Source organism: Caldimonas caldifontis (genome assembly GCF_002930615.1).
Lineage (GTDB): Bacteria > Pseudomonadota > Gammaproteobacteria > Burkholderiales > Burkholderiaceae_C > Caldimonas > Caldimonas caldifontis.
In genome coordinates this window covers 56,321-168,616 of sequence record NZ_PSNX01000004.1, presented here as the reverse complement: position 1 = coordinate 168,616, position 112,296 = coordinate 56,321, and the positions used below count along the sequence as shown (strand labels likewise).

The 112,296-nt window shown below is 67.9% G+C and carries 107 protein-coding genes, 1 tRNA gene and 1 riboswitch (1 of these 109 running past the window's edge); of the genes, 62 read left to right on the top strand and 46 right to left on the bottom strand.

Annotation, left to right across the window (positions count from 1 at the left end):
- Positions 1-14 precede the first annotated feature (14 nt).
- Genes nirB through cobA form a run of 5 tightly spaced genes read left to right on the top strand, consistent with a single transcriptional unit; the run spans position 15 to position 7,411 of the window.
- Positions 15-2,462, top strand: a complete 2,448-nt coding sequence (nirB, locus tag C1704_RS06050) for a nitrite reductase large subunit NirB (protein ID WP_104301841.1) — start codon at positions 15-17, stop codon at positions 2,460-2,462.
- A 16-nt stretch (positions 2,463-2,478) separates the two neighbouring features.
- Positions 2,479-2,835, top strand: a complete 357-nt coding sequence (gene nirD / locus C1704_RS06045) for a nitrite reductase small subunit NirD (RefSeq protein WP_104301840.1) — start codon at positions 2,479-2,481, stop codon at positions 2,833-2,835.
- On the top strand, positions 2,832-5,639 hold the full coding sequence (locus C1704_RS06040) for a nitrate reductase (RefSeq protein WP_104301839.1): 2,808 nt from the start codon (positions 2,832-2,834) through the stop codon (positions 5,637-5,639). The genes nirD and C1704_RS06040 overlap by 4 nt, the downstream gene beginning before the upstream one ends.
- Positions 5,640-5,682: 43 nt before the next feature.
- On the top strand, positions 5,683-6,633 hold the full coding sequence (gene ybiB, locus C1704_RS06035) for a DNA-binding protein YbiB (protein ID WP_104301838.1): 951 nt from the start codon (positions 5,683-5,685) through the stop codon (positions 6,631-6,633).
- Entirely contained in the window at positions 6,617-7,411 is a 795-nt protein-coding gene (gene cobA, locus C1704_RS06030) for a uroporphyrinogen-III C-methyltransferase (RefSeq protein ID WP_104301837.1), read from the top strand. Before ybiB ends, cobA begins: the two co-directional genes overlap by 17 nt.
- Here the strand turns inward: cobA and rhtB are convergent.
- Positions 7,392-8,021, bottom strand: coding sequence for a homoserine/homoserine lactone efflux protein (rhtB, locus tag C1704_RS06025; RefSeq protein ID WP_104301836.1), 630 nt, complete (start codon positions 8,019-8,021; stop codon positions 7,392-7,394). The two genes, cobA and rhtB, sit on opposite strands and share 20 nt — an antisense overlap.
- Positions 8,022-8,090: 69 nt before the next feature.
- Between rhtB and C1704_RS06020 the strand changes: the two genes are divergently transcribed.
- The 6 genes from C1704_RS06020 (at position 8,091) to C1704_RS05995 (ending at position 13,340) form a co-directional block, all read left to right on the top strand.
- Positions 8,091-9,299: a BaiN/RdsA family NAD(P)/FAD-dependent oxidoreductase gene (locus tag C1704_RS06020; RefSeq protein ID WP_104301835.1), complete on the top strand. Its 1,209-nt coding sequence runs from the start codon at positions 8,091-8,093 to the stop codon at positions 9,297-9,299.
- 174 nt (positions 9,300-9,473) lie between these two features.
- Positions 9,474-9,686, top strand: a complete 213-nt coding sequence (gene rpsU / locus C1704_RS06015; RefSeq protein ID WP_104301834.1) for a 30S ribosomal protein S21 — start codon at positions 9,474-9,476, stop codon at positions 9,684-9,686.
- A 134-nt stretch (positions 9,687-9,820) separates the two neighbouring features.
- Entirely contained in the window at positions 9,821-10,267 is a 447-nt protein-coding gene (locus C1704_RS06010; protein WP_104301833.1) for a GatB/YqeY domain-containing protein, read from the top strand.
- A 20-nt stretch (positions 10,268-10,287) separates the two neighbouring features.
- Positions 10,288-10,632: a protein tyrosine phosphatase family protein gene (locus tag C1704_RS06005; protein ID WP_104301832.1), complete on the top strand. Its 345-nt coding sequence runs from the start codon at positions 10,288-10,290 to the stop codon at positions 10,630-10,632.
- Positions 10,633-10,941: 309 nt separating this feature from the next.
- Complete coding sequence (locus C1704_RS06000) at positions 10,942-11,556, top strand: TRAP transporter small permease subunit (protein WP_104301831.1); 615 nt, start codon at positions 10,942-10,944, stop codon at positions 11,554-11,556.
- The gene (locus tag C1704_RS05995; protein WP_104301830.1) at positions 11,553-13,340 is read left to right on the top strand and encodes a TRAP transporter large permease; all 1,788 of its coding nucleotides are present in this window, start codon (positions 11,553-11,555) and stop codon (positions 13,338-13,340) included. Before C1704_RS06000 ends, C1704_RS05995 begins: the two co-directional genes overlap by 4 nt.
- 86 nt (positions 13,341-13,426) lie before the next feature.
- Here the strand turns inward: C1704_RS05995 and C1704_RS05990 are convergent, their stop codons facing one another.
- The 3 genes from C1704_RS05990 to pmbA form a co-directional block, all read right to left on the bottom strand.
- Positions 13,427-14,509 carry a TRAP transporter substrate-binding protein gene (locus C1704_RS05990; RefSeq protein ID WP_104301829.1) on the bottom strand — a complete coding sequence of 361 codons (1,083 nt, stop codon included), beginning with the start codon at positions 14,507-14,509 and terminating at the stop codon, positions 13,427-13,429.
- A 258-nt stretch (positions 14,510-14,767) separates the two neighbouring features.
- Positions 14,768-15,847, bottom strand: a complete 1,080-nt coding sequence (locus tag C1704_RS05985; RefSeq protein ID WP_104301828.1) for a TRAP transporter substrate-binding protein — start codon at positions 15,845-15,847, stop codon at positions 14,768-14,770.
- Between the two features lie 182 nt (positions 15,848-16,029).
- Positions 16,030-17,415: a metalloprotease PmbA gene (gene pmbA, locus C1704_RS05980; RefSeq protein WP_104301827.1), complete on the bottom strand. Its 1,386-nt coding sequence runs from the start codon at positions 17,413-17,415 to the stop codon at positions 16,030-16,032.
- A 101-nt stretch (positions 17,416-17,516) separates the two neighbouring features.
- On the opposite strand from pmbA, the gene yjgA reads away from it, so the two are divergent.
- Complete coding sequence (gene yjgA, locus C1704_RS05975; protein ID WP_104301826.1) at positions 17,517-18,077, top strand: ribosome biogenesis factor YjgA; 561 nt, start codon at positions 17,517-17,519, stop codon at positions 18,075-18,077.
- A gap of 3 nt (positions 18,078-18,080) precedes the next feature.
- The gene (mog, locus tag C1704_RS05970; RefSeq protein ID WP_104301825.1) at positions 18,081-18,686 is read left to right on the top strand and encodes a molybdopterin adenylyltransferase; all 606 of its coding nucleotides are present in this window, start codon (positions 18,081-18,083) and stop codon (positions 18,684-18,686) included.
- On the opposite strand, the gene cysE is transcribed toward mog, so the two are convergent.
- Complete coding sequence (cysE, locus tag C1704_RS05965) at positions 18,679-19,437, bottom strand: serine O-acetyltransferase (protein WP_104301824.1); 759 nt, start codon at positions 19,435-19,437, stop codon at positions 18,679-18,681. The genes mog and cysE overlap by 8 nt on opposite strands.
- Before the next feature lie 92 nt (positions 19,438-19,529).
- Positions 19,530-20,258 (bottom strand): RNA methyltransferase, encoded by a 729-nt coding sequence (locus C1704_RS05960; RefSeq protein WP_104301823.1) that lies wholly within the window; start codon positions 20,256-20,258, stop codon positions 19,530-19,532.
- Positions 20,259-20,394: 136 nt separating this feature from the next.
- Here C1704_RS05960 and C1704_RS05955 point away from each other — a divergent pair, with 136 nt between their 5' ends.
- The 10 genes from C1704_RS05955 (at position 20,395) to C1704_RS05910 (ending at position 30,577) form a co-directional block, all read left to right on the top strand.
- Positions 20,395-21,369: an inositol monophosphatase family protein gene (locus C1704_RS05955; protein ID WP_104301822.1), complete on the top strand. Its 975-nt coding sequence runs from the start codon at positions 20,395-20,397 to the stop codon at positions 21,367-21,369.
- Positions 21,370-21,389: 20 nt separating this feature from the next.
- Positions 21,390-23,972 (top strand): DNA mismatch repair protein MutS, encoded by a 2,583-nt coding sequence (gene mutS, locus C1704_RS05950; protein WP_104302003.1) that lies wholly within the window; start codon positions 21,390-21,392, stop codon positions 23,970-23,972.
- Complete coding sequence (locus tag C1704_RS05945) at positions 23,969-24,799, top strand: proteasome-type protease (RefSeq protein ID WP_104301821.1); 831 nt, start codon at positions 23,969-23,971, stop codon at positions 24,797-24,799. Before mutS ends, C1704_RS05945 begins: the two co-directional genes overlap by 4 nt.
- Entirely contained in the window at positions 24,796-25,638 is an 843-nt protein-coding gene (locus C1704_RS05940; RefSeq protein WP_245876394.1) for an alpha/beta fold hydrolase, read from the top strand. The genes C1704_RS05945 and C1704_RS05940 overlap by 4 nt, the downstream gene beginning before the upstream one ends.
- A 69-nt stretch (positions 25,639-25,707) precedes the next feature.
- Complete coding sequence (locus tag C1704_RS05935) at positions 25,708-27,363, top strand: CTP synthase (protein WP_104301820.1); 1,656 nt, start codon at positions 25,708-25,710, stop codon at positions 27,361-27,363.
- Positions 27,364-27,390: 27 nt separating this feature from the next.
- Complete coding sequence (locus tag C1704_RS05930) at positions 27,391-27,696, top strand: DUF1330 domain-containing protein (protein ID WP_104301819.1); 306 nt, start codon at positions 27,391-27,393, stop codon at positions 27,694-27,696.
- A gap of 30 nt (positions 27,697-27,726) precedes the next feature.
- Entirely contained in the window at positions 27,727-29,010 is a 1,284-nt protein-coding gene (eno, locus tag C1704_RS05925) for a phosphopyruvate hydratase (protein ID WP_104301818.1), read from the top strand.
- Between the two features lie 6 nt (positions 29,011-29,016).
- Positions 29,017-29,295, top strand: coding sequence for a cell division protein FtsB (gene ftsB, locus C1704_RS05920; protein WP_104301817.1), 279 nt, complete (start codon positions 29,017-29,019; stop codon positions 29,293-29,295).
- Positions 29,295-29,927 (top strand): nicotinamide riboside transporter PnuC, encoded by a 633-nt coding sequence (gene pnuC, locus C1704_RS05915; RefSeq protein WP_104301816.1) that lies wholly within the window; start codon positions 29,295-29,297, stop codon positions 29,925-29,927. The genes ftsB and pnuC overlap by 1 nt, the downstream gene beginning before the upstream one ends.
- Before the next feature lie 8 nt (positions 29,928-29,935).
- A complete protein-coding gene (locus C1704_RS05910; protein ID WP_104301815.1) occupies positions 29,936-30,577 on the top strand; it encodes an AAA family ATPase in 642 nt (213 codons plus the stop codon).
- Position 30,578: 1 nt separating this feature from the next.
- On the opposite strand, the gene hslO is transcribed toward C1704_RS05910, so the two are convergent.
- Together hslO and C1704_RS05900 are read right to left on the bottom strand one after the other, a co-directional pair.
- Entirely contained in the window at positions 30,579-31,550 is a 972-nt protein-coding gene (gene hslO / locus C1704_RS05905) for an Hsp33 family molecular chaperone HslO (RefSeq protein WP_104301814.1), read from the bottom strand.
- Positions 31,550-32,074, bottom strand: a complete 525-nt coding sequence (locus C1704_RS05900) for a gamma carbonic anhydrase family protein (RefSeq protein ID WP_104301813.1) — start codon at positions 32,072-32,074, stop codon at positions 31,550-31,552. Before C1704_RS05900 ends, hslO begins: the two co-directional genes overlap by 1 nt.
- A gap of 35 nt (positions 32,075-32,109) precedes the next feature.
- On the opposite strand from C1704_RS05900, the gene C1704_RS05895 reads away from it, so the two are divergent.
- The 3 genes from C1704_RS05895 to C1704_RS05885 all read left to right on the top strand — a co-directional run bounded on the left by C1704_RS05895 (position 32,110) and on the right by C1704_RS05885 (position 34,634).
- On the top strand, positions 32,110-32,925 hold the full coding sequence (locus tag C1704_RS05895) for a ferritin-like domain-containing protein (protein ID WP_104301812.1): 816 nt from the start codon (positions 32,110-32,112) through the stop codon (positions 32,923-32,925).
- 115 nt (positions 32,926-33,040) lie between these two features.
- Positions 33,041-33,868, top strand: coding sequence for a basic amino acid ABC transporter substrate-binding protein (locus C1704_RS05890; RefSeq protein ID WP_104301811.1), 828 nt, complete (start codon positions 33,041-33,043; stop codon positions 33,866-33,868).
- Between the two features lie 13 nt (positions 33,869-33,881).
- Positions 33,882-34,634 carry an amino acid ABC transporter permease gene (locus tag C1704_RS05885; RefSeq protein WP_104301810.1) on the top strand — a complete coding sequence of 251 codons (753 nt, stop codon included), beginning with the start codon at positions 33,882-33,884 and terminating at the stop codon, positions 34,632-34,634.
- Between the two features lies 1 nt (position 34,635).
- On the opposite strand, the gene C1704_RS05880 is transcribed toward C1704_RS05885, so the two are convergent.
- A complete protein-coding gene (locus tag C1704_RS05880; RefSeq protein ID WP_104301809.1) occupies positions 34,636-35,232 on the bottom strand; it encodes a MarC family protein in 597 nt (198 codons plus the stop codon).
- Between the two features lie 161 nt (positions 35,233-35,393).
- Between C1704_RS05880 and C1704_RS05875 the strand changes: the two genes are divergently transcribed.
- Positions 35,394-36,323 carry a porin gene (locus tag C1704_RS05875; protein ID WP_104301808.1) on the top strand — a complete coding sequence of 310 codons (930 nt, stop codon included), beginning with the start codon at positions 35,394-35,396 and terminating at the stop codon, positions 36,321-36,323.
- A gap of 48 nt (positions 36,324-36,371) precedes the next feature.
- Here the strand turns inward: C1704_RS05875 and xerD are convergent, their stop codons facing one another.
- Entirely contained in the window at positions 36,372-37,271 is a 900-nt protein-coding gene (gene xerD / locus C1704_RS05870) for a site-specific tyrosine recombinase XerD (RefSeq protein WP_104301807.1), read from the bottom strand.
- A gap of 62 nt (positions 37,272-37,333) precedes the next feature.
- The gene (locus C1704_RS05865; RefSeq protein ID WP_104301806.1) at positions 37,334-38,308 is read right to left on the bottom strand and encodes a tripartite tricarboxylate transporter substrate binding protein BugE; all 975 of its coding nucleotides are present in this window, start codon (positions 38,306-38,308) and stop codon (positions 37,334-37,336) included.
- A 204-nt stretch (positions 38,309-38,512) separates the two neighbouring features.
- Between C1704_RS05865 and C1704_RS05860 the strand changes: the two genes are divergently transcribed.
- The gene (locus C1704_RS05860) at positions 38,513-39,418 is read left to right on the top strand and encodes an AEC family transporter (protein ID WP_104301805.1); all 906 of its coding nucleotides are present in this window, start codon (positions 38,513-38,515) and stop codon (positions 39,416-39,418) included.
- Here the strand turns inward: C1704_RS05860 and queG are convergent, their stop codons facing one another.
- Positions 39,419-40,510 carry a tRNA epoxyqueuosine(34) reductase QueG gene (gene queG / locus C1704_RS05855; RefSeq protein WP_104301804.1) on the bottom strand — a complete coding sequence of 364 codons (1,092 nt, stop codon included), beginning with the start codon at positions 40,508-40,510 and terminating at the stop codon, positions 39,419-39,421. It lies immediately after the preceding gene.
- Here queG and tsaE point away from each other — a divergent pair.
- Together tsaE and C1704_RS05845 are read left to right on the top strand one after the other, a co-directional pair.
- On the top strand, positions 40,505-40,975 hold the full coding sequence (gene tsaE, locus C1704_RS05850; protein WP_104301803.1) for a tRNA (adenosine(37)-N6)-threonylcarbamoyltransferase complex ATPase subunit type 1 TsaE: 471 nt from the start codon (positions 40,505-40,507) through the stop codon (positions 40,973-40,975). The genes queG and tsaE overlap by 6 nt on opposite strands.
- Complete coding sequence (locus C1704_RS05845; RefSeq protein WP_104301802.1) at positions 40,972-42,318, top strand: N-acetylmuramoyl-L-alanine amidase; 1,347 nt, start codon at positions 40,972-40,974, stop codon at positions 42,316-42,318. Before tsaE ends, C1704_RS05845 begins: the two co-directional genes overlap by 4 nt.
- Here C1704_RS05845 and C1704_RS05840 read toward each other — a convergent pair.
- Together C1704_RS05840 and C1704_RS05835 are read right to left on the bottom strand one after the other, a co-directional pair.
- The gene (locus tag C1704_RS05840) at positions 42,309-44,129 is read right to left on the bottom strand and encodes a S8 family serine peptidase (RefSeq protein WP_170064637.1); all 1,821 of its coding nucleotides are present in this window, start codon (positions 44,127-44,129) and stop codon (positions 42,309-42,311) included. The two genes, C1704_RS05845 and C1704_RS05840, sit on opposite strands and share 10 nt — an antisense overlap.
- Positions 44,130-44,482: 353 nt before the next feature.
- Entirely contained in the window at positions 44,483-45,124 is a 642-nt protein-coding gene (locus C1704_RS05835; protein WP_104301800.1) for a DedA family protein, read from the bottom strand.
- Between the two features lie 61 nt (positions 45,125-45,185).
- Here C1704_RS05835 and mutL point away from each other — a divergent pair, with 61 nt between their 5' ends.
- From mutL to C1704_RS05820, 3 genes are read left to right on the top strand one after another with little or no spacing between them, the layout of a single operon-like run.
- Complete coding sequence (gene mutL, locus C1704_RS05830) at positions 45,186-46,988, top strand: DNA mismatch repair endonuclease MutL (RefSeq protein ID WP_104301799.1); 1,803 nt, start codon at positions 45,186-45,188, stop codon at positions 46,986-46,988.
- 33 nt (positions 46,989-47,021) lie between these two features.
- The gene (locus C1704_RS05825) at positions 47,022-47,969 is read left to right on the top strand and encodes an alpha/beta hydrolase (protein WP_104301798.1); all 948 of its coding nucleotides are present in this window, start codon (positions 47,022-47,024) and stop codon (positions 47,967-47,969) included.
- Complete coding sequence (locus tag C1704_RS05820) at positions 47,914-48,909, top strand: pseudouridine synthase (protein WP_104301797.1); 996 nt, start codon at positions 47,914-47,916, stop codon at positions 48,907-48,909. Before C1704_RS05825 ends, C1704_RS05820 begins: the two co-directional genes overlap by 56 nt.
- 12 nt (positions 48,910-48,921) lie before the next feature.
- On the opposite strand, the gene C1704_RS05815 is transcribed toward C1704_RS05820, so the two are convergent.
- From C1704_RS05815 to C1704_RS05805, 3 genes are read right to left on the bottom strand one after another with little or no spacing between them, the layout of a single operon-like run.
- A complete protein-coding gene (locus tag C1704_RS05815) occupies positions 48,922-49,134 on the bottom strand; it encodes a hypothetical protein (protein WP_104301796.1) in 213 nt (70 codons plus the stop codon).
- A 36-nt stretch (positions 49,135-49,170) separates the two neighbouring features.
- On the bottom strand, positions 49,171-50,121 hold the full coding sequence (locus tag C1704_RS05810; protein WP_104301795.1) for a PA2778 family cysteine peptidase: 951 nt from the start codon (positions 50,119-50,121) through the stop codon (positions 49,171-49,173).
- Positions 50,118-50,528, bottom strand: a complete 411-nt coding sequence (locus tag C1704_RS05805) for a PA2779 family protein (protein ID WP_104301794.1) — start codon at positions 50,526-50,528, stop codon at positions 50,118-50,120. Before C1704_RS05805 ends, C1704_RS05810 begins: the two co-directional genes overlap by 4 nt.
- Positions 50,529-50,721: 193 nt before the next feature.
- Here C1704_RS05805 and C1704_RS05800 point away from each other — a divergent pair, with 193 nt between their 5' ends.
- From C1704_RS05800 to C1704_RS05785, 4 genes are all read left to right on the top strand, one after another.
- Positions 50,722-51,984 carry a multidrug effflux MFS transporter gene (locus tag C1704_RS05800; RefSeq protein WP_146076036.1) on the top strand — a complete coding sequence of 421 codons (1,263 nt, stop codon included), beginning with the start codon at positions 50,722-50,724 and terminating at the stop codon, positions 51,982-51,984.
- On the top strand, positions 51,981-52,919 hold the full coding sequence (gene miaA / locus C1704_RS05795) for a tRNA (adenosine(37)-N6)-dimethylallyltransferase MiaA (RefSeq protein WP_104301792.1): 939 nt from the start codon (positions 51,981-51,983) through the stop codon (positions 52,917-52,919). Before C1704_RS05800 ends, miaA begins: the two co-directional genes overlap by 4 nt.
- The gene (locus C1704_RS05790) at positions 52,916-53,578 is read left to right on the top strand and encodes an ABC transporter ATP-binding protein (RefSeq protein ID WP_211286865.1); all 663 of its coding nucleotides are present in this window, start codon (positions 52,916-52,918) and stop codon (positions 53,576-53,578) included. Before miaA ends, C1704_RS05790 begins: the two co-directional genes overlap by 4 nt.
- Positions 53,579-53,696: 118 nt before the next feature.
- Positions 53,697-54,473 (top strand): oxygen-binding di-iron domain-containing protein, encoded by a 777-nt coding sequence (locus C1704_RS05785; RefSeq protein ID WP_104301791.1) that lies wholly within the window; start codon positions 53,697-53,699, stop codon positions 54,471-54,473.
- Here the strand turns inward: C1704_RS05785 and C1704_RS05780 are convergent.
- Entirely contained in the window at positions 54,464-55,192 is a 729-nt protein-coding gene (locus C1704_RS05780) for a GGDEF domain-containing protein (protein ID WP_170064636.1), read from the bottom strand. The two genes, C1704_RS05785 and C1704_RS05780, sit on opposite strands and share 10 nt — an antisense overlap.
- Before the next feature lie 272 nt (positions 55,193-55,464).
- On the opposite strand from C1704_RS05780, the gene C1704_RS05775 reads away from it, so the two are divergent.
- Genes C1704_RS05775 through C1704_RS05740 form a run of 8 tightly spaced genes read left to right on the top strand, consistent with a single transcriptional unit; the run spans position 55,465 to position 63,830 of the window.
- Positions 55,465-58,038 (top strand): FtsX-like permease family protein, encoded by a 2,574-nt coding sequence (locus tag C1704_RS05775; protein WP_419186782.1) that lies wholly within the window; start codon positions 55,465-55,467, stop codon positions 58,036-58,038.
- Complete coding sequence (locus C1704_RS05770; RefSeq protein ID WP_104301788.1) at positions 58,038-59,120, top strand: lipocalin-like domain-containing protein; 1,083 nt, start codon at positions 58,038-58,040, stop codon at positions 59,118-59,120. The genes C1704_RS05775 and C1704_RS05770 overlap by 1 nt, the downstream gene beginning before the upstream one ends.
- Positions 59,121-59,143: 23 nt before the next feature.
- Positions 59,144-60,961, top strand: a complete 1,818-nt coding sequence (locus tag C1704_RS05765; RefSeq protein ID WP_104301787.1) for an ABC transporter transmembrane domain-containing protein — start codon at positions 59,144-59,146, stop codon at positions 60,959-60,961.
- A 22-nt stretch (positions 60,962-60,983) separates the two neighbouring features.
- A complete protein-coding gene (locus C1704_RS05760; protein ID WP_245876393.1) occupies positions 60,984-61,241 on the top strand; it encodes a type II toxin-antitoxin system CcdA family antitoxin in 258 nt (85 codons plus the stop codon).
- Between the two features lie 3 nt (positions 61,242-61,244).
- Positions 61,245-61,559, top strand: coding sequence for a CcdB family protein (locus tag C1704_RS05755; protein ID WP_104301786.1), 315 nt, complete (start codon positions 61,245-61,247; stop codon positions 61,557-61,559).
- Between the two features lies 1 nt (position 61,560).
- Positions 61,561-62,376, top strand: coding sequence for a thymidylate synthase (locus tag C1704_RS05750; protein ID WP_419186781.1), 816 nt, complete (start codon positions 61,561-61,563; stop codon positions 62,374-62,376).
- Positions 62,377-62,386: 10 nt separating this feature from the next.
- Positions 62,387-63,268: a DMT family transporter gene (locus C1704_RS05745; protein WP_104301784.1), complete on the top strand. Its 882-nt coding sequence runs from the start codon at positions 62,387-62,389 to the stop codon at positions 63,266-63,268.
- A gap of 31 nt (positions 63,269-63,299) precedes the next feature.
- Complete coding sequence (locus tag C1704_RS05740) at positions 63,300-63,830, top strand: dihydrofolate reductase (RefSeq protein WP_104301783.1); 531 nt, start codon at positions 63,300-63,302, stop codon at positions 63,828-63,830.
- Here C1704_RS05740 and cobN read toward each other — a convergent pair whose 3' ends face one another.
- The 6 genes from cobN to C1704_RS05710 all read right to left on the bottom strand — a co-directional run bounded on the left by cobN (position 63,831) and on the right by C1704_RS05710 (position 70,885).
- Entirely contained in the window at positions 63,831-67,865 is a 4,035-nt protein-coding gene (cobN, locus tag C1704_RS05735; RefSeq protein ID WP_245876392.1) for a cobaltochelatase subunit CobN, read from the bottom strand.
- On the bottom strand, positions 67,862-68,188 hold the full coding sequence (locus C1704_RS05730) for a DUF2149 domain-containing protein (protein ID WP_104301782.1): 327 nt from the start codon (positions 68,186-68,188) through the stop codon (positions 67,862-67,864). Before C1704_RS05730 ends, cobN begins: the two co-directional genes overlap by 4 nt.
- Positions 68,185-68,649, bottom strand: coding sequence for a hypothetical protein (locus tag C1704_RS05725; RefSeq protein ID WP_104301781.1), 465 nt, complete (start codon positions 68,647-68,649; stop codon positions 68,185-68,187). Before C1704_RS05725 ends, C1704_RS05730 begins: the two co-directional genes overlap by 4 nt.
- 11 nt (positions 68,650-68,660) lie before the next feature.
- Entirely contained in the window at positions 68,661-69,203 is a 543-nt protein-coding gene (locus C1704_RS05720) for a ZrgA family zinc uptake protein (RefSeq protein WP_104301780.1), read from the bottom strand.
- Positions 69,204-69,273: 70 nt separating this feature from the next.
- A riboswitch (cobalamin riboswitch) is annotated at positions 69,274-69,528 on the bottom strand.
- A complete protein-coding gene (locus C1704_RS05715) occupies positions 69,523-69,864 on the bottom strand; it encodes a hypothetical protein (RefSeq protein ID WP_104301779.1) in 342 nt (113 codons plus the stop codon). (Overlaps the previous riboswitch by 6 nt.)
- A 292-nt stretch (positions 69,865-70,156) precedes the next feature.
- Entirely contained in the window at positions 70,157-70,885 is a 729-nt protein-coding gene (locus C1704_RS05710; protein ID WP_104301778.1) for a Crp/Fnr family transcriptional regulator, read from the bottom strand.
- Between the two features lie 125 nt (positions 70,886-71,010).
- Here C1704_RS05710 and C1704_RS05705 point away from each other — a divergent pair, with 125 nt between their 5' ends.
- A complete protein-coding gene (locus C1704_RS05705; RefSeq protein ID WP_104301777.1) occupies positions 71,011-71,517 on the top strand; it encodes an Mpo1 family 2-hydroxy fatty acid dioxygenase in 507 nt (168 codons plus the stop codon).
- 32 nt (positions 71,518-71,549) lie between these two features.
- Positions 71,550-72,314, top strand: coding sequence for an exodeoxyribonuclease III (locus C1704_RS05700; protein WP_104301776.1), 765 nt, complete (start codon positions 71,550-71,552; stop codon positions 72,312-72,314).
- 21 nt (positions 72,315-72,335) lie between these two features.
- On the opposite strand, the gene ntrC is transcribed toward C1704_RS05700, so the two are convergent.
- From ntrC to C1704_RS05660, 8 genes are all read right to left on the bottom strand, one after another.
- On the bottom strand, positions 72,336-73,844 hold the full coding sequence (gene ntrC, locus C1704_RS05695; RefSeq protein ID WP_104301775.1) for a nitrogen regulation protein NR(I): 1,509 nt from the start codon (positions 73,842-73,844) through the stop codon (positions 72,336-72,338).
- 61 nt (positions 73,845-73,905) lie between these two features.
- Positions 73,906-74,931, bottom strand: coding sequence for a nitrogen regulation protein NR(II) (gene glnL, locus C1704_RS05690; protein ID WP_104301998.1), 1,026 nt, complete (start codon positions 74,929-74,931; stop codon positions 73,906-73,908).
- 113 nt (positions 74,932-75,044) lie between these two features.
- A complete protein-coding gene (locus C1704_RS05685) occupies positions 75,045-75,560 on the bottom strand; it encodes a hypothetical protein (protein WP_419186780.1) in 516 nt (171 codons plus the stop codon).
- Between the two features lie 198 nt (positions 75,561-75,758).
- Complete coding sequence (gene glnA, locus C1704_RS05680) at positions 75,759-77,177, bottom strand: type I glutamate--ammonia ligase (RefSeq protein WP_104301773.1); 1,419 nt, start codon at positions 77,175-77,177, stop codon at positions 75,759-75,761.
- Positions 77,178-77,403: 226 nt separating this feature from the next.
- Positions 77,404-78,219, bottom strand: a complete 816-nt coding sequence (locus C1704_RS05675; RefSeq protein ID WP_104301772.1) for a competence/damage-inducible protein A — start codon at positions 78,217-78,219, stop codon at positions 77,404-77,406.
- Positions 78,220-78,245: 26 nt separating this feature from the next.
- Positions 78,246-79,145: an EI24 domain-containing protein gene (locus tag C1704_RS05670; protein WP_245876391.1), complete on the bottom strand. Its 900-nt coding sequence runs from the start codon at positions 79,143-79,145 to the stop codon at positions 78,246-78,248.
- Positions 79,142-79,711 carry a DUF1415 domain-containing protein gene (locus C1704_RS05665; protein ID WP_104301771.1) on the bottom strand — a complete coding sequence of 190 codons (570 nt, stop codon included), beginning with the start codon at positions 79,709-79,711 and terminating at the stop codon, positions 79,142-79,144. The genes C1704_RS05670 and C1704_RS05665 overlap by 4 nt, the downstream gene beginning before the upstream one ends.
- The gene (locus C1704_RS05660) at positions 79,711-82,104 is read right to left on the bottom strand and encodes a hybrid sensor histidine kinase/response regulator (protein ID WP_170064635.1); all 2,394 of its coding nucleotides are present in this window, start codon (positions 82,102-82,104) and stop codon (positions 79,711-79,713) included. The genes C1704_RS05665 and C1704_RS05660 overlap by 1 nt, the downstream gene beginning before the upstream one ends.
- A 266-nt stretch (positions 82,105-82,370) precedes the next feature.
- Here C1704_RS05660 and C1704_RS05655 point away from each other — a divergent pair, with 266 nt between their 5' ends.
- Positions 82,371-83,741 (top strand): NAD(P)/FAD-dependent oxidoreductase, encoded by a 1,371-nt coding sequence (locus C1704_RS05655; RefSeq protein ID WP_104301769.1) that lies wholly within the window; start codon positions 82,371-82,373, stop codon positions 83,739-83,741.
- Positions 83,738-84,010 (top strand): hypothetical protein, encoded by a 273-nt coding sequence (locus C1704_RS05650; protein ID WP_104301768.1) that lies wholly within the window; start codon positions 83,738-83,740, stop codon positions 84,008-84,010. Before C1704_RS05655 ends, C1704_RS05650 begins: the two co-directional genes overlap by 4 nt.
- Before the next feature lie 21 nt (positions 84,011-84,031).
- Here C1704_RS05650 and ettA read toward each other — a convergent pair whose 3' ends face one another.
- Positions 84,032-85,699 carry an energy-dependent translational throttle protein EttA gene (ettA, locus tag C1704_RS05645; protein ID WP_104301767.1) on the bottom strand — a complete coding sequence of 556 codons (1,668 nt, stop codon included), beginning with the start codon at positions 85,697-85,699 and terminating at the stop codon, positions 84,032-84,034.
- A 173-nt stretch (positions 85,700-85,872) separates the two neighbouring features.
- Here ettA and C1704_RS05640 point away from each other — a divergent pair, with 173 nt between their 5' ends.
- The 4 genes from C1704_RS05640 (at position 85,873) to C1704_RS05625 (ending at position 91,336) form a co-directional block, all read left to right on the top strand.
- Positions 85,873-87,033, top strand: coding sequence for an MFS transporter (locus C1704_RS05640; protein ID WP_104301997.1), 1,161 nt, complete (start codon positions 85,873-85,875; stop codon positions 87,031-87,033).
- A 155-nt stretch (positions 87,034-87,188) separates the two neighbouring features.
- Entirely contained in the window at positions 87,189-88,619 is a 1,431-nt protein-coding gene (locus C1704_RS05635) for a DEAD/DEAH box helicase (RefSeq protein WP_104301766.1), read from the top strand.
- Positions 88,620-88,701: 82 nt separating this feature from the next.
- Complete coding sequence (locus C1704_RS05630; protein ID WP_104301765.1) at positions 88,702-90,063, top strand: MBL fold metallo-hydrolase RNA specificity domain-containing protein; 1,362 nt, start codon at positions 88,702-88,704, stop codon at positions 90,061-90,063.
- 1 nt (position 90,064) lies between these two features.
- Positions 90,065-91,336 carry an MgtC/SapB family protein gene (locus tag C1704_RS05625; protein WP_245876390.1) on the top strand — a complete coding sequence of 424 codons (1,272 nt, stop codon included), beginning with the start codon at positions 90,065-90,067 and terminating at the stop codon, positions 91,334-91,336.
- Between the two features lie 6 nt (positions 91,337-91,342).
- Here C1704_RS05625 and C1704_RS05620 read toward each other — a convergent pair whose 3' ends face one another.
- The 3 genes from C1704_RS05620 to C1704_RS05610 are packed head-to-tail and all read right to left on the bottom strand — an operon-like array spanning position 91,343 to position 92,503.
- A complete protein-coding gene (locus tag C1704_RS05620) occupies positions 91,343-92,032 on the bottom strand; it encodes an SDR family NAD(P)-dependent oxidoreductase (protein WP_104301764.1) in 690 nt (229 codons plus the stop codon).
- A gap of 8 nt (positions 92,033-92,040) precedes the next feature.
- Positions 92,041-92,238 carry a hypothetical protein gene (locus C1704_RS05615; protein ID WP_104301763.1) on the bottom strand — a complete coding sequence of 66 codons (198 nt, stop codon included), beginning with the start codon at positions 92,236-92,238 and terminating at the stop codon, positions 92,041-92,043.
- A 16-nt stretch (positions 92,239-92,254) separates the two neighbouring features.
- Positions 92,255-92,503 (bottom strand): hypothetical protein, encoded by a 249-nt coding sequence (locus tag C1704_RS05610; protein ID WP_104301762.1) that lies wholly within the window; start codon positions 92,501-92,503, stop codon positions 92,255-92,257.
- A gap of 518 nt (positions 92,504-93,021) precedes the next feature.
- Between C1704_RS05610 and C1704_RS05600 the strand changes: the two genes are divergently transcribed.
- A complete protein-coding gene (locus tag C1704_RS05600; protein WP_104301760.1) occupies positions 93,022-94,593 on the top strand; it encodes a DEAD/DEAH box helicase in 1,572 nt (523 codons plus the stop codon).
- On the opposite strand, the gene C1704_RS05595 is transcribed toward C1704_RS05600, so the two are convergent.
- The 3 genes from C1704_RS05595 to yaaA are packed head-to-tail and all read right to left on the bottom strand — an operon-like array spanning position 94,587 to position 97,295.
- Positions 94,587-95,615 (bottom strand): CaiB/BaiF CoA transferase family protein, encoded by a 1,029-nt coding sequence (locus C1704_RS05595; protein ID WP_245876389.1) that lies wholly within the window; start codon positions 95,613-95,615, stop codon positions 94,587-94,589. The genes C1704_RS05600 and C1704_RS05595 overlap by 7 nt on opposite strands.
- Positions 95,612-96,484, bottom strand: coding sequence for a 2OG-Fe(II) oxygenase (locus C1704_RS05590; RefSeq protein ID WP_104301995.1), 873 nt, complete (start codon positions 96,482-96,484; stop codon positions 95,612-95,614). The genes C1704_RS05595 and C1704_RS05590 overlap by 4 nt, the downstream gene beginning before the upstream one ends.
- Positions 96,485-96,518: 34 nt before the next feature.
- Positions 96,519-97,295 carry a peroxide stress protein YaaA gene (yaaA, locus tag C1704_RS05585; RefSeq protein ID WP_104301758.1) on the bottom strand — a complete coding sequence of 259 codons (777 nt, stop codon included), beginning with the start codon at positions 97,293-97,295 and terminating at the stop codon, positions 96,519-96,521.
- 56 nt (positions 97,296-97,351) lie between these two features.
- Here yaaA and C1704_RS05580 point away from each other — a divergent pair, with 56 nt between their 5' ends.
- Positions 97,352-97,741 (top strand): YchJ family protein, encoded by a 390-nt coding sequence (locus C1704_RS05580; RefSeq protein WP_104301994.1) that lies wholly within the window; start codon positions 97,352-97,354, stop codon positions 97,739-97,741.
- Here the strand turns inward: C1704_RS05580 and C1704_RS05575 are convergent.
- Positions 97,717-100,278 carry a transporter substrate-binding domain-containing protein gene (locus tag C1704_RS05575; protein WP_170064634.1) on the bottom strand — a complete coding sequence of 854 codons (2,562 nt, stop codon included), beginning with the start codon at positions 100,276-100,278 and terminating at the stop codon, positions 97,717-97,719. The two genes, C1704_RS05580 and C1704_RS05575, sit on opposite strands and share 25 nt — an antisense overlap.
- A gap of 171 nt (positions 100,279-100,449) precedes the next feature.
- Here C1704_RS05575 and C1704_RS05570 point away from each other — a divergent pair, with 171 nt between their 5' ends.
- Positions 100,450-101,220, top strand: a complete 771-nt coding sequence (locus tag C1704_RS05570) for a pseudouridine synthase (protein WP_104301756.1) — start codon at positions 100,450-100,452, stop codon at positions 101,218-101,220.
- Positions 101,221-101,227: 7 nt separating this feature from the next.
- On the opposite strand, the gene C1704_RS05565 is transcribed toward C1704_RS05570, so the two are convergent.
- Positions 101,228-102,082: an alpha/beta hydrolase gene (locus C1704_RS05565; protein ID WP_104301755.1), complete on the bottom strand. Its 855-nt coding sequence runs from the start codon at positions 102,080-102,082 to the stop codon at positions 101,228-101,230.
- Between the two features lie 84 nt (positions 102,083-102,166).
- On the opposite strand from C1704_RS05565, the gene C1704_RS05560 reads away from it, so the two are divergent.
- From C1704_RS05560 to C1704_RS05550, 3 genes are all read left to right on the top strand, one after another.
- Positions 102,167-103,036 carry an NAD(P)-dependent oxidoreductase gene (locus tag C1704_RS05560; protein ID WP_104301754.1) on the top strand — a complete coding sequence of 290 codons (870 nt, stop codon included), beginning with the start codon at positions 102,167-102,169 and terminating at the stop codon, positions 103,034-103,036.
- Positions 103,037-103,060: 24 nt separating this feature from the next.
- Positions 103,061-103,136, top strand: a tRNA-Ala gene (locus C1704_RS05555).
- A gap of 156 nt (positions 103,137-103,292) precedes the next feature.
- Entirely contained in the window at positions 103,293-103,979 is a 687-nt protein-coding gene (locus tag C1704_RS05550) for a hypothetical protein (protein ID WP_104301753.1), read from the top strand.
- A 23-nt stretch (positions 103,980-104,002) separates the two neighbouring features.
- On the opposite strand, the gene ahpF is transcribed toward C1704_RS05550, so the two are convergent.
- The 3 genes from ahpF to C1704_RS05535 form a co-directional block, all read right to left on the bottom strand.
- Positions 104,003-105,577 (bottom strand): alkyl hydroperoxide reductase subunit F, encoded by a 1,575-nt coding sequence (ahpF, locus tag C1704_RS05545; RefSeq protein WP_104301993.1) that lies wholly within the window; start codon positions 105,575-105,577, stop codon positions 104,003-104,005.
- A gap of 208 nt (positions 105,578-105,785) precedes the next feature.
- Positions 105,786-106,349, bottom strand: coding sequence for an alkyl hydroperoxide reductase subunit C (gene ahpC, locus C1704_RS05540; RefSeq protein ID WP_104301752.1), 564 nt, complete (start codon positions 106,347-106,349; stop codon positions 105,786-105,788).
- Between the two features lie 170 nt (positions 106,350-106,519).
- On the bottom strand, positions 106,520-107,482 hold the full coding sequence (locus C1704_RS05535) for a LysR family transcriptional regulator (RefSeq protein ID WP_104301751.1): 963 nt from the start codon (positions 107,480-107,482) through the stop codon (positions 106,520-106,522).
- 111 nt (positions 107,483-107,593) lie between these two features.
- Between C1704_RS05535 and C1704_RS05530 the strand changes: the two genes are divergently transcribed.
- Entirely contained in the window at positions 107,594-108,193 is a 600-nt protein-coding gene (locus C1704_RS05530; protein WP_104301750.1) for an FMN-dependent NADH-azoreductase, read from the top strand.
- Positions 108,194-108,227: 34 nt separating this feature from the next.
- Complete coding sequence (locus tag C1704_RS05525) at positions 108,228-109,100, top strand: pirin family protein (protein WP_104301749.1); 873 nt, start codon at positions 108,228-108,230, stop codon at positions 109,098-109,100.
- A gap of 11 nt (positions 109,101-109,111) precedes the next feature.
- On the opposite strand, the gene hpaR is transcribed toward C1704_RS05525, so the two are convergent.
- Positions 109,112-109,603 carry a homoprotocatechuate degradation operon regulator HpaR gene (gene hpaR, locus C1704_RS05520; RefSeq protein ID WP_104301748.1) on the bottom strand — a complete coding sequence of 164 codons (492 nt, stop codon included), beginning with the start codon at positions 109,601-109,603 and terminating at the stop codon, positions 109,112-109,114.
- Positions 109,604-109,871: 268 nt separating this feature from the next.
- Here hpaR and C1704_RS05515 point away from each other — a divergent pair, with 268 nt between their 5' ends.
- Positions 109,872-111,293 carry an APC family permease gene (locus tag C1704_RS05515; RefSeq protein WP_104301747.1) on the top strand — a complete coding sequence of 474 codons (1,422 nt, stop codon included), beginning with the start codon at positions 109,872-109,874 and terminating at the stop codon, positions 111,291-111,293.
- A gap of 124 nt (positions 111,294-111,417) precedes the next feature.
- On the opposite strand, the gene C1704_RS05510 is transcribed toward C1704_RS05515, so the two are convergent.
- On the bottom strand, positions 111,418-112,296 hold the 3' portion of the coding sequence (locus tag C1704_RS05510; protein WP_104301746.1) for an NADPH-dependent 2,4-dienoyl-CoA reductase. 1,167 nt of this gene lie beyond the right edge of the window; only the last 879 of its 2,046 coding nucleotides appear in the window; the start codon falls outside the window, past its right edge; its stop codon occupies positions 111,418-111,420.

The window sequence follows — 112,296 nt, the reverse complement described above, 5'->3', positions numbered from 1 at the left end:
ACGGAGCTCGGCACATGAAGAAGATGAAACTGGTGATGGTGGGCAACGGCATGGCCGGCGTGCGCACCCTGGAGGAACTGCTGAAGATTGCGCCCGATCTCTACGAGATCACGGTCTTCGGTGCCGAGCCCCATCCCAACTACAACCGCATCGCGCTGTCGCCGGTGCTGGCCGGCGAGCAGACGCTGGAGGAGATCATCCTCAATCCGGAGTCGTGGTACGAGGAAAACGGCATCACCCTGCACCTGGGCAGGAAGGTGGTGGACATCGACCGCAGCCGCCGCATCGTGCGCGCCGAGGATGGCACCGAGGCCGCCTACGACCGCCTGCTGCTGGCCACCGGCTCCAACCCCTTCATCCTGCCGGTGCCCGGCAAGGAGCTTGACGGCGTGATCGCCTACCGCGACATCTCCGACACCAACGCCATGATCGAGGCCGCCGCCAGGTACAAGCACGCAGTCGTGATCGGCGGTGGCCTGCTGGGTCTGGAGGCCGCCAACGGCCTGATGCTGCGCGGCATGCAGGTGAGCGTGGTGCACATCGCCCCCTGGCTGATGGAGCGCCAGCTCGATGAGGTAGCCGGCAAGCTGCTGCAGAAGTCACTGGAAGAACGCGGGCTCAAGTTCCTGATCGGGGCCCAGACGCAGGCGCTGATCGGCGGCAAGGACGGCCGGGTGATGGCGGTGCAGTTCAAGGATGGCACCGAAGTGCCCGCCGATCTGGTGGTGATGGCCGCGGGCATCCGGCCCAACACCGAGCTGGCCGAGAAGATCGGCATCCACTGCCACCGCGGCATCGTCGTCACCGACACGATGCAGACGGTCACCGACCCGCGCATCTACGCCGTGGGCGAGTGCGCGGCCCACCGTGGCATCGCCTACGGCCTGGTGGCCCCGCTTTTCGAGCAGGGCAAGGTCTGCGCCACGCACCTGGCGCAGTTCGGCATCGGCCGCTACCTGGGCTCGCAGGTGTCCACCAAGCTCAAGGTCACCGGCATCGACCTCTTCTCGGCCGGCGACTTCATGGGAGGCGAAGGCACCGAGGAGATCGTGATGAGCGACCCCTACGGCGGGGTGTACAAGAAGCTCGTCATCAAGGACGACAAGCTGGTGGGCGCCTGCCTGTACGGCGACACCGTCGATGGTTCGTGGTACTTCAAGCTGCTGCGGGAGGGTCGCACCATCCACGACATCCGCGACCGGTTGATGTTCGGCGAATCCAACATCGGCGACACCGGGCACGAAGGCCACAACAAGGCCGCGGCCATGGCCGACGGCGACGAAGTCTGCGGCTGCAACGGCGTGACCAAGGGCGCCATCTGCAAGGCCATCAAGGACAAGGGCCTGTTCACGCTGGAGGAGGTGCGCAAGCACACCAAGGCGAGTGCCTCCTGCGGTTCCTGCACCGGCCTGGTCGAGCAGCTGCTGATGTTCACCGCCGGCGGCGACTACTCGGCCACACCGAAGAAGAAGGCGATGTGCGGCTGCACCGACCACAGCCACGAGGAAGTGCGCCAGGCCATCCGCACGCCGCTGGCCGACGGGAGCAAGCTGCTCACCATCGACGGCGTGATGCGCCACCTGAACTGGCGTACACCCAACGGCTGCTCGACCTGCCGTCCGGCGCTGAACTACTACCTGATCTCCACCTGGCCCAAGGAGGCGCAGGACGATCCTCAGTCACGCTTCATCAACGAACGCAGCCACGCCAACATCCAGAAGGACGGCACCTACTCCGTGGTCCCGCGCATGTGGGGTGGCGAAACCACGGCCGACGAACTGCGCCGTATCGCCGACGTGGTGGACAAGTACAAGATCCCCACCGTCAAGATCACCGGCGGCCAGCGCATCGATCTGCTGGGCGTGAAGAAGGAAGACCTTGTCAACGTGTGGAAGGACATCGGCATGCCCTCGGGCCATGCCTATGCCAAGGCCCTGCGCACCGTGAAGACCTGCGTGGGCAGCGAGTGGTGCCGCTTCGGCACCCAGGACAGCACGCAGATGGGCAAGGACCTGGAGCGGGCGCTGTGGCGCATGTATGCGCCGCACAAGGTCAAGCTGGCAGTGAGCGGTTGCCCCCGCAACTGTGCCGAGTCCGGCATCAAGGACGTCGGCGTGATCGGCGTCGATTCCGGCTGGGAAATCTACGTCGCCGGCAACGGCGGCATCAAGACCGAGGTGGCGCACTTCTTCACCAAGGTGAAGACCGCCGAGGAGGTGCTGGAGGTCAGCGGTGCCTTCCTGCAGCTCTACCGCGAAGAAGGCTGGTACCTGGAACGCACCTGCCACTACGTGGGCCGCGTCGGGCTGGACTACGTCAAGAAGAAGGTGCTCGACGACGCCGAGGGCCGCAAGGCCCTGTGGGCGCGGCTGCAGTTCTCTCTGGACGGCGAACCCGATCCCTGGTTCGAGTTCGACAAGGCCAAGGTCGATACCCGGCAATTCGATGCGCTGAGTGCCTGAGCAAACGGAGTCCCACATGAGTCAATGGAAACCCATCTGCCGCGTCGACGACATCCCCGTGCTGGGGTCGCGCCGCGTGCAACGCCCCACCGGATGCGCGGTGGCCGTCTTCCGCAATGCCGAGGACCAGGTCTTCGCGCTGCTGGACCGCTGCCCGCACAAAGGCGGCCCCCTGAGCCAGGGCATCGTCTTCGGCACCAGTGTGGCCTGCCCGTTGCACAACTGGACCATCGGCCTGGACGACGGCTGTGCCAGGGAGCCCGATCAGGGTTGCACGCAGGCCTTCACGGTCAAGGTCGAGGCCGGCCAGGTCTATCTGGACGTGGACGAACTGAACTCCCTGGCCCTCGACGAGGTGAAGGCGGCGGCATGACACAGGCGGCGGTCCGGGAGATGCGCTCCACCTGCCCCTACTGCGGGGTGGGCTGCGGCGTGATCATCGAGTCTCAGGGGGAGCAGATCACCGGCGTGCGAGGCGACCCGGATCACCCGGCCAACTTCGGCCGCCTGTGCACCAAGGGCAGCACCCTGCACCTGACTGCCAGCACGCCCGTGGCGCTGCAGACCCGGCTGCTGCAACCCCAGCGACGCACGCAGCGCGGCGAGGTGCCGCATGCGGTGAGCTGGGACACCGCCCTGACAGACGCCGCCGACCGCTTCGCCGACATCATCGACCGCCACGGCCCCGATGCCGTGGGCTTCTACATCTCGGGCCAGCTGCTGACCGAGGACTACTACGTCTTCAACAAGCTCGCCAAGGGCCTGATCGGCACCAACAACGTCGACACCAACTCGCGCCTGTGCATGAGCAGCGCCGTCGCAGGCTACAAGCTCACGCTGGGGGCCGATGCCCCACCCTGCAACTACGAGGACATCGACCACGCCGAGGTGATCTTCATCGCGGGCTCCAACACAGCCTACGCTCACCCCATCCTTTTTCGGCGCATCGAGGATGCCAAACGCGTCAACCCGCGGCTCAGGATCATCGTGGCGGACCCACGCCGCACCGAAACGGCCGAGTTCGCCGATCTCTACCTGCCCATCCAGCCCGGCACCGATGTGGCCCTGTTCCACGGCATGCTGCACGTGCTGCTGTGGGACCACCTGATCGACCCGGCCTACATCGCGGCCCACACCACGGGCTTCGACGCTCTCAAGCGCCGCGTGATGGACTTCCACCCGAAGGAGGTCGCCCGGCTGTGTGGCATCGAAACCGCCGCACTGATGGAAGCGGCCCACTGGTTCGGCCAGTCGAAGGCCACACTGTCGCTGTACTGCCAGGGGCTGAACCAGAGCAGCAGCGGCACGGCCAAGAACGCGGCCCTCATCAATCTGCACCTGGCCACCGGGCAGATCGGCAGGCCGGGGGCCGGCCCCTTCTCGCTCACCGGCCAGCCCAATGCCATGGGCGGGCGCGAAGTGGGGGGGCTGGCCAACCTGCTGTCGGCCCACCGTGACCTCGCCAACCCCGAACACCGCGCGGAAGTGGCGCGTCTGTGGGGTGTGACGGACGTCCCGGCCACACCGGGCAAGACGGCGGTCGAGATGTTCGAAGCGGCCGCGCGCGGCGAGATCAAGGCCCTGTGGATCGCCTGCACCAACCCGGCCCAGTCCATGCCCGACCAGGCCACCGTGCGCCGGGCGCTGCAGCGCTGCGAGTTTGTCGTGGTGCAGGAAGCCTTTGCCACCACCGCCACCTGCGCTTACGCCGACCTGCTGCTGCCGGCCACCACCTGGGGCGAAAAGGACGGCACCGTCACCAACAGCGAACGTCGCATCAGCCGCGTGCGCCCCGCCGTGGCCGCCCCCGGCGAGGCCCGGCACGACTGGTGCGCGGTGGTCGATTTCGCCCGCCGCCTGGAGGCCCGTCTGCCCGAGCGTCTGAACGGCCGGCCCACCCTCTTCCCCTACGACACGCCCGAAGCCATCTGGAACGAACACCGGGAAAGCACGCGCGGCCGCGACCTGGACATCACCGGCCTGAGCTACGCCGAACTCGAGCGCGCGCCGCAGCATTGGCCCTGTCCCGAGGGTCAGGCCCCGCGCGCCCGTCTCTACGAAGACGGCCGTTTCCCCACACCGGATGGGCGCGCGCGCTTCGCCGACGTGGCCTATGCACCGCTGGCCGAACCGCGTGATGCCCGCTACCCCTTCAGCCTCACCACCGGACGGCTGCGCGACCACTGGCACGGCATGAGCCGCACCGGTCTGCTGGGGCGCCTGTTCGGCCACGTGAGCGAACCGGCCGTGCAATTGCACCCGCAGGACATGGAACGCCGCGGGTTGAAGGACGGCGACCTGGTGCACCTGACCTCGCGGCGCGGCTCCATCGTGCTGCCGGCCCAGGGCAGCGCGCAGGTGGGTCTGGCGCAAGCCTTCGTGGCCATGCACTGGGGCGAAGAGTTCGTCTCGGGCTGCGGCAGCACCGGCGAACGCCTGACCGGTGTCAATGCCTTGACCACGCCCGCCTTCTGCCCCAGCTCCAAGCAGCCGGAGCTCAAGCACACCGCCGTGAAGGTGCTCAAGGCGGAATTGCCCTGGACGCTGCTGGGCGCCGCCTGGCTCCCGTCCAGCCAGGCCCATCGGGCGCTCGCGGCCCTGCGGGCGCTGATGCCGGTCTTTGCCTATGCCACCTGTCTGCCCTTCGGCCGGGAGCCCAACGACCGTGGCGTGCTGGGGGTGCTCTTTCGCGCCGCAGCCTACGAGGCCCCCGGTGAGGCCGTCCTGGCGCAGATCGAGGGCCTCCTGGGCCTGAGCGGCGCCGAAGTGCTGCGCTACGCCGACCGGCGCAAGGGCCAGCGCCGCGCGATGCGTCTGGCCCCGCGGGGCAACGGCAGCCCGGAGGCCCGGCTGGACGCCTTCGTGCTGGCCGGCGACACCCGTGCCGAGGGCTGGATCAAGGCCCTGCTGCAGGACGAATTGCCCGCCCAGGCCTATGGCCGTGCGCTGCTGGCGCCGGGCGCCCAGCCCCCTGCGGCTGTCGCAGCCCGCAGCCGCCAGGTCTGCACCTGCCTGAACGTGACGGAATCCGAGATCCTGGCCACGCTCTCGCAATGCCGCGGCAGCGCCGAGGAGCGCCTGGCCCGCTTGCAGGCCGAACGACGCTGCGGCACCCAATGCGGCTCCTGCGTGCCCGAACTGCGCCGCCTGGTGCGCACCGGCCTGCAGGCGGCGTGACAATGACGACCCGCCCCGCACGGACCGCCCGACGGACAAGCTCATGAGCATCGCCCCCTACATCAAGGACATCGGCCGCGGCAAGGAAGGTGCGCGCTCTCTCACCCGCGAGCAGGCCCACGACCTCCTGTGTCAGGTGCTCGATGGCCGCGTCAGCGACCTGGAGCTGGGGGCCTTCGCCATTGCCATGCGCATCAAGGGGGAGTCGGTCGACGAACTGGCCGGCTTCCTGCAGGCCGCACGCGAGCGTTGCATCCCACTGCCGAGCGGGCGGCCCCTGGTGCTGCTGCCGTCCTACAACGGCGCCCGCAAGCTGCCCAATCTCACGCCGCTGCTGGCGCAGATGCTGGCCCAGGAGGGGGTCGCCGTGCTCGTCCATGGGATGCCCGAGGACCCGACCCGGGTGACCACCGCCCAGGTCTTCCAGGATCTGGGCCTGCCCCTGGCCACCGGCGTCCAGGACATCGAACGCGCCTGGGACCGACAGGAGCCGGCCTACATCCGCACCGAGCACCTGTGCCCGCCCCTGGCCCGTCTGCTCGACGTGCGCTGGGTCATCGGCCTGCGCAACCCCGGCCACACGGTGGCCAAGCTGCTCGACGCCGGCGATGGCCTGCGCGTGGTGAACTACACCCACCCCGAGTACGGCAGCATGCTGACCGACTTCCTGCAGGCCACGGCGGCCAACGCGCTGCTGATGCGTGGCACCGAGGGAGAGCCCTTTGCCGACCCGCGCCGCACCCCGCGCATGGACGTGTTCCTGGCCGGCCAGCCGCGACCGGACCTGAGCGTGCCGGCACGCGAGGGTGTGCTCACGCAGCTCCCGCTGCTGCCGGCCACTTGTGATGCGGCGACCACGGCGCACTACATCCAGGCCGTGGTGAGCGGCGAGAAGCCGGCGCCGGCGCCCTTGCAGCAGCAGGTGGAATGCCTCTTGCAGGCCCTGGCCCAACAGCACCATTCGGACGTCCCACCCCATGCACGCTCAGCCTGACACACCGACACCGCCCACCGTCACCCTGGTCGGCGCCGGCCCTGGTGACCCCGACCTGCTGACCCTCAAGGCCCTGCGGGCGATCCGCCGCGCCACCGTCGTGCTGGTGGACGACCTGGTGGGTGAAGGCGTCTTGCGCCATGTCCGTCGCTCGGCACGCGTGGTCCCCGTCGGCAAGCGCGGCGGCTGCCGCTCCACGCCCCAGGACTTCATCGAACGGCTCATGATCACCGAGGCGCGGCGCGGGGAGCGGGTCGTGCGCTTGAAGGGTGGCGATCCCTTCGTCTTCGGGCGGGGGGGCGAAGAGGCCGAGCACCTCCGTGCGGCCGGCCTGCGGGTGGAGGTGGTGAACGGCATCACCGCCGGGCTGGCCGCCTGCACGGCCCTGGGTGCCCCCCTCACCCACCGCGAGCATGCCCACGGTGTCATCTTCGTCACCGGCCACGCCAGGGACGGGCAGTCCGAACTCGACTGGGTGCAGCTGTCGGCCACCGCCGCCCAGGGCTTCACGCTGGTGATCTACATGGGCGTGGCCCGTCACGCGCACATTGCCGAGGGGCTGCGCACCCACCTGGGCGGCGCCATGCCGGTGGCCGTGGTGCAGCACGCCAGCCTGCCCCACCAGCGCCACGCCGTCACCACGCTGGACGCCCTGGCCGATACCGTACGACGCGAGGACCTGGGCAGCCCGGCGGTCATCATCGTCGGCAACGTGCTGCAGGGCCTGGCGGCCCTGCCTCGGCCCGCAGCTGAAGGCCTTACAGCGGTTGCCGCTTGAACACCGCCAGTGCCGCCCCCATCGCCATCAGCACGCCACCAAAGACCCGGTTGAGCCAGCGCATCGCCCGTGGCGTGCGCAGCACCCCTTGCAGACGCGCCGCCAGCGCGGCATAGCCGTGCATCACGATGATGTCGACCGCACACATCGTGGCCGCCAGGATGAGCAACTGCAGCAGCAGCGGCCGCCCCGGATCGATGAACTGGGGCAGCACCGCCACCATGAAGACGATCCCCTTGGGATTGGTGGCGTTGGTGAAGAGCCCGATGAAGAAGCGCTTGCGCGCCGGCAGCGGCGGCAGCCGCACGGCCCCGGGCGCCACCGCCCCGCTGGCACGCCACTGCTGGAAACCCAGCCACACCAGGTAGGCGGCGCCGGCCCACTTCACCACGGTGAAGGCCGTTTCGGACGCCACCAGCAAGGCCCCGAGACCGGCGCCGGCGATCAACAGCACGATCGTCAACCCGGTCTGCAGCCCGGCAATCGTCACCGAGGTGGCGCGCACGCCGTACGACAGGCCGTGACTCATCGACAGCACCGCACCCGATCCGGGCGACAGGGCGATCGCCCAGCAGGCGAAGAAATAGGCCCACCACACATCCAACTGCATGTTCGACTCCCGGCCCCACGGCGGTGCGGGGCCTGCCCCGATGGTAGCGTGGGCCCTACACTGCGCCCCGTGCATTCCTTTGACGTGATCGTGATCGGTGCCGGCGCGGCCGGTCTGTTCTGTGCCGGCATCGCAGGGCAGTCAGGCCTGCGCGTGCTCGTGATCGACCATGCCGACAAGGTGGCCGAGAAGATCCGCATCTCCGGCGGGGGGCGCTGCAACTTCACCAACCGCGACGCCGGACCGGCGAACTTCCTGTCCGAGAACCCGCACTTCTGCCGTTCGGCCCTGGCGCGCTACACGCCCCAGGACTTCATCGCCCTGGTGCAGCGTCACCGCATCGCCTGGCACGAGAAGCACAAGGGCCAGCTCTTCTGCGACGAGTCGTCGGAGGACATCATCGGCCTGCTGCTGCGCGAGTGCGATGCCGGCGGCGTCACCCGCTGGCAGCCCTGCCGCGTGGCCGAGGTGCGTCATGGCGCTGCCGGTTTCGAATGCGACACCGACCGCGGCACCGCGCGCAGTGCCCGCCTGGTCGTGGCCACCGGAGGCCTGTCGATCCCCAAGATCGGCGCGACCGACTTCGGCTACCGGCTGGCGCGACAGTTCGGGCACCGCATCGTCGAGACCCGTCCGGCCCTGGTGCCGCTCACCTTCGACGGCGCCGTGTGGGCGCCCTTCGCCGCGTTGGCCGGCGTGGCCTTGCCCGTGCGCATCGCCACAGGGCCAGGCAAGGCGCAAGGCCGGTTCGACGAGGACCTGCTGTTCACCCATCGCGGCCTGAGCGGCCCGGCCGTGCTGCAGATTTCCAGCTACTGGCGGCCTGGCGAGCCCCTCACCATCGACCTCCATCCCCACGGCGACCTGGCCACCTCCCTGCGCCAGGCCAAGGCCGGTTCGCGCCGGCAGCTGGGGACGGTCCTGGCCGAGCACTTGCCGCAGCGCCTGGCCGACGCCTGGCTGCAGGGGGTGGGCCAGGATGGGCACCGCCCACTGGCCGAGACCCGTGACCGCGACCTGCAGACCCTGGCCCAGCGCTTGCACGCCTGGGAACTGCGGCCCAGCGGCACCGAGGGCTATCGCAAGGCCGAGGTCACGGCCGGTGGGGTGGACACCCGCGAACTCAGCTCACAAAGCCTGGAAAGCCAGCGCCTGCCTGGGCTGCACTTCATCGGCGAGGTGGTCGATGTGACCGGTTGGCTGGGCGGCTACAACTTCCAGTGGGCCTGGGCCAGCGCTGCGGCCTGCGCACGCGCCATGTCAGCCTCCCGGCCTTGAGAGCGTCCACTCACCTGCATCTTTGCAAACCGGCCAGTGGCTGGCTATAATCGCGGTCTTTGCTGGCAAACCTGCGCAATCCGTCTGCTTTCGCGGCCTTGGCCGTACACCAAGGCGTTGGCGCTTCGCAAGAAGCCTGACACGGAGCGCCAAGATCTAGGATCCGAATTCTCGATGACTACCATTCGCGTCAAAGAAAACGAGCCGTTCGACGTGGCCCTGCGCCGCTTCAAGCGCACCATTGAAAAGCTGGGCCTGCTGACCGAGCTGCGCGCCCGCGAGTTCTACGAAAAGCCCACCGCCGAGCGCAAGCGCAAGAAGGCCGCCGCCGTGAAGCGCCACTTCAAGCGCGTGCGCAGCATGCAGCTGCCCAAGAAGCTGTACTGAGGCCCAGCCGACCCAGCGCCGCGGCTGCCCTGGGCAGCCCGTCCTGACACAAGCCCGCTTGGGGACGCCCGGCGGGCTTTGTGCTTTCCGGGCCGTCCCGCGGCATACTTTCCACCTTCTCCACCGAGATCATCATGAGCCTGAAGGACCGCATCTCCGACGACATGAAGGCCGCCATGCGCGCCAAGGACAGCGAGCGCCTGTCCACCATCCGCATGCTGCTGGCCGCGATGAAGCAAAAGGAGGTCGACGAGCGGATCACTCTGGATGACACCATCGTGGTCGGCATCGTCGACAAGCTCATCAAGCAGCGCAAGGACGCCGCCAGCCAGTATGCCCAGGCAGGCCGTGCCGATCTGGCCGACAAGGAGAATGCCGAGATCGCCGTGCTGGAGGCCTACCTGCCTCAACGGCTGAGCGGCGAGGAGATCGCTGCAGAGATCAGGCGCATCGTGGCCGAAGTGGGAGCCACCGGCCCTGCCGACATGGGCAAGGTCATGGCAGCCGCCAAGGCCGCCCTGGCCGGCCGCGCCGACATGGCCCTGGTGTCAGCCGCCGTCAAGCAAGCCCTCAGCCGTTGAACTGCCGTCAAGGAGCCCCCATGTCCCTGCCCATCCAAGCCATCGCCGCCGACGTCTGCGTGGCCCCCCAGCTCGAGCCCTCGGCCATGGCCGAAGCCGCCGCCGCGGGCTTCAAGAGCGTGATCAACAACCGCCCCGACTTCGAAGGGGGCCCCGACCAGCCCACCAGTGCCCAGATCGAGGCCGCCGCCCAGGCCGCCGGGTTGCAGTACGTCTACCTGCCGGTGGCCTCGACGGGTCAGACCCCCGAGCAGATCGAACAGGCCGCGCAGGTGCTGGCCAGACTGCCGCGCCCGGTGCTGCTGTTCTGCCGCTCCGGGGCACGCAGCGCCCGCCTCTACCAGGCCGCCACGCAAACCTCCTGAGCCCCCCGGTCTGGGGAGGCACTCCCCATGGTGGTGCGCCACGGCGCCAGAAGCGGCCAGCCCTGCTGGGCCGTTGCTAGGGGTCTTCCCTAGATTCATCGCAAACACGCTGGGTGTTCAGGCGATATTCAGTTCATGCTCCTTACAGTGCGCGGCGGCACCTCTGACCCGGGCCGCCCGGCATGCCCGCCGGACCCGTCCGCCGTCCCGCCCGTGCCGCTCAACGCATGCCACCTCACCCGGCCGCCCGTGTCGCAGGCGGACGGCCGGTGAGGCGGGCCTGTCCAGCCCCAAGTCCATGGAGTCCGTGTGAACATCCTGCTCAGCTTGTCTCGAGCGATCGACTGGATCAATGAACAGATCGGTCGCCTCATCATGTGGTTCGTCTTGGCTGCCGTGCTCATCAGTGCCGGCAATGCCGTGATCCGCAAGACCCTGAACACCAGTTCCAATGCGTGGCTCGAGATCCAGTGGTATCTCTTCGCCGTCGTGTTCATGATGGGCGTCGGCTACGTGCTGCTGCACAACGCGCACGTGCGCATCGACTTCATTGCCTCGAAGTTCTCCAAGCGCACCAACGCCGTCATCGACATCTTTGCGATGGTGGTCTTCATCATTCCGCTCAGCGTCATCCTCATCAACCTGTCCTGGCCCCTGTTCATCAACGCCTGGCACAGCGGTGAGATGTCCCAGAACGCCGGCGGACTGATCCGCTGGCCGGTGTACTTCCTGATCCCGGCCGGCTTCGCCGTCTTGCTGGCCCAGGCCGTGTCCGAGCTGATCAAGCGCGTGGCCTTCCTCACCGGGCACCGCAGCGAACCGTTCTCTCACGCCGACCACAAGTCCGAAGCACAGCGCCTGGCCGAAGAACTCGCCCGGGAAGCCCAGGCCCACGAACAAGTCCCCGCCAAAGCCCAGTCATGAGCGAATTCCTCATCAACAACTTTGTCCCCATCCTTTTTGCGGGACTGCTGGTGTTCCTGCTGTGCGGGATCCCCGTGGCCTTCGGTCTGGCGGCCACCGGTCTGCTGTTCGGCTTCATCGGCATGGAACTCGGCCTGTTCGGGGCCAACCTTTTCCAGGCCCTGCCCCTGCGCGTCATGGGGATCATGCAGAACGAAACCCTGCTGGCCATCCCCTTCTTCACCCTGATGGGGATCATCCTGGAACGATCCGGCATGGCCGAAGACCTGCTGGAAACCGTCGGCCAGGTGTTCGGGCCGGTGCGTGGCGGCCTGGCCATCGCGGTGATCCTCGTGGGGGCTCTGCTGGCCGCCACCACGGGCGTGGTGGCCGCCGCAGTGATCTCGATGGGTCTCATTTCGCTGCCCATCATGCTGCGCTACGGATACAACCGGACCATCGCCACCGGGGCCATCACCGCGTCGGGCACACTGGCGCAGGCCGTGCCACCGTCGCTGGTGCTCATCGTCATGGCCGACCAGCTGGGCCGGTCTGTGGGAGACATGTACGCCGGGGCACTGCGTCCGGCCATGATGCTGATCGGCCTGTACATCCTCTTTGTCATTCTGGTGGCGATCTTCCGGCCGAAATGGGTGCCTGCCCTGCCAGCCGAGGCACGGATCTACCGTGAGGACACCGGGCGCAGCGGCCATTTGTCGCTGATCGTGCTGCTGCTGGTGTGCTCCGTGGCCGCTGTGGCCTGGGCCCAGGTCCACGCCTCCATCATCAACCCGCTCGTGGGACGCCCCTTCGAGGGCGCCCCGAAAGATGAGGTGGTCATCCTGTCGATGACCATCGCCTCGCTGCTGGCCTTCACCCTTGCCCTGCTCAACAAGCTGTTCGGCCTGCATCTGTTGTCCAAGCTGGCGCAGCAGGTCACCTTCGTGCTCATCCCACCGCTGGTGCTCATCTTCCTGGTGCTGGGCACCATCTTCCTGGGCGTGGCCACCCCCACGGAGGGAGGAGCGATGGGTGCGGTAGGGGCGCTGATCATGGCCGTTGCGCGCCGCCGCCTGTCCTTCCCGGTGCTCAAGCAGGCGCTGGATGCCACGGCGCGACTCTCGGTGTTCGTGCTGTTCATCCTGATCGGCTCCACGGTCTTCAGCTTCACCTTCAACGCCGCAGATGGCCACATCTGGGTGGAGCATCTGTTCGACAAGCTCCCTGGCGGCCAGCTGGGCTTCCTGATCTTCGTGAACGTCCTGGTGTTCATCCTGGGCATGTTCATCGACTTCTTCGAGATCGCCTTCATCGTGATCCCGATCCTGGCGCCTGTGGCCGACAAGATGGGGATTGATCTGATCTGGTTCGGCGTGATCATCGCGATGAACCTGCAGACCTCCTTCCTGACCCCTCCTTTCGGCTTTGCGCTGTTCTACCTGCGCAGCGTGGCTCCCAAGGCCGACTATCTCGACCGGATCACCAACAAGCTGATCCCCGCGGTACGCACGCCGCAGATCTACAAGGGCTCGATCGCCTTCATCATCATCCAGCTGATCATGGTGGCAATCATCATCGCCTTCCCGCAGTTGGTGACCGGTGGCATCACCCAGCAGGAGAAACTCAGTGCCGACGAGGTGATGCAGCGGCTGCAAATGCCGATGGATCCTGATTTCGGCGCCGACACGGAAGAAGAGGAACAAGAGGCACCCGAAGGGGCTGAACCCTCGGCAGAGCCTGCCTCCGTGGGCGAAGAAGAAGATCCGGCCAAGGCCCTGGAAAGGGCTCTCCAACCCGGGCGCTAGCCGCCGGGCAGGCATGAAAAAACCGCCGGGGCTCCCGGCGGTTTTTCTTTTGGTGCAGGCGCCTCAGGCGCCCACCGCTCCAGGCCTTACAGCTTGGCGCTTTGCATGTAGCGGTCGAACTGGGCTTCCGTGAAACGGAACCACAGGTTCTGGTCGCGGCGGAAGTTCGCGTAGTCGCTGTACACCTTCTTCCAGTTCGGGTTCTTGGCCGACAGATCGGCGTAGAGCCCCATGGCCTCCTTGAAGGCTGCATCGAGCACCGCCTTGTTGAAGGCCACCACCTTGGTGCCGGCCGCCACGAGCTGCTTCAGCGCTTCCGGGTTGCGGGCGTCATACTTGGCCTGCATGTCGGTGTGCGCGTAGGCAGCGGCCGCCTCGATGATGGCCTTGTACTCGGACGACAGCCCTTCATAGGCCTTGGTGTTGACGTACAGGTCGAGCTGCGGGCCACCTTCCCACCAGCCGGGGTAGTGATAGAACGGCGCCACCTTGTTGAAGCCCAGCTTCTGGTCGTCGTAGGGGCCCACCCACTCGGCCGCATCGATCGTGCCCTTTTCCAGCGCCTGGTAGATCTCGCCACCGGGGATGTTCTGCGGCACGCCGCCCAGGCGCTCGATCACCTTGCCCGCAAAACCGCCCACGCGGAACTTCAGGCCTTTGTAGTCGGCCACGGTCTTGATTTCCTTGCGGAACCAGCCGCCCATCTGGGCCCCGGTGTTGCCCATGGGGAAGCTGATGATGTTGTATTGGGCATAGAACTCGCGCATCAGCTTCAGACCATTGCCCTCGTACATCCAGGCCGTCATCTGGCGAGAGTTCAGACCGAAGGGGATGGCGCAGGCCAAGGCGAAGGTCTCGTCCTTGCCGAAAAAGTAGTACGGGGCGGTGTGGGCCATCTCGACCGTGCCGTTCTGGATCCCATCGACCACACCGAAGGCGGGCATCAGCTCGCCGCCGGCATGGACCGAGATCGTGAACTTGCCGCCCGACATTTCGCTGACCTTCTTCGAGAAGGTTTCAGCCGCCCCATAGATGGTGTCCAGGGCCTTGGGGAAGCTGGAGGCCAGGCGCCAGCGGATGTTGGCCTGGGCCTGCACGATGGCCGGGGCAGCGCCCGCGGCCAGCACCCCCGCCAGACCGGTGTTGCGAATGAAGGAACGACGCTCCATGTATGACTCCTGTAGGTCAAGATGACGACGAGAAAAAGCCGCGCACAAGGCGACAAGCGTGCGCGAATTCTAGGAGTCGGTATTCAGCTTCCTGACAGGGTTTATCCCGTGCGCAACATCACGTACGGGCAAGCCCTTGTTCGATTGTCAGATTTCTTTCAGTTTCAATGCCGATCGTGTGATGTCCGAGGCCGAAAAAAAAGAGGCCTCGCCAGGCGAGGCCTCCGGGAGACCGTGGCGCCGCGTGGGCGCCACCGCTCACAGCTTGGCGGATTGCATGTAGCGGTCGAACTGGGCTTCCGTGAAGCGGAACCACAGATTCTGGTCGCGACGGAAGTTCGCGTAGTCGCTGTACACCTTCTTCCAGGTGGGGTTCGAAGCGGACAGCTCGGAGTACAGCGCCATCGACTCCTTGAAGGCTGCATCGATCACCGCCTTGGGGAAGGCCTTGAGCTGGACCTTCTGCGCCACGAGCTGCTTCAGCGCCACCGGGTTGCGGGCGTCGTACTTGGCTTGCATGTCCACATGCGCATACGTGGCTGCAGCCTCCACGATCGCCTTGTACTCGGCGGACAGAGACTCGTAGGCCTTGGTGTTCAGGAAGAAGTCGATCTGCGGGCCACCTTCCCACCAGCCGGGGTAGTAGTAGAAGGGCGCGACCTTGTTGAAGCCCAGCTTCTGGTCGTCGTAGGGGCCCACCCACTCGGCCGCGTCGATCGTTCCCTTTTCCAGCGCCTGGTAGATCTCGCCACCGGGGATGTTCTGGGGCACGCCGCCCAGGCGCTTGATCACCTCGCCGGCAAAGCCGCCGATGCGGAACTTCAGGCCCTTGTAGTCGTTGACGGTGTTGATTTCCTTGCGGAACCAGCCGGCCATCTGCGCACCGGAGTTGCCGCCGGCGAAGTTGATGATGTTGTACTGGGCGTAGAACTCGCGCATCAGCTTCAGGCCGTTGCCTTCGAACATCCACGCCGTCATCTGGCGCGAGTTCAGGCCGAAGGGGATGGCGGCCCCGATGGCGAACGTCGGGTCCTTGCCGAAGAAGTAGTAGGGCACCGTGTGGCCCATCTCGACCGTGCCGTTCTGCAGGGCATCGACGATGCCGAACGGGGGCATCAGTTCACCGCCGGCATGCACCGACACCTGGAACTTGCCGCCCGACATGTCATGGACCTTCTTGGCGAACACCTCGGCGCCGCCGTAGATGGTGTCGAGGGCCTTGGGAAAGCTGGAGGCGCAACGCCAGCGGATGACGGGCTGGGCGTGGACGGCCGGGGCAACGCCCGCGGCCAGCACCCCGGCCAGGCCGGTGGTGCGGATGAAGGAACGGCGTTCCATGAATGCTCCTGTGTTGGTGTGCATGAAGCCCGAAGGCGGCGCGATTCTAGGAAGACGAAGACGCGCCGCAGACCCAGGCGATTCCCATTGGAGGAATCACGGATGCAGGCGATTTTTTCAGGATGCGCTCAGGCTTTTGTGGTGCACTGAGAACCCGGCGACAGCAGATGTTCAGCCTTCTGTCAGGATCCTGCGATCTTCATGCGATCGACCAGCACGGAGCCGATGGTCTTGGAACCCAGGGTGTAGGCGTCTGCCCCCACGGCCACGATCCCCTTGAGCATGTCGCGCAGATTCGACGCGATCGTGACCTCCTCGACGGGGTGAGCAATGCGCCCGCCTTCGACCCAGAAGCCGGCAGCCCCGCGCGAATAGTCACCGGTCACGTAGTTCACCCCCTGCCCCATCAGTTCGATCACGAAGAGGCCACGGTCCAGCTTGCGCAGCATGGCGTCGAGATCGTCGCCAGGCTGCGTGAGCCTGCTGGTCAACCGGAGGTTCTGAGATCCTCCCGCATGACCGGTGGTGCGCATGCCCAGCTTGCGAGCCGAGTAGCTCGACAGGAAGTAACCCTGCACCACCCCCGCGTCCACCACACGCCGGGGCTGGGTCCGCACGCCTTCATCATCGAAAGGTGCACTGCCCTTGCCGCGAGGAATGTGCGGATCCTCCGCCACATCGACGTGCTCGGGGAAGACCTGTTGGCCCAAGCTGTCCACCAGGAAGGAGGCCTTGCGGTACAGGGCCCCACCACTCGTGGCCTGAACAAAGCCCCCCAGCAGTCCGGCCGCCAGGGTGGACTCGAACAGCACCGGGCATTCGCAGGTGGGAATCTTGCGTGCATGCAGGCGAGACAGGGCGCGCTCAGCCGCATAACGGCCCACGGCCTCCGGAGAGGCCAGCTCGGCCGGGTCCCGCATCGAGGAGTACCAGGCATCTCGCTGCATGTGGGCCCCACGCCCAGCGATGGGCGCCACCGACAGGGAGTGGCGCGAGCTGGCATAGCCGCCCCGGAAGCCCCGCGAGTTGCCGGCGAAGAAATGCGATTGCTGCGCGGACACGCCCGCGCCCTCTGAATTGGTGATGCGCTTGTCCACAGCGAATGCGGCCGCCTCACAGCGCAAGGCCAGCTCTGCCGCGCCCGCCGCATCCAGCGCCCAGGGGTGGAAAAGGTCGAGGTCGCGCTCCGCAGCCTCACCCAGGGCCAGGTCGGCCTCATCGGGCAGGCCGGCGGCGGGATCTTCGGCCGTGAAGCGGGCGATGTCGTAGGCGGCGCGCACCGCCTGCTCGATTGCCGCGGGCGAAAAGTCCGACGTGCTGGCGTTGCCACGTCGCTGGCCGATGTAGACGGTCACACCGATCGACTTGTCGCGGTTGCGCTCGACGTTCTCGATCTTCCCCTTGCGCACCGACACCGACAGGCCGGCACCTTCGGACACCTCCACGGCCGCGTCACTGGCGCCCATCTTGCGGGCCGTCGCCAGGCTGAGCTCCACCAGCTCGCGAAACTGATCGCGGCTGTAGGCAAAGCCACTGTGGGCTGACTGGGGTGAATGAGTGGGGGGCATGGGTGCAATCGGTGGGAGTGTCGGGAAGTGGCGAAAGAGCGGGCTTATGATAGCGACCCCTGCGATGTCGTCCCGACACCGGGGTTGCCCTCCACCGACCCATGTCCGCTGCCTCCCGCCGCCCCGAAAGCGCTGATCCCCCCCCGCTCGATGAGCGGCCCAGCAAGACGCGCCTGAAGCAGGCCATGCACGAACTGCAAGACCTCGGGGAAGACCTGGTGCGCCTGCCCGACAGTCGCTTCGAGCGGCTCGAACTGCCCGAATCGCTGGTGACGGCCGTTCAAGACTACAAGCGTACCCGTTCACATGAGGGTCGTCGCCGGCAGATGCAGTACATCGGCAAGCTGATGCGTCAGATCGACCCCGAACCCGTGCGCGAGGCCGTGGCCGAGATGAAGCTGGGCCGCGCCGTGGACAGCCTGGCGCTGCATGAGGCCGAGCAGTGGCGCACCGAGCTGCTGGCCGATGAGGCGGCGCTCACGCGCTGGATGGCCGATCACCCCGACAGCGATGCCCAGCAGTTGCGCAGCCTCATCCGTGCCGCCCGCAAGGATGCCGCCGCCACCCCCGAGCAACGCAGCGGCCGCGCCTACCGCGAGCTGTTTCAATACCTGAAGGGCCACCTCGTGGCAGACGACGCGGCCCCCGACGAAGTGAGCTGATCCATGAACATGAGCGCTTTCGACCCGGTCCGCATCGGCGTGGTGTCGGTCAGCGACCGCGCCTCCAGCGGCGTTTATGAAGACAAGGGCATCCCGGCCCTGCAGGAATGGCTCGGCCGCGCCCTGCGCAACCCCATCACCTGGGAAACGCGCCTGATCCCGGACGAGCGCGCGGGCATCTCGGCCACGCTGCGCGAGCTGGTGGACGAGCGTCGCTGCGACCTGGTGCTGACCACCGGCGGCACCGGGCCGGCCCCGCGCGACGTCACCCCCGAAGCCACGCTGGACGTGGCCGACAAGGAGATGCCCGGCTTTGGCGAACAGATGCGCCAGATCAGCCTGCGCTTCGTGCCCACGGCCATCCTGTCGCGGCAGGTGGCCGTCATCCGGGGCCAGACGCTGATCATCAACCTGCCGGGCCAGCCCAAATCGATCGCGGAGACCCTGGAGGGCCTGAAGGACGCCGAGGGCCGGCCCGTGGTGCACGGCATCTTCGCCGCCGTGCCCTACTGCATCGACCTGATCGGCGGGCCCTACCTGGAAACCGATGAGGCCGTGTGCAAGGCCTTCCGCCCCAAGAGCGCGATCCGGCCTGCGGGGCCTACTTGACGAGCTGATTCAGCGACTCGGCGTCGAACTGCTCGGTGGTGTGAGCGTCGCTCGGGATGCACTCCGGGCGCTGGGCCTGGGCGAGCTTCTCGATGGCCTGCCACAGCAGCGCGATCTGGTGCTCATGGCCGGCCGCGTTGTCCACCAGGCCCTTGAGCGCAAGCGACACGGGGTCGTCGCCCTGGGTGACACCGTAGGCCGAGAACGCAGGCGGTGACGCCGCGCCCCCTTGCGCGTCCTTCTGGATGATGCGCGCAGGAATGCCCACCGCCGTGGCTCCGGGAGGCACCGGCTTGAGCAGCACCGCGTTGGAGCCCACGCGGGCGCCGTCGCCCACCGTGAAACCGCCCAGCACCTTGGCCCCGGCGCTCACCACCACCCCCTTGCCCAGCGTCGGGTGCCGCTTCTCGCCCTTGTAGAGCGAGGTGCCCCCCAGCGTCACGCCCTGGTAGATGGTGCATTCGTCGCCGATCTCGGCGGTCTCGCCGATCACCACGCCCATGCCATGGTCGATGAACACCCGCCGGCCGATGGTGGCACCCGGGTGGATCTCGATGCCCGTGAACCATCGTGCCAGGTGAGAGATGAACCGGCCCAGCCAGCGCCAGCCCCGGATCCAGCAGGCATGGGCCCAGCGATGCATGACCAGCGCGTGCAGCCCCGGGTAACAGGTGAGCACCTCCCAGGTCGAGCGCGCGGCGGGGTCGCGCTCAAGGATGCAGGCGATGTCTTCTCGGAGGTGCTCGAACATGGTGGAAGGGTCTGGTATCGACCGGCAACCAGTGTAGCGGCGCAGCGCGGGTGGCGCAGGCGCGCTTTGCCGGGGCCCTGAGCCCGTCGGGGTCAGCGCGGCGGGCGGCTCCGCTCCTGCATGGCCTTGGCGATGCCGCGCAGGATGTGCACCTCCTGCGGCGTGAGCTGGGCCCGGTTGAAGAGCTGGTTCAGGCGCGGCATCAGCTTCTTGGGCGCCGCCGGGTCGAGAAAGCCCAGGTCCACCAGGGCCGACTCCCAGTGCGCCAGCAGCCCCTGCACCGCCTGCCCGTCGGCGCGCGAGGGGTCGGCCGCGCGGGGGGCCACGTCGAAGCCGCCCAGGGCCTGGCGCCATTCATAGGCCAGCAACTGCACCGCCTGGGCGAGGTTGAGCGAGCCGTAGCCCGGTGCGGTGGGGATGCTCAGCACCGCGTGGCAACGGTACACATCCTCGTTCGACAGCCCATAGCGCTCGGAGCCGAAGACCAGACCCAGGGCGTGGTCCCCAGCGGCCAGCTCGCCGAACAGATCGCGCGGCGCCCGCGTGGGCGGGCCGAAGTCGCGGGGGGTCATGGCCGTGGCACAGGCGAAGGTCACCCCGTCCAGCGCCTCGGCCAGGGTGCCGACGATGCGGGCGCGCACCAGGATGTCGGCCGCGCCGCTGGCCATGGCCACCGTCTCCTCCTGCACCAGCACGTCGGCAAAGCGCGGCTGCACCAGCACCAGGTCCGAAAAACCCATCACCTTCATCGCCCGCGCCGCGGCCCCCACGTTGCCCGGGTGGCTGGTCTGGACGAGGATGAAGCGTGTGGAATCCGGCATGGTCGAAGGAGCAGAGCGATCGGGCGCCGGCATGGGGCGCGGGTAGAATCTGCATTATCTTTCCGCCCGGCCCCGATGCTGGGCGGCGTTCTTTCTCGCCGCCAGTCCCGTTGTCTGCGTCCGCACAGGTTTGCCCATGTCCCAAGCGCTTCATCCCATGCTCAACACGGCCATCAAGGCCGCCCGCGCTGCCGGCGCCATCATCAACCGGGCCTCGCTGGACCTCGACCTGCTGCGCATCAGCGCCAAGTCCTCGCCGAATGATTTCGTCACTGAGGTTGACCACGCCAGTGAACAGGCCATCATCGAGACCCTGCTGACGGCCTATCCCGGCCACGGCATCCTGGCAGAAGAATCGGGACGCGCCCATGGCAACAAGGACAGCGACCACGTCTGGATCATCGATCCGCTGGACGGCACCACCAACTTCATCCACGGCTTCCCGGTGTATGCGGTCTCCATCGCCTTGTCGGTGAAGGGCCAGATCCAGCAGGCCGTCGTCTATGACCCGGCCCGCAACGATCTCTTCCATGCCTCCAAGGGCCGCGGAGCCTACCTCAATGACAAGCGCATCCGCGTCTCCAAGCGCGTGCGCATGGCCGAGTCGCTCATCGGCACGGGCTTTCCCTTCCGCAAGGGCGACAACTTCAAGCGCTACCTGAAGATGTTCGAGGAGATGAGCCAGGCCTGTGCGGGCCTGCGCCGCCCCGGCGCCGCCGCGCTCGACCTGTGCTACGTGGCCGCCGGCTACTACGATGGCTTCTTCGAGATGGGGCTGAGCCCCTGGGACGTGGCCGCCGGCTCCCTGATGGTCACCGAAGCCGGTGGCCTGATCGGTAACTTCACGGGCGAGAGCGACTTCCTGCACCAGCGCGAGGTGGTCGCCGGCTCGCCCCGCATCTACGGCCAGATGGTGCAGATCCTGGCGCCCTACTCCCGGGTGATCAAGGACGAAGGCGAGGAAATGCCTGCCGCGGCACCGGAGGCGCCCGCGGTCGTGAGCGCGCTGGCCGCCGCCATCGCCGCGCCGCAGCCCAAGAAGGGGCCGGTGCGCATCCGCAAGAACGAAACCGAGCCCAAGGCCACCCGCAAGGACGACGCGCCGATGTGAAGGCCGCGGGCCGATCGCCGATGCAGGATTTCAGCCAGCACACGCCGATGATGCAGCAGTATCTGCGCATCAAGGCCGACTTCCCCGACACGCTCGTCTTTTACCGGATGGGCGATTTCTACGAGCTCTTCTTCGACGATGCCGTCAAGGCCAACCGCCTGCTCGACATCACCCTGACCACACGCGGCCAGACCGCCGGCCAGCCGGTCGTGATGGCGGGCGTGCCGGTGCATGCGGTCGAGAACTACCTGGCCAAGCTCATCCGCCTGGGCGAGGCGGTGGCGATCGCCGAGCAGGTGGGCGACGTGGCCACGGCCAAGGGGCCGGTGGAACGCAAGGTGGTGCGGGTGGTCACGCCCGGCACCGTCACCGACACCGAACTGCTGGCCGACAAGGCCGACACCCTGCTGCTGTCCCTGCACCGCAAAGGCGCCACTTACGGGCTGGCGTGGCTGGGCCTCACCAACGGGCAGCTGGGCCTGACCGAATGTTCGGGCCGTGAGCTGGCCACCTGGCTGGCCCGGCTGAACGCTGCCGAACTGCTGGCCACCGGCGACGAGCTGCCGCCGGCCGTGACCCAGTCGCGCATCGCGCTGACGCGCCGGCCGGCCTGGCAGTTCGACCCCGCCCTGGGCCAGCGCAAGCTGTGCGAACAGCTCAAGGTGGCCAGCCTGGCCGGCTACAACGCTCAGGACCTGCTCGTGGCCCATGGTGCTGCTGCGGCGTTGCTGAGCTATGCCGAGCACACCCAGGGCCAGGTCCTGGCCCACGTGAGCGAACTGCGTGTGGAGCGCGCCAGCGACCTGCTGGAGCTCCCGCCCGCCACCCACCGCAACCTGGAACTGACCCAGACCCTGCGCGGCGAGGACAGCCCCACGCTGTTCTCGCTGCTCGACACCTGCCGCACCGGCATGGGCAGCCGCGCCTTGCGCCACTGGCTCACTCACCCCCAGCGCGACCGCACGGAGGCCACGCGCCGCCACGAGGTCATTGCCGCCTTCATCGACCACGGCGTCGAGCCGCTGCGCGAGGCCCTGCGGCACGTGAGCGACGTCGAGCGCATCACCGCCCGCGTGGCCCTGCGCCAGGTGCGTCCGCGCGAGCTGGCCGGCCTGCGGGCCACCCTGCAGGCCCTGCCCGGCTTGCGCGCCACGCTGCCGGCGTCACCCACCCCCTTGCTGGCCGACCTGGCCGAGGCACTGGTGCCACCGCCCGCCGCGGCAGACCTGCTGACCCGCGCCATCGCCGAGGAACCGGCCGTGCTGCTGCGCGACGGCGGCGTCATCGCCCCCGGCTTCGATGCCGACCTGGACGAGCTGCGCGCGATCAGCCAGAACTGCGACGGCTACCTGATCGACCTGGAAGCGCGCGAGCGTGAGCGCACCGGCATCGCCAATCTGCGCGTGCAGTTCAACAAGGTGCATGGCTTCTACATCGAGGTCACGCAAGGTCAGGTGGACAAGGTGCCCTCCGACTACCAGCGCCGCCAGACGCTCAAGAACGCCGAGCGCTACATCACTCCCGAGCTGAAAGCTTTCGAGGACAAGGCCCTGTCGGCCCAGGAGCGCGCGCTGGCCCGAGAGAAGCTGCTCTATGAGCAAGTCCTGGACGCACTGCAGCCTCACGTATCAGCCCTCACCCGCCTGGCCCGCGCGCTGGCCTCGCTCGACGCCCTGGCCGCCCTGGCCGAGCGGGCCAGGACGCTGAACTGGTGCCAGCCCGAGTTCGTGCGCGAACCCTGCCTGGAGATCGAACGCGGGCGCCATCCGGTGGTGGAGGCCCGCCTGCTGGAAACGGGCACCGGCCCCTTCATGCCCAACGATTGCCGGCTGGATGCGCGCAAGCGCATGCTCATCATCACCGGCCCCAACATGGGCGGCAAATCGACCTTCATGCGCCAGGTGGCGCTGACCGTGCTGCTGGCCGCCATGGGCTCCTATGTTCCGGCCGAGCGCTGCCGCCTGGGGCCCATCGACGCCATCCACACTCGCATCGGCGCGGCTGACGACCTGGCCAATGCCCAGTCCACCTTCATGCTGGAGATGACGGAGGCCGCGGCCATCCTGCACGGCGCCACCGAGCACTCGCTGGTGCTGATGGACGAGATCGGCCGGGGCACCTCCACCTTCGATGGCCTGGCCCTGGCGGGCAGCATCGCCAGCCATTTGCACGACCGCAACCGCTCGTTCACACTCTTTGCCACGCACTACTTCGAGTTGACGGAGTTCCCGGTGAAGCATGAACGGGCGATGAACGTGCATGTTTCGGCCGCCGAATCGGGCGAAGACATCGTTTTCCTGCACGAGATCCAGCCCGGGCCAGCCAGCCGCAGCTACGGTGTGCAGGTGGCCCGACTGGCCGGCATGCCCGCGAGCCTGCTGCGCCAGGCCCGCGCCACGCTGGAGGCGCTCGAATCGCAGCAGCGCGACAGCCAGGCCCAGATCGACCTGTTCGCCGCCCCGGCGGCCGTCGCAGAATCGGTTCCGCACGTCTCGGCCGTGGAGGAGGCTCTGGCGGCCATCCAGCCCGATGCCTTGTCGCCACGGGAGGCCCTCGATGCGTTGTACCGTCTGAAAGAGCTTCAACAAGGCAGACCCACATGACCTATTGCGTGGCCATGCGCCTGAACGCCGGCCTGGTGTTCCTGTCCGACTCGCGCACCAACGCGGGACTCGATCAGATCTCGACCTTCCGCAAGATGACGGTCTACGAGCAGCCGGGAGATCGTTCCATGGTGATGCTCTCGGCCGGCAACCTCGCGATCACGCAGTCCGTGCGCCAGCTGTTGCGCACCGAGACCATCGACAGCCCGGAGGGCCCGGTGTCGATCTGGAACTGCAAGAGCATGTTCGACGCCGCTCGCATCGTGGGCGCCACCGTGCGCAAGGTGTATGAACGCGACGCCCAGTCGCTCAAGAACTTCGGCATCGAGTTCAACGTCAACCTGATCTTCGGCGGCCAGATCCGCGGCGAGACGATGCGGCTCTTCAACGTCTACGCCGCGGGCAACTTCGTCGAGGCCGGCATGGACGGGGTCTGCTACTTCCAGATCGGGGAGTCGAAGTACGGCAAACCCATCATCGACCGCGTCATCACACCCAACACGCCGCTGGAACAGGCGGCCAAGTGCGCACTGGTGTCGATGGACTCCACGTTGAAATCCAACCTTTCCGTGGGGCTCCCGCTGGACATGCTGATCTACGAGGCCGACTCCCTGCACGCCTCGCGCATCATCCACATCGACGAGAGCAACAGCTACTTCCGCATGATCCGCACCACCTGGGGCCAGCGGCTGCGCGAGGTGTTCGAGTCGATCCCCAACCCGGCCTGGGGCCCCGACGCCACGGAGCACACGCTCAGTCAACCACCCGCCCAGCCCGAACAGCAGACCCTGCACCCCATCCGCAAGGTGCAGGCGCCCGACGCATGACCTCCGCCATGACCCGTCACATCGTCTTCTCACACGCCAATGGGTTCCCGGCCGGCACCTACCGCCTCCTCTTCGAGGCCTGGCGTGAGGCCGGCTACACCGTGCATGCGGTGGAAAAGTACGGTCACGATCCGCGCTACCCGGTGACCAGCAACTGGCCCCACCTGCGCAATCAGCTCATCCACTTCATCGAGCGCGAGGTGGGTGAGCCGGCCTGGCTGGTCGGCCACTCGCTGGGCGGCTACCTCAGCCTGCTGGCGGCGGCCAAACGCCACGACCTGGCCCGTGGCGTGGTGCTGCTCGACTCCCCGGTGGTCTATGGCCTCAAGGCCCAGGGCGTGCGCCTGTTCAAGGCCGCCGGGTTGATCCACACCGTCTCGCCCGGACGCATCTCGCGCCAGCGGCGCACGAGCTGGGCAAGCGAAGAGGAGGCGCACCGACACTTCGCGGGCAAGCCCAACTTTGCGGTCTGGAACCCGGACGTCCTGCGCGACTACATCCGCGCCGGCACGCAGCCCCTGGGGGGCCGACGTGTGTTGAGCTTTCGTCGCGAAGTGGAAACCGCCATTTACAACTCCTTGCCGCATCACCTGCACTGGCTGCTGCGTCGCCATCCATTGCCCTGCCCGGTGGCCTTCGTGGGGGGCACCCGCTCGGCCGAAGTGAAGCAGGTGGGCCTGCGCGGCACCGAGCAGATCGTGCACGGCCGCCTGCAATGGATCGAGGGCGGACACCTCTTTCCGTTCGAGAAGCCCGAAGAGACGGTGCAGGCCGTGCTCGCCTGGCTGCGCCGCTTCGAGGACGAAACGGCCAGCCGCACCGAGCCCCGCGCTGCCTGAGCCCGGGCGGCTTGGCATAAAATGCCGCTTTACCACCACAGCGCAGGCGACAAGCCTGCGCTGCCCACAATGACCAAGTTTGTCTTTGTCACTGGCGGTGTGGTGTCCTCGCTGGGCAAGGGCATCGCTTCGGCCTCACTGGCTGCGATCCTCGAATCGCGCGGCCTCAAAGTCACCCTCATCAAGCTCGACCCGTACATCAACGTCGATCCCGGCACGATGTCGCCCTTCCAGCATGGCGAAGTGTTCGTGACCGACGACGGGGCCGAGACCGACCTCGATCTGGGCCACTACGAGCGCTTCATCACCACACGCATGCGCCGGGCCAACAACTTCACCACCGGCCAGATCTACAAGAGCGTGCTCGAAAAGGAGCGTCGGGGTGACTACCTCGGCAAGACGGTGCAGGTGATCCCGCACGTGACCAACGAGATCCAGGAATTCGTCAAGCGCGGCGCCGGTGTCGGCACCCCTGATGCCGTGGACGTGGCCATCGTCGAGATCGGCGGCACGGTGGGCGACATCGAGTCGCTGCCCTTCCTGGAGGCCGTGCGGCAGATGAGCCTGAAACTCGGGCCCAACAACACCGCTTTCGTGCACCTGACCTACGTACCCTGGATCGCCGCGGCGGGTGAACTCAAGACCAAACCGACCCAGCACACAGTGCAGAAACTGCGCGAGATCGGCATCCAGCCCGATGCGCTCCTGTGCCGCGCCGACCGCCGCATCCCGGATGATGAGCGCGAGAAGATCTCGCTGTTCACCAACGTGCCCGAATACGGCGTGATCTCGATGTGGGATGTGGACACCATCTACAAGGTGCCCCGCGTGCTGCACGAACAAGGGCTGGACCAGCTCATCTGCACCAAGCTGCACCTGAGCACCCGCCCGGCCGACCTGTCCAAGTGGGACCGTCTGGTGCATGCCGTCGAACATCCGCAGCGCGAGGTGACCATCGCGATGTGCGGCAAGTACGTCGATCTGTCCGACTCCTACAAGTCGCTCAACGAAGCCCTGCGCCATGCCGGCATCCACAACCAGGCGCGTGTGAAGATCGAGTACGTCGATTCCGAGGAGCTCACGCCCCAGAACGTCGAGCGTCTGGGCAAGTACGACGCCATCCTCGTACCCGGCGGCTTCGGCAAGCGGGGCGTGGAAGGCAAGATCCTGGCCGCGCAGTACGCCCGCGAGCACCGCATCCCCTATCTGGGCATCTGTCTGGGCATGCAGGTGGCCACCATCGAGTACGCCCGCCACAAGGCCGGACTGGCCGGCGCCAACAGCACGGAGTTCGAACCCCAGGCGCCCCATCCGGTGATCGCGCTGATCGACGAGTGGCAGGATGCCGACGGCTCCATCCAGAAGCGCGATGCCAACTCCGATCTCGGCGGAACGATGCGCCTGGGCTCGCAGAGCTCGGACGTCAAGCCCGGCACGCTGGCACACGAGATCTACGGCGACGTGGTGACCGAGCGCCACCGCCACCGCTACGAGGCCAACGAGAAATACCTGCCTCAGCTCGAAGAAGCGGGCCTGGTCATCTCGGCCATCACCCAGCGCGAGAAGCTCACCGAGATCGTCGAGCTGCCGCGCGACGTCCACCCGTGGTACATGGGGGTGCAGTTCCACCCGGAGTTCAAGTCCACCCCCTGGGGCGGCCATCCGCTGTTCAACTCCTATATCAAGGCGGCGCTTGCGCATCAGGCCGAGCGCCAGCCGGCCTGACACGCCTCACCATCGAAGGAAGCGCCCATGCCTGCCGCCTACCTGATCGTCGAGATGAACATCACCGACCCGACGCGCTACCAGCAGTACATGGCCGAGGCGCCCGCCGCGGTGAAGGCTGCCGGTGGCGAGTACCTGGTGCGCGGCGGGCGCCACGAAGCCCTGGAGGGCGACTGGCAGCCTCACCGGGTGGCCGTCCTGCGCTTTCCCTCCTACGAACAGGCCAAGGCCTTCTATGACGGCGAGGCCTACACCCGCATCCGGGCGCTGCGCCACGGCGCCACCGACTACTTCAACATGGTCCTGGTCGAGGGCGTCGCAGCCCCGGTCTGACCGTCACCATCAACTGCCGAAAGGAACACAATGAGTGCCATCGTCGACATCGTCGGCCGCGAGATCATCGACAGCCGTGGGAACCCCACCGTCGAATGCGACGTGCTGCTGGAGTCCGGCGTGATGGGTCGTGCGGCTGTGCCGTCCGGCGCCTCCACCGGCTCGCGCGAAGCGATCGAACTGCGCGACGGTGACAAGGGCCGCTACCTCGGCAAGGGCGTGCTCAAGGCCGTGGAGCATATCAACACCGAGATCTCGGAAGCCGTGATGGGCCTGGATGCCTCGGAACAGGCCTTCCTCGACCGCACCCTGCTCGACCTCGACGGCACCGACAACAAGAGCCGCCTGGGTGCCAACGCCACGCTGGCCGTCTCGATGGCCGTGGCCCGCGCCGCCGCAGAAGAATCCGGCCTGCCGCTGTACCGCTACTTCGGCGGCTCGGGCGCCATGCAAATGCCCGTGCCGATGATGAACGTCATCAACGGCGGCGCGCATGCCAACAACAACCTCGACCTGCAGGAATTCATGATCCTGCCGGTGGGCGCCCCCAGCTTCCGCGAAGCGATCCGCTACGGCGCCGAGGTCTTCCATGCGCTGAAGAAGATCATCCATGACAAAGGCATGAGCACTGCCGTGGGCGACGAGGGCGGTTTCGCCCCCAGCGTGGCCAGCCATGAGGCGGCCATCCAGCTGATCCTGGAAGCCATCGACCGCGCCGGCTACACCCCCGGCGAACAGATCGCCCTGGGCCTGGACTGCGCGGCCAGCGAGTTCTACAAAGACGGCAAGTACCACCTCGAAGGCGAAGGGCTCACCCTCAGCGCCGAGCAGTGGACCGACATGCTGGCCGCGTGGTGCGACAAATACCCCATCGTCAGCATCGAAGACGGCATGCACGAAGGCGACTGGGACGGCTGGAAGCATCTCACCCAGCGCCTGGGCAAGCAGGTACAGCTGGTGGGCGACGATCTCTTCGTCACCAACACCAGGATCCTCAAGGAAGGCATCGACAAGGGCATCGCCAACTCCATCCTCATCAAGATCAACCAGATCGGCACCCTGACCGAAACCTTCGCAGCCATCGAGATGGCCAAGCGCGCGGGCTACACCGCCGTGATCTCCCACCGTTCGGGTGAGACCGAAGATGCCACCATTGCCGACATCGCCGTGGGCACCAACGCCGGCCAGATCAAGACCGGCTCGATGTCGCGCTCGGACCGCATCGCCAAGTACAACCAGCTCCTGCGCATCGAGGAAGACCTGGGCGACGTGGCGTCTTACCCCGGCCGCTCGGCGTTCTACAACCTGCGCTGAAAACCGATGAGCGCACGTTTCATCACCCTGGGGCTGCTGGCGCTGCTGGCCCTCGTGCAGGCCGAGCTGTGGCTCGGCAAGAACGGCCTGCCCCGGGTGATGGAACTGCAAAGCCGGCTGGATGATCAGCAGGCCCGCAACCAGGACGCACGCCTGCGCAACGACCGACTCGCTGCCGAGGTGCGCGACCTCAAGGAAGGCCTGGAGATGGTCGAGGAGAAAGCCCGTCTCGAGCTGGGCATGGTCAAGCCCGACGAGATCTTCGTCCAGGTCATGCCTCGCTGATGCAGGCGCTGCTCGAGGCCGCGGCGCCGCTGCTGGCATCTGCCTTCACGCTGTGGGGCGCTCCGGTCACCTGGCTGGAGATCGTGGCCTTCGTGCTCGCGCTGGCCATGGTGGCTTGCAACATCCGCGTCATCCACTGGGGCTGGCCCCTGGCGGCCGCGAGTTCTCTGCTCTACTTCCTGCTGTTCTGGAACTACAAGCTCTACGGCGACGCCGGGCTGCAGATCTTCTTCGCCGTGGTTGCCCTGTGGGGTTGGTCGCAATGGCTGCGTGGCCGCCGCACCGACGGCTCGGCCCTTGACGTGCGCCATCTGAGCCCACGCGGGCGATGGCTGGCCGTCGCGGCCGTGGCCTGCGCCTGGCCTGTGCTGGGCTGGTGGCTGGATGCACACACCGACACCGACGTCCCCTACTGGGACGCCTTTCCCACGGCGGCCAGCGTGGTGGGCCAGGTGCTGCTGGCCCGCAAGTTCGTCGAGAACTGGCCGACCTGGCTGGTGGTGAACCTCGTGGCCCTCGTGCTGTTCGCCTACAAGGGATTGTGGCTCACGACCCTGCTCTATGCCCTGTTCGCTGCGCTGTCGATCGTGGGCTGGCGGGCCTGGCAACAGCGCGCCACGCAAACTGCCTGAGGCCCCCGATGATCGTGGCACTGCTGGGCGCCGAAAGCACGGGCAAGACCGATCTGGCACATGCGCTGGCCCGGCGCGCCGGCAATCAGGGTCTGCGCGCCACGGCCGTCGAAGAGTATCTGCGCGAGTTCTGCGAGCATCGCGCGCGCACACCCCGGCCGGATGAGCAGACCCACATCGCCGAGGAACAGACCCGACGCATCCGCATCGCCGCCGCCCACCATGCCCTGGTGCTGGCGGACACCACGGCACTGATGACCGCCGTCTACAGCGACCTGCTCTTTGACGACCCTACCCTGTACGACGCCGCGCTCGCGGCCCATGCCGAATGTCACCTCACCCTGGTGACCGGCCTGGACCTGCCCTGGACGCCCGACGGCATCCAACGTGACGGCCCCCATGTGCGAGTGCCGGTGGACACACGGCTGCGCACCCGACTGCAGGACGCGGGTGTGCCCTTCAGCGTGGTGTATGGGCAAGGCCAGGATCGCGTGGAGGCAGCCTGGCGCGCCATCGTCAACGCCCTGGCCGCGATGGGGGGCAACCCTCGAACAGCGGAAGATGCGCCGGCTAATCTGCAGCCCTGGTGCCGGGAGTGCCTGGTGCCCGAATGCGAGCACCAGCTCTTCCGCCGGCTCGTGAGGGATTGAGCTACTGGACGGCCACCGGGCCCGGTGGATGATCGCGGTCGGGCGTGAACAGCCCGCCCACATCGACCGGATCGAAGTGGTACCGCGCCCCGCAGAAGTCACAGTCGATCTCGACCCGCCCCTGCTCGGCCAGGATGCCGTCGATCTCCGCCCGCCCCAGGCCCCGCAGCATCTGTCCCACACGCTGGCGCGAACAACTGCACGCGAAACGCGGGCCCTGCTCGCCCGTGAGCGGCTCGAAGCGACGCACCGCCTCCTCCCAGAACAGTCGCCGCAGCACGGTGTCGGCGTCCAGGCTCAGCAACTCCTCGCGCGTGAGCGTGGAGGCCAGGTGGGCGATGCGGTTGTAGTGCTCGTTCAGGCCGATCTCGTCCTCGCGCGAGTGGGCACCGCCCAGATTGCCCTCCCCCTCGATGGGCAGGCGCTGGATCAGCAGGCCCGCTGCCACCTGGTCATTGGCTGCCAGGATGAGCTTGGTGTCCAGCTGTTCGGACTGCAGCATGTAGTGTTCCAGCACCTGGGACACCTGCTGCAAGGGCTCACGCCGGTCGCCATGCAGCGGGACCACACCCTGGTAGGGTTGCTGGCCCGGCAGTCGGTCCTTGGGGTCGAGCGTGATCGCACAGCGGCCCTGGCCCCTGACGTTCACCAGAGCCTCGAGTTGCGCCAGCGGCGGCACGTCACCCACCACCTTGGCCGTGGCGCGCAGACTCAGGTCGGGCTGCACCTCGGTCACCGCCAGGCGCACCGGCCCATCGCCCATGATCTGCAGGATCAGCGATCCGTTGAACTTGATGTTGGCCTGCATCAGCACACCGGCCGCCGTCATCTCACCAAGCAGCTGGCGCACCGGCTCGGGGTAGCCGCCCGCGGCTTCCCGACGGCGCAGCATGTCGGTCCAGGCGTCGGTGAGGCGCACCAGCATGCCCCGCACGGGCAGCCCTTCGAACAGGAATTTGTGCAGTTGCGACATCAGCCGATCTTCTTCAGGCCCGCACGGAAACGGCGGGCGTTGTGGACATAGTGCTGCGCGCCCAGACGGAAACGTTCGACCTGCTCGGGCGTGAGCTGCTTGACCACCTTGGCCGGCGCCCCCAGGATCAGGGAGCCGTCAGGAAACTCCTTGCCCTCCGTCACGACCGAACCCGCCCCGACCACGCAGCCTTTGCCGATGCGCGCATGGTTCAGCACCACCGCCTGGATGCCGATCAAGGCGCCATCGCCGATCGTGCATCCATGCAGCATGACCTGGTGCCCGACGGTCACGTCCTCGCCGATGGTCAGCGGCACACCGAGATCGGCATGCAGGACCGAGTTGTCCTGGATGTTCGAGCCCCGGCCGATGCGGATGGGGGCGGTGTCACCGCGGATCACCGTGCCGAACCACACGCTGGTGTCCTCGTCGAGATGAACGTCGCCGATCACCTGGGCCGAATCGGCCACCCAGGCGGTGTCGTGGACAGTGGGGGTCAGCTCATCGAGCTGGTAGACGGCCATGGACTGCTCCTGAAGAAGGGATAATTTTAGGTTCCATGACGAAATCCATTCCGGCTGCTTCCCTGCGGCACCGTGCGCTGCAGGTGCTTTGCCTGTGCGACCCTGCAGAGAAGGCCAGCCAGGCCCGGGCCTTGCTGTCCGACGCCCAGGCAGGCGTCGACATCGGGCGCGATGACGCGCTGCCGCCCCTGCCCGGTCTCCCGGGGCGCCCTGAGCGGCCCGCGCTGGTTCCTCCCGGCGAGGTGCCACGGCGCTCGCCGCACACCGTGCAAGGTCGCGCCGCCTTGCTGCACGCCATCGCGCACATCGAGTTCAATGCGATCAATCTGGCGCTGGATGCCGTCTGGCGATTTACCGGCCTGCCTGACGCCTACTACCGCGACTGGCTGCGCGTGGCCGGCGAGGAGGCCCTGCATTTTTCCTTGCTGCGCGAGCACCTGCGCCACCTGGGGCACGACTATGGCGACTTCGAGGCCCACGACGGCCTGTGGGCCATGGCCGACAAGACCCGCGACGACATCGTGGCCCGCATGGCTCTGGTGCCACGCACGCTCGAAGCCCGGGGGCTGGACGCCACGCCGCTGATCCAGGCCAAGCTCGCAAAATCCGGCGATACGCGCGCGGTCGAGATCCTGGACATCATCCTGCGAGATGAGGTGGGCCATGTCGCCATCGGCAATCACTGGTATCGCTGGCTGTGCGAGCGCGAGGGCTTGGACCCCATCGCCCACTACGAGACGCTCGCCCAACGCCATGGGGCGCCGCGGCTGAAGCCGCCCTTCAATCTTGGCGCCCGGCGTCGTGCCGGCTTCACACAGGCTGAACTGGACTGGCTGGAGCGGCCGCTCTAAACGATCACACGGGGAAAGTCCGTCCGACGAAGACCGGCGGCAGCAGGCTTACACTGCGCCCTACGCCGGCGTCGCAGGGGCGACGCCGCAACCCATTTTCCCTTTCGAGGACCTCATGACTTCGCTGAACACCCGTCGTTTCCTGAAAGTCGCCGGCCTGATCGCCGCCGGCCTGTGGCTGGCCGCCTGCAGCAAGCAGGAACCCGCCGCCCCCGCGGCCGCGCCGGCCGCCGCCCCCGCCAAGGTGTACGTGGTGGGCACCGATGCCGCCTACGCCCCCTTCGAGTCGCAGAACGAGCGTGGCGAGATCGTCGGCTTCGACATCGAGGTGGTCAGCGCCATCGCCGCCAAGGCCGGCATCGAGGTGCGCTTCGTCAACACGCCCTGGGAAGGCATCTTCAATTCGCTGGCGCAAGGCGACCGTGACCTCCTGGTGTCGGCGATCACCATCACCGAAGAGCGCCGCCAGTCCATGGACTTCACCGCACCCTACTTCGATGCCGTGCAGTTGATCGCCGTGCGCCAGAACAGCCCGGTCACCAAGTTCGAGGACCTCAAGACCCTGAAGGTGGGTGTACAGACCGGCACCACCGGCGATGAAGTCGTCACCCAGCTGCTGGGCAAGGACAACACCAACGTGCGCCGTTTCGAGTCCACCCCTCTGGCGCTCAAGGAGCTTGAGTCGGGCGGCGTGGATGCCGTGGTGGCCGACAACGGTGTGGTCAATCACTATGTGGCCAACAACAGCACCGCCGCGTTCAAGACCGTGAGTGACACGTCCTTCGAGCCCGAGCAATACGGCATCGCCGTGCGCAAGGGCAACACCGAGCTGCTCGACAAGCTGAACCAGGGCCTGGCCGCCATCCGCGCCGACGGCACCTATGACGCGATCTACACCAAGTACTTTGGTGCGCCTGCCGCCGCCCCCGCCGCGTCGAACTGACCGCTGAACCCGCATGGATCTGCGCTGGGAAATCCTGGCCGGCTACGGCCCCTTGTTCGCCACCGGCCTGTGGATGACCATCAAGCTCACGCTGGTGGCCATCAGCGTGGGCATGCTCTTCGGTGTGGTGCTGGGACTCATCAGCAGCTCGGCCGACGCCCCGCCACCCAAGGCTTGGCCGCTGCGCTGGGGGATGGTGGCGGCGCGTGGGCTCACGCTGGGCTATGTCACCTTCTTCCGCGGCACGCCGCTGTTCGTGCAGATCCTGCTGGTGCATTTCGCGCTGATGCCCACGCTGGTCCATCCCGACAACGGCCTGCTGCTCAGCGGCACTGCGGCGATCCGTTTCCGGCAGGAGCACGGGGCCTTCTTCTCGGGCGCCCTGGCGCTGACGCTGAATGCGGCGGCCTACATTTCCGAGATCTTCCGCGCCGGCATCCAGAGCATCCACCGGGGCCAGACGCAGGCAGCCTACAGCCTGGGTCTCACGCACGGTCAGGCCATGCGCAGCGTCGTGCTGCCCCAGGCCTTTCGCCGCATGGTGCCCGCCTTCGTGAACGAGGGCATCACCCTGATCAAGGATTCCTCCCTGGTGTCGGCGATCGGCCTGGCCGAACTGGCCCTGGCTGCGCGCACTGTCGCCGGTGCTTACGCGCGCTATTGGGAGCCGTACTTGGCCATCTCGGCGATGTATCTGATCCTCACGCTCACGCTCTCGCTCCTGGCCAAGCGCCTCGAAGCCCCCGAGCACCTTCGCGGACGATGACTCAGGCCTCGAAGAAGTAGCGCTTCAGGCCTGCGAGGATCATCTCGACCGCAATGGCGGTCAGCACCAGCCCCATGAGCTTCTCGATGGCCGCCACCATCGAGTCGCCCAGCAGCTTGCGCAACCGATCGGCCGCCAGCAGCACGAGGCCGCACACCAGCATGGCGGTGGACAGTGCACCCACCCATTCCAAAAGCCGCTCCGGCTGGCGCGACGCCAGCAACAGCACCGTGGCCATGGCCGACGGCCCAGCCAGTAAGGGCACGGCCAGCGGGAAGATGAAGGGCTCGCGCCCCGTGCCCGCGGCGTAGATCTCACCGCCTGACGCAAAGATCATCCGGATCGCGATGATCAGCAGGATGACCCCGCCCGCCACCTCCAGGGAACGTTCGGACAAATGCATCAGCTTCAGGAAGGCGCCGCCGGCGAACATGAAGCCCAGCAGGACGAAGAACGCGATGAGCACCTCGCGCACGGCCACTCGCGTGCGCCGCTCGGGCGGCACGCCTTTCAAGACCGAGATGAAGATGGGCAGGCTCCCGAAGGGGTCGAGCACCAGGAGCAGCAGGATGAGCGCGGAGAGGAAGTTGTGGTCCATGGCCGGATTGTGGGGGAGCAGACCAGTGTTGCGCTGCCGCGTCAGTCACCTCACATCTGAAGCAAGCCCGGGGGGTGGCCTCCTAAAATGACGCTCTTGTGACAAGAGGCCGCCTACCCGAAGGCCTGCACAAACTCTCTCTTCGCACCTCAAGGAACTCCATGAAGAAACTTCACCTCGCAATGGCCGCTGTCGCGGCCCTGAGCGCTGGCGCTGCCATGGCTCAGAGCAACGCCACCATCTACGGTCGGATGAACCTGTCGATCGAGCGCCAGAAGGACGGTGGTGTCAGCAACACCGTCATGCAGAACAACGCTTCGCGCATCGGCTTCAAAGGCACCGAGGACCTCGGCGGTGGCCTGAAGGCCGGGTTTGTGCTGGAGCACGGCTTCAACGCTGACACGGGTGCGGCCTCCGGTGCCATGTGGGGTCGCCAGAGCGAGCTGAACCTGTCCGGCGGTTTCGGGATGGTGCGTCTGGGTCGCTACACCAGCGAAGCCTACTTCGCCACGGCCGACTATGTCAGCATGCACAACCACGACACCGGCACCTCCGCCGATGCCCTGTATGCCTACATCGACCGCGACAGCAACAAGCTGGCCTACCGCACGCCCGACCTGGGTGGCCTGACCCTCGAAGCCGCAGTGTCCCTGCGCGAGAACGTTGGCAACTACGCCTATGACGTCGCGGCCAACTACGACATGGGAGCTCTGCAGCTGGGTGCTGGCTACCAGAAGGACGGCGACGCCAACCAGTTCGCCCTGCGTGCTCTGTACACCATGGGTGACTTCACCTTCGGCGGCTACGTGCAGCGCGACGAAGATGTGTACGGTCCGGGCAGCCGCACCAACCTGCGTCTGTCGGGCATGTACACGATGGGCGCCTCGGAGTTCCACCTGAACGTGGGCCGCGCCGGTGACTACAGCGACCTGGACGACAGCGCCGCCACGCAGTACACGCTGGCCTACGGCTACAACCTGAGCAAGCGCACCAAAGCCTACGCTTTCTACACCAAGGTGTCTGCTGACAGCGCCAACCCCTACGTCGGCGATTTCAGCTCCTTCGCCCTGGGCCTGCGCCACAACTTCTGATCGCGCTCCGCGCCCGATCTCGAAAGCCGGCCTTCAGGCCGGCTTTTTTCATCCCCGGGGGTGATGCTGCGCGTGCAGAAGCCGCAGGCGCTCGCGTGCCACGTGGGTGTAGATCTGCGTGGTCGAGATGTCGGCATGCCCCAGCAGCATCTGTACCACCCGCAGATCGGCCCCGTGATTGAGCAGGTGGGTGGCAAAGGCGTGGCGCAGCGTGTGCGGCGACAACGGCTGTGAGATGCCGGCCATGCGTGCATGCTTCTTCACCAGCGTCCAGAACATCTGCCGCGTCATGCCCTCGCCGCGCTGTGTCACGAAAAGGTCCTGTGACGCCCGTGGACCGAGGATGACGGGCCGGGCCTCGGCCAGGTAGCGACGCAGCCAGCCGTGGGCTTCTTCGCCGAAAGGCACCAGGCGCTCGCGCGAACCCTTGCCGCGCACGCGCAGCACCCCTTCGTCCAGCGCCACATGCACGGTCTTCAGAGTGACCAGTTCGCTCACGCGCAGGCCGCTGGCGTACAGGAGTTCCAGCATGGTGCGATCGCGCAGCCCCAGCGGGGTCTCGAGGTCCGGGGCCGCGAGCAGGGCCTCCACCTGGGCCTCGCTCAGCGTCTTGGGCACCCGCAGGGGCTGGCGAGCCGCGTCGAGCTTCAGGGTCGGGTCGGTGGCGATGAGGCGCTCGCGCAAGGCCCAACGGAAGTAACGACGGAACACCGTGAGCTGCCGATTGGCCGTGGTGGCCTTGGTGTGGGCCCGGTGCACGGCATAGGCGCGCAGATCGGTCTCGGTGGTGGCATCCAGCGATTTGCCGGATTGCGCATCGAGCCAGCGGGCGTAAAGGGTGAGATCGCGCCGGTAGGCGGCCAGCGTCAAGGCGGACAGGCCCTCCTCGACCCACAGGGCGTCGGCGAAGCGGTCGATGCTGGCGAGGCTGTCTGGCAGTGCGGTCATGGATCCAAGAAAAAAGGCCGTCGCCCGAGGCGACGGCCTTGCGTTCGCGACGCTGCGAAAGCTTACTCCAGCTTGAGCTTCTGCTTTTCCACCACCTGCTTGTAGACCTCGAACTCGGCCTTGGTCTGGGCGGCGAACTGCTCGGGGGTGTTGCCCACGATCAGCGAGCCGGTGGCTTCGATACGACGGCGCACATCCGGATCCTGCAGGGTCTGGCGCACCGCCGCATTGACCTTGTCGATCACTTCCTTCGGCAGGCCCTTCGGGCCGTGGATGCCGTAATAGGCCATGCGGTTCACGGGCTCCAGGCCCACCTCCTTGAAGGTCGGCACGTCCGGCAGCACGGACAGACGCTCCGGCGCGGCCACGACGATGGGGATCAGGCGCCCGTCCTTGATGAAGGGCAGTGCCGAGGGCAGGTTGTCGAAGATCATGGGCACCTGGCCCGCCACCGTGTCATTCAGCGCGGGGCCTGCGCCGCGGTAGGGGATGTGGGTGATGAAGGTGCCCGACAGCGACTTGAACAGCTCCATCTGCAGGTGGCCAATGCCGCCCGTGCCCGAGCTGGCAAAGCTGTACTTGCCAGGGTTGGCCTTCAGCAGCGCGACGAAGGACTTGTAGTCCTTGGCCGGGAAGGACGGATGCACGGCGATCACGTTGGGCGTGGCCGCAATGTTGATGATGGACGTGAAGTCGGTCAGCGGGTTGTAGGGCGTCTTGGGGTTGATCGCGGGATTGGACGCCGTGGTCGAGACCGTGGCCATGCCCAGCACATAGCCGTCCGGCTGGGCGCGCACGATCTCAGCCGCCCCGATGAGGCCGCCACCACCGCCACGGTTGTCCACGATCATGGTCTGGCCGAAGGGGCCCTGGATCTTCTCGGCGATCACACGGGCGATGATGTCGGTGGTGCCTCCCGGCGCAAACGGCACGATCAATCGCACGGGCTTGGAGGGGTAGGCCTGGCTCCAGGCTGCGGCGCTGAAGGCCAGGGCAGCTGGGAGGGCGAGGGCGGCGATCAGGTGTCGGCGCTGCATGTGGGTCTCCTTGTGTGGGACGATGGGACGGAGGGTTTCCGCAAAGCACCCGATGGTACGGGCACCCGTGATCGACGTGAATCGAATCGCTGCCTATCCTGTGCGAGATGCGCGCGTCGGCGATTGTGGGAACTACGCATCGGGTCTGCCCTGGGGAACGGTCGAGCGCTGGCACACTCGACGACACCGCTCAACGCCCCGCCCATGTCCGACATCCTGCTCCTGCTTCCCGAATTTCTGCTGATCGTCTGCGGCTTCGTGCTGTGCCGCTACACGGCGCTGAACCGGGGGGTGTGGGACGCCGTGGAGCGGCTGGTGTACTACCTGCTGTTTCCCGTGCTGCTGTTCAACTCCATCGTGCGCAGCCCGCTGGAGTTCCAGACCACCCTGCCGCTGGCCGGTGCCGGCCTGGGCATCGTGGCCGTGGGCATCGCGAGCGCCTACGCCCTGCGGCACCTGCCAGGCGTCGATCCGCCATTGCATGCCTCCGGGGCCCAGGTGGCCTTCCGCTTCAATTCCTACGTAGCACTGGCACTGGCCGACAAGCTTGCCGGCCCTGCGGGCGTGACCTGGACGGCCCTGCTGGTGGCCCTGGCCGTGCCGCTGTGCAACTTCGGGGCGGTGTACCCGCTCGCGCGTCATGGGGGCCATGGCTTCTGGCGTGAGATCGTGCGCAATCCGCTGATCGTGGCCACGGTGGGGGGGCTGATCGCCAACCTGCTCGGCCTGCGCCTCGTGGATCCGCTGGCCTCGACCCTGCAGCGCATCGGCCAGGCGGCTCTGCCGCTGGGGCTGATGGCCGTGGGCGCCGGCCTGAAGCTGGGCGGACTGTGGGCCGGCCCAGGCCTGGCCGCCGGCCTGCTGGGCATCCGCCACCTGCTGCTGCCCGTGGTGGCGCTGGCCCTGGTGCACCTGCTGGGTGTGCCGGTTGCGCAGCAGGCTGTCGTGGTGGCCTTCGCCGCCATGCCCACGGCCTCCAGCGCCTACGTGCTGGCCGTGCGCATGGGTGGCAATGGCGGCTATGTGGCGGGTCTGGTCACCGTCTCGACGCTGCTGGGCATGGTGTCCATCCCGCTGTGGGTGGCAGTGCTGCGCTGGGTCCAGGGCTGATCAGGCTACGCGCTGCGCCAGCGCCCAGTCGATGTGCTCGCGCACGAGGGGACTGGCCGACTCGCGGCGTGCCTGCAACGCAGCACACAGGGCTGCATCGCCCGTTTCGCGCCAGGCGTTGCCCAGGGCCACTGCCAGGTTGCGCAGCCAGCGCTCGTGGCCGATGCGGCGGATCGGGCTGCCCTCGGTCGCCTTCAGGAAGCGGGCCTCGTCCCACATGAACAGGTCCACCAGCGTGGCCGCCGACCAGGGCTCTCGCGCGTCGAAATCAGGCAGCACCGAACGCTGGGCGTACTTGTTCCATGGGCACACCAGCTGGCAGTCGTCGCAGCCGTAGATCCGATTGCCCATGGCAGCGCGAAACTCCTCCGGAATCGTGCCTGCATGCTCGATCGTGAGATAGGAGATGCAGCGGCGTGCGTCGAGCCGGTAGGGCGCAACGATGGCTTGCGTGGGGCACACCTCGATACAAGCCGTGCAGGAGCCGCAATGTGCGCCGGCGGGCTGTGTGGGCGGCAAGGCCAGGTCGACGTAGATCTCCCCGAGAAAGAACATCGACCCCGCCTCGCGCGACAGCACCAGGGTGTGCTTGCCTCGCCAGCCCTGGCCGCTGCGCACCGCCAGTTCGGCCTCCAGCACCGGAGCGGAATCGGTGAAGACGCGGTGGCCGAAGGGCCCCACGGCCTGCGCCAGCCGCTCGGCCAGCGCCTGCAGGCGGCTGCGCAGCACCTTGTGGTAGTCGCGCCCTCGGGCGTAGAGCGACACGCTGGCCTGCGCGGGTGCGTGGTGCAGGCGCTCCCATTCGATGGCCTGCCAGCCCTGCGGCAAGGCACTCGGCAGGTAATCCATGCGCGCGGTGATGACGCTCACCGTGCCAGGCACCAGCTCCGCAGGCCGGGCGCGCTTGAGCCCGTGCGCGGCCATGTAGTGCATCTCACCGTGAAATCCGGCCTTCAGCCAGGCCAGCAAGCCGGGCTCTGCGGTGTGCAGGTCGACATCAGCCACCCCGATCTGGGAAAATCCCAGCCCAAGGGCCCAGCGCCGCAGCTGATCGAGCAAGGCGGTGGGGTCGATGACACGGTCCTGATGCATTCGACAATTCTAGGAAGCTCCTCATGCCGGTGGCCCGATGAAGCGGCCTGTGAGGCCTTCGCAACCGCTCTCGCGCAGCGACCGGAGTTGCGGGATGCCTTCATCGAACTGCACGGCCCGCTGGGCGCGGGCAAGACGACCTTCGTGCGCCACCTGCTGCGCGCCCTCGGTGTGACGGGGCGCATCAAGAGCCCCACGTATGCCGTGATGGAGCCCTACGCCCTGCCAACCGGCGAGGCCTGGCATTTCGACCTCTACCGCTTCAGCGACCCGCGCGAATGGGAAGATGCCGGCTTTCGCGACATCCTCACGGGCCCTGGGCTGAAGCTGGTCGAATGGCCCGACCGGGCCGCGGGGCTGCTGCCGGTCCCGGACTGGCGCATGGAACTCCAAGCCCGTGACGACGATCAACGCGACGTCATGATCACGGCCTACACCCCTCGCGGTGCCGCGCTGCTCGGATGAAGCGGCGGCACTTCATGCATCGAGCCGGCAGCCTGGTGCTGCTGCTGGGCGCCAGCGACATCGCCTTTGGCGCCACCATCGTGGCCGTGCGCGTGTGGCCCGCTCCCGATTACACCCGCATCACGCTGGAGAGCGATACACCGCTGCAGACCCGCTATTTCACCGCCAGCGGACCGGACCGCCTGGTCGTGGACATCGAGGGACTGGAGCTCAGCCAGACGCTGCGCGACATCGTCGGCAAGGTACGCTCGGACGACCCCTACATCGACGGCGTGCGTGTCGGCCAGAACCAGCCCCGGGTCGTGCGGGTGGTGATCGACCTCAAGCAGGCCATCGTGCCTCAGGTCTTCACGCTGGCTCCCGTGGCCGACTACCAGCACCGCCTGGTCTTCGACCTCTACCCGACGGTGCCGCCCGACCCGCTGATGGCGCTCATCCGTGAGAAGGAGGAGGCCGAAAAGCGGGCCCAGGCCGCACTGAACGACGCCTTGGGCGAGTTCATCGGGCGCATCGGCCAGGGAGGGGCAGCGCCCCCGGCCACTCCTCCCGTGGCAGCGGCACCTCCAACACCCGCGCCGAATGCCCCTGTGACCCGTCGCAGCGAGGTGGACGGCACGGCCCGCAGCCGCATGGACCGTCTCATCATCGTCGCCCTCGATCCGGGGCACGGTGGCGAGGATCCGGGCGCCATCGGCCCGGCCGGCACCCGCGAGAAGGACGTCGTGCTGGCGATCGCACGTCGCCTGCGCGATCGGATCAACGCCCAGCCCAACATGCGCGCGATGATGACGCGCGATGCCGACTTCTTCGTGCCGCTGCGGCAGCGCGTCGAGAAGGCCCGGCGCGTGCAAGCCGACCTCTTCATTTCGATCCACGCCGACGCCTTCACCAATCCGAACGCTCGCGGCGCCTCGGTCTATGCCTTGTCCGAACGGGGGGCAACCAGCGAGGCCGCCCGCTGGATCGCCAACAAGGAAAATGCCGCCGACATCGTGGGGGGCGTGAACGTCAAGCACAACGACACCCAAGTGATGCGCGCGCTGATGGACATGTCCACCACGGCTCAGATCAACGACAGTCTCAAGCTGGGCAGCGCGGTGCTGGGCCACATCGGCAAGGTCGGGCACCTGCACAAGCCGCGCGTGGAACAAGCCGGCTTTGCCGTGCTGCGGGCACCCGACATCCCATCCATCCTGGTGGAAACCGCCTTCATCTCCCACCGCGAAGAGGAACAGAAACTGAGAACGGTGGCCTATCAGGAGCAGCTGGCCGACGCGCTGATGAACGGCATCCGCCGCTACTTCGAGAAGAACCCGCCGCTGGCGCGCAATCGTCAGGTCTGAAGACGACGGGCACGCAGCACGGCCAGGCCCAGCAGGGCCAGCCAGCCATAGGCAAAGGCTCCGCCGCCTCCTCCCCCTTCAGAAACGCGCAGCGTGATGACGTGAGGTCCACTGGTAACACCCGATTCGTCAGCCGCCTCGACAACAATTCGCCATTCCCCAGCGCGTGGACTGGACCACTCAAGCAATCCAGATGGACTGACCGACAGCCCTGAGGGCCCTTCGTTGCGCACGAAGCTGATGACATCGCCGGTATCCGGATCCTCAGCCTCAAGCTGAACACTAAGCGCAACACCCTTCGTCGCCTCAAGTTCAGAGGGCCCCAAGATGCGAGGCGGATTGCTGACGACCAACCAGCGTTGAGAGGTGGTCATGCGCAAGTTCATGTCGGTCACATTGACTTCGAACAGCAACTGCGATTTCGCCGCGGGTGTGGAAAAACTCAGAGTCCGGGCGTCGCGGCCCGTCAATGTCACGGCAGGCCCCTCCACCTGTCTCCAGGTATAGGTGTACGGAGCCGTTCCGAACGCAACCTCGGCTGAAAGCTGCACATCCGTATTTCCCGGCACCGCCGTCTGGGGTCCCGATATGGTCACCACGGGGGCACCAGAAATTACCGCGTTCACGGCAGCATCTGCATCGACCATGCCGGCACCGCAGCGCCCAGACATCGCAGCGCAGTAGCTGTCGGCCGGGTGCGTGCGTGCTGTGCCCGTGAGCAAGCCCGTGATTTCCCCTGGCGTGAGCGCGGCGTTCAGCGATTTCAGCAACGCAGCTGCGGCAGCGACATACGGGGTCGCGGCTGATGTTCCACCAGTCCAATCCAGGTCGCGCCTAATGGTGGGGCCGCGTAGCCCTGCGTCGCCCAGAACAGCGATGGGAAAAGTATTGCAGGAGGTCGTTTGCCTTATGCAGGGGCCGCCCCCGGGTGCCGTCAACGTCACGCGCGCGCTTCGGTTTGAGTACTCGGCAAGATCACCAGAGGCCGTATGGGCACCGACGGCAATCACCCCATTGCATCCTGCCGGCAGACCGACCGCCTCCACGCCTTCGTTTCCAGCGGCTGCAACAACCACCACACCTCTGGAGATCGCAGCATTCACCGCAGCCTGCAAGTATCCATGGTCGGCGCAGCGCAATCCCGGGGCTGAACCCAAGCTCAGGCTGATCACCGATGCGGGCGTGGAATTGCCAGGAACTCCTGCGACAGCCTCACCCGCAGACCACGCGATCGCATCGGCCACGTCCGAGAGCCATCCTCCACAGCGCCCTAGAGCCCGCACGGCCAGGACACGCCCCGCTGGGAGTGCTCCCGAAATGCCCCTGCCGTTGTTGGAGACTGCTGCCGCGATGCTGGACATCATCAGCCCATGCCACGACGAATCCTCATTCCTGGACGTGCAGTAGTCGCCAGGGTCCGAAGGGTCCGCATCCCGTCCATTGCCGTCACCCGCAATGGAAAAGTCGCTGACAAAGTCGTATCCGTTGATGACTTTCGTCGAGAGGTCGTCGTGTTGCAGGATTCCCGTATCGATAACGGCCACAACCGCTCCACTGCCTTGCGCGAATCTCCACGCATCAGAGAACGCTGCTGTACCCTGAGACCCCAGCAGGCGCGCGGAGAGCGCCCATTGCTGCGAGAAGTAGGTGTCGTTCATGCTGACCGACTGTCGCTGCACCCAGACGTCCGGCGCCGCGTACTCGACACCATCCTCGGCGGTCATGCGCGCAGCAATCTCTCGGGCCCGCTCGATTCCTACGGCCTCGCCGAGCGAATACACCTCGGCGCCATCACGAAGCCGATGCGACATTCGTAAAGTCGTACGTGCTGCGCGAGATGCAATCTCATCGCGCATACGCCTCACGTCCGGAGAGGCCGACAGCCCCTGGGCCCGGACGTCAGCCCGGGGCTCCTTGAACTTGACAATGATCCGTGTAGTGGAACCCACTGTCGGTTCGGCAGGCTGCCCCCAGGCAAATGGCGCTGCAAGGCCGCAAGCGGCCCAGAACAGGGCGCGAAAGTTCAGGCGCGTCGACAAGAGCGTCACCAGGGAGGCAGTCAAACAGCCATTGTCAGCGGCTCGCGGTTTGGGCGCATCCCGCATTTCCCCAGACTCTGTGGAGGAGTTGGCTCTATTGAGCAACGGCTTCGGCCAGCAGGACCTCATCCAGCCGCCCGCCGCGTCTTCCACGCCCCGTACATCGCGATCAGCCCCGGCACGATGATCAGCGCCCAGATGATCTTCTCCAGGTTGTTCTGGACAAAGCTCAGGTTGCCGAAGAAATAGCCGGCCAGCGTGATGCCCACCACCCAGATGAAGGCGCCGATGATGTTGTAGAGCGTGAACTTGGCGCGGTTCATCTCGGCCACACCCGCCACAAACGGCGCGAAGGTGCGCACGAAGGGCAGGAAGCGCGCCAGGATGATGGTGATGCCCCCATAGCGTTCATAGAACTCATGGGCCTGGTTGAAGGCGCGCTTGTTGAAGAAGCGCGATTGCTCCCACTGAAAGACCTTGGGCCCGAAATAGCGGCCGATGGTGTAGTTGACCTGATCGCCGGCGATGGCCGCGATCAGCAGCAGGATGATCGTCAGATGCAGGTCCATCAGCCCGGCCCCGCACATCGTTCCCACCACGAAAAGCAAGGAATCGCCGGGCAGGAAGGGCATGACCACCAGACCGGTTTCCACGAACACGATCAGGAAGATGAGCGCGTACACCCAGGTTCCGTAGGCGGCCACGAAGCTCGCCAGGTGCTCGTCGATGTTGAGGATGAAATCGATGAGGAAGGTGATCAGTTCCATGCGCCGGGATTATCCCTGCCGGGACTGCCCCGCCCGCCTTGCCCTCCTACAATCCCCGTGAATGAATGCCCCTTCAGCCCCCCCACGCCGCCCCATCCGTGAACTGCCTGACGAACTGATCAGCCAGATCGCCGCGGGCGAGGTGGTCGAGCGCCCGGCCTCGGTCGTGCGCGAACTGGTGGACAACGCGCTGGACGCCGGGGCCACCGAGATCGCCGTGAAGCTGCTGGCCGGCGGCGTGCGCGCCATCGTGGTCGAGGACAACGGCGCGGGCATGCCGGCCGAGGAGATGCCCCTGGCGCTGCGCCGCCATGCCACCAGCAAGATCGCCTCGCTGGCCGAACTGGAGCAGGTGGAAACCATGGGCTTTCGCGGGGAAGCCCTGGCGGCGATTGCCTCGGTGGCCGACGTGGCCCTGTGCAGCCGGCCGCCCGAGGCGGCACATGCCCATCGGCTGGACGCCCGTTCGGGGGAACTCAGCCCGGCAGCCCGCGGGGTGGGCACCAGTGTGGAGGTGCGCGAGCTCTTCTTCAGCACGCCCGCACGCCGCAAGTTCCTCAAGACCGACGCCACCGAGCTGGCCCATTGCCTGGAAGCGGTGCGCCGTCACGCCCTGGCCCGCCCGGACGTGGGCTTTGCGGTCTGGCACGAGGGCAAGCTGATCGCCCAGTGGCGCCGCGCCAGCGGTGAGCAGCGCCTGCGGGATGTGCTGGGCGACGACTTCATCGCCCAGAGCCGGCCGGTGGACGCCCGCGTCGGCCCGCTGCGCATCTTTGGCCGAGCCGGCCTGCCCGATGCAGCGCGGGCGCGGGCCGACCTGCAGTACTGCTACGTCAACGGCCGCTACGTGCGCGACAAGCTGCTCGCCCACGGCGTGCGTTCGGCCTATGAAGATGTGCTGCACGGAGCGCGCCAGCCCAGCTACGTGCTCTTCCTCGAGATCGCCCCTGATCGGGTTGATGTGAACGTCCATCCGACCAAGATCGAGGTGCGCTTCCGCGATTCCCGCGAAGTGCATCAGGCCCTGCGACATGCGGTCGAGGACGCGCTTGCCTTGTCGCGGGCCGGTGCGCCCCCTGAAGCCACCCCGGCGTTCCCTCCGGCCTCACCCACAGCGGCTCCTTCCCTCGCGCCGCGCTGGACGCCCCCCCCTCAGGTGCAGTCCAGCCTGGCACTGCAGCAGGCCGCCGCCTTGTTCGCTCAGGAAGCACCGCCGGCCTGGCCCACGAAGGACGCGCCCCCTTCCTCCGCCCCGGCGACCGAGGACTGGGACCCCGAGGCCTGGCCGTTGGGCCGAGCCATCGCACAGGTGGCTGGCATCTACGTGCTGGCCGAAAACGCCCAGGGCCTGGTGATCGTGGACATGCATGCGGCGCACGAGCGCATCGTCTACGAGCGCCTCAAGCAGCACCTGCAGGGCCAGCGCATCGAGTCGCAACCCCTGCTGATCCCGGCCACCTTCGCAGCCACACCGCAGGAGGTGGCCACGGCCGAGAGCTGCCACGAGGCCTTGCTCACGCTGGGGCTGGAAGTCACCCCGCTGTCACCCACCACGCTGGCCGTGCGCTCGCGACCGACGGCCCTGGCCGATGCCAACGTGGTGGAGCTGGCACGCAGCGTGCTGGCGGAGCTGGCCCAGTACGACGCCAGCAATGTGATCCAGCGCGCCCAGCACGAGCTGCTGGCCACCATGGCCTGCCATGGGGCCGTGCGCGCCAACCGCCGCCTGACGCTGGACGAGATGAACGCCCTGCTGCGCGACATGGAACGCACCGAGCGGGCCGACCAGTGCAACCACGGCCGGCCCACCTGGCGCCAGCTCACGGTGCGCGAGCTCGACGCGCTCTTCCTGCGCGGGCGCTGAACTTTTCCGGGGCATCCGGGGTCGGTGGTGCTCATGATGAGTCTGCGCCGCTGGATCCAACTCTCGTCTGCCGCCCTGGTGTGTTTCGCCCTGCTCGCCGGCTGTGCGGCGCTCGACACGCAGCAGCGGCGCTGGATCTTCCAGCCCAGCAGCGACACCTGGCGCGGCGCGTCCTACGCGGCCGAGGGCATGGACGAACTGTGGATCGAGTTCGATTCGCGCCTGGAGGGCGACCGGGCCCGGCTGCATGCCTTGTGGCTCCCTCAGGACCGACCCGATGCGCCGGTGCTGCTCTACCTGCACGGCGCCCGCTGGGATGTGCGCAGCAGCGCGCCGCGCATGCGCCGCATGCACGACCTGGGCTTTGCGGTGCTGGGCATCGACTACCGCGGCTTTGGGCAGAGCTCCGGCGACCTGCCCTCCGAACGTCTGGCCTACGAGGATGCCCGCGCCGCCTGGGACTGGATGGCCCGTGAGCACCCGCAGGCCCGGCGCTTCATCTACGGCCATTCGCTGGGCGGCGCCATCGCCACCCACCTGGCCTCGGAGGTGGACGATGCCGCCGGGCTGCTGGTCGAGGCCAGTTTCCCCTCGATCCGAGACGTGGTGAGCACCTTCCGCTGGGGTTGGCTGCCGGTGGGGCCACTGATCACCCAGCGCTTCGAAGCGGCCGAGCACATCGCCCGCGTGACAGCCCCCGTGCTGGTGGCCCATGGCAGTGCCGACCGCTTCATCCGTCCGGAGCTGGGTCGCCAGCTTTACGAGCGCGCGCCCGAACCCAAGCGCTGGCTGCTGGTGGATGGCGGCAGCCACCACAACACCAGCGCCGTTGGCCAAGACGCCTATCGCGTCGCGCTGCGCGAGCTCTTCGGGTTGGGGTCGGAGCAGGACGTGGTCCAATCGCGTCTGGAACTGCCCTCCCGCCATGACGTCCCGCCCCAAGCTCTCGCTGCCCCGCAGCCCGTCGTCCTCACCCGCTGAGTCGCCGCGCCGGCGCAACCGCCCCCCCGTGCGCGGCACGGGCTCGGCCCCGCGCTCGCGTGCCCGCCCCGCCCCGGCAGCGGCCCCCGCCGCCCCGCTGCCGGACGAGCCCAGGCTCGACCCCAAGCACCGACCCAGACCGACAGCATCCGCCTCCGCCCCAGCGCCCGCGACTCAGCCGGGCGAACGCCTGTCCAAACGCATGAGCGAACTGGGCCTGGCCTCACGGCGCGAGGCCGACCTGTGGATCGAGCGAGGCTGGGTGCGCGTGGACGGACAGGTGGTGGATACCCTGGGCGCGCGGGTGCTGCCGCACCAGCGCATCGAGGTGGACCCAGCCGCCCGGCACGAGCAGGAACAGCGCGTCACCATCCTGCTGAACAAGCCCATCGGCTATGTGAGTGGCCAGGCCGAAGACGGGCATGAACCTGCCGTGGTGCTCATCACGGCCGAGAACCACTGGAACCAGGATCCGAGCCCGCTGCGCTTCGGCCGCCATCACCTGCGCAAGCTGGCACCCGCGGGCCGGCTCGACATCGACTCGACGGGACTGCTCGTGCTCACGCAGGACGGCCGCATCGCGCGTCACCTGATCGGTGAAGACTCAGCCGTGGAGAAAGAGTATCTGGTGCGCGTGGAGCACGCGCAGGCAGCGCACGCCGGCCCGCCGTCGCAGACCTTGCCGCCCGAACAACTCGCCTTGCTCCGCCATGGCCTCAGCCTCGATGGCCATGCGCTCAGGCCGGCCCAGGTGAGCTGGCAGAACGAACATCAGCTGCGCTTCGTGCTGAGGGAAGGCCGCAAGCGCCAGATCCGGCGCATGTGCGAGCTGGTGGGGCTGAAGGTGGTGGGCCTCAAGCGCATCCGCATCGGCCGCGTGGTGCTGGGTGCCCTGCCGGCCGGACAGTGGCGCTACCTGGGGCCGCACGAGCGGTTCTGAAGGCCCGCAAAGCTACTTGCGCAGGCCCATCACCACCAGCACCAGGCCGGCGGCGATCGCCACACCGCCGGCCCATGACGGGACGCGCTCCTCCTTGCGCACCTCGGCCTTGAGACTGCCCACCTGGAAGACGGTTTCGTTCTGCGTGAACGAGAGTCCCTGGAAGAGCACGACCCCACCCAGCACGATCAGGGCGGCGCCAACGATGGCGTAGACGGTTTTCATGTTGTCTGTCTCCGGACGACGAGGCCACACGGCCTCTCAGGGTCGCGACTCTACACGCTCGGCCAGGGCCCGGGCCTGGTCGGTCCAGGGTCCGCCCAGGGCAAGTGCCTCCTGCGCAGCGGAGCGGGCGCGCTCTCGCTGACCCAGCTCCAGCGCCACCATGCCCAGGTTGATCCAGGCCGCCGCACTCGCGTGGCGCCGTGCCGCGGCCTCGAAGGCATCCGCGGCCTCGGCCCGGCGTCCCACGCGGTACAGGCTGTTGCCCTGCCCCACCATGAGCGTGAGGTTGTCCGGCCAGCGCGTGCGCGCGGCCTCGTAGGCACGCAATGCCGCGGCCGGCTCGGCTTGCCGCTCGAAGGCCACCAGGGCCTGCGCCATGTCGGCTTCCGTGGCCGTGCGCGGCAGGCGCCCGGGCGCCAGCGTCACGAACGACCAGTGACCGGACCTCGCCCAGGTGTGCTCGAAGGTCCGCATCGACAGGCGGTGCCGCGCATCGTCACCGGAGCGCAGCAGCATCTCCGACAGGTCCAGGTCGTAACCCACCGCCACGGCGTAGTGCCAGGCAGGGGCCATGGCCAGGCCCAGGTTCTGCAGCACCAGCACGGGATGCCCAGCCGCCAGTTCGGTGCACAAGGCTGCCAGGGTGGGAGGCAGCGGGACGGCCACGGCCCCGGCCCCCCGGGCTGCCGCCAGCATCTCGATCTGCAGCGAACCGTGGCGCCCTGGCAGATAGACCTTGGGCACCAGGTCGGCCGGCGTGACAGCAAAGCCCTGGGCCTGCAGCACCGTCGCGAGGCTTTCCGGACCGCACAGGTCGGGCCCGGTGCGCGGGAAGAACGGCGTCTCGGCCAGTTCGATGCGGCGTGGCAGGTCAGCGCCGGCGGCCCCATGTCGCAGGGCTGCCGTCTGGCTCGCGCAGCCAGTCAGGCCGACGGCCATCACGGCCGCACCGGCGAGCCAGGTGCGGCGCGACAGGGAATGTGTCAACGAACCGATCGGGTGAAGGGGAAGACCTTGGTCAGCCCCAGGATGTCGGTCACCAGCAGCAACACGAAGATGAACACCAGGGCACCCAGCACGCCGGCCCCCGCGGGCGCTTCGTCGATCTGGGCCACCAGTCGCTGAGCTTCCTCGTCGCTGAGGGCATTCACACGGGCACGAGCCTGCTCGGGCGTGACACCCCACTGCTCGAGCTTGGCCACCAGTTCGGGGCGGTCCAGTGCCGCCGCCAGGCGCTCACGGGACGCATCACCCTCAGCGCTGCGCGCCGCCACAGCCTGCTCCTGGGCCACCTGCTCGGTGGTGATGAGCGTGAGCTGACCCGGCTGAGCCAGGGTCACGGTGCACAAAGCCAGAGAGACAGTGAACGCAACGACTCGTTTGAACAGGGACATGAGTGACTCCTTTGATTTTTGACCATCATGCCGCTTCCAAGCCGGCGTGGAAACGGTCGGACGTCGCCATTCTGCGATGAAATTTTCCCATTCTCACCCTGGAGCCCCAGCAGACTGTTTACAAATGTGATCACACCTCGGGTAAGTCCCGGGTCTGCTACCCTCCGCCGGCTTCCCTGACTGATCTGCTGTCTTGTCCTCGACCCCTTCGCCTGCGCATGCCCCTGCCCCGCCCCCCACCGGCGTGGTGGTGCTGGCCTTGATGCTCCTGCTGGGCACCCAGCCGGTATCGACCGACCTCTACCTGCCCTCGCTGCCCTCGCTGCCCGGCCTGTTCGGTGTGCCGCTCACCACGGTGCAGCTCACGCTGAGCGTGCTGGTGATCAGCTTCGGGGCCGGCCAGCTCGTGCTCGGGCCCGTGGCCGACCGCTTCGGGCGCCGCCCCGTGCTGCTGGGCGGCCTGGCGCTGTACACCCTGGCCAGTGCTGTAGCGCTGGGGTCGCCCCACATCGCCTGGCTGATCGCCTGCCGGGCGGGGCAAGGGCTCGGGATGGCGGCCTGCGTGGTCTGCGCCCGCGCGATGCTGCGCGACCTCTACGACCCGGCCCAGGGGGCTCACGTGATGGCGCGCGCGGCCACCTGGATGGGGATCCTCCCTGTGGCCGGCCCCATCCTGGGCGGCTACCTGGAAACCACGCTGGGCTGGCGAGGCGCCTTCGGGGTGCTCACCCTCTTCGGCGCAACGGGCCTGGCCGTGATCGCCCTGCGCCTGCCCGAAACCTTGCGCCAGCCGAATCCGGCCGCTCTGCAGCTGCGCCCCCTGCTGCACAACTGGCGCGTGGTGCTCACGCACCGGGGCTTCTGGGCCTACACGGCGGTCTCCAGCTTCACCTATGCCGGGCTGTTCTGCTTCATCGCCGGCTCATCCTTCGTGATGATCGACGTGCTGGGGCTGTCGCGGCGCGAGTACGGGTTTGCCTTCGCCTTCGTCACCTCGGGCTTCCTGATCGGCTCGGCCCTGTGCCGCCGTCTGGTGCCGCGCCTGGGGATGGTGCGTTCCATCCGCGTGGCTGCCTTCGTTTCGCTGGGCGCCGGCGTGGCGATGGCCGGCCTCGCCCTGGCGGGCGTGCATCACCCGCTGGCGCTGATGGTCCCGGCCTTCGTCTACACCCTGGCCCATGGGATCCACCAACCCTGTGCGCAGGTGGGCGCCGTGGGGCCCTTCCCCACGCGCGCCGGCGCCGCCACGGCCTTGTCCGGATTCCTGAGCATGGCGCTGGCCTTCGGCATGGGCTACTGGATGGGCTGGAGCTACGACGGCACCGTGTATCCCCTCACCTTGACCATCGCCTTCTGGTGCTTCGCGCTGGCCTTCGCAGCGCTCGTGGGGGTGGGGCGGCATGGTCACCCCACACCGGCCACGGCGCTCGAAGCCCGGGACAATACAGTGCGATGAGTGCTGCCTACCTGTGCCTCGCCGGGCCCACCGCCTCGGGCAAGACCGCCGCCGCCCTGGCCCTCGCCCGGGCCCTGCCCATCGAGATCGTGAGCGTGGATTCGGCGCTGGTCTACCGCGGCATGGACATCGGCACCGCCAAGCCCAGCGCTGCCGAACGCGCTGCTGTGCCCCACCATCTCATCGACCTGATCGACCCGACCGAGGCCTATTCCGCCGCACAGTTCGTCGCCGACGCCACCCGGCTGGTGGGCGACATCCGCGCGCGCGGGCGGCTGCCGGTGCTGGTGGGCGGCACCCTGCTCTACTTCAAGGCCCTGTTCGATGGCCTGGACACCCTGCCGGCAGCCAACGCCGCCATCCGCTCGCAGATCGACGCCCGCGCGGCCGAACTCGGCTGGCCGGCTCTGCATGCCGAGCTGGCCCAGATCGACCCGGTCACTGCGGCCCGCCTGTCCCCCAATGACAGCCAGCGCCTGCAGCGTGCGCTGGAGGTGTGGATGCTGAGCGGCCGGCCCCTCTCGCAATGGCACACCGGCGCTTCGCGCGCGCCGCAGGACCGCCCCACGCTGATCGCCCTCGAACCCGAGGATCGGACCTGGCTGCACCACCGCATTGCAGAACGCTTCGAGGCCATGCTGGCGGCGGGGCTGGTGGACGAGGTGCGCGCCCTGCGGGCACGCGGCGACCTCAGCCTGGAGCGTCCCTCGATGCGCTGCGTGGGCTACCGGCAGGTGTGGGAGATGCTCGACGGCCACTTCCCGCCGCAGACGCTGGCCGAACGCGGGATCGCCGCGACACGCCAGCTCGCCAAGCGCCAGCTGACCTGGCTGCGCAGCATGCCCTGGCGCCAGCGCGTGGCCTGCGACCAGCCCGATGCCGTCGCGCAAGTGGTGGCCCTGGCCCAGGCGTGGGCGCAGGAGAACCTGCCATGAGCGAGCCGATCCTGCGCCTGGTGGGCCTGGCCAAGCGCTATGGCGATACACCCGTCTTCGAGGGCGTGGACCTCGAGCTGCGACCCGGCCGCTTCATCGCCCTGCTGGGCGAGTCCGGCGTGGGCAAATCCACGCTGCTCAATTGCATGGCCGGGCTCGACACGCCCACGGCAGGCCGTGTCGAGCTGATGGGGCAGGACCTTGCCGCGCTGGACGAGGCCGGGCGTGCACGGCTGCGGCGCACGCACCTCGGCTTCGTCTTCCAGGCCTTCCATGTGCTGCCCCACCTGAGCGTGGCCGACAACGTGGCCCTGCCGCTGCTGCTGCTTGGGCGGAACGACCCGCAGCGGGTGCGTCAGGCCCTGGCCGATGTGGGCCTGGAGGGCCTGGCCGAGCGCCTGCCCGCGCAGCTGTCCGGCGGGCAACTGCAACGCGTGGCCATCGCCCGCGCCCTGGTGCACCGGCCCGCCCTGCTGCTGGCCGACGAACCGTCAGGCAACCTTGACCCGGACACCGCCGCCCGGGTGATGCAGGCCCTGGCCTCGCAGGTGCGCGAACACCAGGCCGCCTGTGTACTCGTGACCCACTCGCAGGCGGCAGCGGCCCACGCCGATCGCGTGTTCAAGCTCACGCCGCACGGGCTGCGCAGCCTGACCTGAATCCCTACCATGCATGTGGGTTTTGCTCGTCGACGTTGACGAGCATCAAGCCGGGTTTGCGGGTTGCTCCCTAGAGTTCGCGATCGTTCCGAACTGACCGCCACGCGCGGCCCTTGCCATGCCCATCGAGCTCTACCACCAGAAGGGCCACCAGTGCCTGATGTTCAGCGACACCACGGTCGAAGACAACGAGGCCGTGCAGGCCAACCAGTTCTTGATCGTGGACAACGACACCGGTGCCATCATCGATCCGGGCGGCAACCTGGCCTACAGCGAGCTCTACCTGGGCATGACGCGGCACTTCCCGCCGCATCAGCTCTCGGCCATCCTGGCCTCACATGCCGACCCCGACATCATCGCTTCCCTCGATCGCTGGATGACGGCCACCACCGCACCGGTCTACATCTCCCGCGTGTGGGAGCGCTTCGTGCCGCACTTCTGCAAGCCGGGCAAGACGGCCGGCCGGGTGATCGGCATTCCCGACCCGGGTCTGCGCATCCGGGTGGGTCGCGGCGAACTCTGGGCGCTGCCGGCGCACTTCCTGCACGCCGAGGGGAACTTCCAGTTCTACGATCCCACCAGCCGCATCCTGTTCTCGGGCGACCTGGGAGCCTCGATCGGCAAACAGGTCGATCCCCGCCGGCCCATCACCTCGCTGGCCGCACACATCCCGGCCATGGAAGGCTTCCACCGCCGCTACATGGTGTCGAACAAGGTGCTGCGCCTGTGGGCCCGCATGGTGCGCACGCTGGACATCGAGATGATCGTGCCCCAGCACGGCGCCCCGATGGCCGGCGCAGCGGTGCGGGAGTTCATCGAATGGGTGCAGGACCTGTCGTGTGGCGTCGACCTGCTGGGCGATGCCCACTACACGGTGCCCACCACCTACGCCTGACCCGTCGATTCGACGATCGCAAGCTCCGGGAGCAGCTCCTGCACCGGGGCACCGCGGACGCGGTTGCGGCCAGCCCGCTTGGCTTCATAGAGTGCCTGGTCGGCGTCGCGGATCAGCGCGTCCACACTGGCATGACTGGCGTGCAAGGCCGCCACGCCCAGGCTCACGGTGGCCGTGACGGCCTGCCCTTGCCACTGCACCACCAGGTCCTGCACCTGATGGCGGATGCGCTCGGCGATCGCCAGCGCACCGGCCAGGTCGGTCTGGGGCAGCAGCACGATCAGCTCCTCGCCGCCGAAGCGGGCCAGCACGTCCGTGCCACGCAGCGAGGCGCGACATTGCAGCGCCATCTCGCGCAGCAGATGGTCTCCGCACTGGTGTCCGTGGGTGTCGTTCACCTGCTTGAAGTCGTCTGCATCGAGCAGGATCAGGGCCAGGGGCATGTGATGGCGACGTGAGCGCAGCCATTCGAGTTCGGCCCGTTCCATGAAGTGGCGACGGTTGTAGCAGCCCGTCAGCTCGTCGGTGACCGCCAGTTCGGCAATGCGCTGGCGCGAAGCCTCGAGCTGGAAGATGAGGCGCAGCACACCGTAGCCCACCACCGGCCCCAGCAGCAGGACACACGCCGAGGCGATCACCATGCCCAGCCCGAGCGACCCTTGACCGGCCAGACGGATCATCACGTAGGTGATGGCCAGGGACACGACCCAGACCAACATCACCAGGACCACCGTCGCCCTGGGCAGGCCCAGGGCAAGCACGACGCGGCGCAGCCGATCGGACCTCGGGGAGGTTTCCGGCAGCGTGACACGTGGCGGAGTTGGTAAAGGCACGGGCGATGCGAGTTGCGCGCAACTTTGCATAATCGCACGCAACTGATCCCAAAATCTGCCGCCGGCCCGCCGTTACCCCCCCCTGAATGAGGGGGTCGCTGGACCGGCGCGAGGCCCCTTCCTGGCAAGGCTTTCCGGCCCCGGCCGACAATGTCTGAGTGACAACCGCTGCCCCATCGCCGTCCTCGGCCAATGGTGAAACGGCGGGCAGCCCCCTCCCCACCCTGCTGCGCCGCCTGTCCTGGCCGGAATGGCGCCATCACCCCTGGCGCCATGGCATGGCATGCGTGGCGGTGATGCTGGGCGTGGCACTCGCCTTTGCGGTGCACCTCATCAACCAGTCGGCGCTGGGAGAGTTCAGCGCCGCCGTGCGCTCGCTCAACGGCGAGCCTGACGCCCAGCTGCGGGCCCTGCAGGGGCCTCTCGATGAGGCCTGGCTGGGCCGGGTGGCCCGCCAGCCCGGCGTGGCAGCCGCCAGTCCGGTGATCGAGCTGTCCACCTACGCCCGCCGCCCCGAGGGCCCACGGGTGGCCCTGCGCCTGATCGGCCTCGACCCGCTCCTTGCGCCCGCCCTGTCGCCCGACCTCGTCCCCCGGCTCGCCGAGGGCCAGGACCGCCTGGCCCTGCTCGCGCCGGACACGGTGTCGCTCAATGGCAGCGCCCGGCAGGCCCTGGGTGTGCGGCCCGGCGAGACGGTGGAGGTGCAGCATGGCCTGGCCTGGCGCCGCCTGCTCGTGGTGGGTGACGTCGCTGCCGCCGGCCCCCCCGTGGCCGTGATGGACATCGCCGGCGCGCAATGGCAGTTCGACCGTCTGGGCGGCCTCAGCCGCATCGATCTGCGCCTGGAACCCGGCGTGGCGCTGGCGACCGTGGTGCGCGAGCTGGCCCTGCCCGCCCCGCTGCAGGTTCACACCCCGGATCAGGCGGCGCAGCGCGTGTCGAACATCTCACGCGCCTACCGCGTCAACCTCACGGTGCTGGCCCTGGTGGCGCTCTTCACCGGGGCCTTTCTGGTGTTCTCGGTGATGTCGCTGTCGGTGGCCAAGCGCGTGCCCCAACTGGCCTTGCTGGGAGTGCTGGGCCTGGACGCACGGCAGCGCCTGCGCCTCGTGCTGGCCGAGGCAGCCGTGCTGGGCGGCCTGGGCAGCGCGCTGGGACTGGCGCTGGGCACCGGACTGGCGGCCTCGGCGCTGGCCCTGCTGTCCGGCGACCTGGGCGGCGGCTACTTCCCTGGCGTTGCGCCTCGCCTGCAGTGGTCGCCTGGCGCCGCACTGGCCTATGGTGCGTTGGGGGTGGCGGCCGCGCTGGCCGGCAGCTGGCTGCCGGCCCGCATGGCGCAGCGCCTGGCCCCGGCCGAGGGGCTCAAGGGCTTGGGGCTCGCCACCTCCGGGGCGCCACGGCCGCACCTTGGCCTGGCGCTGATCCTGGTCGGCGCGCTCGCCGCCCTGCTGCCCCCTGTGGCCGGGCTGCCGCTTTTCGCCTACCTCGCCGTGGCGGCGGTGCTGCTGGGCGGCATGGCCTGCGTCGCTCCGGTGGTGCGCGGCCTGACGCGCCTGGGCCTGCCCCTGGTGCGCCGCCATGCTGGCGGCCTGCTGGCACTGCAGCGGGCGCGCCATCAGAGCCACACGGCCACCGTGGCCGTGGCGGGTGTCGTCGCCAGCCTGAGCCTGGCCGTGGCGCTCACGACCATGGTGGCCAGCTTCCGCTCGTCGGTGTCCGTATGGCTCGATGCCGTGCTGCCGGCCGACCTCTATGCGCGCACGGCCGGCAGTGCGGCAGCGGCCGAATCGGCCTTTCTCGACCCTGCCTTCGTCGACGCGGTGCGTGGCGTGCCGGGCGTCGCTCGCCTGGACACCCTGCGCCTGCAGAGCCTGCAACTCGATCCCCGGCGTCCGAGCGTGACACTGATCGCCCGACCGCTGGACCGCCCCGAGCAGGCCCTGCCGCTCACCGGCGAGCTGCGGCCTGCGCGGGCCGGCGCCGTGTCCAGCTATGTCAGCGAGGCCATGGCCGACCTCTACGGGGCCCGCCCGGGCACCTGGCTCGAGTTGCCGCTGGCGCCCCAGCAACCCGCCGTGCGCACCTGGGTGCGCGGCCTGTGGCGGGATTACGCCCGCCAGCACGGCAGCGTGGTGATCGACAGCCGCGACTTCCAGCGACTGAGCGGCGACGTGCGCGTGAACGACCTGGCCCTGTGGCTGGACGAGGGCGCGCGCACCGGCGAGGTCCAGGCCGCCATCCGTGCGCTGGCGCCGGATCCGGACGGGCTGGAGTTCGCCGAGCCGCGCGAGATCCGCGCCCTGTCGCTGCGCATCTTCGACCGCAGCTTTGCCGTGACCTACTGGCTGCAGGCCGTGGCCATCGCCATCGGGCTCTTCGGCGTGGCGGCCAGCTTTTCCGCCCAGGTGCTGGCACGGCGCAAGGAGTTCGGGTTGCTGCAGCATCTGGGCTTCACGCGCCGCCAGGTGCTGGGCATCGTCGCCGGCGAGGGGCTCGTGTGGAGCGGTGCCGGCGCGCTGCTGGGCCTGGCCCTGGGGATCGGCGTGAGCGTGATCCTCGTGCACGTGGTCAACCCGCAGAGCTTTCACTGGACCATGGACCTGTTGCTGCCCTGGAGCCGGCTGACTCTGCTGGCGGCTGCGATGGTGGCGGCCGGCCTGCTGACCGCGATGATGGCCGGCCGCGCCGCCGCCTCGCGCGAGGCAGTGCTGGCCGTGAAGGAGGACTGGTGATGCACAGGCGAGCGGTGCTGATGGCCCTGGCAGCCTCGACGCTGCGCGCCCCGGTTGCGCTGGCACAGGGCCAGGTACTGCCTGGCACTGCCCTGCACTTTCCGCGCGACCACGGCGCCCACCCGGACCATCGCACCGAATGGTGGTACATCACCGGCGAAGTCCATGCACCGGACCGGCCCCTGCCCTATGGCTTCCAGATCACCTTCTTCCGCTCGCGCAACGACCGCGCCGGCGACAACCCCAGCGCCTTCACACCGCGCCAGCTGCTGTTCGCGCATGCCGCCGTGACCGACCTCACCGGTCGCCGCCTGCTGCACGACCAGCGCATCGCCCGCCAGGGCTTCGGCCTGGCGGAGGCCTCCGAGGCCGACACGGACCTGCGTCTGCGCGACTGGACGCTGGCCCGCCAGGGCTCGCCCGGCCGCAGCCGCTACACCGCCCGGCTGCCGTCCCGCGAATTCACGCTGGAGCTGAGCTTCGCCCAGACCCAGCCCGTGCTGCTGCAAGGCGAGGACGGCTACTCGCGCAAGGGCCCCGAACCCGCCCAGGCCAGCCACTACTACACCCAGCCGCAACTGGCCACCACCGGCCGGCTGCGCCTGCACGGCCAGGATCTCAGCGTCACCGGCCGCGCCTGGCTCGACCATGAGTGGAGCGAGGCCCTGATGCACCCCGAAGCGGTGGGCTGGGACTGGATCGGCATGAACCTCGATGACGGCACGGCGCTCACCGCCTTCCGGCTGCGCCGGCGCGACGGCAGCGCGCTGTGGGCCGGCGGCAGCTGGCGCCCGCCGGGTCAGCCCACGCGCAGCTTCGGCGCCGACGAGGTGGTCTTCCATCCCCGGCGACACTGGACCAGCCCCGCCACGGCGGCCCGCTACCCGGTCGAATGGGACGTCGAGACCCCCGTCGGCCGCTTCCGTGTGCACACCCTGCTCGACGCCCAGGAGCTCGACAGCCGCGGTTCCACCGGCGCCATCTACTGGGAAGGCCTGAGCGAGCTGCGCGACGCCCGGGGGCGGCGGCTGGGGCGCGGCTACCTCGAGATGACCGGCTACGCCTCGGCCCTGCGGCTGTGACCCCGCGCGCCTACACTCGCCCCATGTCGTCCACCCCCGTTGCCTCCACGCCGTTGCCGCTGCGCAGCGACGAGCCGGCCAAAGCCCGGTCCGTCGCCGGCCTGCGTGGCCTGGGTCCCTTCGTGCGGCCCTATGCCGTGCCCATCGCGCTGGCCGGTCTGTTCCTGGTGCTGGCAGCCCTCACGATGCTGGCCTTTCCCTGGGTGCTGCGTGCGCTCATCGACCAGGGCCTCGTCGGCGCCGAGCCGGGCGAACGCCTGGTGGCGCTGCGCGAGCACTTCGCCTGGCTCTTCGTGGTGGGCGTGGGCCTGGGCGTCTTCTCGGCCGCACGTTTCTACATGGTGAGCTGGCTGGGCGAGCGCATCACCGCCGACCTGCGCACCGCGGTCTACGGCCACGTGCTGAGGCAAAGCCCGGAATTCTTCGAGACCACGCAGACCGGCGAGGTGCTCTCGCGCCTGACCACCGACACCACGCTGGTGCAGACGGTGGTCGGCTCCAGCCTGTCGATGGGCCTGCGCAACACCGTGATGGGCCTGGGCGCGCTGGTGATGCTGGTGATCACCAACCCGCAGGTGATGAGCTATGTGCTGGGCATCATGCTGCTGGCCCTGCTGCCGGCGCTGATCATCGGGCGGCGCGTGCGCAAGCTCTCCCGCGCCAGCCAGGACCGCGTGGCCGACACCAGCGCGATCGCCGGCGAGGTGCTCAACGCCATGCCGGTGGTGCAGAGCTACACCGCCGAGGACCGCGAGCGCGAGCGCTTCAGCCAGGCCACCGAGCGCGCCTTCGGCACGGCCGTGCGCCGCACCCGCATGCGCGCGCTGCTCGTGGCCTTCGTGATCATCGCCAACTTCGGTGCGCTGCTGTGGTCGCTCTACGCCGGCACGCGCGCGGTGCTCGAGGGCCACATCAGCCCCGGCCATTTGGCGCAGACGGTCGTGCTGGTCACGATCCTCATCGGCTCGGTGGCCGTGCTGTCGGAGGTGTGGGGCGACCTGCTGCGCGCCGCCGGCGCCACCGAGCGCCTGATGGAGCTGCTGGCCACGCGCTCGCCGATCGCCGACCCGGCCCGTCCGGTGGTACTGCCACCCACGCAGGGCGGCTCCTCGGTGCGCCTGATGGGTGTTCGCTTCCACTACCCCTCGCGGCCGCGGACGCTGGCGCTGGACGACGTCACGCTGGACGTGCGCCCCGGCGAGACCGTGGCCCTGGTGGGCCCCAGCGGCGCCGGCAAGAGCACGGTCTTCCAGCTGCTGCTGCGCTTCTACGACGTCCAGCAGGGCCGCATCGAGATCGACGGCGTGGACGTTCGCGAGGCCTCGTTGGCCGAATTGCGATCGCGCATCGGCATCGTGCCGCAGGACAGCGTGATCTTCTCGGCCAGCGCGATGGACAACATCCGCTACGGCCGCCCCGGCGCAAGCGACGACGAGGTCATCGCCGCCGCGAAGGCGGCCCATGCCGACGGCTTCATCCGCGCCCTGCCCGAAGGCTATGCCAGCTTCCTGGGCGAGCGCGGCGTGCGGCTGTCCGGCGGACAGCGCCAGCGCCTGTCCATCGCCCGGGCCATCCTGAAGAACCCGCCGCTGCTGCTGCTCGATGAGGCCACCAGCGCGCTCGACGCCGAAAGCGAACGCATGGTGCAGGCGGCCCTGGAGGCCGCGATGGCCAACCGCACCACCCTGGTCATCGCCCACCGCCTGGCCACCGTGCAGCGTGCCGACCGCATCGTCGTGATGGAGCACGGGCGCATCGTCGAGACCGGCACGCATGGCGAGCTGGTGGCACGCGGCGGGCTGTACGCCCAGCTCGCGGCGCTACAATTCGAGAGCGCATGAATCATGCGCATGATTCATGGGGATGACGATGCTTCGTTTCGATGATGCCCCCAAGCGGCCCACCAACCTCAGCCTGAACGCCAAGGTGCTGGATGCCGCCCGCGACCTGGGGCTGAACCTGTCGCAGACGGTCGATGAGTTGCTGGCGGCAGAAGTGCGCCGCCGCTACTGGGAGCGATGGAACGAAGAGAACCGCGCTGCCATCGACGCCTACAACGACCGCATCGCCCGCGAAGGGCTGCCGCTGGCGCGCTACCGCAGTTTCGCCAAGGGCCGTTGAGTCGTGGCCCGCTTCGATGTCTACGCCAACCCTGAGCCGGGCGAGCGCAAACACACGCCTTACCTGCTGGACGTGCAGAACGACTTCATCAGCGCCCTGGCCACCCGGGTGGTGATCCCGCTGAGGCGAGAGTCCGCTTTCGGCCCGCCGGCGCGCGACCTCAACCCGGTGCTGGACGTCTCCGGCGAGCGCATCGTGCTCGACACCGCGGCGCTCGGCGCCATTGCCTGCACGGAACTCAAGAAACCCCTGGCCAACCTGGGCGAACACCGCCTGGCGATCCAGAATGCGCTCGATGCGCTGTTCGGAGCCTATTGACGTGACCTTCCCCCGCCCGATCCGCTCGCAGTACGAAGACTTCATGCGCCACGTCTACACGCACGGCGTGGCCAAGACCGACCGCACCGGCACCGGCACGCGCAGCGTGTTCGGTCACCAGATGCGCTTCGACCTGAACGAAGGCTTCCCGCTGGTCACCACCAAGAAGGTGCACTTGAAGAGCATCATCCTGGAACTGCTGTGGTTCCTGCGCGGCGACAGCAACGTGCGCTGGCTGCAGGAGCGCGGCGTCACCATCTGGGACGAATGGGCGCGCGAGGATGGCGATCTCGGGCCGGTGTACGGTGTGCAGTGGCGCTCGTGGCCTACGCCCGACGGTGGCCACATCGACCAGATCGCCGAGGTGGTGCAGCAGCTCAAGACCAACCCCGACTCGCGCCGCATCATCGTGAGCGCCTGGAACGTGGCCGAGCTGTCGAAGATGGCCCTGATGCCCTGCCACGCCTTCTTCCAGTTCTACGTGGCCGAAGGCAAACTCAGCTGCCAGCTCTACCAGCGCAGCGCCGACATCTTCCTGGGCGTGCCCTTCAACATCGCCAGCTACGCCCTGCTCACCCACATGCTGGCCCAGCAGTGTGATCTGGGCGTGGGCGACTTCATCTGGACGGGCGGCGACTGCCACATCTACAACAACCACTTCGAGCAGGTCGAGCTGCAGCTCTCACGCACGCCGCATCCCTACCCTGTGCTGAACATCAAGCGCCGGCCCGACTCCATCTTCGGCTACGAGTACGAGGATTTCGAGGTGCTCGACTACCAGCACCACCCCGCCATCAAGGCCCCTGTCGCCGTCTGAGCCTGCCACCATGCTGACCCGCCGCCAGCTCGGCGCGCTGGTGCTGCTCACGCTGATGTGGGGGCTGAACTGGCCGATGATGAAGTTCTCGCTGCGCGAACTGTCCCCGCTGTACTTCCGTGCGGTCACGATGACCGGTGGCGCCTTGCTGCTGCTGGCCTTCTACCGCTGGCGTGGCGTGCGCTTTGCGCTGCCCCCGGGCGAATTCGCGCGCATCGCCTGGCTCGCGCTGCCCAACATCCTCGGCTGGCACCTCTTCTCGATCCTGGGCGTGCAGGAGCTGGCCTCGGGCCGCGCGGCCATCCTGGGTTTCACGATGCCGATCTGGACGGTGCTGATTGCCGCCCTGCTGTTCGGCGAGCGCCTCAGCCCACGGGTCTTTCTCAGCGTGGTATGCGGTGCCGCTGCCGTGGGCCTGCTCGTGGCGCAGGAGTTCACCGCCCTGGCCGGCCGGCCCGTGGGCATTGTGTGGATGCAGATCGCCGCCTTCAGCTGGGCCCTGGGCACCGTGCTGATGCGCCGCACCAAGAGCACCGTGCCGACCGAAGCGCTCACCGTGTGGATGATGCTGATGGGCTCCGTCCTCTTCTGGGTCATCGCCCCGCTGATGGAGCCGGCCCCCACGTGGCAGTTCAGCGCGCCGATGTGGTGGTCGCTGGTGTGGGGCGCCACCATCAACTACGGCTTTGCGCAGATCATCTGGTTCGGCATGGCGCGCAACCTGCCGCCCGCGGCCAGCGCGTTTTCCATCATGGCCGTGCCGCTGATCGGCACCGGCTCGGCCACCTTCATCGTGGGCGAGGTGCCGCACTGGCAGGACCTGGCCGCGGCGGTGCTGATCGTGGTGGCCATCGCCAGCGCCTTGTTACCACGTCGCGTGCCCGTGCGATGACGACCGGCCCGGCTCGCGCCACAATGCAGGCATGAGCCAAGCCCTTCCGCCGGACCGCCCGCAGATCGCCCTCATCGCCGCCGTGGCGCGCAATGGTGTGATCGGCCGCAACAACCAGCTCGTGTGGCATCTGCCCGAAGACCTGCAGCATTTCAAGCGCACGACCATGGGCTGCCCGGTGCTGATGGGCCGCAAGACCTACGACTCCATCGGCAAGCCCCTGCCAGGGCGGCGCAATGTGGTCATCACCCGCAACATCCACTGGGAAGCACCGGGCATCGAGGAAGCACCGTCCTTCGAGGCTGCGCTGGAGCTGCTCAAGCACGCCACCAAGGTCTATGTGATCGGCGGCGCCCAGGTCTATGCCGAAGCCCTGCCCTGGGCCGACGAGCTGGTGCTCACCGAGATCGACCACGACTTCGAGGGCGACACCTACTTCCCACCGTGGGACCGCTCAGCCTTCGCCGTGGTGTCACGCGAAACGCACACCTCGCCCGAAGGCTGGGACTACCACTTCGTGACCTACCAGCGGCGAGCGCCGCCGGTGCCGGACGAACCCTGATCACGGTCTGGCGCCGCGCCGCCATTGGTCCACCGCTCCTCCCAGGACCAGGGCCAGCACCAGCATCAGCGCCATAGCGGCCAGCAGGGCGTCGGCCTGCTGCGCAGGTGCCGGTTGCAGGCGTTCGCCCCGCACCGGCACCCAGGGGTTGGGGGCGGCCGGTGGGGGCGCAGGGCTGGGCTCAGCGCCTGATTCAAGGACGGGCGGTATCTGAACGGTGTCCTGCGCGAGGGGCTGGCCCCTCGACGCCTCGGCAGCCGCCGAAGCCAAGGTATGGTCTACCCACATGCGCACGCTCGCCAGTTCCTGCGCGAGCGGAGCCTCCTGCGTCAGGTCGCGGTAGAGCCTGGCCAGTTCGCGCTGCGTGGCGGCATCCGGCGCCCAGTGGCCGTGGCGCTGGGCCTGGATCAGGCGTTCCACCACTTGCGCATAGGCTTGCGGATGGCTGCGCAGCCACTCGCCCACACCCAGGCCCAGGCGGTCCTTCACATACACCTCATGCAGGCTCTGCCAATGGTCGGCACGCACCACGTCGTCCACCACACTTTGCCAGCCCCAGGTGAACTGCACCGCCTTGAGCACTTGCAATGTGCCGGCATACCCCTCGTCCTTCTGTGCCGCCACCCAACCGGGATGCAAGTAGCGAGACTGCATCTCCTGCGCCACGCTCTCTGTCGCGGTCTGCGCATAGGGTTCATCGGCGTTGTGCAACTGGCTGACAAAGAGCAGCAGCGCGTCAGCGCGCCCGACCCGGCGGGCCGCAGCGGCCAGGCCACCCAGGTACTGGAAAGGGTCATCCGAGCTCACCATGCCGTAGAGGTGCGAGCTACGCGACAGCATCGCCGCGTCGGTGCGGCGCAACTGGGCGCCCAGCGCGAGGGCACCCACGGCTTCATCGACATCCTCCAGCGGCAGCCCCTCAAGGTAGGGGTGGCCCATACGGTGCAAGAACAGATCGCCCAGACGTTCGTCGTGCGGGCGCAGGCGGTCGTCCTGCACGGCCTCGCTGAGGCCGGTGCCATAGTCGCCCACGGCATTGCCGAAGACACGGGCACGTCCCAGCCGCTGCGCCTGTTCCTGGGCCACGCCCTGGCGGACGAGTTCCGCGGCCACCTCGCGGCTGTGGCGGGCCACCACACCTTGCGGTTCGGCTCGGCTCACCAGGGCCACCGCCTCATCGACGAGCGCCATCAGCGCCGGGAACTGGTCGCGGTAGGAACCGGTGACGCTGAGCAGCACATCCACACGCGGGCGCCCCAGTTCTGCGGCCGGCACAAGCTCCACACGCGTGGGCCGCCCGGCGGTATCCCACACCGGGCGCACGCCCAAAGCGACCAGCGCTTGCGCTTCCATGATGCCATGGTGGCGCAGTGTTTCGCCGGCCCACAGTGACAAGGCCAGTCGCTGAGGTGGTCGGCCGGGGTGCGACTTGCGCCATTGCGCAAGCCACTGATCGAACAACAGTTGCGCCATGGTGTAGGCCTGGCGTGTGGGCAGGCGGCTCGGGTCCAGACCCGTAAGGTTGCGCCCAGTGGGCAGGCTGTCGGGGTTGCGCAGCGGATCGCCCCCATAGGCAGCAGGCACGAAGCGCCCTTCCAAGGCCGCCAGCAGTCCATTGATCTCGTTCTCGGCGGCATAGATGCGGTCTAGAGCCTGTGCTTGCTCAGCCAGCCGCCGCAAGGCCTCGCGATCGATGGCATGCACGGCTGCGCGATTGGGCACGGCCGTCTCGGCCTGGGTCGGGCGCAGATCCAGTGCACTGGCCGCCTGCACATCGCTCAGGGCTACCTCCAGCCAGCGCATCGGGCGCGAAGCTTCCACCTGGCGGTGATCGATGAGGAAGGTCTCATCCACGTCCTCACCCAGGGCGTCGAGCAACGGTGTGCGCAATGCCTGTAAAACCATCAGGCGCCGCGCAGCTTCATCGGGCGCTTGCCCAAACACGGCCAGCCCGCGCGGCTGGCTACTGTGAGCGATCTGGTCCAGCCAGGGGTGCAGCACTTCCAGGAATTCCTCCAGCCGGTCCCGCACTTGTTCGACCGTCCACTTCAGGTCATGGTGCAGACGGGCTTCGACGATCAAGGCCACCAGTTGCTCGCCGATCTGCCGCTTCGTCGGACCTTGGTCGGCCATGGCCCAGTCGTGCATCAGTTCGTGCAGCAACGCCATCGTTGGCGACAAACCCGTGGTGGCAAGCACCGGCGTGCGGTGGCTCACCAGCAGTGCGCGGCCGCGGCGTTTGGCGGTAAGGGCCTCCCCCAGGTTGTCGACGATATAGGGATAGACCACGGGCACATCGCCCAGCGGAAGCATCGCATCGTCGAGCACGTCCAGCCCGCGCGACTTGCCCGGCGCCCACTCCTGGGTGCCATGGGTGCCAAAATGGATCAGCGCATGGGCACGCTGGGCCCACAGGTACACCGCCAGGTAGTGATGCGATACCGGCTCGCGGCTGCGGTGCATGAAAGGATTCTGGCCATGGCGCAGCGTCTCTTCGCGGGGAGGCTGCGGCAACACCGCCAGTCGGCCACGCTGCAAGCGCGGGATCACGAACACCGGCTCTCCCTGCCAGTCCACCACGTAACGACTCTCAGACGGCTCACCCCAGCGTGCGGCGATGCGCTCACGCACTGCCTCGGGCAGCGTGCGCCACCAGCCCAGATAGTCCTTCACCGGCAATGCAGCCGCCTGATCGTTGCGCAACATCGCCGTCAGGTCCGCTCCGGGGTAGTAGGCGCGCATCAGCGGGCGCAGGCCCGCGATCCATTCGGCTTCCCGTGTGATGGGCACGTCGTAGCCCGCCTCGGCCAGACGGCCGCTCACCATCTCCAGGCTGCGCGGCACGTTCAGGAAAGAAGCTCCGAAGTTGCTGCCACCTGGCGGGTAGTTGTAGACCATAGCCACAAGTTGCTTGTGGGCAGCGGGCGTGTCGTTCAGTGCGATGAGTCGTCGGGCCTTGCCCACCACCGAGCGGGCCTGGCGCTCGATCAACTCGACGCGACGGCCGCGGTCGGCGTGTGCGGTCACCACCACGGGGTCAATGGCCCCGGCGGCTTCGGGCTGCACCAGATAGAAGGGCGCATCGGCGAGCTTCAAGCCAGTGGGGTCGGCTTCCCAGGCAGCCGTGTCGCCATGCCGATAGGGTTGAGTAGCCAACACCGGTGCAGACCATTCCTGAAACAACGATTGCAACGCTGCCGAATGAGAGCTGATCTGATGCAGCACCAGCACGCGCGGTGGTGCCGCTTGGAGCAAGTCGCGCAAGCCCTGCGCATCAAGCTGCTGGCCGAAGACGGCGTAAGCGAACAGGCCCTGGGCCTCGAAGAGTTGCAGCCACTGGTCCAGCCAGTCGGTCTGCCCATCGATGAAGTGATGCCGATGCACCAACAGCGCCACGGACGAACGCCCCTGCATCTCAGGCATCACTCGTTGCAAGGCGGCGATATCCTGCACGATGCCGCTGGCGCGAGGATGGTAGATCCCGCTCGAGGGCCAGGCCTGTGGCGGCGGCAGATCCAGTGCGGCCAATGCCTCCTGCGAATGCCCGGAGGCTACCCAGGCCTCGGCAAGACGCATCGCGTGGCGCAGGTTGGCCGCGCCACCGGCGCGCAGGTAGGTGACCATGCGTGCGAGCCCATCGCCGCCTGAGTCGGCAAGCGCTACACCAGGCGGAAGAATCCACACCACGCGGTTAGGCTTCTTTCGATCGTATGCCTCGAACAAATCGCCGAACTGCCGCTGAATCCTCGCGTGCACCGTCACATGCGGCGCATCGATCCACACCATGTCCGCGCGGGACAAAGCCGCAGTCATGGCCTCACGACGGGCAGTCACCAAAGCCGGCTCCTCCTGCAACGGATGGTCGAGCCAGTGCACCTGCCAGCCTTGCTCCATGGCGATGCGCTCCACCAGCGCTGTGCGCGAGGCCGGCGTGACATCCAGCGTAACCCACAGCAGCGTGCGCGCCTGCACCAAGCTCCACATCAGTCCGGCCACCAGCATCACGGCCCAACGACAGGCACGCAGGGCTTTCACCGAGCCGGCTCCCCTGAAGCAGCCGAAGCCTGCTCGGGCACATAGACGATGCTGCCGTCGCGCAAGCGATACGCCACCCCCGCCCGCACCCCCTCGCCTTCCCCTGGGGTGCCCGTGCCTTTCAGGCGCACCTCACGCTCGCCCTCGCGCACCACGATCTCCCCCACCCCTTGGATGTCAGCCAGTGGCGCCCCCGGGTGCACCGCGCTGACCGCGATCATGAGAGCTACCACCAACACCAGAAACACATCGACGAGGTTGATGGCCGAGAGCATCGGATCATCGTCTTCCTCGTCGACCCCCTTGAGATGTCTCAGGGTCATGCCCTCCCCCCACGCGCCCGCTGGACCGCCAGCAACTCGGCCAGCAGCCAGCGGCGACGAGCCGAGTAGAGCACCAAGCCCAACGAAGCCGCCGTGAGCGCCAGCACCACACCGGCGAAGGCACCGCTGAACACCGACAGTGCGGCTTGTCCCTGTCCATTGGCCACCTCCTGAAGGGCCGGCCCCAGCGGGATCATTGTGGCAATCAGCCCTAGCATAGGGGTGACCCGGCTGAGCAGGCGCAGCGGCTCCATCCGCCCCAGGGCCTGCAGTTCCAGCTCCTCCAGCGTGAGCGATTCCACCCCGTGCAGCAGGGAGAAGCCCGGCACGCGCCGGCGCTGCCAAGCCTCGATCATCACCACGCCCGACATCCACAGCGCATAGGCAAAGGCCAGCGCCAGCAGCAGCAGCACCGGCGTGAGCAACCACTGCACGATGTGCAGAAAACCCAGCTCCAGCATGGTCCCCCCCTTCAGAATGTCAGCGCCGGAAAGCGAGGGCGTACGGTCACGGTCTTGCGCCCCTTGGGTGACACCAGTTGCACGCGCAGTTGCTTCAACCCCGGATGGTCGAAAAATGCCGTGAAGGACACCGCGTTCAGGGCCTCGGGTCGGTCGCAGCGAAACTCAGCGCGGTAGACGATGTTGGGGATGTCGGCCTTAGCATCCAACGTCGCCGGATCGGGATGAACCTCGTGTCGCACAGCCTGGCAGCTGGCTTCAGCCGTCGGCTGCAGCCAGCTCGACGGGTTCTGGAGCCTTCTCGTGAAAGCTCTCCATACCTCCTCCTGGGCCGCCCCCTGCGGCGGGTAGTCGTAGCCGAGGAAGGACTCCAGCGGGACGTCGAAGGTGGCTGAGAGGATGGCGCCTTCCATCATCAGCCGCACGGCGCCATGTCCATGGCTGTGGGAACCATGGGCCTGCGCGGCCGATACGAAGATGAGGCTGGCACCGACCAGCGCAACACAGGCACGCAGGCGCGGCGCGACGCTCGTGCGCGAGAGAAATTCAGACATGGCAATCCACGGTGAAGACCGCTCTCACCGCCTTCCCCGACGGTGCATGAGCCTCACGACCCGGCGTCACCGCCGAGCCACCTTGTTGGCCGGTATCCGGGCTGGTGGAAGCAACCTTCATCGCCTTCCCAGTGATGCAGACGACACATCACCAGTGGCTTGCAGGATGAAAGCGGAAGAGCGCGGTGAGATGCGCGTCCTTCGTCCACTTACCGTTGCGGGGGCAGCGCTGGTTAGACTGGGCCTGCAGGCCCTCATCCCCCAGCTTCCCGTTGAACTGCGACACGTGAGCCGCGCCGCGAGCACCAACTCCTACATCCTAGCAGCTTGAGCTGGGCCGATCCGCAGGGGTCCAGAAGCCGCGCACACGTTCCGACACGCAGCCCTGCACACGCTCGACCAGCACTTCCAGGCGGCGGCTCAACTCCATGCGCCTGCGCAGGCCCGACAGCGCAGCATCCAGCATGCGCTGGTCTTCGCGCGCCCATGCCAACGCGGTCTGCCGAACGATCAATGCTGCGCGCAGGCGCACGACCTCTGCCTGCAGACTCTTGATCTGCGCGGCCTGTTGCCGCAGTTGCACGCTGCAGCGTGTTTGCACCTGCCCGTATAACGCCACAAGAGCGCGGTGCTCCTGCGCCAGTGTTCCCACCTCGACCATGGCTGACACTCCTCTGTCCATCAGGCCCCGAAGCGCCGGGGCGGCCCTGCGTCATCATGGGATCATGGATTATTTGCAAACGATTCTCATTTGTGTTTATACTGCGGTCAAGTCATCGCCCTGCCGCTTGCAGGGCCCAGACGCCGGTCATCGTGGGGCGATCCGGGGCTGCGGCCCTTGATCGTTTTGGCCAGCCAAAGGTGGGTTCGGCCCACCTGGTAGCCAGGCATTTTTTTGACTCCACGATCAGCAGCTCCGTCGGCTGATCCATGGGGCTCCACGCGGGGGGGGTTCAACCCTCAGACGGGCCAGCCCGGCCGTTTGTGACAGCCTGCGCCAGGGCCTGCCAATCCAGCAGCTCCACCGCACGGTAGTGGCGCCGGACCCAGCCACGCGCCTCGAAGTCGCGCAGCACCTCGCTCACGGTCTGGCGCGACAGCGACAGCATGGCCCCCAGCTGCTCCTGGTTCACCGGCACCGTGCGGTGCGCGAGGCCCTCGGCCAGCATGCCGTGGCCCTGCGACAGCCCCAGCAGCCGCCGCGCGATGCGCGCCGCGGCACCGAGCTGGGTCAGGTCCTCCAGGCCGGCGAAAAGCGCCCTCACCTTCTCGGCCAGCAACTGGCCGAGGAAGCGCCACCACAAGGGGTCCTGGGCGGCGAGGCGTTCGAGCGCCGGTCGGGGCACCAGCAGCACGGCGGCCGATGACAGCGCCTGCGCATCGTGGGTGCGCGGCCCGCCATCCAGGCAGGCGATCTCGCCGAACCACTGTGGCGACTCCAGCACACTGAGCATGGCCTCCCGGTCGCCGACCGCCGCCGCACCAATGCGCACCGCGCCCTCGAGCACGCAATACAGGCCGGCGTTGTCGTCGCCGCGGCGGAACAGCATCGCCCCGGCCGGCAGGCGGCGCAGCACGGCGTGGGCCAGCAACGCGTCCCGGTGCGCGGCCGGCAGCGACGCGAACCAGCGCCCGCGCTCCAGCAGGGCGCGGTAGGTATCGGGGCGCGGATCCTCGGCCATGGTCAGGCCCCGAGTATTCCAGAGCCCGGCCGCCACGACAGCCAAACGTCGGCTGGCCGACAGTCCCGGCGGCTGCGTCGGCCGAAGATGCGGGGCCTTGATCCACATCACCCCAGGAGACCCCGATGAAGACCCTTGTCGACCAGCTGGCCCAGTACGGCGCCTACCACCGCGACCGGCGCAACATCCTCACCCACTTCGTCGGGATCCCGATGATCGTGGTGGCGGTGACCGTGCTTCTGGCCCGTCCCACCGTGACGCTGGGCGGTCTTGCGGTCTCCCCGGCCCCGCTCGTGGCGGCCCTCACCACGCTGTATTACCTGCGGCTGGACCTGCGCTACGGCGTGGTCATGGGCGTGCTTCTCGCGCTGTCGGTGGCCTTCGCGCACGGCGCCGCGGCGGGTGCCACCGCGACCTGGCTGGCCACCGGCGTCGGCCTCTTCGTGGTGGGCTGGATCCTGCAGTTCATCGGCCACTACTTCGAAGGCCGCAAGCCTGCCTTCGTGGACGACCTGATGGGCTTGATCATCGGCCCGCTTTTCGTGGTGGCCGAAGCCGGCTTCACCCTGGGCCTGCGCCCGGAGGTCCAAGCGGCCATCGAGGCCCGCTGCGGCCCGGTGCGCAGCGTCTAAACTCGGCGTCCCGTGTCCTCCCCTGGTTCAAGATGCAAGTCGCCACCTGGAACGTCAACTCCCTGGCCGTGCGCCTGCCCCAGGTGCTGGACTGGCTGAGCCAGCACCAGCCGGAGGTGGTGGTGCTGCAGGAAACCAAGCTCACCGACGACAAGTTCCCGCACGCCGACTTTGCACAGGCGGGCTATGCGGCGCAGTGGTTCGGCCAGAAGACGTACAACGGCGTGGCCCTGCTGAGCAAGGCGCCCGCCGTGGATGTGGTGCGCAACATCCCGGGGTTTGCCGACGAGCAGGCGCGTGTGATCGCCGGCACGGTGGGCGAGCTGCGCGTGATTGGCGCCTACTTTCCCAACGGCCAGGCCCCGGGCACCGACAAGTTCGAGTACAAGATGCAGTGGATGCGTTCACTGCGCGACTGGGTGCGTGACGAACTGGCCCGCCACCCGAAGCTGGTGCTGATGGGCGACTACAACGTCGCCCCCGAGGACCGCGACGTGTACGACCCCATCGCCTGGGCCGGCCAGATCCACTGCACGCCCGAGGAGCGCGAGCAGTTTCGCCTGCTGCTGGCGCTGGGGCTGCACGATGCCTTCCGGCTCTTCGAGCAGCCTGAGAAAAGCTGGACGTGGTGGGACTACCGCAACCTCGCCTTCCGCAAGAACCAGGGCCTGCGCATCGACCACATCCTGGTCAGCGAGGCGCTGAAGGCATCGGTCACTTCATGCACCATCGACAAGGCCCCTCGCAAGAACGAGCGCCCCAGCGACCACGCGCCGGTGGTCGCCGTGATCTCCTGACGGCCGGGTCGCGCATGGGCCTCAGTCGTCGAGGCCAAGCTCCTGGATCTTGCGGGTGATGGTGTTGCGCCCGATGCCCAGCTTCTGCGCGGCCTCGATGCGGCGCCCCCTTGTGAGCTCCAGGGCCGTGTGGATGAGCTGGGCCTCGAAGCGCCGGGTCAGGGTGTCCCACACGTCGGGCTGACCCGCGTCGAGCAGCTGGCGCGCCTCCCGCTCGAGATCCTTGAGCCAGTCGCCCGTGGCCGCCGGCCGCGCAGTCGCGTCCAACACGGGATGCACGGCCGCCGTCGGGTCCACCCCGGGCGTGGTTCCCGGAACATCGGGCGCCGGCATCTGTGGTGGGGTCACCGACACCGGCGGCTTGGGCGACAGCGTGGCCTCGCCCAGCAGCTCAGGCGGCAGATCCTTGTCCTCGATGACCTGGGCCGGGGCCATCACGGTCAGCCAGTGGCACACGTTCTCGAGCTGGCGCACGTTGCCGGGATAGTCAAAGGACACCAGCCGTGCGAGCGCCGAATCGGAGATGCGCTTGGCCTCCACCCCCAGTTCCTTCGCGCTCTTTTGCAGGAAGAAGCGCGCCAGCGAGGCAATGTCCTCGCGCCGCTCGCGCAGTGGCGGCAGGCGCAGGCGGATCACGTTGAGGCGATGGAAGAGGTCTTCGCGGAACACCCCCTGCTTCACCCGGTCTTCCAGGTTCTGGTGGGTGGCGGCGATGACCCGCACGTTGGCACGCATGGGGTTGTGGCCGCCCACGCGGTAGAACTGCCCGTCGCTGAGCACGCGCAGCAGGCGCGTCTGCAGGTCGAAGGGCATGTCGCCGATCTCGTCGAGAAAGAGGGTGCCACCGTCGGCCTGCTCGAAGCGGCCGCGACGTGTGGTCTGTGCGCCGGTGAAGGCGCCACGCTCATGGCCGAAGAGTTCGCTCTCCAGCAGGTCCTTCGGGATGGCCGCGGTGTTGATGGCCACGAAGGGGCCGCTGGCGCGCGGGCTGTGCTTGTGCAGGGCGCGGGCGACCAGTTCCTTGCCCGACCCGCTCTCGCCGGTGATGAGCACCGTCACGTTGCTCTGGCTCAGCCGGCCGATGGCGCGGAAGACATCCTGCATGGCCGGCGCCTGGCCCAGCATCTCGGGCATCTGCGCCAGGCGCTCGTCGCGCACCTCCTCGCGCAGGCTTTCGTCCACTGCACGGCGAATCAGCTCCACCGCCTTGGGCAGGTCGAAAGGCTTGGGCAGGTACTCGAAGGCCCCGCCCTGGAAGGCCGAGACGGCGCTGTCCAGGTCGGAGAAGGCCGTCATGATGATGACCGGCAGCCCCGGATGACGCTCCTTGACCTGGGCCAGCAGGTCGATGCCCGAGCCCCCGGGCATGCGGATGTCGGACACCAGCACCTGCGGCTCGTCGTCGTCGAGCGCCGCGAGCACGTCGCGCGGATTGGTGAAGCTGCGCACCGGAAGGTCCTCGCGGGCCAGGGCCTTTTCCAGCACGAAGCGGATGGATTGGTCGTCGTCAACGATCCAGATGGGTTTCATGGGCTGCTGCCTGTCGTCCTCGCCTGTGGACTTTCGGCCTGAGCCCCACCCGGAGGATCGCTCAGGGCAGGGGGATCAGGATCTTGAAATCCGTGTTTCCGGGCTCGCTTTCGCATTCGATCGTGCCATGGTGCTGCTGCACGAAGGTCTGCGCCAGCGTGAGCCCCAAGCCCGACCCGCCATCGCGCCCCGACACCAGCGGGAAGAAGATGCGATCGCGGATCGACTCGGGCACGCCCGGGCCGTTGTCCTGGATATGCAATTCCAATGCCAGACGATACCGCTGTTTACCGAGTGTCACCTGTCGGGCGATGCGGGTGCGCAGCACGATGCAGGCATCGCCCGCTGCGATGCGTGGCGTGAGGGCCTGGGCCGCGTTGTGGGCGATGTTGAGCACGGCCTGGATGAGTTGCTCGCGGTCGCCGCGGAACTCGGGAATGGAGATGTCGTAGTCGCGCTGGATCTTCAGGCCGCGAGGGAACTCGGCCAGGATGAGCGAACGCACCCGCTCGCAGACCTCGTGCACGTTCACGTCGCCCACCACATGCGGTTTGCGATGGGGGGCCAGCAGCCGATCGACCAGGGCCTGCAGTCGGTCGGCCTCGTGGATGATGACCTGGGTGTACTCGGTCAGCTCTCGGGACTCGACCTCCATCTGCAACAGCTGCGCCGCCCCGCGGATACCGCCCAGCGGGTTCTTGATCTCATGGGCCAGGTTGCGGATCAGCTCCTTGGTGGCCTGGGCCTGGTCGAGCGCCCGCTCCTCACGGTCCTGCCGCGTCTGCTGCTCGATCTCCACCAGTTCCACCAGCACCTGCTCGGGCTCGTCCGTCTGGGTCACGATGACGTGCACCGGCAGCAGGTCGGTGCCGGTGGCGCCCGGCGGGCGGCGCAGCTGGGCCTCGAAGCGGCTGATGGAAAACTCGTTGCGGGCCACAGCCACGACCGTGTCGGCCACGATGTCGGGTTCGGTGAACCAGTCGAACAGCGAGCCGCGCAGCATGCTGCGCCGGGACAGGCCGAGCACGGTCTCGAAGGCGGCGTTCACGAAGCGGCAGCTGCCGTCGGTGCGCACCAGGGCCACCATCGTGGCCAGGTGATCGAAGGCCGCGAAGCCCGAAGGCGTGGCCGGCGCGTCGTCGGCGCCCTCGGCAGGCCCGGAAGAAGTCGGGGGGACCACCACCCGCCCTGCGCCGAGGCTCAGGGCGCTGCGGCCGGCAGGCGCGCCAGCTCGCGGCGGATGGAGGTGATGTCGGCTTCCTTGCGGGCGATCTCGGCCTGCAGGTTGGCCACGCGGTCGAGGTATTTCTGGTAATTGCGCTCGTCACCCCGACGCTCGGGTTCGCCGTTGTTGTATTCCTTGCGCAGCGCCGCCAGAGCCTCTTCCTCGCGACGCAGTTCCGCTTCGAGAATGCGGCGCGCATCGCTGTCGCGCGCGCGTTGCTCGTTCGGGTCCACCCGGCTCCCAGCGGGGGCCGAAGCGGGCGCTGCCTGCGTCCCGGCGGGCCGGGCCGCAGGCGTGGGCCGGCGCGTCTCGACGATGGTGACATTCCCGCCTTCGACGACCCGGCACCCCTTGGCTTCCGCCTCCTTGGGTGTGAGTGAGTTCGTGAAGTGATTGCCCGGGCAACGATAGACGGTCTGGGCCCAGGTGGATCCGCTGGCCAGCAGGCAGGCGAGCATCGCCAGGGAACTCAGGGTGGGGGCTCGGGACATGGAAGGCAAGAAGTACACACCAATCTTCGTAGACCCCCGCAGTGCGCAAGGGTTCACTGACGAGCCAAGGCCGTCATGCCGCCAGTATCGGCCATATGCGCCACGATGGTCCAGCCGCCACAGGCCGGAAAGCAACAAAGGGTGGCATTTGCCACCCTTTGCCTCCTGTGTGGCGCCCTCGCGGCGCCATCAAAAGCCTTACAGGCTGTAGTACATGTCGAATTCCACCGGGTGGGTGGTCATGCGGAAGCGGGTCACCTCGGCCATCTTCAGTTCGATATAGGCATCGATGTAGGCGTCGGTGAACACGCCCCCCTTGGTCAGGAAGGCACGATCCTGGTCGAGGTACTCCAGCGCCTGGTCGAGGCTGTGGCAGACGGTCGGGATCTTCGCGTCTTCCTCGGGCGGCAGGTGGTAGAGATCCTTCGTGGCGGCCTCACCCGGATGGATCTTGTTTTCCACGCCATCCAGGCCGGCCATCAGCAAGGCCGAAAACGCCAGGTAGGGGTTGGCCATGGGATCGGGGAAACGCGCCTCGATGCGGCGGCCCTTCGGGTTGGCCACGTAGGGGATGCGGATGGAGGCCGAGCGGTTGCGGCTGGAATAGGCCAGCTTCACCGGCGCCTCGAAGCCCGGCACCAGGCGCTTGTAGCTGTTGGTGGTGGGGTTCGTGATGGCGTTCAAGGCACGGGCGTGCTTGATGATGCCGCCGATGTAGTACAGCGCAAACTCGGACAGGCCACCGTAGCCGTCGCCGGCGAACAGGTTCTTGCCATCCTTCCACACGGACTGGTGCACGTGCATGCCCGACCCGTTGTCGCCCACGATGGGCTTGGGCATGAAGGTGGCCGTCTTGCCGTAGGCGTGGGCCACGTTCTGGATGATGTACTTCTGCAGTTGCAGCCAGTCAGCGCGCTGGACCAGCGTGCTGAACTTCGTGCCGATCTCCATCTGGCCGGCGTTGGCCACCTCGTGGTGATGCACTTCCACCGGGATGCCCATCTGCTCGAGCAGCAGGCACATCTCGGAGCGCAGATCCTGGCCCGAATCGACCGGGGGGACGGGGAAGTAGCCGCCCTTGACGGTAGGACGGTAGCCGGTGTTGCCGTGCTCGTATTCCTTGCCGGTGTTCCAGGCGGCTTCTTCCGATTCGATCTTCACGAAGCAGCCGGACATGTCGACGTTCCAGCGGATGCTGTCGAAGATGAAGAATTCGGGCTCCGGGCCGAAGTAGGCCGCGTCACCGATGCCCGAGGACTTCAGGTAGGCCTCGGCACGCTTGGCCAAGGAGCGGGGATCGCGCTCGTAGGGCTTGCCGTCGCCCGGCTCGATCACGTCGCAGCTCATGAAGAGGGTGGGCTCTTCGAAGAACGGATCGATGTTGGCCGTGTTGGGGTCGGGCATCAGCAGCATGTCCGACGCTTCGATACCCTTCCAGCCGGCAATCGAAGAACCGTCGAAGGCGTGACCCGACGTGAACTTGTCCTCATCGAAGGCGGAAATGGGCACGCTGACGTGCTGTTCCTTGCCGCGGGTGTCGGTGAAACGGAAGTCGACGAACTTGACTTCGTTCTCCTTCACCATCTTCATCACGTCGGCGACGGTCTTGTTGGCCATCAAGAGCTCCTAGGGGGATGGTTTGTCAGGGGAATGGATGGCTGGCTGATGCCAACCGGGCGAGGGCAATTTAGCAGAAAGCGTGCCAGCTCTGACACATTCCGGTGCACGCGCAAGCCTGACGTGCGCCGAGATGACGCCGAGGCGCCGTCTCACCCGGCTCGGTGGGGGCTCGATGGGTGCCCGACGGGTATTTGCACCACTGTAGTGCGTTCAACCGCACCATTCAAGGGCGACCGGCAGCGGACCCTCGCACCATCTCGGGGCCCAGACTCTGCCCCTCTGCACGCAACCCTGCCAGCAACTCGGCGTAGGCAGCGGTGACGACGGCGGGGGGGCCCTTCACCCCCAGTTCGATGTGGCGACCATACTGGGGGTGATCGACGCTGGGCAGGCTGAAGACCTTCACGTCCGGAAAGCGCGCTTCCAGGGTTTCCATCAGCGGCGTGAGTCGGGCCTCCATCGCGCCAAAGACGATGACCGAGCGCTCCTCGTGCGGCCGGGCATGGAAGAGCGTGCGGTAGCGCTCGTCGAGCACCCATTCCATCATCGGCCAGGCCATCACCGGAAAGCCGGGCACGAAGTGGACATGCCCCACCGAGAACCCGGGGATCTTGTTGTAGGGGTTGGGAATGATGGAGGCCCCTTCCGGGAAGACGCCCATGTTCAGGCGGTGCACGTTGTCGGGCCGGTCCGGCTCATAGGGCTGCCCCTGTTCGCGCGCGACGTCGCGCATGCGCTCCTCGATCAGCGCCTTGGCCTGCGGGTGCAGGGCCAGCGGAACCCCCAGGGCGCGCGCCGCGCATTGACGGGTGTGGTCGTCGGGGGTGGCGCCGATGCCCCCGCACGAGAACACCACGTCGCCGCTGGCGAAGGCTTCCTTCAAGGCAGCCTCCAGGCGTTGCGGGTCGTCACCCACATAGCGCGCCCAGCGCAGTGCCAGGCCCCGCTCCGACAGCAACTCCACCAGCTTGGGCAGGTGCTTGTCCTGGCGTTTGCCGGAGAGGATTTCGTCGCCGACGATGATGAGTCCGAAGTCCATGGTCGATCAGGTCGCTGGGCCACCGCTCACGACGGTGAGCCCGGGGTGGGGGGAGCTTCGAGCATTTCGGTCGCTCGCAGCGCCTGTTCGGGTGGCGCCGCAGGCTCGTCCGGCGGCAGGATCTGACCTTCCTGCTGGCTGCGCCATCGCTCCAGCGCTGCCAGGGCATAGTGGGTGAACCATAGCGACGAGAACGCGAACACGAGGGTGTAGAGCCACACCGACACCACCATCAGCAGTGGTGCCAGGATGAAAGCCACCGCTCCCAACGCCCACAGCAGCGCCGGTGCGGCTCCGAGGTAACCACACAGCAAGCCCATGCCCAGCAGCGGCCAGCGGTGCTGACGCAGCAGCGCCCGGCGCTCTGCCCGCTCGGCATGATCGGCCAGGGCGTCGAAGGCCATCACGCGGTAGGTGAGCCAGCCCCAGATGAGCGGGGGCAGGACCAGCGCCAACGGCGGAATGAGCCACAGCGGCAGGCTGATGACCAGCGCCACCAGGGCCACGGCCGTGTGCCCCAGCATCCACAGCATCGAGCGCCAGAAGGACTCCCCCTCACGGCGGGCCAGCCGGGGAAAACGGCGCGCGCTCACCAAGCGCACGAGCGCCGGCGTCATCAAGGCCGAGACGGCCATGAGCGACACCACCACGATCACCGGCACGGCCAGGGCCACCACGACGAGCGGCGCCATCACCGCCCTCAGCCCCGTGGCGCCCATCGATTCCAGCCACAGCGTGAAGGAGTTGATCAGGGCCCAGTTGCGCAGCCAGGCATCGACCGCGTCCACCGCTGTCTCCCAGTAGAACCAGCCCAGCACGAAGCACAGACCGGCCGTGAGCACCAGCGGCGCCAGGGACAGCAGGATCACCCGCGGATGCAGGCAGTAGGCCAGGGCACGCCAGAAGGCATCGAGCAGCAGGGTCATGATGCGGTGTCTTCGTCGTCCATCAGCCGCGCCCATCCCTCGGGGCCCAGGCGACGCAGCGTGGCCATGTTGGCCTCGTAGATGAAGGCCGGGTCAGGGAAGGCGGCCACCGCACGCTCGATGCTGTCCTCGCGCAGCAGGTGCAGCGTCGGGTAGGGCGAGCGGTTGGTGGCATTGGTGATGTCGTCGGCCTCGGCGTCGCCGAACTGGAAGTCGGGGTGGAAGCTGGCCACCTGCAGCACGCCTTCGAGATCGAGGTCTTCCACCAAGGCCTGCGCGTCACCAAGGAAGTCGTTGAAGTCGAGGAAGTCGCCGAGCACCTGCGGGTGGATCAGCAGCGTGGTGTCCACCGCCGCCGGATCGGCGTGCGCAAGATGCAGCAGTTCCGCGCGCAGTTCCTCCAGCAGCTGCGCGGGTGTCGTGGCCGTGCTGACCACCCAGCGGATCTGGCCCTTGGCGTGCACCGCCTTGGCGAAGGGGCACAGGTTCAGCCCGATCACGGCGCGCTCCAGCCAGCGGCGGGTGTGCGCGATCACGGTGTCGGCGGTCGGCGGATGGGAGGGCATCAGTAGCGGGTCTCGGGGCTGTCACTGTCGTCGCCCGACGCATGCCGGAGCACCCGGCGGATTTCCGAGCGCATGGCCCGCAGGTCGAGCGGCTTGGCAATATACCCGTCCATGCCGGCGAGCAGGCAGGCACGGCGATCGGCCTCGCTTGCATGGGCCGTGGCAGCAATGATGGGAAACACCGGCAACTCCCCGGCCACCTGCGCGCGCCGCAGCCGGCGCGTGGTCTCCAGCCCATCGAGCCCGGGCATCTGCACGTCCATCAGCACGGCATCCGGCGGCTGGCGGGCACAGAAGTCCAGGGCCTCCTGCCCCCCGGGCACCACATCCACCTCGAAGCCGAGCAGGCGCAGCATCTCTTCGGCCAGCAGCTGGTTCACGATGTTGTCTTCCACCACCAGGAAGCGCGCCCCCTGCCACTGCATCAGCGGGAGGGCCATCGCGTTGGCAGGCCGCTCCACCGGCGGCGCCGCCGTGGAGCGGTGGCTGAGGGTGAGCTGGTACAGATCGCCAGGGCTCAGCGGGGCGATGTACACCTTGAGCCCCAGCGCCTGGCCTTGTTCGGGGCTGATTGCGCCATGGTCTTCACCGCCGTGCGGGGGCACCTGCACGACGATGTCGCATGAAGGCGGCAGTTGGTCGCGCAAGGCCTGCAGTCGTGATGGCGGCGGGCAGTCATGTTCGCTGAACACCACCAGGCGCGGCAGGGTCATGCCGTCGGTGTGCAACAGGGCTTCGTCCAGCGTTGCGAAGCGCCTAACCTGCCAGCCCAGGCGGGAAAGGCGCGCCGGCAGCGGGTCGCCACGGGCCCCACCCACAACCCAGGCCCAGGCTCCACCGGCCTGTGGCTCGCTCGGAGCTTCAGACCCTTCTGCCGGCGCCGCCCGCAGAGGCAGCACGACCTCGAACGTGGAGCCCTGACCCGGCGTGCTGCGGGCCTGCACCGTTCCCCCCATCAGTTCACACAGGCTGCGCACGATGGACAAGCCCAGGCCTGTGCCTCCCACCGTGCGCGACACGGACGAATCGCCCTGCTCGAAGGGGTGGAACACCCGCTCCAGGGTGTGCTCGTCCATGCCCATGCCGGTGTCGGTCACCTCGATGCGCACACCACCGCCGGCCGTCGCCGACCGGGTCACGTCCACGTGAAGGCGGACCTCGCCCGCCACGGTGAACTTGAGGGCATTGGACAGCAGATTGGTGACGATCTGTCGCACCCGCACGGGGTCGCCGACGACCCGCAGGTCGCCGCCCGAGCAATCGAAGAACAGGGCCAACCCCCGCTCGTGTGCCACAGGCCAGAGCGAGCGCACCGTCACGGCCATCAGTTCGCCGATGTCGAACTCCACGTCGTTCAGGCTGAGCTTGCCGGCTTCTGCCTTGGCGAAGTCCAGGATGTCGTCGATGATGGCCAGCAGGGTCGCTCCGGAAGACTTCGCCAGTTCGAGGTAGCGCCGCTGGGTGGCCGTCGTGGCCGCACGCCACGCGAGGTCGGTCATGCCCATGATCCCATTGAGGGGGGTGCGGATCTCGTGGCTCATGTTCGCAAGGAACAGCGACTTCGCCCGGTTGGCCCGCTCAGCCTCCGCGCGCGCGGCCTCGAGCCGCGCGGTGCGCTCCTGCACCAGCGCCTCGAGCTGGCTGCGATGGGTGCGCAGCGCCTCCGTCGCCTCCACCTCGTCGGTCACGTCGGTCACGGCCCCCGCCAGGATGGCCGGCTTGCCCGTCTCATCGGGCCAGGCGCGCGCCCGACACCGCAGCCACCGCCAGCTGCCATCGCGGTGCAGCACCCTCACCCGGTACTGCCACTGTCCGCCCTCGCGCAACGCACGCTCGTAGGGCACGGTGAAAGTCTCCATGTCATCCGGATGGATGCGGGCATTCATCACGTTGCGATCATTGGGCAGCTCGTGGTCGGCAAAGCCCATGATCTCCTTGTAGCGAGGGGAATACCAGCTCTGGTTGGTGCGCAGGTTGCGCTCCCAGATGCCGTCCTGGGTGCTCTCCATGACGCGCCGGTAGCGCGCTGCGGTGGCGCGCTGGGCGTCCTCGGCCTGCTTGAGCGCCGTGATGTCGGACGCAATGGCAAGGTAGCCTGCGAAGCGGCCCTCCTCGATCAGCGGAGTCGCGTCCACCCGACGCCACCATGGGCGCCCGTCCGCCAGGCGCAGCTCGAGTTCGGCGGTGAACGGCTCCCGTGCCGCGAGCGCTGCCTGCACATGCGGCTGGGGCGCGGCGTGGCCGAAGGAGGTGAGCCACAGCCACCAGGGGTGGCCACGCAACAGACCGATTGCAGGAGACCGAGCCCAGCTGTCGTTGAACCAGATCACCTGCCCGGCTGCATCGGACACCAGCGCATAGGCGGCGCTGCGCTGCAGCGCGGCAGCAAGCAAGGCAGGCGTCACCGACTGGCAGGCCCCGCCGGGAAGGGCGGCCTGAGAATCGGGGGACGGCTCGGGAAGGTCGGTCACAACGGACAGGCGGGTGACACCCGCGGGACATGTCAAACGTCAAGCAATCCTTGTAGCACCGTCCGGGGCGGCTTGTCAGGCCCAGTGGCCGTGGCGCGACACCCCTTTGGAGGGGGCGAAGATGCAGGGCGCGCGAACAGCGCACGGCAAAAGGCCCTAGACTGACCGTCAGACTCTGCTCTGTTTTCATGACACGGACCGACTCCCCTTCCCGCCGCCCCCGTGTGGTGGTCATCGGCTGCGGCTTCGGCGGCCTCGAAGCGACCCGGGCCCTGGCTCGCGCAGACGTCGAGGTCACGCTGGTGGATCGCACCAACCACCACCTGTTCCAACCGCTGCTCTACCAGGTGGCCACGGCCGGGCTGTCCGCTCCAGCGATCTCGGCGCCGATCCGCCACATCTTGCGCCGCGAAATCCGGCGCGGACGGGTCACCGTGCTGCTGGGGGAGGTCGTGGACATCGACGCGACAGCGCAGGCCGTGGTCCTGGACGATGGTGCGCGCTTGCCGTATGACCACCTCATCGTCGCCGCGGGGGCGACGCACAGCTACTTTGGCCGCGACGACTGGGCCACCCATGCGCCCGGCCTGAAGACCCTGGCCGATGCCTTCGAGCTGCGCAACCGCGTGCTCAGGGCCTTCGAACAGGCCGAACGCCACCCCGAACTGCGCGAGCAGGCGCTCACGTTTGCGGTGATCGGGGGCGGCCCCACGGGTGTGGAGATGGCCGGCACCATTGCCGAGATCGCGCGCCACACCCTGCCCGGCGAGTTTCGCCGCATCGATTCGCGCCAGGCCCGCGTGGTGCTGCTGGAGGGGGCCGATCGGGTGCTCACGGCGATGCCTGCGGTCCTGTCGCAAAAAGCGTCCGAACAGCTCGTCCGCCTGGGTGTGGAGGTGCGCACCGGCTGCCGCGTGACCGACATCGACGCCGAGGGCCTCTCCTACGAGACCCGGCAGGGTGATGAGGTTGTGCGACATCGTCTGGACACGCGCACGGTGGTGTGGGCCGCCGGGGTGGCGGCGTCCCCCTTGGGACGATGCCTGCGCGAGGCTGCGGGCGCCGAGCTCGATCGGGCGGGTCGCGTCATCGTGCAGCCCGACCTGAGCCTGGCCGGCTACCCCGAGATCCAGGTGATCGGCGACCTCGCCGCGGCGATGAGCCACCCGGCAAAAGGCCCCCCCACCCCAGTGCCGGGCGTGAGCCCTGCGGCCAAGCAGATGGGGCGCCTGGCCGCCGCCAACGTGCTGCGCCGCCTGCGGAGCGAGGCGACCCGGTCCTTCCGCTACATCGACTACGGCGCCCTGGCCACCATCGGCCGCAAGGCGGCGGTGGCCGACGTGGCCGTCCCGATGCTGGGCAGCCTGCGCTTTTCAGGCTGGGCGGCCTGGGTCTTCTGGCTCTTCGTGCACATCTACTTCCTGATCGGCTTTCGCAACCGGCTGATGGTGCTCACCGACTGGGCCTGGGCCTACTGGACCTTCCAGCGCCATGCCCGGGTGCTGGTGGAACGCCCCACCCCACCCACCCCGCCGGCCACTCCTGCGAGGGCCTCATGAACGTCACCTTGCACACGCTGCAGCAAGCCCTGGATGACGCTCGGGCGGGACGCTGCACCCCCACCGACCTTGTCGCACGGTGGCGCCAGCATGCGCCCCGCCTGTCCGCCCTGCCGCCGGTGTTTGCGCAGGCCCTCGACCAGTTGCTGCTGCCGCTGGAGTCAGGCAGCCTCTTCACCGAGGAAAGCTGCTCCTTCAGCCAGCACGACCTTTTCGACAACCTGCAGGTCTGGCTGGACAAAGCAACAGCCCGCCTGGCGGCGGGCTGACACTGGCTCGGCCGACGGGCCTCAACGCGTGATCGGTTTGTAGCGCAGGCGGTGCGGGCGGGCGCCCTCTTCGCCCAGGCGTCTCTTCTTGTCTTCTTCGTATTCCTGGTAGTTGCCGGTGAAGAAGTACCACTGGGAATCGCCTTCGGCGGCCAGGATGTGGGTGCAGATGCGATCCAGGAACCAGCGGTCGTGACTGATCACCAGGGCCGAGCCGGCGAACTCCAGCAAGGCCTCTTCCAGCGCGCGCAGGGTTTCCACGTCGAGATCGTTCGAAGGCTCGTCCAGCAGCAGCACGTTGCCGCCTTTGGCCAAGGTCTTGGCCAGGTGCAGACGGCCACGCTCACCGCCGGAGAGGTTCTTCACCAGCTTTTGCTGGTCGTTGCCCTTGAAGTTGAAGCGGCCGAGATAGGCACGCGAAGGCATCACGAACTTGCCCACCACGATGTTGTCCAGGCCGCCCGACACATCCTCCCACACAGTCTTGTCGCCTTCGAGGCTTTCGCGGCTCTGATCGACAAACGCCAGCTTGGCCGTCTTGCCGATGAGCACTTCACCCGCATCCGGCGTCTCCACCCCCTGGATCATCCGGAACAACGTGGACTTGCCCGCACCGTTGGGGCCGATGATGCCCACGATCGCGCCCGCCGGCACCTTGAAACTCAGGTTGTCGATGAGCAATCGATCACCAAAGCTCTTGGTGACGTTCTTGAACTCGATCACCTCATTGCCCAGGCGCTCGGCCACGGGAATGAAGATCTCGTTCGTCTCGTTGCGCTTCTGGTATTCGACGTCGCTCAACTCCTCGAAGCGAGCCAGGCGAGCCTTGCTCTTGGCCTGCCGACCCTTGGCGTTCGAGCGCACCCACTTGAGCTCCTCCTTCATGGCCTTGATGCGGGCGTCTTCCTGCTTCTGCTCGACCTCCAGGCGGCGCTCCTTCTGGTCCAGCCACTCGGAATAGTTGCCCTTGTAGGGAATGCCCATGCCGCGGTCGAGTTCGAGGATCCACTCGGCCGCGTTGTCCAGGAAATAGCGATCGTGGGTGATGGCCACCACGGTGCCGGGGAAGCGCTGCAGGAACTGCTCCAGCCACTCCACCGATTCGGCATCCAGGTGGTTGGTGGGCTCATCCAGCAAGAGCATGTCGGGCTGGCTCAGCAACAAGCGGCACAGCGCCACACGGCGCTTCTCACCGCCCGAGAGATTGCCGATCACCGCGTCCCATGGCGGCAGGCGCAGTGCATCGGCGGCCAGTTCGAGCTGCAGGTCGGTGTTTTCGGAGCCGGCTGCCGCGATGATGGCCTCCAGCTCGGCCTGCTCGGCAGCCAGCTTGTCGAAATCGGCATCCGGTTCGGCGTACTCGGCATAGACCTCATCCAGGCGCTTCTTGGCCGCCAGCACGCCACCGATGCCCTCTTCCACCGCCTGGCGCACCGTCTTCTCGGGGTCGAGCTGAGGCTCCTGGGGAAGGTAGCCGATCTTGATGCCCGGCATGGGCACGGCTTCGCCCTCGATGTCCTTGTCGATGCCGGCCATGATCTTGAGCAGCGTGGACTTGCCTGAGCCGTTCAGACCCAGCACGCCGATCTTGGCGCCGGGGAAGAAGGACAGCGAGATGTCCTTGAGGATCTGCCGCTTCGGGGGGACGATTTTCCCGACGCGGTTCATCGTGAAGACGTATTGGGCCATGGTGAATCCTGTGGCGTGTGCAGCAAAAAGCAAAGCGCGGATCAGCCGCGCGACAAGCGCTATTGTCGCCGCAACCTGCCGCGCCCGTTTCCACCATGTGCAAGAGCCCGCCCTGCCAGCGGAAGATGCCACTTGCTGATAGGGTGCGGGTTTTGCCGATGCGTCGCCCGCTCATGCCCCGCCTGCTCCTGCTGTTCTCCTTCATCAACCTCATCATCGGCACCGGGGCCTTCGTGATTGCCGGCATCCTGGAATCGGTGGCGGCCTCGCTTTCGGTGAGCGTGCCCGCAGCCGGCCAGGCCGTCACGGCCTATGCCATCGCCACCGCCGTGCTGGCCCCGCTGGTGCTGGTGGCCACGGGACACTGGCGCCGCAAGCGGGCCATGCAGCTCGCCCTCACGCTCTTCACGCTGGGCAATCTCCTGTGCGCGGTGGCGCCAGACCTCACGGTCCTGCTGCTCGGGCGGGTCCTGATGGGTCTGGGGGCCGTCTTCACGCCGATTGCCGCAGGCATCGCCGTGGCCAGCGTGGAGCCGGCTCGCCGCGGGCGCGCCTTGTCGGTCGTCTTCCTCGGCATCAGCATGAGCTATGTGGTGGGCATCCCGCTGGGGGCCTGGCTGGGCCTGCAATGGGGCTGGCAAGTGCCCGTGGCCGCCGTGGCGGCGCTCTCTGCCCTGATGCTGCTGCTCGTCACGCGCTGGGTGCCCCGCGACATCGACGCCCCGGGCGCCAGCTTCCGCGGCCTGCCCGAACTGCTGCGCCAGGGCCGCGTGCTGTGGCCGCTGCTGCTCACCCTGCTCTACTTCATTGCGATCTTCTGCGTGTTCTCCTACATCGGCCCGGTCCTGCAGGCGCTGGTCCCGATGTCGGGCGAGCGGCTGTCGATCACGCTGATGATCTTCGGCCTTGCCGGGGTGGCCGGCACCCTGATCGGCGGCTGGGCCAACGACCGCTTCAGCCCCCGCCGCACCCTGGTGGTTCAGCTCAGCATCCTGGGCTCGATGATGCTGCTCGTGCCCTTCACACAGGGTCACTACGTGGCGCTGCTCGCCGTCTTCGTCGTCTGGGGCGTGGCGGGCTTCGGGATGATGACCCCGCAGCAGTCGCGCCTGGCCGAGGCGGCCCCCGCGCAGGCCCCCATCCTGCTGTCGCTCAACACCTCCATGCTCTACCTCGGCACCGCCCTGGGCGCGGCCATCGGCGGGGCCGCCAGCACCTCGCTGGGCTTTGACAAGCTCTCCTGGATCGGGGTGCCCCTGGCCTTGGCAGGCCTGCTGACGCTGGCGTTCGGACGCCCCTCCCCGGCCCCGACGGGCGCTGTCACGAAGCCGTGACACGGTTGCGGGTACAATGCTGCACTGCAACGTCGATACCAGTCCAGGCGTTGCAGTCGCTTCCGACCTTTCCCATCCGTCTGCCTTCCCGACTGGTGCCCTCCACGTGAGCGGTAACAGGCCGATCCCGGCTCCCTTGCGGGGCACACCTCCACATGCGATTTGACGACCTCGGCCTGGCCGAGCCCCTCCTGCGCGCCGTGCGCGAGCAGGGCTATGACACCCCCACCCCCATCCAGCAGCAGGCCATCCCCGCCGTGATCAGCGGCGGCGACCTGCTGGCCGGCGCCCAGACGGGGACCGGCAAGACCGCCGGCTTCACGCTGCCGCTGCTGCACAAGCTCTCGCAAGGTGCCGCGCCACGCGACAGCAAGGGCCGCGTGGCCATCCGTGCACTCATCCTCACACCCACCCGCGAACTGGCGGCCCAGGTGGAGGAAAGCGTGCGCACCTACGGCAAGTACCTGCCGCTCAAGAGCATGGTGATGTTCGGCGGCGTGGGCATGGGCCCCCAGATCGATGCGCTGCGCCGTGGCGTGGACATCCTCGTGGCCACGCCCGGCCGCCTGCTCGATCATCACCAGCAAGGCACGCTCGACCTGAGCAAGATCGAGTACTTCGTGCTGGACGAGGCTGACCGCATGCTCGACATGGGCTTCATCCACGACATCAAGAAGGTGCTCGCCATCGTGCCGAAGCACAAGCAGAGCCTGCTGTTCTCGGCCACCTTCTCCGACGAGATCAAGGCGCTGGCCGAGCGGCTGCTCAACCAGCCCCAGGTGATCGAAGTGGCGCGGCGCAACACCACGGCCGAGACCATCGCACAGAAGATCCACCCGGTGGACCGCGACAAGAAGAAGGAACTGCTGGCCCACCTGATCAAGCGCAACGACTGGCACCAGGTGCTGGTGTTCACGCGCATGAAGCATGGCGCCAACCGGCTGGTGGAATTCCTCGTGAAGGAAGATATCACTGCCATGGCCATCCACGGCAACAAGAGCCAGGGTGCCCGCACCAAGGCCCTGGCCGAGTTCAAGAGCGGCGAACTCCAGGTGCTGGTGGCCACGGACATCGCAGCCCGCGGCATCGACATCGACCAGCTGCCGCACGTGGTGAACTACGAGCTGCCCAATGTCCCCGAAGATTACGTGCACCGCATCGGCCGCACCGGCCGCGCCGGCGCCCAGGGCGAGGCCATTTCACTGGTGTGCGTCGATGAGGAAGGCTTCCTGCGCGACATCGAGAAACTCATCAAGCGTCAGATCCCGCGTGAGGTGGTGCCCGGCTTCGAGCCCGACCCGAACGCCAAGGCCGAACCCATCCAGTTGGGTCGCATGACCCTGCATGGAGGTCTGGGTGGCGGGCGCGGCCGCAGCGGTGGTGGCCGTGGACAGGGGGGCAACGCACGTCGGGACGGTGGGGCTTCACGCGCTCAGGCACCGGCCCGTCCCAGCCACCATGCACCCGCCGCCGTGAAACAGGCACACACCCAGCCGGCGCGCACGGCGCCCGCTGCACCTCAGGGCCAGGCCCGCCGCCCGTCCCAGGGCGCCGCCCTGCTGGGTGGCAAGCCGCCGCGGCGCTGAGCCCACAGCCCGAGCGCGCTTGACGGACATCAAGGGCGCTCAGGGCACGATCCCGCTAGCATGGCTCCTCCAAGGAGACTCCATGCACATCCAGTTTCTCGGCGCTGCCGACGCGGTCACCGGATCCAAGCACCTCATCGACACCGGCTCGCACCGGATCCTGCTCGACTGCGGGCTGTTCCAGGGCTACAAGAACCTGCGTGAGCGCAACTGGGCCCGGCTGCCCGTCTCGGCCCGACACGTCGACACCGTGGTGCTGAGCCACGCCCACCTCGATCACAGCGGCTACCTGCCGGCACTGGTGAAGCAGGGCTTTCACGGCCGCGTGTTCGCCACCCCCGCCACCTGCGACCTGGCCGAGGTGCTGCTGCTCGACAGTGCCCATCTTCAGGAAGAAGATGCGCGCAGGGCCAACCTGCACGGCTACTCGAGGCACAGTCCGGCTGAGCCCCTTTACACCGCCGAGGATGCACGCCGCGCCCTGAACCGGCTGCGCCCCTTGCCGTTTGGTGAGGAGATCGAACTCCACCCGGAAGTGACCGTGGAGTACACCTCCGCCGGCCATCTGCTGGGAGCGGCGTCGGTGACCCTGCGCTGCAAGGGCCAGACCATCGTCTTCTCCGGCGACCTGGGCCGCCAGCATGACCTGCTGATGCCACCGCCCGAGCCGGTGCGCGAGGCCGACGTGCTGCTGGTCGAGTCCACCTACGGCAACCGCCTGCACCCCACCGACGACGTGCTGGAAGCCCTGGGTGAACTGGTTCGCAGTGCCCTTCAGCGCGGCGGCTCGGTGCTGATGCCCACCTTTGCCGTCGGCCGCGCGCAGGCCCTGATGCTCGCACTGCACCGGCTCAAGCAGGCCGGCAAGATCCCCGCGAAAGTGCCCATCTTCCTCGACAGCCCCATGGCCGCCGCGGCCACCCAGCTCTACGAACGCCACAAAGACCTGCTGCGCGTCTCGCCCGAGGAGGTGGCGCACATGTGCGACGGCGTCACGCTGGTCGAGAGTCCGCAGGAATCAGAGGCCCTCACACGCTCGACCTACCCGCGCATCGTGCTGTCGGCCAGCGGCATGGCCACCGGCGGTCGGGTGCTGCATCATCTCAAGGTGATGGCACCCAACCCACGCAACCTGGTCATCTTCCCCGGCTTCCAGGTGGGCGGCAGCCGGGGGGCCAAGATGATCGCAGGCGCCACCGAGGTGAAGATCCATGGCGAATACGTGCCCATCAAGGCCGAGGTGCGCCACCTCGAGGGCTTCTCGGGCCATGCCGACGCGGGTGAGCTGATGGACTGGCTGCGCCATTTCCACAAGCCGCCACGCCACACCTATGTCGTGCACGGCGAACCCGAGGCGGCCGATGCCCTGCGCACCCGCATCAAGGAGGAACTGGGCTGGCGCGTGAGTGTGCCTGACCACCTGGCCCGGGTGGATCTGGCCTGACGTGCAGGCTGTGGACATCGCCGAACTGCCCTCTCAATGGCTGGGTCTGGCCGTGGCCCTGGGCTGCGGCCTGCTGATCGGTCTGGAACGCGAGCGCCGCAAGGGCCAGGGGCCCACGCGCCAGCCTGCGGGCATCCGCAGCTTCTCGCTCGCTGCCCTGGCCGGCGCCCTGGCCCAGGCCTTGCAGCAACCCGCTTTGGTGTTTGCCGGCGCACTCATGATCATCGCGCTGGCAACCGTCGCCTACCTCAAGAGCCGCTCCGACGACCCGGGGCTGACCACCGAGCTAGCTCTCTTCGCCACCTACCTCGTCGGGGTGCTGGCGGTCGCCTCGCCGGCCCTGGGCGCCGCCTGCGGAGCCGGCGTCGCCGCGTTGCTGGCCGCACGGGGCTGGCTGCACCGCGTGTCCACACAGTTGCTGAGCGAGCAGGAGGTGCAGGACCTGTTGCTCCTGGCCGCGCTCGCGCTGGTCGTGGTGCCGCTGCTGCCGGCGAGGCCCCTGCCCTGGCTGGGCGGTATCCAGCCACGCTCACTGGGTCTGCTGGTCGTGCTCATCCTCGCCTTGCAGGCCATTGGCCACGTCGCCACCCGCTGGCTGGGGCCACGTCTCGGCCTGGCCGCCTCGGGCTTCTTCTCGGGCTTCGTCTCCAGCACGGCCACCGTGGCCACTATGGGTGCGCGCCATCGCGCCAGGCCCGACCAACCTGCTTGGCATGCCTCGGCGGGGGTGATGTCGGGTGCAGCGACCTGGCTGCAGGCGCTGCTGATGTCGGTGGCACTTGCCCCCGCGGCCGGTGCCGCCCTCGCCCCCAGCGCGCTGGCCGGAGCCTGCACCGCCCTGGGCGCAGGGTGGGTGCTGCTGCGCCTGTCCCACACCTCGGCAACCGCCGATGCCTCCGATGACGTCCGCCCGCTTCGCCTGCGCGAGGCGGCCATCGTCGCGGCCGTGCTGGCCGGCGTGGCCTGGGTCGTCGCTCAGGCGCAGCAGCATTTCGGAACCACCGGTCTGTTCGCGGGGGTCGCGCTGGCAGCTCTGGCCGATGCCCATGCCCCGGTGGTGTCGGGTGCCGCCCTCTTCCAGGCGGGTCGCGTCGATGCGAGCACGCTGCTGGCCTGCATGCTGCTGGCCATCGGCGTGAACACCGCGAGCCGCTGCGTCGTGGCATGGCTCAGCGGGGGCTTCGCCTACGCCTGGCGTGTAGCCGCCGGGCTGGGCAGCGCTGCTGTGGCCGCGGGCGCCATGGGATGGATGACGCTGGCGGCTGGTGTCTGAGTCCGCTCACCACGGGATGCGCCGCCCGGCGTGGTCAACGAACTGAGCGCGCCCGGTCGGGCTGAGCGTATCCAGCACGGCCAACAGTCCCGACACGGCCTCGTGCGGCTCCATCGCCCCTTCCACCACGAAGGGCTGGCTCAGGCGCGAGGTCACCGTGCCCGGCTGCAGCGCTGCCACCACGGCCAGCGGTCGCTGCCGCGCCAGCTCGATGGCCGCCGTCTGCAGCAGCTGGTTGAGTGCGGCCTTGGCCGCACGGTAGCCGTACCAGCCCCCCTTGCGGTTGTCCTCGATGCTGCCCACGCGGGCGGAGAGCTTGGCCCACATCGAACGCTCTGCGCGCGCCAGCAAGGGGCTGAGGTGGCGCAGCAGCAAGGCCGGGCCGATGGCATTGACCGCAAGGCTCGCTGCAAGTGCCTGCGCGTTCACATCCTGGAGACGTTTCTCGGGACCTCGCCCATCCAGCGTGAGCGCCCCCGTGGCGTCCACCACCAGATGGAAGGGGCCTGCCAGAGCCGACGCGAGGGCTTCGATGCTGGCAGGGTCGCGCAGGTCCCAGGGCACTGGCGACGCCCGGGTCACGGGCACCACGCTCGCGCATCGCGGGTCCTCCTGGAGAGTACGCACGAACGCCGCACCAATCGCACCGGAGGCGCCGATCACCAGAGCACGGTAGCCATCGGGCAGGGACTGCATGATCGCCTTCACTCCCGGACCTGGGCTTCGCGTGTCAGATGCTGCACCCCACGCTGCAAGGCGGGCCTCAGCGGGAGGAAGAGCCGGTAGGCCAGTTCTGCGAACCATGACAAGGGCGGCACAGCAGTGAGCCACCCCAGCACGCGGCATCCGGGAAGCGCGTGGCACACATAGACGGCCAGGACGGCGCCGAGGAGCTTGAACACGATGCCTCCCGCGCCTTCAGCACCGGCCGGAACGCCGGCTGCGCGGCTGCAGCTTGTCCAGCTCGGCCAGCTGCTGCTTGAGCAGCAGCACCAGGGTGCGTGCATGCTCCGCCGGCAATTGCAGGCAACTGCTGGGCACGGCATCGCCATCGTCGCTCGACGGCCGCGCGCGAGGCTGCACCAGCAGATCGGTTTTCAGTTCGATCACCCCCTTGTCGTGCCTCACCGACTTCAGGCGCTGGATCTCGATGTCATAGGTCTTCACGCAAAGGCTCCTGCAAAGGGTTGGGTGGGATTGTCGCGGAGTCCCAGCAGCAAAGGCTGGGGCTGCCGCCGGACGGCACAGTTGACCTCACCCCCATGGACTCGCTGCTCACTGGCTCGGTCCGTACCCTGGCCCAAGCGGTCTCGAGCCTGACCGATCCTGCGACCGAGGGCCCCTTGCGCGGCGGTTTCACTCCTTGTGCGCGAGCGCCCGCGCTTTCAGGCATAATGCTGGTTGTGCGCCGCAGCAATGCGGCGCTTCGTTCATCCCCTCTGACCTTTTCAGGCGCGGTGCCCAACGGGCACCCCCGGGCCGCAAGCCCGGTGTCTTGAGTCCCGGTTGGCGGCGATGCCGTCGCAATCCACCGACTCGAGGCCTGAGGCCCGCACCTCCCGTGCAGGCCCCTGCCCCCTGACCTGCGACTTTTTCCAAGAACGCCCGGCGTCGGTGCCAGCGTTGTGCCTGTCTTGCCGTGGCTTTGGGCCACCGGGGCAGGTCTTGCCTTGAAAAGAACTGACATGACTTTCGAATCCCTGGGCCTGAACGCTGCCCTCCAAAAAGCCATCACCGAAGCCGGCTACGCCGAGCCCACCGAGGTCCAAGCCCGTGCCATTCCCGCTGCGCTGGAAGGCCGTGACCTGATGGTGTCCTCGTCCACCGGCAGCGGCAAGACGGCAGCCTTCGTGCTGCCGGCCCTGGAAGGCATCCTGGCTGCACGTGGCGACAACACCAAGCGTCGCGAAAAAGGCAGGGTCTACGGCCCGCGCGTGGTCGTGCTGACGCCCACCCGCGAGCTGGCCATGCAGGTCTCCAAGGCCTGCGTCACCTACGGCCGCCATGTGCAGGGCCTGCGTGTGGCCACCATCGTGGGCGGCGTGCCTTACGCGGCACAGCTCAAGGCCCTGCGTGGCCCGCTGGACATCCTGATCGCCACCCCCGGCCGACTGCTCGACCACCTGGGCACCGGCGCGGCCGTGCTCGAGAACGTGCAGATGCTGGTGCTCGATGAAGCCGATCGCATGCTGGACATGGGCTTCATCGACGACATCCGCGCCATCGCCGAGACCATCTCGTCCGACCGCCAGACGCTGATGTTCAGCGCCACCTTCGCCGGCCATGTGGGCGGCCTGGCGCAGCAGCTCACCCGCGAGCCGCGGCGCATCGACGTGGCGTTGCACACCGACACGCACGCCAACATCGAGCAGCGCCTGCACTGGGCCGACAGCCTGAGCCACAAGAACGCCCTGCTCGACCACATCCTGACCACACGCGAGCTGGACCAGGCCGTGGTGTTCACGAGCACCCAGCGTGACGCCGACATCCTGGCCGACCGCCTGGGCGAACTGGGCCACGCCGTGGCCGCGCTGCACGGGGGCATGCCGCAAGGCCGCCGCAACCGCGTGCTGCAGGGCCTGCGCCAGCGCCAGCTGCGCGTGCTGGTGGCCACCGACGTGGCCGCGCGCGGCATCGACGTGCCCACCATCACCCACGTGATCAACTACGGGCTGCCGATGAAGGCCGAGGACTACGTGCACCGCATCGGCCGCACCGGCCGCGCCGGTCGCGACGGCCTGGCCATCACCCTGGCCGAGCGCCGCGACACCGGCATGATCCGCCGCATCGAGCGCTTCACCACGCAGCGCATCGAGGCCGCCACCATCGCCGGCCTGGAGCCCAAGGCGCCGCCGCCGGTGGAGCGCAAGAAGCCCGAGGGCTGGAAGCCTGGCATGGGCAAGGCCGGCTTCAAGCCGCGCGGTGACCGCCGTGGCGAGTTCGCCCCGCGCGACGTTGCGCCGCGCGAGCGTGCCCCCTTCGAGGGCCGCCATGGGCGTGACGACGGCGGCCGGGGCCACCCGGGTGAGCGCCGTGGGTTCAATGAAGCCCGTGGCAGCTTTGCTGACAAGAAGCCCTGGGGCGAGAAGAAGGCCTGGGGCGAAAAGAAATCGTTCGGCGACAAGCCGGCCGGCGGCAAGCCCTTCGGCACCAAGCCGCAAGGTGCGAAGCCCGTTGGCAGCAAACCCTTTGGCGGCAAACCCTTCGGTGCCAAGCCCCAGGGTGGCAAGCCCTTCGGCAAGCGCCGCGATTACTGATGGAATAGCGGGTGGCGCATGGCTTCGTCCATGCGCAACACCGGGCTCACACAACAGTCGGCCGCCTCGAACGCGGCCGTCCACTCGGCCTGGCTGCGTGTGGCAAACACCGCAGCCACGGCCTCGCGCAGGGCCATCGCGTCCTCACCACCCACAGCCTGGCCCAGTGACCAATGGCGCTCACCCCACTCCGGGTGGCCCAGCACCTCGCAGGCCGCGCGCCAGAACTTCAGCTCCAGCGCCCCCACCGCCATCCAGCGCCCATCGCCCGTGCGATAGACGTTGTAGCAGGGCACACCGCCGGTGAGCAGGTCCTGCCCAGGCGCCGGCGAACGCCCCGAGGCTTCCACGGCCAGCCGCGCCAGCAGGTTGTGCTCGTGCACCACATGGGTCATCGACACATCCACATGCCGGCCGCGGCCCGTGCGCTGGGCCGACAGCAGGGCCGCCAGGATGCCCGACACCGCTGCCTGGGTACCGCCAAATAGATCCCCGATCTGGAAATTGGGAATGGCCAGCTCACCCTCGCGCGTGGCGATCTGGTCCAGCACGCCGGCGTAGCCGATGTAGTTGAGGTCGTGCCCCGCCTTGCGCGCAAAGGGCCCGGTCTGTCCATAGCCACTGATGGAGGCCATCACCAGCCGTGGGTTGGCCGCCTGGAGCACCGGCCAGCCCACGCCGAGCTTGTCCATCACCCCAGGGCGGAAGCCCTCCACCAGCACGTCCGCATCGCGCGCCAGGGCCAGCAGTTCCTCGCGGCCGGCTGGCTGCGCCAGATCGATGCGATGCAAGCGCTTGCCCTCGTTGAGCAGACGGAAGAAGAGGCTGGGGCGCCCCAGGGCCACATCTTCGGCCGAGCGCATCATCGCGCGGGCATCGTCACCTGAGCCGGGCGCTTCGATCTTCAGGACATCGGCGCCCAGGCGTCGCAGATGCAGCGTGGCGAAGGGACCGGGCAGCAGCCGGGTGAGATCGAGCACTCGCACGCCCACCAGGGGCAGATCGTCGGCCGCCTCGCTCACTCGAAACGGCCCTCGCGCAGCCATTTGGTGGCGACCCATTTTTCACCGGCCAGCACAGGCGCGCCCCCGTGCAGGGTCTGGGTGGACGGGTGCGGCAGCGCGTAGCTGAAGAACACCGCACTGCCCTTGACCGGGTTCACCGAGAGCTTCACGTCGGGGAAGGTGGTGGCGCCGCCGGCCTCGGGCGTGTTGAGGTACATCACGAGTGTGCCCACACGCTGGCCGCCACGCTTGAGGATCGTGGGAGTGCCCGGCTGGGCCGGGTCGAAGTAGTCGTAGTGCGGCTTGTATTCGGCCCCCGGACGGTAGCGCAGCACCTGCAGTCCTTCGCCGTTCTCCACCGGCCAGTTCAGGAGCCGCGCGATGCGCCGCTCGATGCGATCGCACAAGGGGAATTCGCCGCGCTGGAAGAACATGCCGTCGCTGGTGCGTGCGGCGTTGACTTCGCTGGTGCCGGTGTCGGTCTTCACCGTGAGCGAACGCTCCAGCCGCGTGGCCGCCAAGGCCATCAGCTCATCACATTCCTGGTGGCTGAGGACGTTGGCCAACACCACCACGCGGGGCTGCTCGAGGCTGAAGACCACCTGCACCTGGGCGTCGCCGAGGTCGATGACATTGGGCTCACCATGCAGCAAGGGGGCAGGCACGGGCTTGTCATAGAGCGCCGCCGTGCCGCGTTCGTAGATGGCCTCGGGGTCGATGCCCCGATCGGCCAGGAACTTCTCGAGCGTCTGCTCCAGCGCCTGCAGGGCCACGTCCTCCTGCCATCCACTGGCCGTCATGGACTTCAGCACGGCCTCCGGGCCGTGCCCGGCTGTCACCTGCTCGGTGATCCACTGTCGCAGTTCCGGGGTGATCGTCTGGCTCATGGCGGCCCCCTTGTTCCTCATGCGCTTCATTGTGCTACGGCTGCTCCCGTCGACGGAAGACCAGCCGGTCGCGCTCGGACGCGCCCGGGTCAAAGGCGTAGCCCTCGCGGTTGAAGCCCTGGAGTTGTTCGGGCAGGAGTGCCTGCGTTTCGATCGCATGACGCACCATGAGCCCGCGCGCACGCTTTGCATGAAAACTGATGATCTTCCACGCACCGCCCTTCCAGTCCTCGAAGACGCAATGCACCACGCGGGCTCTGAGCGTCTTGAGATCCACCGCCTTGAAATACTCCTCGGAGGCGAGGTTGACCACCACAGGCGACGCATCGGCCTGGAGGCGTCTGTTGAGGTAGTCGGCAATGCGCGACCCCCAGTACGCGTACAAGTCCTTGCCACGCGGGGTGGCCAGGCGTGTCCCCATCTCCAGCCGGTAGGGTTGCAGACGGTCCAGCGGTCGCAACGCCCCATACAGCCCACTGAGGATCACCACATGCTCCTGCGCCCAGTCGAGCTGTTCGGGCTTGAGCGTGCGAGCCTCCAGCCCCTCATAGACATCGCCGTTGAAGGCCAGCACGGCCTGCTTGGAATTGGCCGCCGTGAAGCGGGGCGACCAGGCCGCGTAGCGCCCGACGTTCAGCGTGGCCAGCGCGTCGCTGATCGACATCAGCTGGGCGATTTCTGCCGGCGTCTTCTGGCGCAGGTGGTCGATGAGCTCGGCAGCCTCGTCCACGAAAACAGGGCGGGTGTGGGTGGCCACATGGGCCGGGGTGTCGTAGTCGAGCGACTTGGCAGGCGACAGCAGGAACAGCATCGGGCAAACGGCAAGGGCGTAAAGTGGAGAAGGTTACCAGCCTGCTCGTGATCCAGATGACGGCCCCGAATACTTGTCCCTGCGGCACCGGCCGCGCCTACGCCCACTGCTGCGGCCGCTGGCATGGTGGCCCCCTGCATCTGCAAGCCCCCGATGCCCAGGCGCTGATGCGATCTCGCTACAGCGCCTATGTCATGGGTTTGCACGACTATCTGCTCGCCACCTGGCATCCAGGCACCCGGCCGACGGCGCTGGAACCCGATCCGCCGGGCCTGCGGTGGCTGGGCCTGGACGTGAGGGGGCATTGGCGCGATGACGCCACCCACGAGCGCGTGGAATTCGTGGCCCGCCACAAGCTGGGTGGACGCGCACACCGTCTTCATGAGCACAGCCGGTTCGTCCGCGAAGAGGGCCGCTGGTATTACGTGGACGGTGATATCGCCTGAGTCGATCGCTCATCGCGCGACGGCGTGGGGTGGACCCGCTCGGCGCACGACAGCTCCAAGACCACGGTGAACACGGTCCCTCGTCCGGGTTCGCTGTCCACGGCCACCTCGCCACCCATCAACGCGACCAACTCGCGCACGATGGCCAGCCCCAGACCTGTCCCCCCGGGCGACGAGCCCGGAGCCTGGGCGAATCGCTCGAACAGGCGGTCCCGCACCGCGGGGTCCACGCCCGGCCCTGTGTCTCGGACACGCAGCACCAGCCGGCACCGACCTGGTCCGGCTGGCTCGGGGGCGTCCAGCTCCAAGGAGACCGACCCTTCTCGCGTGAACTTGATGGCATTGGACAGGAGGTTCGCCACCACCTGCCTCGTGCGCATCGGATCCAGCATCACGGGGTCAGCCCAGGCTTGCTCGCCCACGACGTTCAAGCTCAGCCCCTTGGTCTGAGCGGCCGGTCGGAACTCATCGGCCAACTCACGCACCAGGCGTTGCACGCTCACCGGCGACTCGTGCAGTGTGATCTTGTGGGCTTCGAGTTTGGCGGCGTCCAGCAGGTTGTTGAGCAACTCCACCAGGCGATCGGCCGACCGCCCCATGGCTTCGACCAAGCGCTGGGCCTTCGGGCTGAGCGGCTCATGCCGCAGCAGCGACAAGCCTCCGGAAATGCCGGCCAGCGGCGTGCGCACCTCGTGCCCCATTTCGGCAAGAAAATCGGCCTTGGCCGCGGTGGCAGCGCGGGCCGCATCGCGCTCGGCCTGCAGCTGGCGCTCCACCACGCGGCGCGCCTGCACATGCTGCTGGAGGCGGCGATTGAAGACCAGGCTGACCCCCAGCCCAATGACGAACACCACCAGCAGCGGCACCCCGACCCCCAACACCTGCGACCAGCTCAGCCCGGCGTGGAACTCGGTGCGCAGCCAGGTGTTGGCCAGCGCAGCGCGTTCGTTCTCGGGGATGGCATCCAGCCCGCGACGCAGGGCTTCGGCCAGTTCGGGGCGGTCGCTGCGCACGGCGAAGTAGAGTTCACTGGGACGCCCCTCCACGGTGCCCGACACCTGCAACTGCCCAAGGAAGCGGCGCTTGATCAGGCTGGCCGCCACTTCGAGGTTGGTGATCATCGCGTCGGCCTCGCCCCGCGCGACGGCGAGCATGGCCGCCTCAACCGTGTCCACCTCGACCAGGCGCACGGCCGGCGCCTCGCGCTGGATCACCGGGATCAGGTAGTGCGCACGGTCGATGGCCAGCGTGCGTCCCGACAGCGACGCCACATTCGGCCAGCCCCCGTCCAGCCGGCTCACCAGCACCGAAGGTGCCGAGTAATACGGCCCCACGAAGCTCGCGAACTCCAAACGCGGCCCGGTGCGGACGGTGGACAGCATCACGTCGATCCGGCGTTCGCGCACCCCCGAAAGGCCCTGTTCGAACGTGCGCTGAGCTTCCAGGCGATAACGCAGCCCGGCATTGTCGGCCGCGCGCCGGAAGAGCTCGATCGCAAAACCGGCGGGCTCACCATCGTCACCCAGGGCATTGATGGGCCCAAAGCCCTGGTCGAAGCCCACACGCAGCTCACCGCGTTCGGCCAGCTTGCGCCTCAGCGCCTCGTCCACGGCGGGCGCACGCTCTGGCGTCAGCGCCAGGTAGCGTGGCTGCCAGGCCGCGACGAGCTGGTCCATCCAGCCCGGGTCGATGGCACGCAGCGCCTCATTCAGGGCTGCGTGCAGCGGCGCCGCCGTTCGTGGCACGCCGAAGTGCAACTGGCCCTGACCGAGCACCACCCGGCGCAGAACCTGCAGGTTGTCGATGCGCTCGACCTCGATCACCCGGTGGGCGGGGGCCAGCGCACCCAGGTAGACATCGGCCTGCCCCTCGGCCACAGCCCGGATCGCCGCTCGCGTGTCATCCACCTCCACCAGCCCCACACCTGGGTGGCGGGTCAGCAGATACTCGTGCGCCGCATAGCCACGCTCCACCGCCACACGCCGTCCGCCGAAGTCATGGGTTTCAGAAAAGTCGGTCACGCCACGCCGCCCGATATAGGCCATGGGCAGCTGCACATAGCTGTCGGTGAACAACAGTTCCGCTTCGCGCTGCGGGGACCGGGCCAGCGAGGGCAGAACGTCGACCTCGCCCGCGCGGGCCGCTGCCATCACCGAGGGGAAATCGCGGAAGGTCCGCACCTGCACCGACATCTGCAGCATGCGCGCCAACGCCTGGGTCAGCTCGCCGGACAGCCCGGTGTAGCGTCCGTCGCCGTCCACCCAGTCGATGGGCTGCCAGTCCTGCACCACCCCCACGCGCAGTGCGCTGCGACCGTCACGCCAGGCGATGAACTCAGGCGGGGGCGACACCCGCGGCAGCGTCTGCAACTCGGGCAGCGGTTGGGTCTGCGCATGAAGCGCAGGTGAGACGGCCGCCAGCGCAGCCAGGCTGATCCACTGAACGTAACGACCCAGACCGGAAAGCCAGCCGCGGGGCGCAAAAGCCCTCGCGAGCACATCCTGAACACCAACTGCCCAGTGAGCCAGGCCGGCCATGCGGCATCCCCTGCAGATCGAAGGTGGGCCCGCCATCCTGTCATGCAGCGGGTCTTGCGTGAAACCATTGTGCAGCCCGACGCCTCGCTGCACCATGGTCTGCGACCCGCGGCGTGCGCATCACGCGCAAGGTCAGCGAGGACTTTGTCACAAATTGGCACAATTCGCCGCATGCCCCTGGATTCCGACGCCTGCAAGGTCCTGCACCTCGACGATCACCTGGTGGCGATGGACAAACCGGCCGGACTGCTCGTGCACCGCTCGCCCATTGCCCGTGCAGACACCCGCTTTGCCGTGCAGATGCTGCGCGACCACCTGGGCTGCACCGTCTACCCCGTGCACCGTCTGGACCGCGGCACCTCGGGCGTGCTGCTGATGGCCCTCGATCCCGACACGGCGCAGGCGCTGTCGCGCCAGTTCGAGGCCCATGCCGTGCGCAAGCACTACCTCGCGCTGGTGCGCGGCTGGCCTGCAGCGCACGGCGAGATCGACCATCCCCTGCGCCGCATCGACGAGGGGGCCCCGCGCCACGACCGCGGCCGTGCCACCGACGCCCAGCCGGCGCTGACCTGCTTCCGTCGGCTGGCCCGGCTGGAGTGCGACAGTCCGCTGCCGCCCCACCCCACCGCCCGCTATGCCCTGGTGGCCGCCGAACCCCGCAGTGGCCGGCAGCATCAGATCCGCCGCCATTTCAAGCACCTGAGCCACCCGCTCATCGGCGACGCCACCTACGGCAAGGGCGACCACAACCGGTGGTGGGCGGCTCGACTGGGCGTGGCCCGACTCTGGCTGCACGCCGCCGCCCTGCACCTGACACACCCGGTGACCGGCGAGCCCCTGACCTTGCGGGCCCCAGCGGGTCCCGAGTGGCGCACCCTGCGCGCCGACCCGGGCTGGGTGGAAGACGATGAAACGGCCCTGGACAGTCTGCTGGGCCGCTGAGACCCCTTCAATCCAGTCCCAGCAAGCCCCTCGCCAGCTGATGCACGCGCTGGCCGGGCTGCGCGAGCGTCTCCACCACGCTCAGGTGGTGTGTGTGCGGGATGGCCTCGCACACCGGCACAGCCTTTGGGCCCCAGCGATCCCGGATGAGCTGGTTCTGGCGCAGAAACTCCTCGCTTTCCTGCGCGCCCACGGTGGCCAGCAAGGGCACCGACGGCGCCGGGAAATAGGCCGGGCTCAGACGGGCCACGGACTGCGGCGTCAACAGCAGGTCCGATTTCAGGAAAGGGGTGTGACGAACGGGATCGAGGTCGAACACCCCTGAGATCGCGAGCGCCCCCTTGACCAGATCCGCCGGCAGTCCTGCCTCCACCTGGCGCCAGCGACACGACACCATCATCGCCGCCAGATGCCCGCCCGCCGAATGCCCGGCCACGATGATGCGGTTCGGGTCGCCCCCATGATCTGCCGCGTGCTGCCAGGTCCACACCAGGGCACGCACCATCTGCATCACGATGATCTCGATCGTCACACGAGGGCACAGGTCGTAGTTGGGGACCACCACGCAGGCCCCTGCGTCCACGAAAGCCGGGGCGATGAAGGAGTGGTCCGCCTTGTCCAGCGAACGCCACCAGCCGCCATGGATGAACACCAGCACCGGCGCACCGGGTTGGCGGGCCGGAAAGACGTCCAGCGTCTGCGCCGCCCCCGGGCCGTAGGCACAATCCAGCACGGGCGACAGACGCGCGCGCGCCTGGGCCGAGTCGCTCGCCCAGCGGGCGAAGATCTCCGCATGCTCTGGAATCCGGGCGCGGTTGTTGTACTGAACATCGAGCCACTGCGGGTCGTAGGCGGGGGTCATGCACATGCTCCTTGCGAGGGTTTGCGTCGGGTCGTGGTCAGCTTTCTATACTGACCGGCTGCTTTGCACCAGAGGAGCACCGCCATGAACATCACCGTGCTGGGCATCGGCCTGATGGGCCTGCCCATGGCCCAGCGCCTGCGCGAGGCCGGATTCGCCGTCACGGCCTGGAACCGCACGGTCGAGAAAGCCATGCGCCTGGCCTCGCACGGCGCGCGTGTCGCACACACGGCGGCGCAGGCCGTGCGCGAGGCCGACGTGGTGATCACCATGCTGGAGAACGGCGACGCTGTCGAGGCCGTGCTCTTCGGTCAGGGCGTGGCCCAGGTGCTCAAGCCCGGCACCCTCGTGATCGACATGAGCTCGATCAAGCCGGCCCAGGCCCGCGACCACGCCCGACGCCTGGCCGAACAGGGCTGCGCGCACCTCGACGCCCCCGTCTCGGGCGGCACCGTGGGGGCCGAGGCTGGCACGCTGGCCATCATGGCCGGCGGCGACGCCGCCGATTTCGCGCGCGCCCAGCCCGTGTTCGCCCCGCTGGGCCGCGCCACCCATGTGGGCCCGCACGGCGCCGGGCAACTGGCCAAGCTGGCCAACCAGATGATCGTGGGCATCACCATCGGCGCCGTGAGCGAAGCCTTGCTGCTGGCCGCCAAGGGCGGAGCCGACATGGCCCAGGTGCGCGCCGCCATCCGGGGCGGCTTTGCAGAAAGCCGCATCCTGGACGTGCACGGCCAGCGCATGGTGGACCGCGACTTCGCCAAGCGTGCCGCGATGAGCGTGCAGCTCAAGGACCTGCGCAACGCCCTGGACACGGCTGATGCGCTCGACTTCCAGGCCCCCATCACCAGGCTCTTCGCCGAGCTCTACGCCGACGGCATCGACCACGGCCTCGCCGAGTACGACCATTCCGCCCTTTTCGTCGAGCTCGCCCGGCGCAACGGCATGAAATGATTTGCTAGAATTGCGGGTTACATCGGGCCGATAGCTCAGCTGGGAGAGCGCTGCGTTCGCAATGCAGAGGTCGGGAGTTCGATCCTCCTTCGGTCCACCAAGACGCCAGGCCAACCTCACGGTTGGCCTTTTCTTTGGGTGGTGCCCATGTCGCATCTGCTTGCCGCAGGCACATCGTGTTGCAATGACGTCTGCCGATGAGGTTAACCTGCGGGGTTGATCCTCTTCCCCTCGCACGACCTCTTCGACACCGCCCATGCTGGGACGTCCCAAACCCGTTGTCTTCGACCCTTACGGCCGCCGCCGCTCGCGACGCATCCCTCCCTGGCTGGCCTGGCTGCTCGCTGGTGCCGCGCTGGGCGTGGGCGGCGTTCTTTATGTCCAGTCTGAACACCTGCCACCGCGCCTCACGGCCAGCCAGTCGCAGGCCCTGCGCAGCGACTATGAGACGGCCGAGGCCGAGCGCCAGCGGCTGAGCGCCGAGCTGGCCGACACCACCCAGCGCCTGCAGAAGGCCGAGGCCGAGCGCCAGAAGCTGGCGCTGGACTTGTCGGCCGCGCAGGACACCGTGGCACGGCAGCGCGAAGACTTGCTGGCCTTGGCCGATGCGCTGCCGCCCGACCCGCGCGGAGGGATGGTCGCCGTGCGGGCCGCACGGTTCACCGCCTCGCAAGGCCGACTGACCTACGACGTGGTGCTCACCCGGGACGGCAACCCCCGGCCGATGAACGCGGCGGTCCAGTTCGTGCTGGCCGGGGTGGACGACAAGGGCCTGGAAGGCCGGCGCAGCCTGGAGGCTGTGCCGGTGACGTTGAATCGGGTGGAAAGCCTGCGCGGGCACGTGGCCCTGCCCGAGGGCTTCACCGCCCGCCAGGCCACGGTCCGCATCACGGACCGCAGCGGCGCTCAGTTGCTGGGGACGCGCGTCATGAACGTGCGCTGACCGGCACGCCGGTCTCGGCGCCCTCAGGCTGGCGCCGACGTGCGGATGAGGTGGTCGAAGGCGCTCAGCGCCGCCTTGGAGCCCTCGCCCGCCGCAATGACGATCTGCTTGTAAGGCACGGTCGTCACGTCCCCGGCCGCGAAGATGCCTTCGGCGCTGGTGTGGCACTTGGCGTCGATGATGATCTCGCCGTAGCGCGACAGCTCCACCGCCGAGCCCTTCAGGAACTCGGTGTTGGGCACCAGGCCGATCTGCACGAACACACCCGCCAGCTCGAGGTGATGCTCGGCGCCGCTCACGCGGTCCTTGAAGGTGAGGCCGTTCACCTTCTGGCCGTCGCCGGTGATCTCGGTGGTCTGGGCATTGGTGTGGATGGCGACGTTGGGCAGGCTCTTGAGCTTGTTCACCAGCACGGCATCGGCCTTGAGCTGGTCGGCAAACTCGATCAGCGTGACGTGCTCGACCACGCCCGCCAGGTCGATGGCCGCCTCGACGCCGGAGTTGCCGCCACCGATCACCGCCACCTTCTTGCCTTTGAACAGCGGGCCGTCGCAGTGCGGACAGTAGGCCACACCCTTGGTCTTGTACTGCTCTTCGCCCGGTACGTTCACATTGCGCCAGCGCGCGCCGGTGGCCAGGATCACGGTGCGGCTCTTCAGCTCGGCGCCGTTGGACAAGCGCACGGTGGCCAGACCGCCCTTCTCCTGGGCGGGCTCCACGGATTCGACGCGCTGCAGGTTCATCACGTCCACGTCGTACTCACGCACGTGCTGTTCCAGCGCCGCCGCGAACTTCGGGCCTTCGGTGTGCGGCACCGAGATGTAGTTCTCGATGCCCAGCGTGTCCAGGGTCTGGCCGCCGAAGCGTTCTGCCACAAGCCCCGTGCGGATGCCCTTGCGTGCGGCGTAGATGGCCGCTGCGGCACCGGCCGGCCCTCCCCCGACGATCAGCACGTCGAAGGGTGCCTTCTCGGACAGCTTGGCCGCATCGCGCGCGGCCGCGCCGGTGTCGATCTTGGCCAGGATCTCGCCCACCTCCATGCGGCCGGAGGCGAACTTCTCGCCGTTGAGGAAGACCAGGGGCACGGCCATGATCTGGCGTTCCTCGACCTCCTTCTGGAACAGGCTCCCGTCAATGGCCACGTGGCGGATGCGCGGGTTGAGCACGGCCATGAGGTTCAGGGCCTGCACCACGTCCGGGCAGTTGTGGCAGGTCAGGCTCATCCAGGTCTCGAAGACGAGCTCGGTCTCGGGCTTCAGCGCGCGGATCTGTTCGATCAGCTCGGCCTCAATCTTGGGCGGATGGCCGCCCGCCTGCAGCAGCGCCAGCACCAGCGAAGTGAACTCGTGGCCCATGGGGATGGCGGCAAAACGCACGCCCATGTCTTCACCAGCACGGGTGATCTGAAACGAGGGTCGGCGCGTGTCCTGTCCGTCCAGGCGCAGGCTGATCTTGTCCGACAGGGCGGTGATTTCCTCGAGCAGCTCGCGCATCTCGCCCGATTCGGGGCGCTCGTCCAGCGAGGCGATCAGCTCGATCGGGTGCTGAAGGCGCTCCAGGTAGGCCTTGAGCTGGGCTTGGAGGTTGGCGTCGAGCATGGTGGCTTCCTTCTTCGTATCCATCCGGTGCATTACAGGCGTGGTCGTTCCGACCCCGTTGACAGCACCGAGCGCCACGAGAAGGCAGCGATGCTGTCAGCGAGGCCCGAATTCCGGTGTTCGGCGGGCCTGGGTGGGCAAGGCGCCCACCCGAGGAGCTTCACAGGCCGGCATCACGCCGGCCCTGAGCTTCAACATGGAAGATCGATCAGATCTTGCCGACCAGGTCCAGCGACGGGGCGATGGTCTTGGCGCCCTGTTGCCACTTGGCCGGGCAGACCTGGCCGGGGTTGGCGGCCACGTACTGGGCGGCCTGCAGCTTGCGCAGGGTTTCCTTCACATCGCGGGCGATGGCGTTGTCGTGGATCTCGGCGGTCTTGATCACACCCTCGGGGTTGATGATGAAGGTGCCGCGCAGGGCCAGGCCTTCCTCGGGGATGTGCACGCCGAAGGCGTTGGTCAGGGTGTGGGTGGGGTCGCCCACCAGCGGGAACTTGGCCTTGCCCACGGCGGGGGAGGTTTCATGCCACACCTTGTGCGAGAAGTGCGTGTCGGTGGTGACGATGTAGACCTCGGCACCCAGCGACTTGAAGGTGTCGTAGTGATCGGCGGCGTCTTCCACTTCCGTGGGGCAGTTGAAGGTGAACGCGGCCGGCATGAAGATCAGCACGGACCACTTGCCCTTCAGCGACGCCTCGGTGACCTCGATGAACTTGCCGTTGTGGAAAGCCTGGGCCTTGAACGGCTGGACTTGCGTGTTGATCAGGGACATATGTGCTCCTTGTGAGTCATGAAGGGAAGGGATAACCCGTATGGTAGGTGCATTGCAGCATTTTGCGCATGCAATCAATCAATAGTCTTGATTGTTTACGCCTATTGATAGGCTTTGCACCTTTTTTTGCTCCCATTTGATTCCAACATGCACTGATTGGTTCAGGAATTTCAGGAGCTGGCACCGTTTCGCCAGGGCTTGAGCATCTGCTGCACCCGCACATCGACAGCCTGGCAGGCCTCGCCCGTGAAGAGGGCCGCCAAGGCGTCGAGCAGTGCACGGGTGCGCGCCGGCATGAGCCGCCGCCCGGGGAACACCGCCCAGGCCACGGTGGCGGGCAAACGCCAGTCGGCGAGCAGGGGCTGCAGTTCGCCGCTGCGCACGTAGGGCTCGGCGAAATGGTCGGGCACGGCGGCAATGCCAGCCCCGGCGCGAGCCAGGCGCATCAGGAGTTCGGGGGAGTTGATCGTGGCCCGCCCAGGCGGGATGCCCTCCCAGTGCACCTCGCCACGGGTGAGCACCCAAGGCGCCGGCTCGCCGGTGCGGGTGAGCAGGCGCAGGGCCTCGTGCTCCATCAGGGCCTCCGGCTCGGACGGGTTGCCCTGCCGGGCGATGTAGGCCGGCGAGGCGTACAAGCCCACCGACAGCACGGCCAGTCGGCGCGCTGTCAGTGAGGCATCGTCGGCCAGATCACCCATGCGGATGGCAAGATCGAAGTTCTCGCCAATGAGGTCCACGCGCCGCGGGGTGATGTCCACCTCCAGCGTGATGGCCGGATGGCGGGCAATGAAGTCGGCCAGCAACTGGCTCAGGACGAGGTTGGCGAAGTCTCCAGGCATGGACACCCGCAGACGCCCGCTCGGCTCCACCTGGCGGTGCTGGGCCAGCGAGGCCGCCGCCTCCACCTCGTCGGCCACCTGGCGGGCATGAGCCAGCACGTGGTGGCCGAAGTCCGTAAGGGTGAGCTTGCGCGTGGTGCGCAGCAACAGGCGCTCGCCCAGGTCGGCTTCCAGCGCGGCCAGCCGGCGCGAGACGGTGGACTTGGGCAGACCCACCCGCTCGGCCGCCCGGCTGAAACTGCCCTCGTCGGCCACCCGGGCGAACAGCAGCAGATCATCGGCTTGCAGCTTCATAACGCCTCACTGTTCCAAAAATGGATCAATCTTATCCATTAGATTATCTTCCTCATGCCATTTGGGACAACTAGAGTTCGCTTCATTGCAACTCTTCTCCCGGACACGACCATGAACATCCTGCAAGTCAACTCCAGCGCCCGCGTCGATGGCTCGCACTCCACTCGCCTGGCCAGCGCCCTGGTCGAGCGCCTGATGGCAGCCCAACCGGGGGCCCGCCTGACCGTGCGTGACCTGGCCCGCAATCCCCACCCCGTGCTGGACGAGGCGGCCCTGGGGGCCCTCTTCACGCCCGCCGAGCAGCGCACGCCCGAGCAGGCGGCCCGCGTGGCCCTGGACGATGCGCTGATCGCCGAGATCCAGGCGGCCGATGTGGTGGTGCTGGGCGTGCCGATGTACAACTTCGGTGTGTCGGCCCAGCTGAAAAACTGGATCGATGCCATCGCCCGCGCCAAGGTCACCTTTCAGTACACCGAGAATGGCCCCGAAGGCCTGCTGAAGAACAAGACGGTCTATGTGGTGCTGACGCGCGGCGGCATCTATCGCAACCAGCCGTCCGACAGCCAGGTCCCTTACCTGAAGACCACCCTGGGCTTTCTGGGCATGACCGACGTGCGCTTCATCTACGCCGAAGGCCTGGCCATGGGCCCGGAGGCCGAACGAAAGGGGCTGGCTGCGGCCCAGGCCGAGATCGAGGCCGCGCTGGCCTGACACTCGCCTCATGTGATGTCACAAGGAGAACACCATGACCGCCACCCTCACCGCCCACCGTCAGGATGGGGTCGAGCACCCGCGCAGCGTCGAGCGGCTGGTGGCGGGCATGGCCACCTCCGACGGGGCAGGTGTGAAGCTCACACGGGTGCTCACGCAGCCGCTGCAGCGCCGCCTCGACCCCTTCCTGATGCTGGATGCCTTTGGCACCGACAACCCCGATGACTACATCGGCGGCTTCCCCGACCATCCGCACCGCGGCTTCGAGACGGTGACCTACATGATCGCCGGGCGCATGCGCCACCGCGACAGTGCAGGCCACGAAGGCCTGCTGCAGAACGGCGGCGTGCAGTGGATGACCGCCGGGCGCGGGGTGATCCACTCCGAGCTGCCCGAGCAGGAGGAAGGTCGCATGGAAGGCTTTCAGCTTTGGCTGAACCTGCCGGCGCGCGACAAGATGAGCGCACCTTGGTACCGCGACATCCAGAGCGCCGAGATCCCCGAGTTCACGGCCCCAGGGCTGACGGTGCGCGTGATCGCCGGCGAGAGCCAGGGCGTGAGCGGCGCCGTACAGCGCGAGGCCACGCAGCCGCTGTACCTCGACCTGCACCTCGCGGCGGGCACGCGCTTCGCGCAGCCGCTGCCAGCCGAACACAATGCCTTTGTCTATGTGTACCGCGGCCAGGTGGCCGTGAACGCGACTGAGGTGCCGGCCGGACGCATGGCCATCCTGCGCAATGAGGGCGACGGCGTAGCGCTGCAGGCCGGACCCGACAGCCGTGCCCTGCTCATCGCCGGGCGGCCGCTGAACGAGCCCATCGTGCAGTACGGTCCCTTCGTGATGAACACGCAACAGGAAATCTTCCAGGCCGTGGAAGACTTCCGCGCCGGCCGCTTCGGCGCCTGAGGCGCCCCCCGTCAGGCCGCGACCTTGGGTGCGGCCTTGCGCCGCACCGGCAGCTTCACCGGCGCTTCGGCGCTGGGATCGGGCAGGGCCATCACCTTCTCGAGCAAGCCGTGCAATTCATCCAGGGCTTGCGCGCCCAGCTGTGACTCGATGGCCTTGTAGCGCTCGTCGATGCGGTCCAGCATGCGCTGCACCAGGCGCTTGGCCTTGGGCGTGAGCTCGACGATCACCTTGCGCTGATCGGTGGAGATGCGAAAACGCCGCACCCAGTCATCGCGCTCCATGCGCTCCAGCACGCCGGTGAGGCTGGGGCCTGGGATGCAGGCGGCTTCCGCGATCTGACCGATCTCCAGCTCGCCCCGGTCCGACAGCACCCGGATCACCCGCCACTGCTGCTCGGTCACACCGGCCAGCTTGAGGTTGGGCCGGAAGTAGCGCATCACCGACTCGCGGGCACGCAGCAAGGCATCGGGCAGGTTGCGGTGGGCAATGGCGGGAGGCATGGTCATCCTTGGGAGAGGAAGGTGAAGCAAGTGTTTCACATATTCTAAGGATGCCTCATGGTTATAAACAAATACTTCACAAGGCATGCGGCAGCGCAGCATGCGCGCTTTGCGCACTGGGCTGAGAAACTTCCCTTGAGCGATCCAGTCGGACAGAATTTGGCCGCGCAGCCCCTGCCGCGATGTCGATTCACTTGCCAAGGATGCCCATGACCGAAGCGACCCGCCCCGACTCGAGCGTCTTCACAGCCTGCATCGGAGGTCGGTCATGAGCGCCATCCCCCCCACCACCACACCGCTGGCCACCGGTACGCCAGTTGCCGCAGGGCCGGGAGAGGTGCTTCGCCTGCGCGAGGCCATTGCGATCATCGTCGGCGTGGTGATCGGCGCCGGCATCTTCAAGGCACCCTCGCTGGTGGCCGGCATGACCGGCGATGTGTCCTGGATGTTCTTCGCCTGGGTGCTGGGCGGGCTGGCTTCCTTGATCGGCGCGCTGTGCTACGCCGAACTGGCCACGGCCTACCCGCATGCCGGCGGCGACTACCACTACCTGCAGCGCGCCTATGGGCGCTCCATGTCCCTGCTGTTCGGCTGGGCGCGTCTGTCGGTCATCACCACCGGCTCGATCGCCCTGCTGGCCTTCGTGTTCGGCGACTACATGACCGCGGTGCTGCCCCTGCCCTATCTCAGCGCCCCCGCCAGTTCGGCCGTGTATGCCGCGGCCTCGGTGCTGGTGCTCTCGCACATCCACCTGCGCGGCGTGAAGGCGATGTCGTCCACTCAGGTGTGGCTCACGGCGCTGGAGATCCTGGGGCTCGGCCTCATCATCGTGGCAGCCCTCACCCTGCCGGCGGGCAACGGCGCTGCCGCGGCAGCCGAGCCGGCCGCCCCGCACACGCCCTCGCTGGCGATGTTCGGCCTGGCCATGGTCTTCGTGCTGCTGGCCTATGGCGGCTGGAACGAAGCGGCCTACATCAGCGCCGAGGTGCGGGACAAGCGCCGCAACACCGTCAAGGCCCTGGTGCTGTCCATCCTCATCATCACCGGCCTGTACCTGGCCGTGGTGTGGGCCTACTGGCAGGGTCTGGGGCTGGAGGGCATGGCCAAGTCCAATGCCGTGGCGGCCGATCTGCTGAAGGTGAGCTTCGGGCCCACGGGTGAACTGATCATCTCGCTCATGGTGGCCGTGGCGGCACTCACCTCCATCAATGCCACCATGATCGTGGGGGCCCGCACCAGCTATGCCCTGGGCCGGGACTGGCACGCCCTGCGCTGGCTGGCCGACTGGGACCAGCAACGCGGCGCCCCGCTGCATGCGCTGCGCCTGCAGTGTGTCGTGTCATTGCTGCTGATTGCCATCGGCGTCTGGGCGGGCGGTGGCTTCAAGGCCATGGTGGAGTTCACCGCCCCGGTGTTCTGGCTCTTCTTCCTGCTCAGCGGCATTTCGCTTTTCGTGCTGCGCGTCCGCGAGCCGCAGGCCGAGCGCCCCTTCAAGGTGCCACTGTACCCGGTGCTGCCAGCCATCTTCTGTCTGGTGTGCGCCTACATGCTGTGGTCGGCCTTGTCGTACGTGAACAGCCAGACGCTGGGCGGGTGGAACGCGGCCTGGATCAGCGTGGTGGTGCTGGGCATCGGTGTGGTGCTGGTGGCGCTGATGCGCCGCCCCCGGGACGAAGGATCACAGCCATGAAGCCCTTTTCAACGAGCCATTGAAGCCACTACGGGCCGCCGGGGCCCATCGGGCGTGGGGCGCACAAGACGCGGCACGCCTGGACGATCACCCAGGCGCTCAAGAGGCTTCGGTGCACTGAGGCTCAGAGGGCCGCAGCCAGACGCGTGCCCTGGTCGATGGCGCGCTTGGCGTCCAGTTCGGCCGCCTCGTCGGCGCCCCCGATGAGATGCACGCGCATGCCCGCCGCCCGCAAGGGGTCCACCAGTTCACGCAGCGGCTCCTGGCCGGCACACAGCACGATGTGGTCCACCTCCAGCCAGGTCGGGTTTTCGCGCTTTTCGCCATGGCTGATGAGCAGGCCGCGGTCGTCGATGCGCTCGTAGTTCACCCCGCCGATCATGCGCACGCCCTTGTGCTTGAGCGTGGTGCGGTGGATCCAGCCGGTGGTCTTGCCCAGGCGTTCGCCCAGCTTGCCGGCGCGGCGCTGCAGCAGGGTGACCTCGCGGGCCGGCGGCGACACGCGGGGCTGCACGCCTTCCACGCCCCCGCGGGCCTGCGCCGGATCACCGACCCCCCACTCCTCCAGCCACTCGGAAAGATTCAGCGTGGGCGAATGCCCGTCGTGCACCAGGTGCTCGGCCACGTCGAAGCCGATGCCTCCGGCCCCCACGATGGCCACCCGCCGCCCCACGATGGCACCGTGGCGCAGCACGTCGATGTAGCTCAGCACCTTGGCGTGGTCCTGCCCGGGGATGCGCGGGTCGCGCGGGCGCACGCCGGTGGCCAGCAGCACGTCGTCATAGCCAGCCCCGGCCAGGGTGTCGACGTTCACCACGGTGTTCAGATGCAGGCGCACACCGGTGAGCTCCACGCGGCGGCGGAAGTAGCGCAGCATCTCGTGGAACTCCTCCTTGCCCGGCACGACCTTGGCCAGGTTGAGCTGGCCACCGATCTCGCCGGCAGCCTCGAAAAGATCCACCTCGTGGCCGCGCTCGGCCAGGGTGGTGGCCGCCGACAGCCC

What these genes read in the sequence shown, in the direction of transcription:
- C1704_RS05765 (WP_104301787.1), top strand. Translation starts at nt 59,144, where the DNA reads ATGTCGTCCACCCCCGTTGCCTCCACGCCGTTGCCGCTGCGCAGCGAC.
- hslO (WP_104301814.1), bottom strand. Translation starts at nt 31,550, where the DNA reads ATGTCGCAACTGCACAAATTCCTGTTCGAAGGGCTGCCCGTGCGGGGC.
- C1704_RS05590 (WP_104301995.1), bottom strand. Translation starts at nt 96,484, where the DNA reads ATGAGCCAGACGATCACCCCGGAACTGCGACAGTGGATCACCGAGCAG.
- yjgA (WP_104301826.1), top strand. Translation starts at nt 17,517, where the DNA reads ATGTCCGCTGCCTCCCGCCGCCCCGAAAGCGCTGATCCCCCCCCGCTC.
- mutS (WP_104302003.1), top strand. Translation starts at nt 21,390, where the DNA reads ATGCAGGATTTCAGCCAGCACACGCCGATGATGCAGCAGTATCTGCGC.
- C1704_RS05985 (WP_104301828.1), bottom strand. Translation starts at nt 15,847, where the DNA reads ATGGAACGCCGTTCCTTCATCCGCACCACCGGCCTGGCCGGGGTGCTG.
- ettA (WP_104301767.1), bottom strand. Translation starts at nt 85,699, where the DNA reads ATGGCCCAATACGTCTTCACGATGAACCGCGTCGGGAAAATCGTCCCC.
- ahpF (WP_104301993.1), bottom strand. Translation starts at nt 105,577, where the DNA reads ATGCTCGACGCCAACCTCCAAGCCCAGCTCAAGGCCTACCTGGAGCGC.
- C1704_RS05825 (WP_104301798.1), top strand. Translation starts at nt 47,022, where the DNA reads ATGATGAGTCTGCGCCGCTGGATCCAACTCTCGTCTGCCGCCCTGGTG.
- queG (WP_104301804.1), bottom strand. Translation starts at nt 40,510, where the DNA reads ATGCATCAGGACCGTGTCATCGACCCCACCGCCTTGCTCGATCAGCTG.
- ntrC (WP_104301775.1), bottom strand. Translation starts at nt 73,844, where the DNA reads ATGAAACCCATCTGGATCGTTGACGACGACCAATCCATCCGCTTCGTG.
- C1704_RS05865 (WP_104301806.1), bottom strand. Translation starts at nt 38,308, where the DNA reads ATGCAGCGCCGACACCTGATCGCCGCCCTCGCCCTCCCAGCTGCCCTG.
- C1704_RS05890 (WP_104301811.1), top strand. Translation starts at nt 33,041, where the DNA reads ATGACTTCGCTGAACACCCGTCGTTTCCTGAAAGTCGCCGGCCTGATC.
- miaA (WP_104301792.1), top strand. Translation starts at nt 51,981, where the DNA reads ATGAGTGCTGCCTACCTGTGCCTCGCCGGGCCCACCGCCTCGGGCAAG.
- C1704_RS05900 (WP_104301813.1), bottom strand. Translation starts at nt 32,074, where the DNA reads ATGGCCGTCTACCAGCTCGATGAGCTGACCCCCACTGTCCACGACACC.
- C1704_RS05805 (WP_104301794.1), bottom strand. Translation starts at nt 50,528, where the DNA reads ATGTCCCTGTTCAAACGAGTCGTTGCGTTCACTGTCTCTCTGGCTTTG.
- mog (WP_104301825.1), top strand. Translation starts at nt 18,081, where the DNA reads ATGAACATGAGCGCTTTCGACCCGGTCCGCATCGGCGTGGTGTCGGTC.
- C1704_RS05780 (WP_170064636.1), bottom strand. Translation starts at nt 55,192, where the DNA reads ATGTTGGTCTGGGTCGTGTCCCTGGCCATCACCTACGTGATGATCCGT.
- C1704_RS05910 (WP_104301815.1), top strand. Translation starts at nt 29,936, where the DNA reads ATGATCGTGGCACTGCTGGGCGCCGAAAGCACGGGCAAGACCGATCTG.
- C1704_RS05940 (WP_245876394.1), top strand. Translation starts at nt 24,796, where the DNA reads ATGACCTCCGCCATGACCCGTCACATCGTCTTCTCACACGCCAATGGG.
- C1704_RS06005 (WP_104301832.1), top strand. Translation starts at nt 10,288, where the DNA reads ATGTCCCTGCCCATCCAAGCCATCGCCGCCGACGTCTGCGTGGCCCCC.
- C1704_RS05720 (WP_104301780.1), bottom strand. Translation starts at nt 69,203, where the DNA reads ATGTCTGAATTTCTCTCGCGCACGAGCGTCGCGCCGCGCCTGCGTGCC.
- C1704_RS05650 (WP_104301768.1), top strand. Translation starts at nt 83,738, where the DNA reads ATGAACGTCACCTTGCACACGCTGCAGCAAGCCCTGGATGACGCTCGG.
- C1704_RS05875 (WP_104301808.1), top strand. Translation starts at nt 35,394, where the DNA reads ATGAAGAAACTTCACCTCGCAATGGCCGCTGTCGCGGCCCTGAGCGCT.
- C1704_RS05835 (WP_104301800.1), bottom strand. Translation starts at nt 45,124, where the DNA reads ATGGAACTGATCACCTTCCTCATCGATTTCATCCTCAACATCGACGAG.
- C1704_RS05600 (WP_104301760.1), top strand. Translation starts at nt 93,022, where the DNA reads ATGACTTTCGAATCCCTGGGCCTGAACGCTGCCCTCCAAAAAGCCATC.
- ahpC (WP_104301752.1), bottom strand. Translation starts at nt 106,349, where the DNA reads ATGTCCCTGATCAACACGCAAGTCCAGCCGTTCAAGGCCCAGGCTTTC.
- C1704_RS05685 (WP_419186780.1), bottom strand. Translation starts at nt 75,560, where the DNA reads ATGTCCCGAGCCCCCACCCTGAGTTCCCTGGCGATGCTCGCCTGCCTG.
- C1704_RS05880 (WP_104301809.1), bottom strand. Translation starts at nt 35,232, where the DNA reads ATGGACCACAACTTCCTCTCCGCGCTCATCCTGCTGCTCCTGGTGCTC.
- ftsB (WP_104301817.1), top strand. Translation starts at nt 29,017, where the DNA reads ATGAGCGCACGTTTCATCACCCTGGGGCTGCTGGCGCTGCTGGCCCTC.
- C1704_RS05990 (WP_104301829.1), bottom strand. Translation starts at nt 14,509, where the DNA reads ATGGAGCGTCGTTCCTTCATTCGCAACACCGGTCTGGCGGGGGTGCTG.
- C1704_RS05740 (WP_104301783.1), top strand. Translation starts at nt 63,300, where the DNA reads ATGAGCCAAGCCCTTCCGCCGGACCGCCCGCAGATCGCCCTCATCGCC.
- C1704_RS05955 (WP_104301822.1), top strand. Translation starts at nt 20,395, where the DNA reads ATGTCCCAAGCGCTTCATCCCATGCTCAACACGGCCATCAAGGCCGCC.
- C1704_RS05730 (WP_104301782.1), bottom strand. Translation starts at nt 68,188, where the DNA reads ATGACCCTGAGACATCTCAAGGGGGTCGACGAGGAAGACGATGATCCG.
- C1704_RS05655 (WP_104301769.1), top strand. Translation starts at nt 82,371, where the DNA reads ATGACACGGACCGACTCCCCTTCCCGCCGCCCCCGTGTGGTGGTCATC.
- glnA (WP_104301773.1), bottom strand. Translation starts at nt 77,177, where the DNA reads ATGGCCAACAAGACCGTCGCCGACGTGATGAAGATGGTGAAGGAGAAC.
- C1704_RS05725 (WP_104301781.1), bottom strand. Translation starts at nt 68,649, where the DNA reads ATGCTGGAGCTGGGTTTTCTGCACATCGTGCAGTGGTTGCTCACGCCG.
- mutL (WP_104301799.1), top strand. Translation starts at nt 45,186, where the DNA reads ATGAATGCCCCTTCAGCCCCCCCACGCCGCCCCATCCGTGAACTGCCT.
- yaaA (WP_104301758.1), bottom strand. Translation starts at nt 97,295, where the DNA reads ATGCTGTTCCTGCTGTCGCCTGCCAAGTCGCTCGACTACGACACCCCG.
- C1704_RS06010 (WP_104301833.1), top strand. Translation starts at nt 9,821, where the DNA reads ATGAGCCTGAAGGACCGCATCTCCGACGACATGAAGGCCGCCATGCGC.
- C1704_RS05670 (WP_245876391.1), bottom strand. Translation starts at nt 79,145, where the DNA reads ATGACCCTGCTGCTCGATGCCTTCTGGCGTGCCCTGGCCTACTGCCTG.
- C1704_RS05550 (WP_104301753.1), top strand. Translation starts at nt 103,293, where the DNA reads ATGCTGGGACGTCCCAAACCCGTTGTCTTCGACCCTTACGGCCGCCGC.
- C1704_RS05935 (WP_104301820.1), top strand. Translation starts at nt 25,708, where the DNA reads ATGACCAAGTTTGTCTTTGTCACTGGCGGTGTGGTGTCCTCGCTGGGC.
- hpaR (WP_104301748.1), bottom strand. Translation starts at nt 109,603, where the DNA reads ATGCCTCCCGCCATTGCCCACCGCAACCTGCCCGATGCCTTGCTGCGT.
- C1704_RS05630 (WP_104301765.1), top strand. Translation starts at nt 88,702, where the DNA reads ATGCACATCCAGTTTCTCGGCGCTGCCGACGCGGTCACCGGATCCAAG.
- C1704_RS05820 (WP_104301797.1), top strand. Translation starts at nt 47,914, where the DNA reads ATGACGTCCCGCCCCAAGCTCTCGCTGCCCCGCAGCCCGTCGTCCTCA.
- C1704_RS05640 (WP_104301997.1), top strand. Translation starts at nt 85,873, where the DNA reads ATGCCCCGCCTGCTCCTGCTGTTCTCCTTCATCAACCTCATCATCGGC.
- C1704_RS05515 (WP_104301747.1), top strand. Translation starts at nt 109,872, where the DNA reads ATGAGCGCCATCCCCCCCACCACCACACCGCTGGCCACCGGTACGCCA.
- pnuC (WP_104301816.1), top strand. Translation starts at nt 29,295, where the DNA reads ATGCAGGCGCTGCTCGAGGCCGCGGCGCCGCTGCTGGCATCTGCCTTC.
- C1704_RS06040 (WP_104301839.1), top strand. Translation starts at nt 2,832, where the DNA reads ATGACACAGGCGGCGGTCCGGGAGATGCGCTCCACCTGCCCCTACTGC.
- eno (WP_104301818.1), top strand. Translation starts at nt 27,727, where the DNA reads ATGAGTGCCATCGTCGACATCGTCGGCCGCGAGATCATCGACAGCCGT.
- xerD (WP_104301807.1), bottom strand. Translation starts at nt 37,271, where the DNA reads ATGACCGCACTGCCAGACAGCCTCGCCAGCATCGACCGCTTCGCCGAC.
- C1704_RS05995 (WP_104301830.1), top strand. Translation starts at nt 11,553, where the DNA reads ATGAGCGAATTCCTCATCAACAACTTTGTCCCCATCCTTTTTGCGGGA.
- C1704_RS05715 (WP_104301779.1), bottom strand. Translation starts at nt 69,864, where the DNA reads ATGGTCGAGGTGGGAACACTGGCGCAGGAGCACCGCGCTCTTGTGGCG.
- C1704_RS05565 (WP_104301755.1), bottom strand. Translation starts at nt 102,082, where the DNA reads ATGACCCCCGCCTACGACCCGCAGTGGCTCGATGTTCAGTACAACAAC.
- C1704_RS05635 (WP_104301766.1), top strand. Translation starts at nt 87,189, where the DNA reads ATGCGATTTGACGACCTCGGCCTGGCCGAGCCCCTCCTGCGCGCCGTG.
- C1704_RS05525 (WP_104301749.1), top strand. Translation starts at nt 108,228, where the DNA reads ATGACCGCCACCCTCACCGCCCACCGTCAGGATGGGGTCGAGCACCCG.
- C1704_RS05785 (WP_104301791.1), top strand. Translation starts at nt 53,697, where the DNA reads ATGCCCATCGAGCTCTACCACCAGAAGGGCCACCAGTGCCTGATGTTC.
- C1704_RS05945 (WP_104301821.1), top strand. Translation starts at nt 23,969, where the DNA reads ATGACCTATTGCGTGGCCATGCGCCTGAACGCCGGCCTGGTGTTCCTG.
- C1704_RS05580 (WP_104301994.1), top strand. Translation starts at nt 97,352, where the DNA reads ATGACGGCCCCGAATACTTGTCCCTGCGGCACCGGCCGCGCCTACGCC.
- C1704_RS05570 (WP_104301756.1), top strand. Translation starts at nt 100,450, where the DNA reads ATGCCCCTGGATTCCGACGCCTGCAAGGTCCTGCACCTCGACGATCAC.
- C1704_RS05710 (WP_104301778.1), bottom strand. Translation starts at nt 70,885, where the DNA reads ATGGCCGAGGATCCGCGCCCCGATACCTACCGCGCCCTGCTGGAGCGC.
- cysE (WP_104301824.1), bottom strand. Translation starts at nt 19,437, where the DNA reads ATGTTCGAGCACCTCCGAGAAGACATCGCCTGCATCCTTGAGCGCGAC.
- C1704_RS05575 (WP_170064634.1), bottom strand. Translation starts at nt 100,278, where the DNA reads ATGGCCGGCCTGGCTCACTGGGCAGTTGGTGTTCAGGATGTGCTCGCG.
- cobA (WP_104301837.1), top strand. Translation starts at nt 6,617, where the DNA reads ATGCACGCTCAGCCTGACACACCGACACCGCCCACCGTCACCCTGGTC.
- C1704_RS05930 (WP_104301819.1), top strand. Translation starts at nt 27,391, where the DNA reads ATGCCTGCCGCCTACCTGATCGTCGAGATGAACATCACCGACCCGACG.
- C1704_RS05860 (WP_104301805.1), top strand. Translation starts at nt 38,513, where the DNA reads ATGTCCGACATCCTGCTCCTGCTTCCCGAATTTCTGCTGATCGTCTGC.
- C1704_RS05770 (WP_104301788.1), top strand. Translation starts at nt 58,038, where the DNA reads ATGCACAGGCGAGCGGTGCTGATGGCCCTGGCAGCCTCGACGCTGCGC.
- C1704_RS05675 (WP_104301772.1), bottom strand. Translation starts at nt 78,219, where the DNA reads ATGGACTTCGGACTCATCATCGTCGGCGACGAAATCCTCTCCGGCAAA.
- C1704_RS05665 (WP_104301771.1), bottom strand. Translation starts at nt 79,711, where the DNA reads ATGCCCTCCCATCCGCCGACCGCCGACACCGTGATCGCGCACACCCGC.
- ybiB (WP_104301838.1), top strand. Translation starts at nt 5,683, where the DNA reads ATGAGCATCGCCCCCTACATCAAGGACATCGGCCGCGGCAAGGAAGGT.
- C1704_RS05840 (WP_170064637.1), bottom strand. Translation starts at nt 44,129, where the DNA reads ATGTCGCATCGGCTTCGTGATGGCGCCGAGGTGTATTCGCTCGGCGAG.
- C1704_RS05700 (WP_104301776.1), top strand. Translation starts at nt 71,550, where the DNA reads ATGCAAGTCGCCACCTGGAACGTCAACTCCCTGGCCGTGCGCCTGCCC.
- glnL (WP_104301998.1), bottom strand. Translation starts at nt 74,931, where the DNA reads ATGGTGGCCCTGGTGCGCACCGACGGCAGCTGCCGCTTCGTGAACGCC.
- C1704_RS05620 (WP_104301764.1), bottom strand. Translation starts at nt 92,032, where the DNA reads ATGCAGTCCCTGCCCGATGGCTACCGTGCTCTGGTGATCGGCGCCTCC.
- C1704_RS05885 (WP_104301810.1), top strand. Translation starts at nt 33,882, where the DNA reads ATGGATCTGCGCTGGGAAATCCTGGCCGGCTACGGCCCCTTGTTCGCC.
- C1704_RS05530 (WP_104301750.1), top strand. Translation starts at nt 107,594, where the DNA reads ATGAACATCCTGCAAGTCAACTCCAGCGCCCGCGTCGATGGCTCGCAC.
- tsaE (WP_104301803.1), top strand. Translation starts at nt 40,505, where the DNA reads ATGCATTCGACAATTCTAGGAAGCTCCTCATGCCGGTGGCCCGATGAA.
- C1704_RS05745 (WP_104301784.1), top strand. Translation starts at nt 62,387, where the DNA reads ATGCTGACCCGCCGCCAGCTCGGCGCGCTGGTGCTGCTCACGCTGATG.
- C1704_RS05895 (WP_104301812.1), top strand. Translation starts at nt 32,110, where the DNA reads ATGACGAAATCCATTCCGGCTGCTTCCCTGCGGCACCGTGCGCTGCAG.
- C1704_RS05560 (WP_104301754.1), top strand. Translation starts at nt 102,167, where the DNA reads ATGAACATCACCGTGCTGGGCATCGGCCTGATGGGCCTGCCCATGGCC.
- C1704_RS05705 (WP_104301777.1), top strand. Translation starts at nt 71,011, where the DNA reads ATGAAGACCCTTGTCGACCAGCTGGCCCAGTACGGCGCCTACCACCGC.
- C1704_RS05845 (WP_104301802.1), top strand. Translation starts at nt 40,972, where the DNA reads ATGAAGCGGCGGCACTTCATGCATCGAGCCGGCAGCCTGGTGCTGCTG.
- C1704_RS05815 (WP_104301796.1), bottom strand. Translation starts at nt 49,134, where the DNA reads ATGAAAACCGTCTACGCCATCGTTGGCGCCGCCCTGATCGTGCTGGGT.
- C1704_RS05535 (WP_104301751.1), bottom strand. Translation starts at nt 107,482, where the DNA reads ATGAAGCTGCAAGCCGATGATCTGCTGCTGTTCGCCCGGGTGGCCGAC.
- C1704_RS05760 (WP_245876393.1), top strand. Translation starts at nt 60,984, where the DNA reads ATGACGATGCTTCGTTTCGATGATGCCCCCAAGCGGCCCACCAACCTC.
- rpsU (WP_104301834.1), top strand. Translation starts at nt 9,474, where the DNA reads ATGACTACCATTCGCGTCAAAGAAAACGAGCCGTTCGACGTGGCCCTG.
- nirD (WP_104301840.1), top strand. Translation starts at nt 2,479, where the DNA reads ATGAGTCAATGGAAACCCATCTGCCGCGTCGACGACATCCCCGTGCTG.
- nirB (WP_104301841.1), top strand. Translation starts at nt 15, where the DNA reads ATGAAGAAGATGAAACTGGTGATGGTGGGCAACGGCATGGCCGGCGTG.
- pmbA (WP_104301827.1), bottom strand. Translation starts at nt 17,415, where the DNA reads ATGCCCCCCACTCATTCACCCCAGTCAGCCCACAGTGGCTTTGCCTAC.
- rhtB (WP_104301836.1), bottom strand. Translation starts at nt 8,021, where the DNA reads ATGCAGTTGGATGTGTGGTGGGCCTATTTCTTCGCCTGCTGGGCGATC.
- C1704_RS05790 (WP_211286865.1), top strand. Translation starts at nt 52,916, where the DNA reads ATGAGCGAGCCGATCCTGCGCCTGGTGGGCCTGGCCAAGCGCTATGGC.
- C1704_RS05960 (WP_104301823.1), bottom strand. Translation starts at nt 20,258, where the DNA reads ATGCCGGATTCCACACGCTTCATCCTCGTCCAGACCAGCCACCCGGGC.